Genomic DNA, 114,102 nt, shown 5'->3' on the forward strand with positions numbered 1-114,102 from the left:
GCGCGACGGTGCCGGATGAAAGCGCCTCAAAGCTGATCGATCGGTCGCTGTACGGGGCAGGACTCGCCTCGTCGCCACCGCCCAATTGCCCGGACTCGCTTATGTGGCGGCAAAAAGTGCAAGATTTGTGATTCTGGAACGCCTGCGCGGCGATGCCGGTCCTCAAGGACCGCACCGCGAGGCTCGGGGGTCAGGCGCGGAGGATGCGCGAAAGGACGGCGGCGGCGTGGTCGACCGCGGCGTCGGTGACGTCGAGGTGGGTGACCAGGCGGGCGGTGCGGGGGCCGAGCACCGAGATGAGCACTCCTTCGGCGCGGGCGGCAGCCGCGAGCGAAGGCGCGTCCATCGGCGCCTTGGTCAGGTCCAGCGGGACCAGGTTGGTGCGGACCGGCGTGGCCAGCACCCCGTACGGTGCGATCGCCTCGGCCAGCCGGGCCGCCTTCGCGTGGTCCTCGGCGAGCCGGTCGACGTGGTGGGCCAGGGCGTACCGTCCCGCGGCGGCCAGGATGCCGGCCTGACGCATCCCGCCGCCCATCCGCTTGCGGATCAGCCGGGCCCGCTCGATCCGGTCGGCGGCGCCGACGACCAGTGAACCGACCGGCGCGCCGAGCCCCTTGGAGAGGCAGACCGAGAGCGTGTCGAACAGTTCGCCGTAGGTGGCCAGCGGCACCCCGTCAGCGACGTGGGCGTGCCAGATGCGTGCGCCGTCGCAGTGCAGCGCCAGCTGCGCGGCGTCCGCGACCCGGCGCAGTTCGCGCAGCGTGTCGAGGGGAATCACCCCGCCACCGCCGCGGTTGTGGGTCTGCTCCACCGCGATCGCCCGGGTGGGCACCGCCCAGTAGCCGTCGGGCCGGATCATGCCGGCCACCCCGTCGGGGTCGATGTCCGCGCCGACCGCCGGCCAGGTCCGCGAGGTGATTCCGCCGTACGCGGCAGCCGCACCCATTTCGTACGTCACCACGTGCGCGTCGGCGTCGCAGAGCAGCTCGCTACCGGGCGGCACCAGCACCTGCAGGGCGATCTGGTTGGCCATCGACCCGGTCGGGCAGAACAGCGCCGCCTCGTGCCCGAACAGCGCCGCGACCTCGCGCTCCAGGGCGTTGACCGTCGGGTCCTCGCCGTAGACGTCGTCGCCGACCTCGGCGGTGGCCATCGCCTCCCGCATCCCTGCGGTGGGCCGGGTGACGGTGTCCGAGCGGAGGTCGATCGGCACGCCTCGCTTGGTCGGGTCAGCCACGCAGCATCTCCGCCACCAGGAATGCCAGTTCCAGCGACTGCTGGGTGTTCAGTCGCGGGTCGCAGGCGGTCTCGTACCGGTCCGGCAGGTCGAGGTCGGCGATGCCCTGCGCTCCGCCCAGGCACTCGGTGACGTCCTCGCCGGTCAGCTCCACGTGCAGGCCACCCGGGTGGGTCTCCAGGCCGCGGTGCACCTCGAAGTAGCCCAGCACCTCGTCGACGATCCGGTCGAAGTGGCGGGTCTTGTAGCCGTTGGACGACTCGTGGGTGTTGCCGTGCATCGGGTCGCACTGCCACACCACCTTCGCCCCGGCGGCCGTGACCTTGGCCACGATCGGTGGCAGCACGTCGCGTACCTTGTGGTTGCCCATCCGGCTGATCAACGTGAGCCGGCCGGGGATGTTGTCCGGGTTCAGCTTCTCGCACAGCTCGATCGCCTGGTCCGGGGTGGTGGTCGGGCCGAGCTTGACCCCGATCGGGTTGGCGATGCGGGAGATGAAGTCGATGTGCGCGCCGTCGAGCTGCCGGGTGCGCTCGCCGATCCACAGGAAGTGCCCGGACAGCCCGTACGCCCGGCCGCCGGAGACCCGGGTCAGCGCCCGGTCGTACTCCAGTGCCAGGGCCTCGTGGGAGCAGTAGAGGGTGACCGTACGCAGGGCCTCGTCCTCGGTCATTCCGCAGGCCCGGATGAACGCGATCGCCCGGTCGATCTCCCGGGCGATCGCTTCGTACCGCTCGCCGGCCGGCGAGTTGCGCACGAAGCCCTTGTTCCAGTCGTGCACCGCGTGCAGGTCGGCCAGGCCGCCGGCGAGATAGGCACGGAGCATGTTCATCGCGGCGGCCGAGTTGGCGTACGCCCGGATCATGCGCTGCGGGTCGGCGACCCGAGCCTCCGGCGTGGCCTCCAGCGAGTTGATCATGTCGCCGCGGTAGGCCGGCAGGCCCCGGGCGTCGGTCGGCAGCGACCGGGGCTTGGTGTACTGCCCGGCGACCCGGGCCACCTTGACCACCGGCAGCGACGCGCCGTAGGTGAGCACGATCGCCATCTGCAGCAGCGTGCGGGCGTTGGCCAGCAGGTGACTCTCGGTGTTGTCGGCGAAGGTCTCCGCACAGTCACCGCCCTGCAACAGGAACGCCTTGCCCTCGCAAACCAGCGCGAGGCGCTGGCGCAACTGGTCGACCTCGTACGGGGCCACCACCGACGGGACCCTGTCGAGCACCTTGCAGACCTCGGCGACCTGGGCCTGGTCCGGCCAGGGTGGGGTCTGGGCGCGAGGCAGCTCTCGCCAGCGGTCCAGGCCGAGGGCCTCGTCCTCGGCGGAGTCGGCGGTCGGACGGCTGGTCTGCAGCACCGGGCTGCCCACCGCCGGATGACTCAACTGATGCCACTCATGGCGCATGACAGAAAGCGTACGGCGACCGGCGGGGTGGCCGACCAGCGAGGGGCCAGGTTCCGGCAGATGGACGCCGATCTTGTCGCTAGGGCTGGTGGCGGGAGTCGTGCGGGTGAGCTGCGACGCGGGTCAGGGCGTTGGCGCGGGGGCGGGGCTGTGCCCGCCGGGACGTTCGTCCGAGATGCACCAGTCGAGCCCGTCCCGCGTGACCGTGAACAGCAGCGGCCGGGTGGCCTTGCGCTTACCGACAGCAACCGTCACCGCGGCGCTGACCTCCTGCCCCGACGAGCCGGGCCGGATGTCGACGATTTCGGTCTCCGACACCTCGAAATGGTCGGCGAAGTCGCCGTTCGGCCCGGTCGCGGCCCCGTCGAACGCCTCGTGCAGCACCGCGCACAGCTGGCTGCGCCCGGCTTCGACATCCTTGGCCGCTATCGCGTCGAGGTACGCCTGCACCCGTTCCCGGGACTTCGTCAGGGCCTCCTCGGCCGGTGCCCGTCCGGGCTCCTCCGCCTCGCTCTCCCCCGCGATGAGACCGCAGCCGCCCAGCGCGAGCGGCATGGTCGTGAGCAGGACGGCGCCGACGGCCCATCGCCCGTACCTCACCCGCATCGCTACCTCCCAGGCGTCCGAGCCGCCGAGTCTGTCACACCACCGTCGGATGCAAGGAAGGGCACCTTCTTATCGCCTTTTGCATAGGAAGGGCCCCCTGTTAACACTCATATCAGAACCCCCGCCGGACCCGGCAGCCGCCACGGCCGACGACGCGCGACGGGTGGTGCTGTTCTGTTAACAAGGGGCCCTTCCTCTACCGCAGGCGTTAATAAGGGGCCCTTCCTTTCACCTCAGCCGAGGCCGCCCTTGATGGCGCTGATCAGCTCGCCGTTGCTGGTGTCACCGGAGAGCTCCCAGAAGAAGGCGCCACCGAGGCCCTGGTTCTTCGCGTACGTCATCTTGCCGTTGATGGTCGACGGGGTGTCGTAGCTCCACCAGTTGCTGCCGCACTTGGCGTACGCCGTGCCGCCGACGGTGCCGGTGGCCGGGCAGGTGTTCTTGAGCACCTTGTAGTCCTCGATCCCCTGCTCGTAGGTGCCCGGAGCGGGCCCGGTCGCGGCGCCACCCGGTGCGGTCTGGGTCACCCCGGTCCAGCCACGGCCGTAGAAGCCGACGCCGAGCAGCAGCTTGTTGGCGGGGATGCCCTTGCTCTTGAGCTTCTGGATGGCCGCGTCCGACCAGAAGCCCTGCTGGGGGATTCCGGCGTACGAGTAGAGGGGCGAGTGCGGGGCCGTCGGGCCCTGCGCGTTGAAGGCGCCGAAGTAGTCGTACGTCATCGGCATGATCCAGTTGAGGTTCGCCGCCGCACCGGCGTAGTCGGTCGCGTCGATCTTGCCGCCGTTGCTGCCGTCCGCGGTGATCGCAGCGGTGACCAGCGCCGACGAACCGAACCGGCTCCGCAGCGCGCTGACCACGTTCTTGAACGCGTTCGGGCCGCTGGCGTCGCAGGTCAGGCCGCAGGCGTTCGGGTACTCCCAGTCGATGTCGATGCCGTCGAAGACGTCCGCCCAGCGCGGGTCCTCGACCAGGTTGTAGCAACTCTGGGCGAAGGCGGTCGGGTTCTGCGCGGCCTGGGTGAAGCCACCGGACCAGGTCCAGCCGCCGAAGGACCAGATCACCTTGATGTGCGGGTACATCCGCTTGAGCTTGCGCAGCTGGTTGAAGCTGCCGCGCAGCGGCTGATCCCAGGTGTCGGCGACGCCGTCGACGCTCTCCGCCGCGGTGTACGCCTTCTCGTAGTCGGCGTAGCTGTCACCGATGGTGCACCGGCCGCCCGTGGTGTTGCCGAAGGCGTACAGGATGTGGGTCAGCTTGGCCGCCGAGCCGCTGGTGTGGATGTTCTTGACGTGATAGTTGCGGGCGTAGACGCCCCACTGGGCGAAGTAGCCGACGACCTTGCGGTCCCCGCTGGGCGGCGTGGTGGGCGGCGGCGCGGTGGTGGGGGGCGCTGTGGTCGGCGGGGTGGTCGTGGGCGAGATGGTGGTCGGCGGGGTGGTGGTCGGCGGCGGCGTGCCACCGCCGCAGGAAGCGCCGTTGATGGTGCAGTTCAGCGGCGCCCGGTACGCGCCGGTGCCGTTGTAGCCCCAACTGAAGGAGGCACCCGGGGCCAACGCACCGGCCCAGCTCTTCTTGACCGCCACGTACCGGTTGCCGTCGCGGGTGATGTCGGCGTCCCAGAAGCTGCTGATGCTGGTGCCCGAGGGCAGCTCGAACTCGATGCGCCAGGTGCTGAGGCTGGCGTCCGAACCGTTGGTGATGGTGACCCTCGTCTCGTGACCGGTCCCCCAGTCCTGCACACGGGTGAAGGAGGTGGTCACGCTTCCGGCGCCGAACGCCGAGGCCACCGGGACCGTGGCGACGGTCACGGCGACCACGGCGCCGACCCAGAGGGCCCGGCGGAGCGATCTCTTCATGTGGCGTCTCCAAACAGTTAGGAAACTTTCCAAAAGGATGAGGAGACGCTACTCACGCGTCACCACTTCGTCAAGATGCACATACATCGATTGGCGCGAGAGGCCAACCAGCCGACTCCTCGAGGCCGGCCAGGACCTGAGGTCCACCAGAGCCGTCCGCCGGGTCGCTCCCGGCGCCTTCCGGACTCGCCTTCGCGGTGAAGAGCCCGCTCTGGCCGCATCGACCCGGCCTGACGGCACGGCACGACGTAGCCTCGGGCCATGACAGTCTTCGACATTCCGATCGGCGCGCTCGGCGGCGGCCCGGCCGACCTGGCGCGCTACCGCGGACGCGCCCTGCTGGTGGTCAACGTCGCGTCCCGGTGTGGGCTCACCCCGCAGTACGTCGGCCTTCAGGCCCTGCAGGACGAGTACGCCCAGCGCGGACTGGTGGTGCTCGGGGTGCCGTGCAACCAGTTCGCCGGCCAGGAGCCGGGCACCGCCGCGGAGATCAGCGAGTTCTGCCAGGTCAACTACGGGGTGACGTTTCCGCTCACGGAGAAGGTCGAGGTGAACGGCCCCGGCCGGCACCCGCTCTACTCCGCCCTGGTGGGCGCTGCCGACGCCGAGGGCCACACCGGCGACGTACGGTGGAACTTCGAGAAGTTCCTGGTCGCCCCCGACGGCACGGTCGCCGCCCGATTCGCCCCCACCACCACCCCCGACGACGCCGCCCTGCGCAGCACCATCGAGAAGTACCTACCCGCCGCTTGACCCCACCTGGGCCGGCCCCAAACCGGTCACCCATCCGTCATCACCGATATAAATACTGTCGGTCATCGACCAGCGCCAGATCTGCGAGGAATCAGGGTCATGGATCTATCGGTCTGCGCCCCCCGGTGCCGGCCGCCGGAATTCGGGCACCGCCGGAACCGCATAGACACCATGTAGATCCTGTCTCATTTTCATGTAGGAACCATGTAGATTCCATGAAATATCCGCGGCGGTCGAATTTCCGAGCCGGCCCCGCAGAGGCGGTTTGGCCAACGTCCACGGACTCTCCCGATAAACGACGCACCAGCCCCCGCCGGCAGAAAACCCGGCACCACCGGGCCAGATAGGCGCGTGCCGGCCACCTCCGCAGAAGGACACGGCGTGATGGCGCCGCGACCTGCCGTAAAAGCGATCGCCCCCTATCGGCTGGATTGCCCTGGAAGTCCCCCCATCGGAGGTCCTGCTGGCTTTGTGATTCTCGATACCTGAATTGCGCTTCCGTCGGCCAATGCCATCCACAAATAACGCGGCCTCACGACGCGATCCAATGACTGTGGCCCATGCTACGGAGCAGCAACGAGGGTTGTCGTGCGGGGAAAGCCGTCGGGTAGGGTCGGAGGCCACCCACCTGGGGCTGCCCTGAATCCGGCAGCCCGACGACACAGAGATTGTCGTAGATACGCGACTGCGTACGTCGCCTGAAATGGGTCGTCGTACCGTATGCCCCTTGGAATGGAGACCGTGTCCGCACTCAGAGTCAAGTCGCTGTACAAGGTCTACGGGAACCGCGCCGACAAGGCGATGGAACTCCTCAAGAACGGCGCACACCAGGACGAGAAGCTGGCAGGGCTACCGGTCACGGCCGCGGTCGTCGACGCGAACTTCGAGGTCAGACGTGGCGAGATCTTCGTGGTCATGGGCCTGTCCGGCTCGGGTAAGTCCACCCTGATCCGCATGCTCAACGGCCTGCTCGCACCCACGCACGGCACCGTGGAAGTCGACGGGATCGACATCACCAAGCTCAAGCCGGCCGCGCTGCGCAAGCTGCGCCGCGAGAAGATCAGCATGGTCTTCCAGCACTTCGCGCTCCAGCCGCACCGCTCGGTCCTCGACAACGCCAGCTACGCGCTGGAAGTGGCGGGCCTGCCCCGCGACGAGCGCCGGGAGAAGGCACTGGAGGCGCTCCGGATGGTCGGCCTGGACGGCTGGGCCGACAAGCTGCCCCAGGAACTCTCCGGCGGCATGCGACAGCGGGTCGGCCTGGCCCGCGCGCTCGCCGCCGGCACCGACATCATGCTCATGGACGAGGCGTTCTCCGCGCTCGACCCGCTCATCCGCCGCGAGGTGCAGGACCAACTTCTCGAACTGCAGGCCGAGCTCGGCAAGACGATCGTGTTCATCACGCACGACCTGAACGAGGCGATGCGCCTCGGTGACCGCATCGCGGTCATGCGTGCCGGCCGGATCGTCCAGATCGGCACCGCCGAGGAGATCCTCACCGACCCGTCCAACGACTACGTCGCTCAGTTCGTCGCCGACGTCGACCGGACCAGGATCCTCACCGCGTCGGCGGTCATGGAGCGGCCGCTCGGCGTCGTGGACGTGAACTCCGGCCCGCGGGTGGCCGCCCGCGTGCTGCGCGAGACCCAGACGTCCGCCGTCTACATCACCGGCCGCGACAAGCGGTACCTGGGCACCGTGACCGCCGACGCCGCCGCCCAGGCGGTCCGGGAGGGACGCAAGAACCTCCAGGAGATCGTGTCGACCGAGTACGCCCGCACGGTCGACGACACGACACCGGTGGCCGACATCTTCGCGCCCTGTGCGGAGAGCCCGGCCCCGGTCGCCGTGGTCGACGCCGCCGGGCGGCTCGCCGGCGTGATTCCGCGGGTCACGCTGCTGAGCGCCCTGGGCAGCATCAGCACCGACGTCAGCGAGAACACCGCCACGCCCGAACCCACCGACGTGGCCGGCACGACACCGGCCGCAAGCGGCACGGCCGCACCGGAGGTCCCGGTCCAGGTGGGTGCCCAGGCTCCGGCCCGCCTGACGGAAGGGCCCGCATGAACATCATCGAGCGCATCAACGACATGCTGCCGTACGTCCGGATCGGCGACGCCTTCACGACCGGCGTCGACTGGTCGAGGGAGCACCTGTCCGCCGTCTTCGACGGCATCGCCGCCACCGTCGACTCGCTGGTCGAGCCGCTGGCGAGCCTGCTGACCACGCCCCCGGCGATCGTCATGGTGCTGATCTTCGCCGGCCTCGGCTGGTGGCTGCGGGGCTGGAAGTTCGGCCTGGGCACCGCGCTCGGGCTCGGCATGGTAGCCGGGATGCCGATCTGGGACCAGACCATGAGCACGCTGGCGCTGGTCCTGGTCTCCAGTGCGCTCGCCCTGCTGCTCGCCGTACCGCTGGGCATTTTCATCGCGGAGAATCCCCGTGCCTCGGCAATCGTCCGACCGGTGCTGGACCTGATGCAGACGATGCCCGCGTTCGTCTACCTGATCCCGGCAATCTTCTTCTTCGGTGTCGGCGTCGTGCCCGGCGCGTTGGCCACCGTGGTGTTCAGCATGCCGCCCGGGGTGCGCCTGACCGAGTTGGGCCTGCGTCAGGTCGACCGCGAGGTCGTCGAGGCCGGCGAGGCGTTCGGTGCCTCGCCGTGGAAGATCCTGCTGCGCACCAAACTGCCCCTGGCCCTGCCCACCATCATGACCGGCGTCAACCAGGTCATCATGCTGGCGTTGTCGATGGTCGTCATCGCTGGGATGGTCGGTGCCGGCGGTCTGGGTGAGGTGATCACGACGGCACTCTTCCGCGCTCAGGTCGGCGCGGGCTTCGAGGGCGGCGTTGCCGTGGTGATCCTGGCGGTGGTGCTCGACCGCCTCACCGACTCGATCGGCGCGCGTACCGCGGCGGCGAAGGCGCAACGCGCCATGCAACAAGCCTGATCCACTGCCCTGACCCATGCAGGGGAGTCACCGATGCCGGCGCCCTGCCTCGCTACCGCGAGTTCCGCCGGTGCACAGTAACGAGGGAAGGACACTCCACATGTGGAGCAGTAAATTTGTGCGCCGGGTCGCGGTGGCGGCCGCCGCTGCCCTGGCGCTGACCGGCGTCGCCGCCTGCGGCGACGATGGCAAGTCCGGCGGCTCCGCCGGTGACAGCAAGAAGATCAGCATCGGCTACATGGCCTGGGACGAGGCCATCGCCACCTCCTACCTCTGGAAGAACCTGCTGGAGGAGAAGGGCTACCAGGTCGAGTTGAAGAACGTCGAGGCTGGGGTCGTCTACCAGGGCCTGTCGACGGGCGACATCGACCTCTTCCTCGACAGCTGGCTGCCGCAGACCCACGCCGACTACATGGAGCGGTACGGCGACAAGATCGAGAAGATCGGCGTCTGGTACGACAACGCCAGCCTGAGCATCGCCGTCCCCGATTACGTGACCGGCATCGACTCGCTGGAAGACCTGGCCGCGAACGCGGGCACCTTCAACGGCGAGATCATCGGCATCGAGGCCGGCGCCGGCCTGACCGCCGCCACCCAGGACAAGGTCATCCCGGAGTACGGCCTGACCGGCAAGCTGAAGCTGACGACCTCGTCGACCCCGGCCATGCTGGCCGCGCTGGACGGCGCGATCAAGGACAAGAAGCCGATCGTGGTGACCCTGTGGCACCCGCACTGGGCCTACGCGAACTACCAGCTGAAGGACCTGGCGGACCCGAAGGGCACGCTCGGCGGGGCCGAGGAGATCAACAGCCTGGGCCGTAAGGGCTTCGGCGCGGACTTCCCCGAGGTCACCGAGATGCTGAAGAAGTTCAAGATGGACGACCAGCAGCTCGGCTCGCTCGAGGACCTGATGTTCAACGTGCACAAGGACAACGAGGAGAAGGCCGTCGAGGAGTGGCTCAAGGCCAACCCGGACTTCGCCGGCACGCTGGCCACCTCCTGACCGACCCCTTGAGCGGTCAGCCGCGCCGGTGGCGGAGTCAATGCGGCTCCGCCACCGGCGCCGCTTCATCCGGTACTCGCCGTAGGTCCTCCCTCGCGCTACCCGAAGACGGTGAAGGTGTCGAGGACGTGGTCGACATGGCGATCCTTCGGATCGTTGGCCATCTCGGCGACCAGCTGCTCATATCCCGAGACCATCGCCTTCGGAAAGTGTTCCCGCATGACCTCGATCCGGCGGTCGGCCTTGCCAGCGCGAGCCGACGGCGGAAGGTTCCGCCGCACCTCGTCAAGAATGGCGCGCGACCAGACCGGCCGATACAGGTCCTGCTCAGCGCAGCGCAGCAGGGTGTCGGCAAGCACACTGGGCACGAGGACGCAGGCGTCCAGCACCGCTACGATCATCAGAGTCCGTCACGCACCGAGCTGATCGTCTGACGGCTGGCGGCCACGCCTGATCGCTTCGTCATAGACGCCCATGTCGATCGCGTCTGCGGTCAACTCGTCCAGCGCCTCGCGGCGCGCCCTCGACCGCCGCTCCTTGTACGCGAGCACGTCATGCAGTGCGACTCGACGGCTGGAGTTTGGCCGGGTGTAGGGCAACACCCCGTCGTTCATCAGCTTGACCACTGTCGGCCTGGTCACGCCGAGAATCGCGGCAGCTTCTCCGGTTGATAGCTCGACGTTCTCCGCCATGACCCGGACCGGCCGCCCTCGGCCGAGGATCGACACGACTTCGGCGAGAGCCTCGCCTACCACCGGCGGCACGTCGACCGGCTCCGCCCCATCGACGATGAGTTGCAGTCGCCGCCCCCGGAGTGGTCGCCGGGCGAAACGCCTCAGCTCCTCACCGTTCGGCTCCAGCCCGCCCGCAGGCACCACCGTCACAAGATCCTCCAGCCAGGTTGTTTCCTGCTCTCACGATACCCGTCGAAACGAAAAAAACGATAACTTCCGCGAACTCAGCGAATTCACTGGCCGCAGGTAGGCCGACCGCTCGGACACATGCGGCCTTACCGCCGCGAGCGACGCCTATGCCGGTACACAAAGCCACCGAACAGCCGCCAGAGTTCGTCTACATAGGTCACTGCTCGACCACTGTCGACGATGCCCGGATCATGGCGAAACACCCAGGATCTTCATGCGCGGAATCTCCGCGCCTCACCTTCCCGCACGCGTGCCGCGAATCCGCACGCCCGAACCCAAGCAGGAGCCTCCTCCCTATGATCAATAAGTACCCCGGAATCTGTGGTAGTTGCGGACAACGGGTGAAGGCCGAACTCGGACAGGCGCTGAAGATCGGCAGCCGATGGATCACCTATCACCATGAATGCGCACCGATCAAGAACGCTCCGCCCGCCGGGACTCACCGCGGCTGGCACGACCTGCCGGTCGTGGGCTTCGACATCGAGGGCACCGAAAAGGAGCCCATGGACAGCCGCATCGTCTCCGCAGCCCTGGTCTATGCCGACGGCACTACGTCAAGCTGGCTCATCAACCCCGGCGTACCCATTCCGTCCGATGCCAGCAAGATCCACGGGATCACCAACGAGACGGTGCGTAGCACCGGAAGGCCACCCCGGGAAGCCCTGGCCGAGCTGGCAACGGCGATCTCGAAGGTGATCGCGGACGGCATGCCGCTCGTCGCCTTCTGCGCCCCCTACGACGTCACGACGCTGCACAGCGAGCTGGCACGTCACGGTCTCCCGGCCGTCGACTGGGACCGCGCCGACATCATCGACCCCTCGATCCTGCACGGGGAAGTCGAGCCCCGCTGGTACGACAGCCGGCAGCTGGGCGACCTGTGCAGGTACTACGAAGTCGAGCTGACAAACGCTCATGACGCGGCAAGCGACGCACGCGCGGCGGTCGACCTGGCGGTGTCGATCGCGGCCCGTCACGAACGGATCGCTCGGCTGCACCCTGACGCCCTGCATCAGGCGCAGATCGGCTGGTACGCCAAGCAGAAGCGTGAACTCCAGGCATTCTTCGACCGGCGGGGCAGCGGTGAGACAGTGAGCTTGGAATGGCCTCTCGAGACCAAGCGACGCGGATAAACCGACAGGAAAACCGACACTACCGGTCGGCTGTGGTAGACGCCCATCAGCGGCCGAACTCCCAGGCCAGGTGGAGCCGGTCGGCGGGCACGCCCGCCGCGGGCAGCCGGCGGCGGGCCGCAGCGAGCATGGCTGGCGGGCCGCACACGTAGACCTCCTGCACAGCCCGGTAGTGGTAGAGGGCGAGCGTGAGGGCGTCCCCCTGCTCGGCCGGCGGGACCGAAGCATCGTGGGAGAACGCGGGCACCACGGTCAGCCAGTCGTGGGCACACTGGAGCTTGTCGAGGCTGATCGCGTCGTAGAGGTCGCCGAAGGTGCGCGTACCGACGATCAGCGTCACCCGCCGCCCGGCCTGTGCCGCGGCGACCTGCTCGACCAGGGCGCGCAGCGGCGCGAGCCCGGTGCCGCCGGCGACCAGCAGCAAATCTGCCCCGCGGGTCGGGTCGAGGCTCAGACCGGCGTCGTGGGGCGGGCCGAGCCAGAGCAGGCCGCCGGGGCGTACCGCGTGGACCAGGGCACGGGAGACGGCCGCGACGGCACGGACGTGGAACTCCAGGGTGCCGTCGGGGCGAGGGACGTTGGCCGGCGAGTACCACCGCCACCGGCCGGGCCAGCGTTCGGTGCTGACCGGCACCGCCTGGCCGGGCTGGAACGGCAGCCGACGCCACGGGCGTACGGTCAGGGTGGCGACGCCCTCGCCCGCCCGATGATGCTCGATGACCTCGGCTGGCCACCACGCCGGGCCGTCGCCGACCCCCTCGGCTGCGTCGGCCACCGCCGCCGACGCCTGCCACGCGGCGCGGTCCCACATCGCCGCCAGCTCCGGCGTCCACAGTAGGTGCCGGGCGACGGTGCCGGTCAGCGCCGCCTCGATGGTGCGCTGATGCGGCAGCAACCGGTGGCGGCGGTACGCGCGGCCGAGCACCGCCAGCAGCGCCGACCGCCCCGCCGGATCGTCACCGCCACTGGCCAGCCGCCCCAGCGCGGCGAGGAACAGGCCCGCCGTCCGTTCCGGCAGCAGCCCCGGGCAGCGCTCCTCGACCGCGCACCAGAACTGCCCGGCGGCCTGGCGGGCGTACCGCATGGTGAGCGTCCACGACGCGGCCAACGTGGCGGTCACGAGCCGGCCTCGTCGGCGAACGCCCGCCCGGCCGCCGTCACCGTGCCGGCCGGCACGCCCAACTCCCGCAGCACCCCGGCCAGGTAGTCGACCACCCGCCGGTGCTGCGCCTCGGTCAGGCCCAGGCCGCGCCACGCCCCGGCCGCCGGCCGGACCAGGTCGCCGGCCGGTCCGCCGAGCGCCACCGTGAGGGTCAGCGCCAGGTGCCCGGCGAGCCGGGCCCGATCAACCCCGATGAGGTACGGCGCCAGCTCCGCGTCCGCCACCACCAGCCCCAGCCACCGCGTCACCGCCTCCCGCACCAGCTCCGGCCCGGCCACACCCCTCATCGGGTACGCCCCGAGCCCGGTCACGACCACCGGAACGTCGTCCCGCATCGCCGCCATGGAAAGCCTTTCCGCAGAGATCGTGAGTTGGAGCGGCACCGGAGCGGGCGGGGACGGCGGAGACGCGTTCGGGGGTAGCGCCCCACCGGAGCCCAGCACCCGCCCCGGGCCATGCGTCCACCCTGGTCAGGCAGGCATTCAAGCGGTACGACTACGCTCTGCACCCGCGCTGTACCTCCTCTGAAGTAGAGCCGTTAAGCTGCTGAATGGCCGATCTCGATGCGATCGGAGGCGAGCCGATGACGACCGTGCAGACGTGGACCGGCCGGCAGACCCGGGCGCTGCGGCACGCCCTCCGCATGAGCATCCGGGACTTCGCCGAACACCTCGGCGTCAGCGAACGCACGGTGTCCAAGTGGGAGGCAGGCCGCGATGCTGTACGGCCACGGCCCGAGATGCAAGCCGCTCTCGACACCACGTTACTGAGGGCCAGCGGCGAGGCCGTGAGCCGGTTCAGTGCTGCGACGGGCAACGAGGATGTCTGCCCCGCTGGGACGACAGGCGGCTACCGCATCCAGTCCCACAAGTTCATTCCGGCCTACATCGGCACGGCGGTGGCCAACGAACTGGTTGACTTGCCGCAGATGGAACCTCGCCCGCACGAGTGGCTGGACGTGTCGGTCATGAGGGTGCCGCATCCGGACGGCCTATGCATGGCTCACGTCTTCGCTTGTGGGGTAGTGGTTCTGCACCTACGGCAGGACCTCGCCCCAGCGAGCCTGGCGGAGTTCGCAGCATGGCGATATGCCAGCTACGAGGGTGATCTGCCCTGGGCAGCCCAGCAGATCGAACGGCTTCTGCCGAAGCAGCCCGACAGCCAGACAGCAATGCCGGAGTACGTGATGTCGATGTACCTCCTGCGTGAGCCGGGGTGCCGCCGCGAAGACCTGGAGAATGCGGTTCGCTTGTTGAGCCTCCCGTCCGTGCTGGTCAACCGCCACGCGTCGCCCCGGCCACAGCCAGTTAGCGATCACATCGAGGGGAGGTTGTTATCCGAGGGCTTTGATCATCCTAGTGTCGAGTCATTCGGGATACCTGGCGTATCCGTCGGCTTCGCGACCTGGTCAGGGCTGGCCTATCACCCGCTCTCGCCGGAGCGAGCCCTCGGCGTTGACGAACTGGTCTCACTTGAGGCCGACGTACAGATGCTCTGGGCCTACTGCCGGCGCATCCAACGAGCAGTGGAGGACGGCCGCGATCCGGTGGTATCGCCGGAGTTCGGCTGGCGCTTCTTGAGGGCTGCGCACTCGCGGCTCACCACCGCACGTGCTCAGGAGACGGCGCAGCACTGCTTGATGCGTCAGGCGGCCGTCACGACGAGTGGCCTACCGGAGCGGCTAACGCAGGCGCAGGCCGCGCTTCGCGAGGCCGAGACGGCCAGTGGCAGAGTCACGGTATGAGCACGCGTGCTGCCCTGATCGTCATCGACATGCAAAACGGCTTCATCAACAACCGGAGCCGACACGTCATCCCCAGGGTCGTCGATCTGGTCGAACGCTGGGAGGCGACAGGCCGACCGGTCGTCTTCACCCGCTACCACAACTATCCGGGTAGCCCTTTCGAGACGTTGATCCACTGGTCGGCAGTGCAGCATCCGCCGGAGACGGAGATCGTGCCCGAGCTGAGCCAACACGCTGCTCGGGCGCAAGCCATGGTCGACAAGCGCATCTACTCGTACTTCACTAGCGAAGGTGCTGATATCGCTGCCCGCGAGGGCTGGACGGACCTCGTCTTCTGCGGTGTGGCCACCGAGAGTTGCGTGCTGAAGTCAGCCGTAGACGCATTCGAGCGGGATTTCACCCCGTGGCTGGTCACAGATGCCTCGGCGAGCCACGGCGGCCCAGCCGCTCATGACGCCGGATTGTTGGTCGCCCGTCGTTTCATCGGCGCTGGCCAACTGCTCGACACCGAGGAGGTCAGCACACGATTTCATAATCGATGAGGATGTCGTCCTGCGGAGGCCGCGTGGACATCGACAAGGCAAAGCAAGCCGTACGTGAAGCCGTCTGGTCGCGATTGGAGCAGGCGAACCAGGCACCGCCCCGGGCGTTCACGGGCGCATCCCCAACTTCGTCGGTGCCGAACTGGCCGCCGAACGGCTCGCGGATCATCCGGCATGGCGCAACGCCAGCGTCATAAAGTCCAATCCGGACAAGGCGCAGTTGCCGGTAAGGCTACGAGCACTCAGCGAGGGCAATCTGCTCTACATGGCGGTGCCGAAAATCGCCGACATCCGCCCCTTCTACCTGCTCGGCCCCGCAGCCCTCGACATCGAGCTGGCCCTCCTCACCGAGGCTGGCTTGGTCGGCGCATCCACTGTCCTCGTGACACCTTGGTCCGCAGAGAATCGGCACCAGTCCAGCTCTTGCTGCCTACCGCCACTCGGGCCGACCGAGGATGCTTCCAATCGGCCAGAATGAGATTCTTTACCTGCTACGACCGAAGGGCGGTCTGGGGGGGCGGAACCATTTTCTCAAGCTGCCGTTCGAGGCTGAGCGGATCGTCAAAGAACTCAACATCGCTAACCGTTCTTAGTTCAGCGACAATCGCCTTCGACCACTTCTGCTCTGAGCCGTCCAGCGCCGCAACGCGCTTCTCTCTGGGAATTGTCGACAGACCAAACACGTGATAGCAGTGCTCGGCCGCCTGATCCGGGTCGCGCAGACTTACCGCTTGGACATATGCAGCCGTGCCGTCGTTGGCGACCCGCAACGTGACTGGGCGGCTGCGCCCTGACTGCAGCGGGATCTGGGCATCGCGCTGAAGCTTGCGGGTGCGGCCTGCCCAGGCAGCAACTCTGTCGGTGACTCGATCGACGAACCTCACCCCGGCCTGGCGAGGAGCAAGCCAGCGGAGCTGATCGGCGCGCAATGACGCCTGGGCAACGTCGAGGATGAGCCTCCCAAGATCGTCGGGCGCCCCGAAAGTCGCTACCTCGCCCGGTATCGCGTTGACACCGTTCAGGCCGGCATTGCGCAATATCTCGCCGAACGCTTCGGCAGCCCGGCCAGCTGTCAGGTTCACACCGGCCATCGCCAGCAGGGTTGCGGCGGTGGCGCGGTCGGTGACCCGATAGCCCGAACCCATCGGCTCGACAAGGACCCGTACGCCGTCACCGTCGCCGTAGGTCAGCGGAAGATCGACCAACAGGCCGTCCCCATACGGATGCACAACCGTGTGGTCGTTGACCGCCCGGAGAACGGCACCGATGACAGTCGCGGCGTCCATGATCGCTCCCCTCCTCACGGCTCGACCCAGGCGAAGTCGTCTCCGATCATGATGAAGCACTCCGCAGCGAACGCTTCCAGGATCGCACGATAAGTGCCAGGAGCGACCCTCGGTTGCAGCGGCACAGCGGGGATATCGTCTGGCTCGTACGCCCCTTCATCGCCACCACCTGGCTCGACCCGATGCTTGTGGGTGCCCGGAAAAGGCGAGTGTGGGGTGTTGACGCAGAGCCGGCGGGCAGAGAAGCCCGAACGGCCGTCCCCCACGAGGTACTGAAGCGCCGGCTCGCTCGGTTTCAACGGATTGACCGTCATCCTCAGCCGGCAAGGGGCAAGCACTGGGATGACCGTGTTGACCCGCACGGTGCCCTCTCTGACCACGCGGTTCTTCGTCGTCCACGCGATGCCGCCGAGCGTCACCGCCTGCGCCAGAGGAGACAACAGGGCACCAAGATTGGCAGCGGTCATCAGATGCGACACCTGCCGACTCACAAACCACCCCCGTAGGCGCCACGTAACCAGAACTGCGCCGAGAGTACACCTCGCATAGGACACTGTGGAGCCCAGTGTGAGGGTGAGAATCCGTGGTCAGAGGCGGTAGCCCGGTGACGAGGATCAGACCCGGCGTCGGCCGGCGAAGCCGCAGTCGGCGCGGTGGTACCACCGCACGTCGGTGTCCCCCTCCAGCCAGCACCACAGCACCGGCCGGCCGTCGCGCTCGCCGGGGAAATCGAGCAGCACCGGCGCCACGCCCTTCACCTCGATGCCGTGCTGCTGCAGCTCGTCGAGGATCGCGTACAGCCGGGCCTCCAGCCCCTTGACCTCGGGCCGGCCGCCGAGTGCGCTGACCCCGTGGGCGGCCAGGTCGGCCTGCAACTCGGCCAGGTCGGCCCGGACCCGGATCAGCTCGTCGACGCGGGGGCGCAGGGTGGCCACCAGGTGCCGGGCCTGGGCGAGTGTGAACACGGCGTCAGTATGGCACCGGGCCGGACTCACTCCGCCTGGGCGGCCAGCTCCCGGGCCCGGTCGCGGGCCGCCTCGAGGGCGGCCAGCAACGCCGCGCGTACGCCGTGATTCTCCAGCTCGCGGATGGCGGAGATGGTGGTACCGGCGGGCGAGGTGACCGCCTCGCGCAGCTTCACCGGATGTTCGCCGGAGTCGCGCAGCATCACCGCCGAGCCGATCGCGGTCTGCACGATCAGGTCGTGCGCCACCTGGCGGGGCAGGCCGAGCAGGATGCCCGCGTCGGTCATCGCCTCGACCAGGAGATAAAAGTACGCCGGGCCGGAGCCGGAGAGCGCGGTCACCGCGTCCTGCTGGCTCTCCGGCACCCGGATCGTCGCGCCCAGCGGCTTGAACAGCTCCTCGGCCAACGTCAGGTGCTCGCCGGTGGCGTGCGCCCCGGCGGAGATGGCGGTCATCGCCTGGTCCACCAGGGCGGGGGTGTTGGTCATGACGCGGACCACCGGGGTGCCCTCGGGCAGCCGGCGGCTGAAGAAGTTGCCGGGCAGACCGGCGCAGAGTGAGATCACCAGCTTGTCGGCGGGCACCTTCGGGCCGATCTCGTCGAGGAGCGCCGCCGCGTCCTGCGGCTTGACCGCGACGGCCAGCACCTCGGCCTCGACGACGGCGGTCAGATTGTCCACCACCCGTACGCCGTACCGCGCGGTCAACTCCTCGGCCCGCGCCGGCCGGCGGGCGGTGGCCAGCAGCCGGTCCACCGGCCAGCCCGAGCGCAACAGCCCGGAAAGCATCAGCTCGCCGATCTTGCCGGCGCCGATCACCGCGACCGTGTGCGCACCGCTCACCATGCCGCCAACTCCTCTCACTGCTCCACATCCCACCACGGCCCCACCACCACTCCCGCCCACGCCGGATCCAGGGATCGTCATCGCCGTCGGACATCCACTAGCGACGATATTCCCTGGATCGGCGGAGCGGGGCGGGTGATGCGGACGGCAGCGGGAGCGGTGGCTCAGCTGCCGAAGAAGACCTCGGCCTCGGCGTAGCGCTCCAGCGGAACGGTCTTCAGCTCGCGGGTGGCCTCGGCCAGCGGTACGCGGACGATGTCGGTGCTCTGCAACGCGACCATCTTGCCCCAGTCGCCCTCGTGCGCGGCGTCGATCGCCTGCAGGCCGAGCCGGGTCGCGAGCACCCGGTCGAACGCGCTCGGGGTGCCGCCACGCTGGATGTGCCCGAGCACGACCGTACGGGCCTCCTTGCCGGTCTTGGCCTCCAACTGCTCGGCCAGCCACTGGCCGATGCCGCCGAGGCGGACGTGACCGAACGAGTCGACTTCCTGGTTCTGCAGGACCATCTGCCCGTCGAGCGGGTGGGCGCCCTCGGCGACCACGACGATCGGGGCGTACTGGTGCTGGAAGCGCTTCTCGACGTAGCCGGCGACCTGGTCGATGTCGAACTTCCGCTCGGGGAGCAGGATCACGTTGGCGCCACCGGCCAGGCCGGCGTGCAGAGCGATCCAGCCGGCGTGCCGGCCCATCACCTCGACCACCAGGGTGCGGTGGTGGCTCTCGGCGGTGGTGTGCAGCCGGTCGATCGCCTCCATGGCGATGTTGACCGCGGTGTCGAAGCCGAAGGTGTAATCGGTGGCGCCCAGGTCGTTGTCGATGGTCTTCGGCACGCCGACGACCTTGACGTCCAGCTCGTGCAGCTTGGTGGCGACGCCGAGGGTGTCCTCACCGCCGATCGCGATGAGCGCGTCGACGCCCTGCGCGGCCAGGTTCTCCTTGATCCGCTCGACGCCATTCTCGATCTTGAAGGGATTGGTCCGGGAGGAGCCGAGAATCGTGCCGCCGCGCGGCAGGATTCCCCGGACCTCCGCGATGCCCAGCGGGCGGGAGATCCCCTCCAGCGGCCCCCTCCAGCCCTCCCGGAACCCCACGAACTCATGGCCGTAGCTGGCGACGCCCTTGCGGACCACCGCCCGGATGACCGCGTTGAGACCCGGGCAGTCGCCGCCGCCGGTGAGCACGCCGATACGCATGATTCGCTCAATCCTCCTGGGAAGCATCTGGTCAAGCCCGATCAAGCCCCAGGATACGTGTCAGGTCAGACCATCGGCGCCATTGCCGGCCCGGGGCGGGCCGTCACTGCGACTGTAGTCGGCGCCGTCGCATGCCCGACACCGTGCCCCCACCTACCCACCAGTAGCGCAGCTTCCCGTTCCCGGCGCACCATCGCTGGCCCCGGCGGCACCCGATCCGCGCTCGCCGCAGGCCCTCACCCCCGGCCGTCGCTCGCCACCCGCCCTCGCGCCAACCTCCGCTCGCCATTCGCCCCGGCCCGCGCTCACCGCCCGCGCTCGCCCCGACCTCCGCTCGCCCCCGCCCGCGCTCGCCGCGCCGATCTTGTTAAAAGGGGGCCCTTCCTCTACCGCAGGCGTTAAAAGGGGGCCCTTCCTTGCACGCTCTCCTTGCATGCTCTCCTTGCACGCTCTCCTTGCACGCTCTCCTTGCACGCCCTTTCTTTCATCTCATCCATCGATCAGGTGGCGGTCATGGCGCGATAGCGGGCCAGGTTGTGTCGGGCGTCGACCAGGGCGTCGTGCCGGGCCGCGGCGGCGCTGGGCAGCCGTGGGCGGCCCCGGTCGTCCCACAGCTGACGCAGCTCCTTGGTGAACCGGGGAATCTCCCGGGGCAGCGCCGGCATCGCGCCCCACAACTGCGCCAACGCCACGTGGTCGTACGCCGCGTACCAGGCCCACAGCTCCAGCTCCTCGCCGGGCCGGTCCTGGATCGGCTCGACCAGGAAGTCGTACAGCTCGTCGCGGATGCGCTCCCGGGACCGCCAGGCGCGGTCGGCCGGCGAGGGCAGCTTGTCCAGCACGTTCCGGCGTACCCAGGGCACCGCCCGGGCCGCGTCGAACTCGGTGGAGACCGCGTAGAACTCGCGGCCGTGCTCGTCGACGACGCCGATCGACACCAGCTCGACGGTCCGGCCGTCCTCGATGAACTCGCAGTCGTAGAAGTAGCGGTAGGCCATCCCCGCCATCCTCGCCCACGCCGGTGGCGGCGGGGCCGGCGGGTCGCGGAGCCCGGGAGCGCTTCCAGCGCTCCGGGCCGGTGGCAATTCGCAGTTGAAGAGGTCACGGAAGCGATTTGAGGGGTGTACAGCACGCGACCGGAGCGTCATGATCTGATGTGTACGCTGCCGGACGCCGCACGGGTGTCAGATCACCTCGTCAGGGGCCAGTCAGGCTCACCCGGTGAGCGATTTGGGGTCCTTGACCGGGGAGGGGTGGGGCCGTGGAAATGCGCCTGCCGGAGCCGGGCGACGCGCTCACGGGTGTCGAGATGTTCGCCGGGTTGGAGCCTGAGGTCCGCCAGCGGGTGATCGCCGCTGCGGTGCCTCGGACGTACCGCAAGGGCCAGTTGTTGTTCGTGGAGAACGACCCGGGCGAATCGCTGATCGTGCTGCGGCGCGGCGCGGTGGCGGTGTTCCGCACCGCGCCGACCGGCGAGCGGGCGGTGCTGTCGGTGATCCGCCCGCCGGACGTGCTCGGTGAGGTCTCTCTGCTGGACGCCTCCACCCGCTCCGCCTCCGCCGAGGCGATCGAGGACTGCACCGCCCTCGCCCTGTCCCGGGGGGCCTTCATGGAGCTGGTGCACTCGAACCCGCGCATCCTCGACGCGGTGATGCGCTCGCTCGGCGCGCTCATCCGCCGGCTGACCGAGCAGAACGCCGACCACGTCTTCCTCGACCTACCCGGCCGGGTGGCCAAGACGCTGGTCCGGCTCGCCGGCGAGAGCCAGGCCCCGATGATCACCATCGAGTTGAACCAGAGCCAGCTCGCGGAGATGGCCGGTGGTTCCCGGCAGAGCGTCAACCAGGCGATCGGATCGTTCGCCAATCGGGGTTGGCTGCGTACCGAGGGCCGCCGGATCGTGGTCACCGACGTGCCGGCGCTGCGCCGCCGCGCCGGGATGAACGAGCGCTGAACGTAGCGCACGGGGGCCGCGGCGCTCACGCGCCTCGGCCCCCGTGTCGTATGCCGCGGTCAGGGCTTGGTGCTGCCCGGTCCGACCCATTCGGTGCCGCCCGGCCCGACCCACTCGCTGCCGTCCTTGCCACCGCCACCACCGGAGCCGGCCTGCTCGCTGACGATGCCCTGCGCCTGGAGCGCGGCCAGCGTCGCGGCGTCGACGTCCACGGAGTCACCGGCCAGGTGGGTGACGCCGTTGCCGTCGGTCCACTCCTTCTGCAGCATGACGTAGACCATGAAACTGTCCCCCTGATCAGTAATCGACGATCGGCTGCCTGAATCTAGCCGTTCCTGCGCGTTCGGTGGAGGCTGGTGCAGTGTCCACAAGCCAACAGCCCGGTACCCGACACTGCGCTGGTCAGGGATACTCACCTCGGCATCTGTGGACGTGGGGCCCGGACAGTGGAGGGTGTCATCGCCGCGCGATGTGACCGCTGTGGACGCACCGCCGCCGACGGCGACCGCTTTTGCGGTGGCTGCGGGGCGGAGCTCGGCTCGGTCTGCCCGCACTGTCTGCGGCCGCTCGCCGCGGACGTGGCCTTCTGCACCGCCTGCGGCACTGCCCGGCCGGGCAGTGGCCGACCGGTGGCCATTCCCCAGGAGGACCGCCGCCGGGTCAGCGTGCTCTTCGTCGACCTGATCGACTTCACCCCGTACGTCGAACGGGCCGACCCGGAGCTGGTCCGGGGCATGCAGACCGGTTTCTTCTCGGCGGCCCGGCGGGTGGTCGGGCAGTACGGCGGGGTGGTCGAGAAGTACATCGGCGACGCGGTGATGGCGCTGTTCGGCGCGCCGGTGGCCACCGAGACCGACGCGCTGCGCTGCGTACGGGCCGGGCTGGAGCTGCAACGGGTGCTGACCCGGTTCACCCCCACCGGCACCGACGGGCTGCGTTTCCGGGTCGGCGTGGCCACCGGTGAGGCGTTGGTGGACGTGGCCGCCGCGCGGGACGGCGGGCAGGCGATCGTCGCCGGCGACGTGGTGAACACCGCCTCCCGGTTGCAGTCCGTGGCGCCGCCCGGCGGGGTGCTGGTCGACGGCGCTACGCACGCGCTGACCCGGGACACCATCCGGTACGACGAGCAACCCCCGGTCACCCTGCGGGGCCGATCGGCGCCGACCGAGGTGTGGCTGGCCCTGTCCGCGGTGCGCCAGCAGCACACCGACCGGGAGCCGGACACCACCCCGCTGATCGACCGCGAGCATGAGCTGGGCATGCTGGTCAACGCCCTGCACCGCAGCCTGCGCGACCGCCGGCCGCAGGTGGTGACCGTCTTCGGCCGGGCCGGCATCGGTAAGAGCCGGCTGGTCCGCGAGCTGCACCGGCACACCGGCCGGCTGGTCGACGAGCCGCTGACCTGGCGCACCGGGCGGTGCCCGCCGTTCGGCGAGAACGTCACGTTCGCCGCGCTGGCCGACGTCGTGAAGGCCGAGGCGGGCATCCTGGACACCGATCCGGCCACCAGTGCCGCGCAGCGGCTCACCACGGCCGTCGGCGAGTTGGTCGGCCCCGGCGAACGGGACCGGGTGGCCGATGCGCTGCGTCCGCTGGTCGGCCTACCCGGCGCATCGCTGCCCGCTGAGGAGGCGGAGTCGGCGTGGCGGCGGTTCCTGCTGGCCCTGGCGGCCCGCCGCCCCACCGTGCTGGTCTTCGAGGACCTGCACTGGGCCGACGACGCGATGCTGCGGTTCGTGGAGCTGCTCGGCGCGGCCGCCCGGGACGTACCGCTGCTGCTGCTGTGCACCGCGCGTCCGGAGCTGGTCGATCGGGTTCCGAGCTGGGCCGGCACCATCACCGGCTCGGTGACCATAACGCTGCCCCCGCTGCGGGACACCGGCATCGCCGCCCTCTACGCGCACATGTTCGGTCAGGCCGCCTTCTCCGCCGACCTGCTGACCCCGCTGATCGAGGTGGCCGGCGGCAACCCGCTCTACGCCCACGAGTACGTCCGGATGCTGATCGAGCAGGGTGCGCTGCGCCAGTCCAGGCGGGGCTGGTCGCTGGAGAAGCAGCTGGACCTGCCGATGCCGGAGAGCGTGCACGCGGTCATCGCCAACCGGGTCGACCTGCTCGATGTCAAGGAGCGGGCGGTGCTGCTGGCCGCGGCGGTGGTCGGGGTGCAGTTCTGGCCCGGCGCGGTGGCCGCCGCGATCGGGCAGCCGGTCGAGTCCGTGGAGCGCGCGCTGCGCCGGTTGGAGCAACGGGACTTCGTCCACGAGCAGGCCGCGTCCAGCATGGCCGGGCAGCCGGAGTACCGGTTTCGGCACGTGCTGGTGCGTGACGTGTGCTATCAGCGACTGCCGCGTACCGAGCGGGTGGCCCAGCACGAGCGCACGGCCGACTGGCTGGACACGCTGTCGCAGAGCCGCGACACCGACCTGGCCGAGGTGCTGGCCCACCACCGCTGGGCGGCGCACGAGATCGCCCGGTCGCTGGGCATGGCGACCGGCCGCTACGCCGGGCCGGCGCGGGCCGCGCTGCACCGGGCGGCACGGCGGGCGTACGCGCTGCACGGGCTGGACGCGGCGGCCGGTCACGCCGGTCGGGCGCTCGGCCTGGCCGACGAGACCGACCCGGTGGGCCGGCTCCAGTTGGAGCTGCTCAGCACGGAGATTTCGTTCTACCGCGACGGCAACGCGTTCCTCTCCGGTGGCGGGCCGGAGCAGCTGCGGACGCTGGCCGGCCGGTTGCTGGCCTACGGCGACGAGGCGTGCGCGGCCCGGGCCTGGACGCTGCTCGGCCAGGCGGCCTGGCTGCGGGCTGACCGGCAGGCCGCGCTGGCCTGCCTGGATCGGGCCGTGCAGCTGTTCGAGCCGTTGCCGGACAGCGCGCAGAAGGCGGACGCCTACGCCGAGCTGGGCCGGTTGCACATGCTCAACTACGAGCGGGATCCGGCGGTGGCCGCGGCGGACACCGCCGTCGAGATCGCCGAGCGGCTGGGGTTGACCGAGACCGGGACCAACGCCCGGATCACCGCGGCCACCGCCCGCTACCAGGCCGGCGACCGGGCCGGCCTGGACGAGCTGTACCGCATCGTGGAGTTCGCCCGGGAGCGCCAGCTGCTGGCGCTGCCCCGGGCCACCCAGAACCTGTCGTACGCGATCTGCGAGGAGGGTGACGCGCTGCGCGCCGACGCGCTGCTGTCGGCCGCCCCGGCCCGGACCGCGAGTGGGCAGACGTTGACCACCAGCTACTCGGCCGAGGCGCTGCGGTCCTGGTTCGCGGGGGACTTCGGCCGCTTCCTGGCCGCCGCCGACGCGTTCGTGGACACTCCGACCGGCAGCTGGGACATGCAGGTACGCGGCCTGCGTGCGGTTCTGCTGGTGCTGCGCGGCCAGCCGGTGCCGTCGGCCGCTGCCGGGCGCGACGACGTGGCCGACGCGTTGGACACCGCCCGGCGCAGCGGCTTCCACCGGGTGCACTGGACGATGCTGGCGATGGGCGCGCTCTGCCGCGCCCTGCAGGGGCGTACCGACGAGGCCGCCGCCCTGCTCGACGAACTGGCCGAGGCGTGGAGCGCGGTGCCGGCACTGGCCAGCGGCGAGTGGATCGCCGCCGCCAGCTGGGCGGCGACCCTCGCCGGACGTAAACCGGCCGCCCGGGTCCGCGCCATGCTCGACCAGGTCGGCCACCGTACGCCCTGGTCGGAGGCGGCGCTGCGGACCGTGACCGGCGCGCTGGCCGGGGCCGACGGCGATCACCGACACGCCGCCGATCTGTTCCTGGCCGCCGCCGAGACCTATGCCGGGATTCCCTCCCTGACCGACCGGGTGCTGGCGCTGACCCTCGCGGCCCGGGAACAGGACTGCGCTGGCGATCCGTCCCGGGCCGACGCGCTGTTGACCGAGGTCCGCGCTTTCGCGCACCGCAACGCCGCGCCCGGCCTGCTCGCCGTGGCCCACCCACCCACCGGCGTCCAGCCGCTCGCCGGCTGACGGAACCGCCCCGGCACCGGCTCTGGTGCCCGAGCGAACTCGCCACCAAAAGCACCTTCGGACACACCGGCTTCACCGGCACCTTCCTGCTCGTCGACCCCGCCCGCAAACTGGTCCTGGTCCTGCTCACCAACCGCGCCCACCCCAACTGGAGCTGGGCCAACCCCGGCCCCGTCCGCGTCGCCGTGGCCAACCTGCTCACCTGATCAGCGGCCGGCGCGAAGGGCGGCGACCGGGTGCCTTGCGTACGCCGCGCCACAAGGCACTCCCCGAACCCGCCTCGGACGTGTCACGATTCAGAGCACGGCGCGCGGGGCGCGCCGACGGGGCTGGACGCGGGGCGCGCGCGCCGGCGGCGCGATGAGGAGGGTGGTCCGGTGTCAGCGGGTGGGGCCCGCCGGGGACGGCGGGACAACGGGCTCGACGCGAGCGAGTACGCCGTCGCCGGTGATGTCGACCCGCGGGTCGGCGAGCACCTGCTCGACGTGCTGGCCGCCGGCGGCATCGCCGCCTATCTGCAACCCTCGGCGGATCTGAACCCGGTCACCCGCACCACCACGGTCCCGGCCCGTCCGGTCGACCGGCTCTACGTGGATCGATCGCACCTGAGCACCGCCCGCGACTACCTCAGCCAACTGGCCGAGGAGACTGGTTCCGGGCGAACCGGCGAGGAACCGGACATCGACGCCGAGTGGGCCCGCATCGTCGCTGGTTTCCACGCCTCGCCCGGCCCGGGCGAACATCCCTGGCCTGCGGCGGAGGACGTGGACGACCCGGCCGATCGGGGCGGCGGCACGGCCACCGCGCCCCGGCCCGGTGCCGATGCCTCCCGCCCGGGCGGGGACGAGCCGGCCGGGCCGACCGCGACCGACGTGCGCCGCCTGCCGTACGCGGCCGACATCTCCGGTGTCTCGGTGGGGCGCGGCCCCCGCGACGGTGACGGGCCGTCGCTGCTGGACGGCCTGGACACTTTCGGCACCGACCTGCCCGACGACCCCGACGCCCAGGAGCGCTACGTCCCACCGCCGCCCCCGCCACTGCCCCGGCTGTCGAAGTACGCGGTGGCCGGTGTGCTCGCCGTGCTGGTCGGGTTCGTGCTGTTCCTCTTCCCCGGGCTGCTTCCCGCGGACCGGGGCGTGGTGACGCTGCTCGGCTTCACCGGCATCCTCGCCGGCTTCGTCACGCTGGTGTGGCGGCTACGCCCCGGCGACGAGGAACGCGACCCCGACGACGGGGCGGTCGTCTGAGCCGCCGCACAGCGTAGCCGTCCGGATACCGGGACGGGACCTGCCCGTACGAGCGAACGTAACAGTGGTGTAACTTACTGTCAGTAGGAATAGCGCAGCACGTCACATCCCCCGTCGACTGCCCGGTTGTTCCTTCCTCGCGGCGGTCACACCCCTGCTGATCGGAATGCCCGAGATGCGAGAGAGTTCCCTCGTGGTGGTGGCGAACCGCCTACCCATCGACGACAGCGTGGCGCCGGACGGCGCCTGCGAATGGCGCCGCACCCCTGGTGGGCTGGTGAGCGCCCTGCATCCCCTGCTGAGACACACCCCGGCGACCTGGGTCGGCTGGGCCGGCGGGACCGGTCCGGCTCCCGACCTGCCCGACGTCGACGGCGTCCGGATGCGCAGCGTGCCACTGACCGGCGACGACCTGCGCGACCACTACGAGGGTTTCGCCAACGCGACGCTCTGGCCGATCTACCACGACGCCGTGGAGCAACCGGAGCACCACCGGCGCTGGTGGGACGCGTACCAGCGGGTCAACCAGCGGTTCGCCGAGGCGACCGCGCAGGTGGCCGAGGCCGGCGCGGTCGTCTGGGTGCAGGACTACCACCTGCAGCTGGTGCCGGGGCTGCTCCGCGACCTGCGCCCCGACCTGCGCATCGGGTTTTTCCTGCACGTGCCGTTCCCACCGCCGGAGCTGTTCATGCAGCTGCCCCGCCGGGCCGAGCTGCTGCGCGGGATGCTCGGCGCGGACCTGGTCGGTTTCCAGCGGGCCCAGGCCGCGCACAACTTCGCCCAGCTGGTGACGAAGGTGCTGGGGCTGCCGGCCACCGACCGGCGGATCGCGGTTGACGACGACCGGATCGTGCGCATCGGGGCGTTCCCGGTCTCCATCGACAGCGCCGAGATGTCCGCGTTGGCCGCCCGGGCGGACGTGGTCGAGCGGGCCCGCCGGCTGCGCCACGATCTCGGCGGCCCCGACCAGGTGATCCTCAGCGTCGACCGGATGGATTACACCAAGGGCATCGAGCAGCGCCTCAAGGCCTACAGCGAACTGCTCGAAGGCGGGCACGTCAAGGTCCGCGACACGGTGTTGGTGCAGGTGGCGGTGCCCAGCCGGGAGCGGGTCGGCCAGTACCAAATCCTGCGGGACCGGGTCGAGCGGGAGGTCGGGCGGATCAACGGGGAGTTCGGCCGGGTCGGCGAGCCGGCGATCCACTACCTCACCCAGCCCTTCGACCGCGCCGAGTTGGCCGCCCTCTACCGGGTCGCCGACGTGATGGCGGTGACGCCGCTGCGCGACGGGATGAACCTGGTCGCCAAGGAGTACGTCGCCGCCCGGGTGGACGACGACGGCGCCCTGCTGCTCAGCGAATTCGCTGGCGCTGCCGCCGAGCTGCCGCAGGCGTACCTGGTCAACCCGCACGACCTGGAAGGGCTCAAGCAGGGGCTGCTCGCCGCGTTGCGGGCCGAACCGGCCGACGTGCGGGCGCGAATGCGGGCCATGCGCGAGCAGCTACGCGAGCACGACATCCACGCCTGGGCCCGTTCCTACCTGTCCGCGCTGGATCAGGGCGGCTCCCTGCTCACCCGGCTCGGCGGCTGACCGCCACCGGCCGGGTCAGGGCGCCTCGGGCCGGGTCACGGCGCTTCGCCGCGGGTCGGGTCCTTGACCAGCCAGTCGAGGATGGCGTCGATCGGCTCCCGCCATCGGGCGTCGAGCATCAGGTCGTGCCCCATGCCGGGGAAGAGCAGCGGCGCCGAGCCGTAGCGCCGGGCCGCGCGGGTCAGTGCCGACGCGGGCACCACCCGGTCGTCCGGGCTGCCCAGCACCAGCACCGGCGGCCGGCCCACCGCCGGCTCCGGGTCGGCGCCGGTGAGCAGCTGCCACTGGGCCCGCCGGGCGGCCCGGCCGAGCCGGGCCGCGTGCCGCCGGGCGTCGGCGTCGGCCGTCTCGCGGCTGAACAGTTGCCGGCGGCTCAGGCGCAGCCCGCCGCCGAACACCGCCGGCAGGGTGCCGAGCGGGTTGCGGCGCAGCGCGGCACCGAACGTCGCCCAGCCGCCGAGCACCGGCGCGACCAGCACCGCTGCCCGGGCCGGGTAACGGGCCAGGGCGTGCGCGACCACCAGAGCCCCGGCACCGTGCCCCACCAGCACCGCCTGGCGCGGCAGGCCCGCGGCCACCTGGACCACGTCGTGCGCGTACGCCCGCAGCGTCGCCTCCGGCGCCGGCTCGCTGCCGCCGTGCCCGCGCAGGCTCACCGCGTACGCCGGGAAGCCCCGGGCGGCCGTGTGCCCGAGCCAGTGCTCGGCGTACGCCCAGGCGCCGTGCCCGAAGCCGGGTACGAACAGCAGCGGCGGCTGTCCCTCCTCCAGCTCGGGCAGGACGCTGAGCACCTCGCGCCGGACCGGGCGCACCGGCCGGGCCCACTCCCAGCCCCGTACCACCCGCACCCGCTCACCGTTCACTTGGTGCCCTCCAGGTCGTGCAGCGCACGCTGCAGCGCGCGCAGGTAGTCGACGTGGCCGACCTCGAACCAGTGCCGGGTCGAGTCCTTGACCGGCCCCGAGTAACGCTCGCCGGCGCCGGAGCGGACCCGGGCGGCGAAGGCGGCGGCCCGCTCCGGCCGGGTGGCGCGCAACCGCAGCAGCCGGGCGAAGAGCACGGCCTGCCAGTGCGCCAGGGGGAACAGGCCCGAGTCCGGCTGGAGCAGACCGGCCACCGCGAGCGTGGGATGGTCCGGCACGAAGGCGTTGAGCCACAGCCGGGGCCGGCCCACACCCTCGTCGTCGCCGAGGATCTTCGCGTCGAGGAACTCGAAGCGCGGCAGGTAGCCGGTGGCGAAGACGACCAGTTCCGGATCGATCCGCCGGCCGTCGGTCAGCTCCACCGAGTGGGGCTGGAACCCCGCGACGTCCGGCACCGGGGTGATCGCCCCGTGCCCGAGGTAGTAGACGAGTTGGCTGTTGGCGATCGGGTGTGTCTCGTACACCCGGTGGTCGGGCTCGGGCAGGCCGAACCGGGTCAGGTCGCCGACGGCCAGCCGCAGCATCCGGTGGTAGAGCCACTGCCGCACCCGCAGCGGCACCCGCAACGCCAGCAGCGTGTCGTTGACCTGGTCGGCCGGGCGGCCGAGCATGTACTTCGGGGCGTACCAGTAGCCTCGGCGGGTGGAGTGCCAGCAGCGGGAGGCCTGCTGCGCGGCCTCCACCGCGATGTCGCAGCCGGTGTTGCCGGCGCCCACCACCAACACCCGCTTGCCGCGCAACTGCGCTGGGTCCTTGTAGGACGAGGCGTGCATGACCTCGCCCCGGAACTGCTCCAGCCCCTCGTAGCGGGGCAGCTTCGGCGACCAGTTGTGCCCGTTGGCGATCAGCACGGCGGCGTACCGGGAGGTGCGTTCGGGGCCGTAGCCGCCGGTGCTGCGGGTGGTCACGTCCCACCGGTCGTCTCCGACCGGCTCGACGCGCACCACCTCGGTGCCGAACCAGATGTGCCGGCGCAGGTCGAAGTGGTCGGCGTACCGCTCGAAATAGGACAGCAGCCGGCTGTGGTGCGGGTAGTCCGGCCAGTCGTCGGGCATCGGGAAGTCGGGGAACTGGGTGAACGGCCGCGACGAGATCAGGTGGGTGCTGGCGTACACCGGGCTGCGGTCGTGCCGCCAGTTCCAGGCGCCACCGACGCCGGTCTCCCGCTCGTAGCAGTCGACGCCGAAGCCGTGCTCGGTGAGGTTCTTGATCGCGGTCAGGCCACTGGCTCCGGCGCCGATGACGCAGACGGTGTCGCCCCGGTCGGAGACCGGGCGGCCGTCGCGGCTGTGGGCGAGCGTGGTCGTCTCGGGGTCGGACCGTCCGTGCTCGGTGGGGGTGGGCACCGGGGATCTCCTTCGTCTCGGCACGAGTGCCGGGTCGGGCGAAATCCTTCCGACAACGGCGCGGGATGTCCAGCCCGGTGACCGGCGGGTCGTCAGCCGTCGGTGGGCAGCAGCAGGTCGACCAGGACCGGGAAGTGGTCGCTGGCCCGGCGGGTCAGCGGCGTGTCCAGCACGTCGTAGTCGACGACCGTGATCCGGGGGTCGACGAAGAACGCGTCGATGCGCCGCCGGGGATCGGCGCAGGAGTAGGTGAACCGGTCGGCCCGGTCGGCCGCCACCGCCGCGTCGGTCAGCCCTCGGGCGACGACAGCCCAGACCGGTGTGCCCGGCTCCTCGTTGAGGTCGGCCGCGGCGATCACCGGGTGGGCCGCCGCTTCCAGGTCGCGTTTGAACAGTTCGGCCTGGCAGGGCCGCTCGGCCGGGTCGGTGGACAGGTGCGAGCCGGCCACCGTGAACCGCGCCGCGCCGCCCACCACACAGTCGGCGTACGCGGCACCGCGCAGGTGCCGGCCCGGTGTGAGCGGGAAGCGCCGGCACCGGGTGCCGGTCACCCGCACCCGCAGGCTGGTCAGCAGCAGGTTGCCCAGCGACGGCAGTCCACCGGCGGCGACCACCAGGCCGAAGGAGGCGGCCAACGCGGCCGACTTCGTCCGCCACCGGAACCGGCGCGGTCCCTCCTGGACGATCATCACGTCCGGCGAGGCCCCGCGGACCACCTCGGCCAGCGCGGCGGTGTCGTCGCGCTGGCCGTGCACGTTGTAGGACAGCACCCGCAACGACACGCCGGGGTGGGTCACCTCTACAACCGCCGGGCCAGGTCGGCCGCGCCGATCACTCCGGCGGAGTTGCCCAACTCGGCCGGGCGGATCTCGGCCACCGGCAGCCGGCAGCGCTGGGCGAGCGCCTCGGTGAACGACCGGCGAGTCGGGCCCATCAGCAACTCGCCGGCGTCGATCACGCCACCGCCGACGACCAGGACCTGCGGGTCGAGGATCTGCGCCATGTCCGCCAGGCTGGTGCCGAGCCAGCGCCCGACCTGGGCGAACGCCTCGGCGGAGACCGGGTCGCCACCCTTGGCCGCGGCCGTCACCATGGGCCCGGTGATCGCCTCGGCCTCGCCGTCGGCCAGCGCCAGCAGCGCGGTGGCCCGGTGCGGTTCCTGCCGGGCGGCGGCGCGGGCGAAGCGGACCAGGGCGCTGCCGCTGGCGTACTGCTCGATGCAGCCGAGCCGGCCGCAGCCGCACTGGTGCCCGTCCGGGACGGTGAGCATGTGACCCAGTTCGGCCGCGATGCCGTTGGCCCCCCGGACCAGTTCGCCGCCGAGCACGATGCCACCGCCGACGCCGGTGCCGATGGTGAACATGACCATCGAGTCGTCGGCGTGCCGGGCGGCGCCGTAGCGGAACTCCGCCCAGGCGGCCACGTTGCCGTCGTTCTCGACGATGACCGGCAGCCCGACGGCGGCGCTGACGTACTCCCGCAACGGCTCGTCCCGCCAGGCGAGGTTCGGCGCGAAAAGCACCGTTGAGCGACTGGCGTCGATCCAGCCGGCCGCGCCGATACCGACCGCCCGGATCTCGTGCCCGGTGGCCAGATCGGTGACCAGCTCGATGATGACGTCGCGGGTCTTGCCCACGTCATCGGCGGGGGTGTCCCGGCGGGTCTGCACGAGAACGTTGCCGGTGTCGTCGACGACACCGCCAGCCACCTTCGTGCCACCCACGTCGACTCCGATGGTCAGCGTCACCGCTGCCACTCCCCTCTGCTGTGCCACCCGCGGCGCACCGGCTCCGGCCGGTGCCGCGGGTCGTCCGTGGTCAGGCTCCGTCGCCTGGTGGGCCCTGCTGCCCGGTGCCGGGCAGCACCGGCCCGTCCGGCGCGGGTTCGCTCTCCGGTACGGGCTCGCCGTCGGGCACCCGCGCGGCGGGCACCACCTGGCGCCCGGCCGGCGTGACCGGCCCGGCGGCGTCGACGGGCGCGGCGGGGTTCTCCGGCGACCGGGTCGCGGCCGACCAGACGTCCCGCTCCGGTGCCGGCTGAGAATCATGCCCGGTACGGGTCGCCTCGCGCCAGACGTGGTCGCTGTCCGGTCCCGTGGCGGGGTCGTCTGAGGGCTCGCCGGGACCGGTCGAGGGGCCCTCGGCGGCGTTCTGTGCGGCGGGCTCGGCGGGGGCGAAGGCGCGCAGGAAGCTCGCGAGCCCGGCGGCCAGATCGCCGGCACCGGTGGCCAGTCGCTCGGCGAATTCCGGGCTCGGGTCGCGCAGGGCGGCGATCCCCCGGCACACCGGGCAGACACAGCATTCCGCCGTACCGGTGGCGAAACCGGCCCCGGACGAGCCGGTCGACGCCCCGGGAGCACCGCTGTGACCGAGGACACCGGTCACCATCGAGCCGAGCGGTCCCCACCCTCCGGCGTCGCGGCCGGCGGCGGCCAGTCGCACGGTGGCCAGCAGAGTGGCGACCAGCCGCTCCGCCTCTTCTCGGGCGGAGCCCGGATCCGTTGCACCCATGCTGGGCTCCTCTACCCCGGCGACCGGGTCGCCAGACCCGTCACTGCGCCGCACCGGGTGTTTCTACCCGACGCTTGAGCTGCTTCAACGCGGCATCCATGATCATTTTCTCGGCCTTGCGGCGGAACATCCCGAGCATCCCGACCGCGAGCTCCACCTCAAGGGTGTAGGTCACGGTGGTGCCACCATCGGCGTTGGCCGCCAGATCGTACGAGCCACGCTGGGACTTCTGCATCTTCGAGGGAGCCACCAGGTGCCACTCGACGCGGGTCAGATCCTCGGCATAGGAGTACGCGAGCACGTACTCGTCCGCCAGCACACCGGCGTCGAGGACGAATCGCACCTGGCTGGCATAGCCGTCCTCGTACTCCTCGACGACCGTGGCCTCGCGGACCGCGTCGGCCCACTGCGGGTAGCTCGGGAAGTCACAGATGACCGCCGCGACCCGGTCCGGTGCCGCGTCGATGATGATCGACTGGGTGGAGGAGTCCGCCATGTGGGGGAGGCTACCCGTCTGGCGGGTGCCCGCGCTTCACGCCGCCCACCTGCAATGCCGTTCGGCCGATGAGGCGGGTAGGTTTTCGGCAGAAGCCGCCGGTGAGGCGGCCGCGACCCGGCCAGAGTGAGCACGAGGGAGTGCAGGTGCGCGAGTTCTCCGTCCCACCGATCGTCACCGTCGGCGATTCGGCCAACCTCACCGACCCGGTCTGGGAGAACGCCGAGGCCGCGCCGGACGCGGTGCAGTTCACCCGCCGTGACGCGGCGGGCAGCTGGGTGAACGTGACCTGCCGGCAGTTCCGCGACGAGGTGGTGGCGGTCGCCCGCGGTCTGGTGGCCGCCGGCGTGCGGCCCGGTGACCGGGTCGCGCTGATGAGCCGGACCCGCTACGAGTGGACCCTGGTCGACTACGCCATCTGGGCGGCCGGCGCGATCACCGTGCCCATCTACGAAACCTCCAGCGCCGAGCAGGCAGCCTGGATCCTGGCCGACTCCGGCGCGGTGGCCGCCGTGGTGGAGAGCACCGGGCACGCCACCCTGGTGGCCGGCGTCCGCGACCGACTGCCCGACCTGGCCCACGTGTGGCAGATCGACCTGGGCGGCGTCGACGAGGTGATGGCCGCCGGCGCGGCGGTGGAGCCCGCCGAGATCCAGCGGCGACGCGCGGCCCTGCGCTCGTCGGACATCGCCACCATCATCTACACCAGCGGCACCACCGGCCGACCCAAAGGCTGCGTGCTGACCCACCGCAACATGTACGCCGACATCGCCAACGCGGTGCCGGTGCTGCCCAACCTGTTCGGGCCGAACGCGTCGACCCTGCTGTTCCTGCCGCTGGCGCACGCCTTCGCCCGGCTCATCCAGATCGGCGTGGTGCAGGCTCGGGCCACCATGACGCACTGCGCCGACCCCAAGCAGTTGCTCGCCGAGTTGCAGGAGATCAAGCCCACCTTCGTGCTCTCGGTGCCCCGGGTCTTCGAAAAGGTCTACAACGGCGCCAAACAGAAGGCCGAGGCCACCGGCAAGGGCAAGATCTTCGCCCGCGCCGAGGCGGTCGCGATCGCGTACAGCGAGGCGTTGGAGACCTCCGCCGGGCCGGGCCTGGCCCTGCGCGCCCAGCGCGCGCTCTTCGACCGGCTGGTCTACGGCAAGCTGCGGGCCGCGCTCGGCGGCCGGTGCCGCGACGCGATCTCCGGCGGCGCGCCGCTCGGCGCCCGGCTCGGGCACTTCTTCCGCGGTATCGGGGTGACCGTCTACGAGGGGTACGGGCTCACCGAGACCTCCCCGGCCGCCTCGGCGAACCTGCCGGAATTCATCCGGATCGGCACGGTCGGCCGACCGCTGCCCGGCGTGACCATCCGGATCGCCGACGACGGCGAGATCCTCATCTCCGGTGACCTCATCTTCCAGGGGTACTGGCGCAACGAGGAGGCCACCGCCGAGGCGATCACCGCCGACGGCTGGTTCCGCACCGGTGACCTCGGCTCGCTCGACGGGGACGGCTACCTGACCATCACCGGCCGGAAGAAGGAGATCATCGTGACGGCCGCCGGCAAGAACGTCGCCCCGGCGGTGCTGGAGGACCAGGTCCGGGCGCACCGGCTGGTCAGCCAGTGCGTCGTGGTCGGCGACCGGCAGCCGTTCGTCGCCGCGCTGGTCACCCTGGACGAGGAGGCCCTGCCGGCCTGGCTGGCGTCGGTCGGCCTGCCGGCCGACACCGGGATCGAGACGCTGCGCGGGCACGAGGGGCTGCGGGCGGAGATCCAGACCGCCGTCGACCGGGCCAACGCATCGGTCTCCCACGCCGAGGCGATCAAAGTGTTCCGGATCCTGCCCCGGGACTTCACCGAGGCCACCGGCGAGTTGACTCCGTCGCTGAAGGTGAAACGGCATGTCGTGCAGAAGACGTACGCGGCAGAAATCGCCGATATCTACTCCGGCTGACTACCATCCGTCACGTGTCCGCCTCGACCTCGGCCCTGGCCCGCTCCCACCCGCTCGCCGCGGCGGCGCGGGTGGTCGTGCTGGCGCTGATCGCCGTACTGACCCTGCTCGCCACCCACGACCTGGCCCTGCTGTGGTGGATCGCCCTGCTGGCGGTCGCCGGGCTGCCCGCGGCGCTGGCACCGCAGCACCGGCTGATCGGCCCGCTCAGCCGGATGGCCGAGGTGGTCGTGCTCGGCCTGGCGGCGAGCCAGGTCGCCGCCGTCGCCACCATCGGCGGTCACATCGGCGGGCTCGGCGCCCTCGCGGTGCTGCCGTACCTCGCGATCCCGGTGACCGCCACGGCGCTGCGGCGCCGCTTCCGCGAGGGCGCGGTGTTGATCGCGGTCGTCGCCGGCACGCTGCTGGTCGCCGGGGCGCTCACCGAGGTCGGCGGGGTCCCGCAGCTGAGCCAGCCGGGCTACCTCGCGGTCTGCGCCCAGTGGCTGATCCTGGCCGCGCTCGGACTCTCCGCGGCGCGCACCCTGCACCGGGTGATGCTCGTCCGGCACGAGGCCAAACCGCAGCCGTACGCGGAAGCGACCCGGCTGCTGACCCAGCTGCGCACGGTGGCCCGGCAACTGCCCGGTGCGACCCTCGACCCCGGCGGGATCTCCGAGCACCTGCTGGAGGAGTTGCGCACGGTGGCCCGCACCGACCGTGGGGCGGTGCTCTCCGCCAGCGGCGGCGGACGGCTGGTGGTGCTCGCCCAGCTCGGCGCGGACCGGGTGGACTGGGAGACCACGCTCGACGCCGACTCGGCCATCGCCGACGCCTGGGCCAGCCAGCAGCCGCAGACCGCCGCCCGCTCGCAGTCCCGCTCGCACTCCGGCGGGGAGGTGTCGGCGCTGATCGTGCCGCTGGTCGCCGGGGTGCGCACCGTCGGTCTGGTGGTGCTGGAGGCGGACGCCACGCAGGCGTACCCACCATCGGTGGTGGCCCAGGTGACCGGGCTGACCGGCCCGGCGGCGCTGCGCCTGGAGGCCGCCCTGCTCTTCGACGAGGTGCGGTCGCTGGCCACCAACGAGGAGCGGCAGCGGCTGGCCCGCGAGATCCACGACGGGGTGGCGCAGGAACTGGTGATGGTCGGCTACGGGATCGACAACGCCCTGGCCACCGTCTACGACGACGCCGAGGAGACCGCCGAGGCGCTGCGTACGCTGCGCCAGGAGGTCACCCGGGTCATCACCGAGCTGCGGCTGAGCCTGTTCGAGCTGCGCAGCGAGGTCGACCGCCACGGTGGTCTGGCCGCCGCGATCGCCGAGTACGCCCGCACCGTCGGCGCCTCCGGTGGGCTGCGGGTGCACCTGTCGCTGGACGAGTCCACGGCCCGGCTGCCCGCCGCCACCGAAGCCGAGTTGCTGCGCATCGCCCAGGAGGCGGTGACCAACGCCCGCAAGCACGCTGGAGCAGCCAATCTCTGGGTCACCTGCGAGGTGGATCCGCCGTACGCGCAGATCGAAGTGTCGGATGACGGTCACGGCATAGGTGACCAGCGCTCGGATGGGCACTATGGTCTTGCGATCATGGCCGAGAGAGCGGAACGTATCCGGGGCCGGTTGGAGATCAGACCGCGGCAACCCAGCGGCACGACCGTTGCGGTGGTGGTCGGTTCCTCACCCGGGCGGGATAACGTTCGTGGTAGTGCCGCCGCTGCTGTAGAAGGGGAGTAACCCGAGGATGACCACAAGTCCGACACCGGCCACCCGTACCAAGGTCCTCCTGGTCGACGATCACGACTTGATCCGCAAGGGCCTGCGGCACGCCTTCGAGCGCGACCGGCAGTTCGAGGTCGTCGGCGAGGCGGCCACCGCGGCGGAGGGCGTACGGCAGGCCGGCGCGTTGCAGCCGGATGTGGTGATCATGGACTTGCGACTGCCCGACGGCAGTGGCCTGGAGGCCACCCGTGCCCTGCGCAAGTCGAGCGCGTCGATGGGCATCGTGGTGCTCACCATGTACGCCGGCGACGACCAGCTCTTCGGCGCGCTGGAGGCCGGGGCGAGCGCGTTCGTGCCGAAGACCGCCCCCGCCGACGAGGTCGTCGCCGCCGCCCGGCACGCGGCCTCCTCCCCCAGCGCCTTCACCGCCGCCGACCTGGCCGAGGCGATGAAGCGCCGGCTGGCCCCGTCCGGACCCCAGCTCTCCCCCCGCGAGGGTCAGGTGCTGCGGCTGCTCGCCGACGGGATGAGCGTCGCCGGCATCGCCAAGCAGCTGTTCGTCAGCGAGTCGACCGCCAAGACCCACATCTCCAAGCTCTACGAGAAGCTCGGTGCCGCCAACCGGGCCCAGGCTCTGATGACCGCGCTGCGGCTCGGCCTGCTCGAGGCCCCCGACGCACCGAAGTTCTGACGCCACCTGACGTAGTCGCCGACAGAAGATCCGTGCCGGGAACCCACGCGGGCACGGATCTTCTGTCGAAGATCCCCGATCGCGCCCTGGGCGCTATGGCCTCCCGGGCGCAAGCGGGGCAGAATACCCGCCGGGGCACGGACGCCCCGGAAGTATGCGAAGGGGTGGGAGAGCGTTGCAGCGGCCGGACTGGGCACCCGAGACCATCGACGTCGAGCGGCCCAGCGTCGCTCGCATGTACGACTACTACCTCGGCGGTTCGCACAACTTCGCGGTGGACCGCGCGGCAGCCCAGGCGATGGTGGCCGCAGTGCCGGAGGCGCCACTGATGGCCCAGGCCAACCGCGCTTTCCTGCGCCGGGCCGTGCAGTACCTGACCGCCGCCGGCATCCGGCAGTTCCTGGACATCGGCTCGGGCATTCCCACGGTCGGCAACGTCCACGAGATCGCCCAGCGGCACGCCCCCGACTCCCGGGTGGTCTACGTCGACGTGGACCCGGTCGCCGTGGCGCACAGCCGGGAGATCCTGGCCGGCAACGACAGCGCCACCGTCGTGCAGGAGGACCTGCGTCACCCCGAGCGGATCCTCGCCCACCCGGACGTACGCGCAATGATCGACTTCGACCAGCCGGTCGCCGTCCTGGTGGTGGCGGTGCTGCACTTCGTCCCCGACGACGACCGGCCGGCCGAGGTGCTGCGCGCCCTGCGCGCGGCGCTGGCCCCGGGCAGCTACCTGGTGCTCTCCCAGGCCAGCGACGACGGCCGCGACGAGGCCGAGCGGGCCGAGGCCGAGCAGGTCTACCGGCGCACCGACAGTCCGCTCTGGGTCCGCAGCCGGGCCGAGCTGACCGGCTTCTTCGACGGCTTCGAGCTGATCGAACCCGGGGTGGTGTGGGTGCCGCAGTGGCGCCCGGAGACCCCGGAGAGTGCCGAGGACGCCGAGCGGGCGGTGTTCCTGGGCGGCGTCGGGCGGCTCGGTGGGTGAGTCCCCGGAGGCCGCGTCCGGCGGGGCGTTCGCCCGGGCCTGGGCCAAGGCGCTCTGGGGCACCAGCTACCTGCCGATGACCCAGGCCCAGTTGGAAGGGCTGCTGCAGCGGCTCACCGACCTGCTGGCGCAGACGCTGCGGACCGAGCCGCTCGACCTGCGGGTGGGGCACCGGGTCGCCACCGAGCTCGTCGCCGCGCACATCGCCTCCGCCGAGGCGCTCGGCCGCACCCTGGAGGTGATCCAGCTCCGGCTGATCCGCGACCTCGACCTGGCCGGCGACGACGTCTCCGACCGGATGGCCCGGCTGCTGGCGGCCGTCGCCACCGGATACGCCCGGGCGCTGCGCGACCGCACGCTCGACGAGCAGGAGTCGATCCGGCGGGCCGCGATGACCGCCAGGGCCGAGGCGGAACTGGCACTGCGCGCCAGCGAGGCACGCTTCCGGCACCAGGCCACCCACGACCCGCTCACCGACCTACCCAACCGCACGCTCTTCGCCGAACGGCTCGCTGCGGCCGTTGACGCGGCGGCCGGCGGTGGCCGCCGGGTCGGGCTGTGCTTCCTCGACCTGGACCGGTTCAAGCGGATCAACGACTCGTACGGCCACCAGATCGGTGATCGGGCGCTGGTCGCGGCGGCGCGACGGCTGAGCCGCGCCGTGGAGCCGCACCTGGTGGCCCGGCTGGGTGGGGACGCCTTCGTGATCCTGGTCGAGCGGTCCACCGGCACCGGGGACGTGGTCGCCGTCGCCGAGGCGGCGCTGGCCGCCCTCGCCGAGCCGGTGCTGGTCGACGGGCACGACGTCACGATCACCGGGAGCGTCGGCATCGTGGAACGCCGGGCCGCCGACAGCTCACCGGACGACCTGATGCGGGCCGCGGGCAGCACACTGAACTGGGCCAAGACCGCCGGCGGCGCCCGGTGGGCCCTGTACGACGCCGAGCGCGACGACCAGGAACAGGCCCGTCAGGCGTTGAGCGCGGCGATCCCCACCGGCCTGGAACGCGGCGAGTTCTTCCTCGACTACCAGCCGCTGGCGTCGCTGCACGACGGTTCGCTGCTCGGGGTCGAGGCGCTGGTGCGTTGGCGTCACCCACAGCTGGGTGTGCTGCGTCCCGACACCTTCATCGGGCTGGCCGAGGAGACCGGGCTGATCGTGCCGCTGGGCGGCTGGGTACTCGCCGAAGCGTGCCGGGAGGCGGTCGGCTGGACGGCCGCCACGACGCGCCCGCCGTACGTCAGCGTCAACCTCGCGGTCCGCCAGGTCCGCCGGCCCGGCCTGGTGCAGGAGGTACGCGCGCTGCTGCGGCGCACCGGCCTGCCACCGGACCGGCTCCAGCTGGAGATCACCGAGAGCACCATGATGAGCGGCGCCGAGGAGCCGGTGCGTGCCCTGCGGACCCTGGCCGACCTGGGCGTCCGCATCGCCATCGATGACTTCGGCACCGGCTACAGCAACCTGGCGTACCTGCGGGACCTGCCGGTGACCGAGCTGAAGGTGGCCGGCGAGTTCGTCCGCGGCCTGCGTGCCCCGGAAGCCGCCGACGAGCGGATCCTCGCCTCGCTGGTCTCCCTGGCCCACGCCCTGAACCTGACCGTCACCGCCGAGGGGGTGGAGACCGGCGGGCAGGCCGACCGGCTGCGTGCGATCGGCTGCGACGCCGGCCAGGGCTGGCACTTCGGCCGCCCCGCCCCCGCCGAAAACATCCTCGCCCGGGTGAAAGAAGGGGCCCCCTGTTAACGCCTGGTGTATAGGAGGGGCCCCCTTCTAACACCTGAGCCGGCGAGCCGCCGACGGGCAGTGGCTCAGCCGGTCAGGAGGGCGGCCAGTCGCTGCGCCTGGGTCTCCCAGCGCCACTCCCGCTCCACCCAGGCACGGCCAGCCGCACCGAACTGCCGAGCCAGGTCCCGGTCGGCGAGCAGGGTGGCCACCCGGTCGGCGAGCTGCCCGAGGTCACGGCCATCCACCACGTACCCGGTCTCCCCCTCCCGCACCGCGTCGGGCGCGCCGCCGGAGTCGCCGGCCACCACCGGTAGGCCGGTCGACGACGCCTCCAGGTAGACGATGCCGAGCCCTTCGACGTCCAGGCCCCGGTTGCGGGTCCGGCACGGCATCGCGTACACGTCGCCGGCCGCGTAGTGGGCGGGCAACTCGGCCGACGGTACCGATCCGGTGAACACCACGTCCCGCTCGACCCCGACCTGACGGGCCAGCCGGGCCAGGGTGGCCCGGTACGGACCGCCGCCGACCACCAGCAGCGCGGCGTCGGGCACCCGGCGGCGGATCAGCGGCATCGCCCGGATCAGCATGTCCTGGCCCTTGCGCGGCACCAGGCGGGAGACGCAGACCACCACCGGACGATCGGCCAGCCCCAACCGGCGCCGCACGGCGGCACCGTCGACGCCCGGGTGGTAGAGGTCGGTGTCCACGCCGGGGGCGAGGCGATGTAGCTCGGTCACCCCGTCCAGCGCCCGCGCCAGCCGGGTGCGGGTGTACTCCCCCAGGTAAGTGACGACGTCCGTGCCCCGACCGATGCGTTGCAGCGCGGCCCGGGCCACCGGCAGCGCCGCCCACCCCACCTCGTGCCCGTGGGTGAGGGCGACCACCCGCCGGATCCCGGCCCGGCGGCGCAACCCGGTGGCGAGCAGGCCGAGCGGGGCCGCCGCGCCGAACCAGACCGCGTCGCAGTCGTACGCGCGGGCCAGCCGGGCGGCGCGGCGGGCCACCAGCGGCGTGGGCAGCAGCATCCGGGTACGCTCGCGGACCACTTCGAAGGGCTGGTCGGCGTCGAACTTGTCGGCGCCGTGCCAGCTCGACGCGTAGACCACTACCGAGCCGGCCGGCTGGCGTACCGCGAGGTTGTGCACGAACGACTGGATGCCGCCGGGGCGGGGTGGAAAGTCGTTCGTCACCAGCAAGGTGCGGCTCATGCCGGCGCTCCGCTGCCGCCACGAGGCACCACCGCGCCGAGCTGAGGATTCGCTCGCTGACGCTCACTCATGGGACGGCCTTTCTGGCGTACGCGCGGGCGGCAGCGATCCGCTCGACGGTGGACGGGTGCGAGGCGGAGTAGAGGTACTCCCAGCGGGGCGGGTCCGGGTCGGCGAGGTTGACCGCAGCGAGCCGACGCTGCATCGACTCGAAGGCGGCAGGGTCGCCGGTCAGGGCCAGCGCGTGTGCGTCGGCGCGCGCCTCGACCCGCCGCGACATCAGCGCCTGCACCGGTGTGAGAACCAGCCCCGCCACCGTGACCAGGGCCAGCAGCAGCGGGAACGCCTTCGGTTGGGCCACCGAGTCGAGACCGGCCAGCCGCAGCAGCGGCGGCCAGGAGCCGACCAGGTAGAGCGCGACCACCGCGGCGGCGGCACCCAGTGCGCCGATGAGGGTGCCGACCGGTACGTCCCGATCGCTGGCGTGGCCGAGTTCGTGTGCCACGACCGCCGTCACCTCGGCCGGTGTCGCCTCGCGCAGCAGGTTGTCGTAGACCACGACGCGGCGGGTCGGACCGAGCCCGGAGACGTACGCGTTGACCGCCCGGGTGCGCCGCGAGGCGTCGGCGACCAGCACGTCGCGTACCGGCACGCCGTCGCGGGCGGCCAACTCCATCAGCTGGGTCCGCAACGGTCCCGGCTCCATCGGGCTGAACCGGTTGAACACCGGCTCCACCAGCACCGGCAGCACGAAGGAGAGCAGCACCACCAGCGTCGCCGCGCCGGCCGCGCCGAACGCCCACCACCAGCGGGGCGCCAGCCGGACGACGGTGTAGAAGCCGAGCAGCGCCACCGCCCCGATGACCGCGCTGACCGCGTACGACTTGAGCAGGTCCAGCGCCCAGCCGCTCCAGCCGTTGGTGGCCAGCCCGTAGCGGGTGAGCACGGCATGGCGCCAGGCGGCCAACGGCAGCGTCACCAGGTCGGCGACCAGCACCACGGCCAGCCCGCCGAGGACCGCCTGCGCGATCCAGTGGTCGCCGAAGGGGCGCCCGGCCAGCTCGATCAGGCGGCCGCCCAGCGGGGTCAACCCCAGTGCCAGCGCCACCAGCAGCCCGACGCCGAGCGCCGCCCAGCCGCCGGGACGCAGCGCGGAGCGGAACTGCCGGGCCCGTTCCACCTGGTCGGCGGGCAACTCGCGCAGCGCGGCGAGTTGGTCGGCCCGCGGCGCCGGCGGACGGCTCCACGGGATCAGCACCAGCACCGCCACCAGCACGGCGACGCCGAGACCGGCCAGGGTGAGCAGCGCCCAGCCGCGCGGGCTCACCCCGCCACCTCGCCGCGCCGTTGCCCCGTCATGCCGCTGCTCCTCCCGCCCGCGCGCGCCCATCCTAGTTGTCCGCCCCGGGCCACTCCGGGCCACTCCGGGCCACTCCGCGCCGCTCCGCGCCACCCCGCGCCGCTCCGCGCCACCCCGCGCCGCTCCGGGCCGCCCCCACACCTCACACAGCCCCGCGCATGTCTCACACCGCCCCGCGCGCGCCTCACACAGCCCCGCACATGTCTCACACCGGCCCCGCGCCACTCCGCACCGCCTTACGCCATCCCGCACCACCCCGCGCCACCTGGGTTCCTCGGCTCTTCCGGCACCTCGGGCCGGCGGCCCGTGGATTCAACCCGTGATCGTTGGCAGTTCAGCTGTTGTCTTCCTCGGCGTGTCGTGTCGCTCAGCTGCCAACGATCGAGCGGGGGCGCGGTGACCGGGGAGCGCGGTGAACGGGGGGACCGATCAGGAGCGGGACAGCCGGCGCAGCAGCGAGTCGGCGCCCAGCGGGTAGGCGCCGTGCCGGCGTACCCCGTCGGCGACCTCGCGGTCGGAGGAGACCACCACCACCGGGCGGCCCGGCGGCTCGGCGCGGACCAGGCGGCGGATCAGCTCGTCGGCGGTCTCCCCCTTGCGGGAAAACAGCACCCTGACCCCGCGCGGGGTGGGCGGCAGCCCGTGGATGCGTTCGGCGCCGTCGAAGACCACGGTGATTTCGTCCCCGGTCTGCGCGGCGATCCCGCCGAGGCCGGTGATCAACCGCTTGCGCTGCTGTTCCAGCGACATCTCGCCGAAACCCCGCTTGGTGACGTTGTAGCCGTCGACCATCAGGTGGGCCCGGGGCAGGGCGAGCAGTTGGTCGAGCCGGGCCGGGTCGTCGGTGTCCCGGGCCCGGGTCGCGGCACCGGCCGCGGTGGCCGTCGTGGAGTCGGCGAAGGCATCCGCGACATAGTCGGCGGGCAGGCGGTCCACCGGGTCCAGCGCCAGTTCGCGGCGGAGCCCGACGGCGGCCTGGCCGATGGTCTCCAGGAGCAGCCACAGCCGCGCGTCGTCGACCGAGCGGGCCTCCTTCGCGCTGGCCCGGGCAACGGCCGCAGCCGCCTCTGCCTCGGCCAGCCGTGCGCGGATCCGGCGCAGTTCGGCGTCCGCGTCCGCGGCGGCCCGGGTTGCCCGCCCCCGCTCGGTGGCCAGCAGCTCGCTCGTCTTGCGCTCGCGGGCCTGCGTCTCCCGCAGGGTACGGGTCAGCTGCCGGTTCTCCTCCCGCAGCTGGCCCAGCTCCTCGCGGACCCGGGCGAGTTCGTCGCGCAGCTTGTCGGCCTCGACCCGGGCCACTGCTCGGTCGTGCTCGGCCCGGGTGGCCCGCTGCTCGGCCTGGCGGACCAGCTCGGCCACCACCGCACTGTCCGCCTCGGCGCGCACCGCCGCGCCGCTGGCGTCGATCAGATCCCGCCATCCGCGCGGCCGGGCCAGGTAGGCCAGAGCCGCCACCTCGACCGGGTCGGCGACGGCCGGGGCCGTTCCCTCGATCACGGCGGCGCCCAGGTCGCCAGCGTCGGCCAGCACCCGGGCGGTGACCCGCTGCCGGAACAGTGGGTCACCGGCGAGCTGGGCGGCGATCGCCGGTGCACCGAGCCGGGCCCGCCGGTTGGGGGCGAACTTGGCGACCCGGCGCAGCGGCACGGGCAACTCGTCGGCGGGCAGGCCGGGCAGCACAGCGGCGGTGAGCGAGACGATCCGCTGCCGGACCGGCTCGGGCAGGCTCGGCTCCGGCTCCCGCTCGGCGTCCGCCGCACCGCCAGAACCGGCCGCCGCGCCCCCAGAACTCGACGGGTCGCCGGAGCCCGCCGCCGCATCGCCAGAACCGGCCGCCGCATCGCCAGAACCGGCCGCCGGGTCGCCGGAACCCGCCGCCGCGCCGACAGAACCGGCCGCCGGGTCGCGGGGACCGGTCGGTGGGTCGTCGGAACCCGCCGCCACGTCACCAGAACCCGCCGCCGCGCCGACAGAACCGGCCGCCGGGTCGCGGGGATCGGTCGGTGGGTCGGATCGGCCGTCGCTCGCGGATGAGCCCTCATCGGCAGCCGGCACGGCGACGACCTGCTCCTCCTGAGGGAGGTTGTCGTCGGGCGGCTCGGTGAGGGGCATGTGGCAAGTCTCCCACCGCGACCGGGCTCACCGCCTCATGAGTGAGCCGATCTCTCATCCTAGACCCGTGGTGACGGGTGAGGCCGCCGGGACGCAAGTGTCGCACCGGACGGTTAGCGTGCCGCCGATGGCAGGACAGGAATACCTCCAACCAGCGCTGGCCGGGCTCGACCCGGCCGTCGACGGGGTCGACCCGGCGTTGCCGCTGCACGCGACGACCTTCGTCGTGGTCGATCTGGAGACCACCGGGGGCGCCCCGGACGGCGGCGGCATCACCGAGATCGGCGCGGTCAAGGTGCGCGGGGGCGAGGAGTTGGGGGTGCTGGCCACCCTGGTCAACCCCGGGGTGCCGATCCCGCCGTTCATCACCGTGCTGACCGGCATCACCCAGGCGATGCTGCTGCCGGCGCCGCCGATCGAACAGGTGCTGCCGAGTTTCCTGGAATTCCTCACGGACGCCGTGCTGGTGGCCCACAACGCCCCGTACGATGTCGGTTTCCTCAAGGCGGCCTGCGCCCGGCACGGCTACCGCTGGCCGAACCCGAGGGTGCTGGACACCGCGGCGCTGGCCCGGCGGGTGCTGCTGCGCGACGAGGTGCCCAACCGCAAGCTGGCCACCCTCGCCGCCCACTTCCGCGCCGCCACGCAGCCGACCCACCGGGCGCTGGACGACGCCCGGGCCACCGTCGACGTGCTGCACGGGCTGATCGGGCGGCTCGGCGGCCACCGGGTGGACACCGTCGGCGAGGCCATCGAGTTCGCCCGCGCGGTCACCCCGACCCAGCGCCGCAAGCGCCACCTGGCCGACGGCCTGCCCAGATCCCCCGGGGTCTACATCTTCCGGGCCGCCGACGGCCGGCCGCTCTACGTCGGCACCTCCCGGGACATCGCCACCCGGGTACGCAGCTACTTCACGGCGGCGGAGAAGCGCGCCCGGATCTCGGAGATGCTGGCCGCCGCCGAGCGGGTCGAGGCGGTCGAGTGCGCGCACTCACTCGAGGCGGAGGTCCGCGAGCTGCGGCTGATCGGGGCGCACGCGCCGCCGTACAACCGGCGGTCGAAGTTCCCGGAGCGGGTGGTCTGGCTGAAGCTGACCGACGGGCCGTACCCCCGGTTGTCGGTGGTCCGGGAGATCTCCCCCAGCGACCGCGCCTACCTCGGCCCCTTCTCGTCCCGGCGGGCCGCGGAGCTGGCGGCCGCCGGGTTCCACGACGCGGTGCCGCTGCGCCAGTGCACCCACCGGCTGTCGCTGCGCACGGTCACGCCGGCCTGCGCGCTGGCCGAGCTGGGTCGCTGCCCGGCACCGTGCGAGCACCGGATCACCCCCGAGGAGTACGACGCCCGCGCGGTGACCCCGTTCGCCACCGCCGTCACGGGCGACCCCCGACCGGTGGTGGACGCCCTGCTCGCCCGGATCGGGGCGCTGGCCGCCGACCAGCGGTACGAGGAGGCCGCCGTGCTCCGGTCCCGGCTGGCCGCGGTGCTGCGGGCGACCGTACGCATGCAGCGGCTGGCCGCGCTGACCGGGATCGCCGAGCTGGCCGCCGCCCGACCGGCTGCCGGCGGCGGCTGGGAGTTGGCGCTGGTGCGGTACGGCCGGCTGGCCGGGGCGGGGGTTTCTCCGCCCGGGGTCCACCCTCGACCCACGCTGGCCGTCATCCGGGCCACCGCCGAGACGGTGCCGCCCGGCCACGGCCCGATCCCGGCGGCCAGTCCCGAGGAGTCGGAACGAATCCTGTCCTGGTTGGAACGACCGGAGACCAGGTTGGTCGAGATGTCCGCCGGCTGGGCCTCCCCGGTGGCCGGCGCGGCCCGCTTCCGCGACCTGTTGACCAAGGCCGAGAGCGCCGGGTCCCACCAACTCTGGTACGAACGCTCATGAGCAACTGCCCGATCGGACTACCTCCGCTCACTTAGTCTGTTAAGGAAGTGCAGTCCTGCCCGTTTCGAGGGTCTGCTCCCGGTTGCCGGGTTCCGGTGGTCGTGGGGCGGGGTGAGGGGGTGTCCCAGGTGGACGTCGACGCCGGACGCGGCGGCGCCCTGGGGGGCGCCCTCCCGACACAGCCGGGCGAGCTGCCGTTGACCCGCCGGCTCCGGTCGCTGCTGACCTGGCCCGCAGCCGACAACGAACCGGTCGGTCAACTGGTCCGTGCGCACCGCGCCATCCACTCGGGGGCCGATCCCGCGGTGCTGCGCCGGGCGTACACCATCGCGGAGAACATGCACCGGGGCCAGTTCCGCAAGAGCGGGGAGCCGTACATCACCCACCCGCTGGCGGTCGCCCAGATCTGCGCCGACCTGGGCATGGACACCACGACCCTGGTCGCGGCGCTGCTGCACGACACGGTGGAGGACACCCGCTACACGCTGCAGGCCCTGGCCGAGGATTTCGGCCACGAGGTGGCCCACCTGGTCGACGGGGTGACCAAGTTCGACAAGACGTTCTACGGCCAGGCCGCCGAGGCGGAGACCATCCGTAAGATGATCATTGCGGCCGGCAAGGACGTCCGGGTGCTCATCATCAAACTGGCCGACCGGCTGCACAACATGCGCACCCTCGGCGTACGCTCGGCTGCCTCCCGGGAGCGGATCGCCCGCAAGACCCAGGAGGTGCTGGTACCCCTCTGCGACCGGCTGGGCATCCAGAACCTCAAGCGGGAACTGGACGACGTGGTGCTGCTGCACCTGCAGCCGGAGGAGCACGCCCGCATCGCCCGCCACGTGCACGACCGCCCCGGTTGGGACGCCTACCTCGCCGACGTGGTGGCGCAGACCAAGGTGGCGTTGCGCCGCAGCCGGGTCGACGCCGAGGTGGCCCCCCGCCCCCGGCACCTCTACTCGATCTGGAAGGACACCGTGGCCGGCGGTCACACCGTCCCGTTCGACCTGCCCCGGATCACGGTGGTGGTGGACGGACCTGCCACCGACTGCTACGCGGCGCTCGGCGCGGTGCACGGCCTGTGGCGGCCGGTTCCCGGCCGGTTCAAGGACTTCATCGCCTCGCCGAAGAACAACCTCTACCGCTCCCTGCACACCAGCGTCTGCGGCCCGAAGAACCGGACGGTGGAGGTGCTGATCCGCACCGTGGAGATGCACCGCTCGGCCGAGTACGGTGTGGCCGCCGACTTCCGCTTCCCCCGCTCGGGTGGGGCCGCCGCGGACCGCGCAGAGCAGCTCGACTGGCTGCGGCGGGTGCTGGACTGGGAACAGGACGCCGCCGATCCGGCGCAGTTCCTCCAGTCGCTGCGCTGCGATCTGGCCGAGGCGCAGATCCAGGTGGTCGCCGAGGGACGGCAGATCGTCCTGCCGGCCGGGGCCACGCCGGTCGACCTGGCGTACGAGCTGGGCACCGACCGGGGCGAGCGATGTCTCGCCGCCCGGATCAACGGCCGGCTGGCCCCGCTCTCCTCCGAACTGGACGAGGGCGACGTGGTGGAGATCTTCACCGAGACCGAGGAGGAGACCAGCCTCGACGCCGAGGTCGCCCCACGCGGCCCACGCCGGGAGTGGCTGGGCTTCGTCAAGTCGCCGCACGCACAGATGCAGATCAACCGGTGGTTCGCCGAACACAGTGAACCGGGCATCTCGATCAGCGACAAGGTCCGGCTCGGCCGGGCCACCATCGGGCTGGCGCTGCGTCAGCACAATCGCGGCCTGGCCAGCGATCTGCCGCTGCTGCGGCTGTCGGAGGAACTCGGCTACCCCGACCTGGAGACCCTGCTGGTCGCGGTCTTCGACCGGGTGATCGAGCCGGACGCCGTGGTACGCCAACTCATCGACCTGGTCGACCACCGCCAGTGATCCACTGAACTTTTTTCGGCCTGGACCGCGCGGCGCGCCCTACCCAACGGTCCGTCGCACCGTCAGGGGAGGTCGAGAAGGGTTCACTGTGGTCCCCGGCCGCGACCGATGCTCACGACCACTAGCCTTGACCCATGATCCTCCGCTCGCGCCGCACCGGCCGCGCCGTCGCGTACCAGGTCTTCTACCGGTTGCCGTTGCCGGTACGGCGTCGGCTGGTGCGACTGGCCGTGCCGAAGTACATCGTCGGCGCCGTCACCCTGCTCCGCGACAGCGAGGCCGATGGAGCCGGCCGACTGCTGCTGCTGCGCCAGCCGCCCGGCCGAGGCTGGACGCTCCCCGCCGGCCTGCTGCAACGCGGCGAGAACCCGGCAGTGGGCGCCGCCCGGGAGTTGCACGAGGAGACCGGGGTACGGCTGCCTCCGTCCGGGCTGCGTCCGGCGGTGCCCAATGCGGTCGTGCACGCCAAGGGCTGGGTGGACGTGGTCTTCACCGCCGAGGTCCCGGCGTCGAGCATCGAGTTCACGGTCGACGGGGCGGAGGTCTTCGAGGCGGCCTGGCACCCGCTGGACGACCTGCCGAAGCTGACCTGGCCCACCGCGCGCCTGCTCGCCTACTACGACATCGGTCCGCTTGCCGGGCAGTTTCCGCCCCCGCTGCCGGACACCCTGCCGTGACCGGGCCTTTCGACGTCGCTGGCCGGTGGCCGGCGGCCCCGATCGACGGGATCTGCGCGGTGGTGCTCGCCGCCGGAGAGGGCACCCGGCTGCGCCCGCTGACCGAGCGGCTGCCCAAGGCGCTCTGCCCGGTGGGCAACGTGCCGCTGCTGGACCGGGCGCTGGCCCGGCTCGCCGGTCTCGGGCTGAGCGGGCCGGAGGCGGTCGCCGTCAACGCCTGTTACCTCGGCGACCAGATCGTCGAGTGGGTCGGGACGCGCGCCCACCTCTCAGTGGAACCGGGCGACCCGCTCGGCACCGCCGGTGGCGTGGGCAAGTTGCGGGACTGGATCGCCGGCCGGGGAGTGCTGGTCGGCAACGCCGACGCGTACCTCGCCGACCCGGCGGTGCCGCCCGGCCCCGACATCGCCGCGTTGCTGGCCGGCTGGGACGGCGAGAGCGTACGCCTGCTCGGTCAGCCCGCGCCCGACCCGGCCGCGCCCGGCACGTTCGACGGGCATCTCTTCACCGGCTTCTCGCTGTTGCCCTGGCGGCTGGTCCGGGACCTGCCCGCGACCTTCGGTGACCTGGTACGCGCGGTGTGGCGGCCGGCGGAGGCCGCCGGCCGGCTGACCGTGGTGCCCTACCGGGGCGCCTTCTACGACACCGGGACCCCGGCCGACTACCTCGCCGCGAACCTGCACGCGGCCGGCGCGGGTGGCCTGGTCGCGGCGGACGCCACGGTCACCGGTCACTGCCAGCGGTCGGTGGTCGGTGCCGGTGCCACGGTACGCGGCACGGTGACCCGCTGCGTGGTCTGGCCCGGTGCCACGGTCGGCCCCGACGAACGCCTGCACGACGTGATCCGGGTCGGCGCCGACCTCACCGTCCCGGCGGGCGAGCCGGCTCAACCTGAGCGGCCGGGGTAGGCAGGCCTTAGCATGAGCGACGACGCCGACGAACGGAGAGCCTTCCCGTGATCACCGCGATCGTTCTGATCGACTGCGCCACCGATTCGATTCCGGAGGTGGCCACGGCCCTCGCCGACCTGCCCGGGGTCAGCGAGGTCTACTCGGTTGCCGGGCACGTCGACCTGATCGCCATGGTCCGGGTCCGCGAGTTCGACGAGATCGCCCAGGTGATCGCGGGCAGCATCTCGAAGGTCCCGGGGGTGCTCAACACCGAGTCGCACATCGCCTTCCGCGCGTACTCCCGGCACGACCTGGAAGAGGCCTTCGCGATCGGCCTCGGCAACGCCGACTGAGCGAAAGCAGCGAGCCGGTCCACCCCGGGCGGGGTGGACCGGCTCGACTCGTACCGTCGGGTCAGCTCTGCTGCGGCGCCGGAGTTTCGGTGGCGGTGCCGCCCGGAGCCGGGGCCTGCTCGGTGGCGGTGCCGCCCGGGGCCGGCTGCTCGGTGCCCGGTGCGGTGCCACCCGGGCTGGGCGAGCCGCTCGCGCTGGCCTCCGGGACCGGGATGCCGAGCTGCTCGGCGAGCTGCACCAGAGCGTCGTAGTGTGCCTGCAGGACCGGCAGCGCGGTCTGCGCCAGCTGGATCACCTGCGTCTCGGAGCCCTGCGAGATCTCCGTCTGGGTGGCCTGGATCGCCTGCAGGTGGCCGGCCAGACCCTGGGTCACCCAGAGCCGGTCGAACTCCTCACCGCTGGCCTTGTTCAGCTGGTCGAGAGCCGTCCGTTGATCGGCGTTGGGCTCGTTCGGCAGTTGGACGTTCAGCTTCCCGGCCAGATCCTTCACCGACTTGTCCAGCTCCTGATGGTCGGTGACGATCATCTGCGCCAGCTCCTTGACCTCCTCGTTCTGGGCCTTCTTCTGGGCCAGTTCGCCAGCCCGGATCTCGTACAGGTTGACCTGGTGGATCGCCTTGAGGTACTGGGTGTCCTGCTCCGACGGCTGCGCCGCCGCCTGCGCTGCCGCGGCGGGTGCGAGGCCCACCAGCACCAGCGCGGCCAGCAGGCCGAGTCGTTTGATACCCAACATGCTTCCTCCCCGTTGAGACGTTGGACCGCACGGATACCCGGCTGGCCGGGGTTATTCCTGCGATCCGGTGACGGGCGGGAAGCTCCGACGATGACCCGGACGGCGGAAACGGGCGTGGCGCCCACCGGACGACTCCGGCGGGCGCCACGTCACGCTGTGCGCTACCTCAGCTGCGGGTCTCCCCGCTGCCGACCTCCTCCCGCTCCGGTCGCGGCTCGACCGGCGGGTGCCCGGGCGAGACCGGCGCCTCGGCCGGCTTCTCGATCGGGTAGAAGAAGCCCCGGATGGCCGGGCCGAGCGCCCCGAGCCGGTTCATCTTCTTCGGCACCACCCAGCCGGCGTACGGCAGCTCGGTGTGCCCGTGCTCGTCAGGCGTGGTGAGCGGCTGGTGCACCTCGACGAACCGGCCGTCCGGCATGCGGCGGATGATGCCGGTCTCCACGCCGTGGGCCAGCACCTCCCGGTCGTGCTGTTGCAGACCGAGGCAGATCCGGTAGGTGACGTAGTACGCCAGCGGCGGCAGGAGCAGCAGACCGATCCGGCCGGCCCAGGTCATCGCGTTCAGGCTGATGTGGAACTTGTCGGCGATGACGTCGTTCGCGCCGGTGAGGGTCAGGATCACGAAGAACGTGATGGCCATGGCGCCCAGGCCGGTGCGGAACGGCACGTCGCGGGGACGCTGGAGCAGGTTGTGGCTGCGGTAGTCCTTCAGGTAGCGGGCTTCCAGGAACGGATAGAGCGTGGAGAGCCCGACCAGGATGCCCGGTAGCACCACCGTCGGCCAGAACAGCGGCGGGATCACATATCCTTCGCCGATCGGCAGGTAGATCTCCCAGTCCGGCATCAACCGGGTCGAACCGTCCAGGAACATCACGTACCAGTCGGGCTGGCTGGCGGCCGAGACCACCCACGCCTCGTACGGGCCGAACAGCCAGAGCGGGTTGATCTGGAACAGACCGCCCAGCAGTGCGATCACGCCGAAGACGACCATGAAGAAGCCGCCCTGCTTGATCGCGTAGCGCGGGAACATCCGCTCGCCGACCACATTGCCGTTGGTCCGCCCCGGTCCCGGCCACTGGGTGTGCTTCTGCTTGAAGACCAGCCCCAGGTGGGCGGAGATCAGCGCGACCAGCAGAGCCGGGACGAGCAGCACGTGGGCGATGTAGAACCGGCTGATGATGATCGTGCCGGGGAACTCGCCGTCGAAGACCGCCGCGCTCACCCAGGTGCCGATCACCGGGATCGAGAGGATGATCGCCGAGGCGATCCGCAGGCCGGTGCCGGAGAGGCCGTCGTCGGGCAGCGAGTAGCCGGTGAAGCCGGCCAGGAAACCGACCCAGAACAGCAGCGAACCGATGATCCAGTTGGTCTCCCGCGGCTTGCGGAACGCGCCGGTGAAGAAGACCCGCAGCATGTGCACCACGATCGCGGCCATGAACAGCAGCGCGGCCCAGTGGTGCATCTGCCGCATGATCAGACCGCCCCGGACGTCGAACGAGATGTCCAGGGTCGAGGCGTACGCGGCCGACATCGGCGTACCCCGCAGCGGGGCGTAGCTGCCGTTGTAGATGACCTCGGTCATCGTCGGCTCGAAGAAGAAGGTCAGGAAGACACCGGTCAGCAGCAGGACGACGAACGAGAAGAGCGCGATCTCGCCGAGCAGGAACGACCAGTGGTCGGGGAAGACCTTGTTCAGCAGCCGGCGCAGCGGGGTGGCCACCTGGAAACGGTCGTCGACCGCCCGGGCGGTATTGCCCGGCACCGCTGCCATGTCAAACTTTCGCCGCTTCACGGCCGCTCCCAGAAGTCGGGCCCGACTGCTTCGGTGTAGTCGGACTTCGCCACGAAGTAGCCCTCGGCATCCACCTCGATCGGCAGCTGCGGCAACCGCCGGCTGGCCGGGCCGAAGATGGGCTTGGCGTTGTCGGTGATCAGGAACTGTGACTGGTGGCACGGGCAGAGCAGCCGGTTGGTCTGCTGCTCGTACAGGCTCGCCGGGCAGCCGGCGTGGGTGCAGATCTTCGAGTAGGCGGCGAAGTTGCCCCACATGTAGCCGCCGTGCCCCTGGCGCTCGTTGTTGCGGCGCGACACCTCGGCGTCGGCGTCCCGCAGGTGAATCAGCAGGGTCGGCGAGTCAGCGTGCCGGTTGCTCACGCCGTGCTCGATGCCGGGGAAGACGGTGATCTGGCCGCCCGCGCTGATGTCCGCCGGGCGGATCGGCCGCCCGTCCTCGCGCACCAGCCGGATCTTCCGGCCGTCCTGCGGGGCGAACCCGGTGGTCATCATCTGGTTGTTCTTGTGCGGGTCGGAGATGAGTCCACCCACCAGCGGCGCCGCGGCCACCGCGCCGACCGGCACCAGACCGGCCAGCAGCGACATGCCGAGCAGCGGCCGGCGCCGCACGCCCAACTCGTCGGCCATGTAGAGCATGGTCTGCCCGGTGATGGTCCGATCCTCGGCGGGCACCGCTCCCTCGTGCCGGTCCTGGATCGACACCTCCTTGGGCAGCAGCTTCTTGCCCCAGGTCAGGATGCCGAAGCCGATGCCCAGCAGCGCGATGCCGAGGGTCGCCCCGAGCAACGGGGTGAACAGCTTGTCACCGCCGCGGCCCGGCTGGTACTCCCACGGCCACCAGATGTAGATCGCCAGGAACGCGGTCGCCGCCAGGCCGGTGACCAGGAAGAACCCCGCCACCGTACGGACCAGCCGACGCTCGGCCCGGCTGCCCGGAGCGACCTGATCCTCGTAGTGCACGATCTCGATGTCGTCCCGGCGGGCGCCCTCCCGGACGATGTCGAAGCGGCTCAGCCGCGGGTCGTTCACGTCGATCGGTTCCTGACCCGGTCGGGCCGGCTGCTCAGTGTGCGTGCTCATGCTCCCCCCGGTCACGACTTGCCCGCAATCCACAGGCTGGCGAAGACGAGCGCGACGATGCCGACCAGGAAGATCGCGATCCCCTCGGTCGAGGGTCCGTACCGGCCCAGGTTGAACCCGCCCGGGTCGCCCTGTTCCTTCAGGGTCTGCTGGATGTAGGCGATGATGTCCGCCTTCTGCTCCGGCGTGATCTGGTTGTCGCCGAAGACCGGCATGTTCTGCGGGCCGCTCAGCATCGCCGCGTAGATCTGCCGGTCGGTGGCCGGCGCCAGGCTCGGCGCGTACTTGCCGGAGGAGAGGGCACCGCCGCCGCCGCTGAATGCGTGGCACTGCGAGCAGTTGATCCGGTACAGCTCGCCGCCGATCGCGATGTTGCCGTCGGCGTGCAGGTTGTCGCCCGCTGGCACGACCGGACCGCCGCCCAGCTCCTGGATGTACGCGGCCAGTTGGTCGACCTGGTCCCGGTTGAACACCTCGGGCTTGCGCGCCGCCTGGGCCTCCTGCCGGGCCATCGGCATCCGGCCCGTGCTGACCTGGAACTCGACCGAGGCCGCGCCGACACCGATGAGGCTCGGCCCGCGCCCCTCGACCCCCTGCGCGTTGCGGCCGTGGCAGCTCACGCAGCTCACGTCGAACAGCGCCTTGCCGTCGGCGGCGGCACTGCTCAGCGGCGGATTCTCCTGGGCCGACGCGCCGGGGGCGAGGATGGTGTAGGCACCGCCGGCCAGCATCAGCGCGGCGACCAGCCGGACCGCGGCACCCAGCCGGCGGCGGCCCCTGCTGCGCGCCACGGGCCGCCCGCGCAGTCGCGCGAGCAGACCGCGTCGGCGGTCGTTGTCAGAAGTCATGACCTGTGTCCTTAACCGGTTGGACCTTGTCTCAGGGGGTGGTGCAGCGGCGCGGCACGAGACGCGCCAAGATCACTGAAGCCAGTAGATCATGGCGTAGAGCCCGATCCACACGACGTCCACGAAGTGCCAGTAGTAGGACACGACGATCGCCGAGGTGGCCTGCGCCGGTGTGAACCGGCCCATGGTGGTGCGGATCATGAAGATGATGAAGGCGACCAGACCGCCGGCCACGTGCAGACCGTGAAAGCCGGTGGTCAGGTAGAACATCGACCCGTAGCCGTCTGAACTGATCGTGATGCCCTCGTGCACGACCAGCTCGCGGTACTCGTTGAGCTGACCGAGCAGGAAGATCAGACCCATCACGAAGGTGATCGTGAACCAGCGCCGCAGCGCGTGCACGTCACCCCGCTCCGCGGCGAACACACCGATCTGGCAGGTCACCGAGGAGAGCACCAGGATCGTCGTGAACGTCGTCGCGTACGGGACGTTCAGGATCGCGGTGCGCTCCGCCCACAGGTCGGGTGCCGCCGCGCGGATCGAGAAGTACATCGCGAACAGCGCCGCGAAGAACATGAGTTCACTGGAGAGCCACACGATCGTCCCGACGCTGACCATGTTGGGGCGCGTCAGGGAGTGGATCCTGCTCTTGTCAATGGCTGGGGCCGCAGTCACGCGGTCATTATTGCCCCTGACCACGGCCGGCGATCAGCCGGGGGCCAAACCGGGGGTACGGATGGCCCGATCGGTACCGTCCGGTTCGCCTGACCTAGGCTGATTGGCGTGCTGCACGTCGATCCGATGACCCTGGCCACCACGGCCGCGCTACCGCGCATTGCGGGCGTGACCAGCACAATCCTCCCGCCCGCCGACGGGCCACCGCTCGCGGCCGAAGCCGCCCTGCCGCCCTTCTCGATCACCGCCGTGGCCACCGAGGCCCGGCTGGACAGCTGGCTCGCCGTCGGCCTGGTGCTCGCCGCCGGTCTCTACCTCTACGGGGTGCACCGGCTGCGGGTACGCGGTGACCGCTGGCCGGTCATCCGGACGATCTTCTTCCTCGGGCCCGGCCTCGGCGGCATCGCCGCGGTCACGGTCACCGGGGTCGGCACCTACGACACCACCCTGCTGTCGGTGCACATGGTGCAGCACATGGTGCTGTCCATGATCTCGCCGATCTTCCTGGCGCTGGGCGCACCGGTGACGCTGGCCCTGCGTACCCTGCCGGTCGGCCCGCGCAAGCGCCTGCTCGCGGTGGTGCACAGCCGGGTCGCGCGGGTCTACACCTTCCCGCTGGTGGCGTTCGCCATCTTCGTGGTCAACCCGTTCGCGCTCTACTTCACCGACCTGTACCGCTACACCCTGGAGCACGTCTGGGCGCACGAGCTGGTGCACGCCCACTTCATCCTGACCGGCTGTCTGTTCTTCTGGCCGCTGCTGGGCCTGGACCCGCTGCCCGGCCGCTGGCCCTACCCGGGCCGGGCGCTGCTGATGCTGCTGTCGGTGCCGTTCCACACCGTGCTCGGGCTCACCATCATGCAGAGCAGCACCCTCTTCGGTGGCGACTGGTACCCGTCGCTCGGGCTGAGCTGGGCCGACCCCCGGCAGGACCAGGTGCTCGCCGGCGGCATCCTGTGGGCCGGCGGCGAGTTCGTCAGTGTCACGATGCTCGCCGTGCTCGTGGTGCAGTGGATGCGCCAGGCCGAGCGGGAGGCCCGCCGGATCGACCGCGAACTGGACCGCCAGGAGGCCCGCGAACGGGCTGCGGGGTCGTCCGCCTGATCGCTACGGAGTCGTCCGCCCGAGCGCTGCGGGGTCGTCCGCCCGAGCCCGGCACGGGGCGGCGTGTCACCCGAGCCACGCCGACCGGTACCATCGGCGGCGCAGCTACGAGGTGATAGCCGTATCGCCAGCCAGCCGCGGACCGGGTCACCCGGTTCACCGCGATGGCCGGCCCGGACGGCAGGGAAGCGAAGCGGAGTTGTCGGCATGAGCGATCGTCTGTGCACCGTCCTGCTCTACAGCGACGACCCGCAGGTACGGGACCGGATGCGGCTGGCCGTCGGTACCCGGCCGGCACCCGACCTGCGCCTGGAGTTCGTCGAGGCGTCCAGCTACGACGAGTGCGTCCGATTGGTCGACGACTACGAGATCGACCTGCTGCTGCTCGACGGTGAGGCCAGCCCCGGCGGCGGCATCGGCATCGCCCGGCAGATCAAGGACGACTTCGACCAGCCACCCCTGACCTGCCTGGTGATCGCCCGCGCCGCAGACCGATGGCTCGCCGCCTACGCCGAGGTCGACGCCACCCTGGTGCATCCGCTCGACCCGGTGACCACCGCCGCCACGGTGACCGAACTGCTGCGGACGCACGCACCCGCCTGACGTCCCGCCTGCGGCACCGCCACGGCGCCGGGCGAGCCGGCGCCGGTCCCGTCCCACCCGCACTCTTCCGCTCGGGAGGCCCGCCATGGGCGAACGGACCTGGCCGCACCTGCTCACCGCGCTGCTGCGCGGGGAGGAACTCTCCGCCGCCGACACCGGCTGGGCGATGGGCGAGATCATGGCCGGCGCGGCGACCCCGGCCCGCATCGCCGGCTTCGCGACGGCCCTGCGCGCCAAGGGCGAGACCCCGGCCGAGTTGACCGGGCTGGTCGAGGCGATGCTCAGCCAGGCCGTCCCGGTCGAGCTGCCCGAGGAGGTACGCGCCAGCGCCCTGGACGTGGTCGGCACCGGCGGAGATCTCGCCCACACGGTCAACATCTCCACGATGGCCGCGCTGGTCGTCGCCGGCGCCGGGGTCCGCGTGGTCAAGCACGGCAACCGGGCGGCCTCCTCCTCCTGCGGCACCGCCGACCTGCTGGAGTTCCTCGGCGTACCACTCGACCTCGAACCCGATCAGGTGGCCCGGTGCGTGACCGAGGCCGGCATCGGCTTCTGCTTCGCCGGCCGGTTCCACCCCGGAATGCGGCACGCCGGCCCGGTCCGCCGGGAGTTGGGCGTGCCGACGGCGTTCAACTTCCTCGGCCCGCTGACCAACCCGGCCCGTCCTCCGGCCGGCGCGGTGGGCTGCTTCGACGCGACGATGGCGCCGGTGATGGCCGCCGTCTTCGCCGCTCGGGGTGACTCGGTGCTGGTGATGCGCGGCGAGGACGGGCTGGACGAGTTCACCACCGCGGCGCCGACCCGGTTCTGGATCGCCGCGGGCGGCACCGTCCGGGAGACCGTGGTGGACGCCATCGACCTCGGGGTGCCCCGGTCCACCCTCGGCGACCTGCGCGGCGGTGACGCCGCGTACAACGCCGACGTGGCCCGGCGCCTGCTCGCCGGCGAGACCGGCCCGGTCCGCGACGCCGTGCTGGTCAACGCCGCCGCCGCCCTGGCCACCCAGGGCCCGCTGGACGGCGACCTCACCACCGCCCTACGCGCCGGCCTGGACCGCGCCGCCGAGGCGATCGACTCCGGCGCCGCCGCCCGCACCCTCGACCGCTGGCTCGACGTCGCCCGCCAGACCTGATCAAGAAGTTTGCGTCAGAATCGCCCGCGATCGGTGACGCAAACTTCTTGATCAACGATGAATGCAGGAAGCCCGCCTCCCTGGGAGGCGGGCTTCCTGCATAGCTGGGGTCAGTGTTCGGCGGTGCGGCGGGTGCCGGAGTAGTACTCGAACAACAGGCCGCAGGCGGCCATGATCACCGCCACCGCGCCCAGGCCGAACAGCCAGAGCTGCCAGTACGCCAGACCCAGGCCGGCGACCGTGGCGGACAGCGCCAAGCCGGCCGGCCAGTAGCTGCCGGGGCTGAAGAAGCCGACCTCACCGGCGCCGTCGGCGATCTCACCGTCCGGCCGGTCCTCCGGGCGCAGGTCGATCCGGCGGGCCACGAACCAGAAGAAGCCGCCGCACATCGAGCAGAGCGTGGCCGACAGCAGCAGGGCCGTCGTGCCGATCCACTCGAGGCGACCACCCGACTCGTTCCAGGTCCAGAGGCCGTAGAGGATGGCCGCGAAGAACAGGAACGCGGCGATGCTCAGGAAAACGCGCCACTCGGTCTTCATGCCCGCCGCCTCAGCTTCCCGCGCCGGCAGCAGCGCTGCCCTGGTTGAAGTTGTGCTCGGTACGCCGCGTCTCGAATGGCCGCGTGGTCACCGCGTACGGCTCCTCGCCGATGGCGGTCAGCGCGTCCTGGGTCGAGGCGCCGTCCTGCTTGGCCGCGAGGAACCGGTCGAACTTCTCCGGCGTGACCACCCGCAGCTCGAAGTTCATGAAGGCGTGGTAGCTGCCGCAGAGCTCGGCGCAACGGCCCACGTACGCTCCCTCGCCCTCCAGCCGGGAGACCTCGAAGACGTTGCGGATGTTGCCCGGCATGACGTCCCGCTTGAACAGCATTTCCGGCACCCAGAACGAGTGGACGACGTCCCTGCTGGTCTCCTCGAACCGGATGGACCGGTCGGTCGGCAGCACCAGGATCGGGATGACCTCGCTGGTGCCCAGCACCGACGCGGTGGTGTTGGCGTCCTCGCCCTGGCCGTCGCGGTAGTTGAACTGCCAGTTCCACTTGAAGGCGACCACCTCGACGGTCACGTCGGGGTTGCGGGTGGTCTTCACCACGTCGGTCTGAATGACCGCGGTGTAGTAGAAGAGCACGGCGACGACCAGCACCGGCGCGATGGTGTACAGGAACTCCATCGGCAGGTTGTAACGGGTCTGCACCGGCAGCTCGTTGCCGCGCTTGCGGTAACGCACGATGCACCAGAAGATCAGGCCCCAGACCAGCAGACCGACCACGAGCGCCGCGATGCACGAGGCGATCCACAGGTCGTACATCCGCCGGGCCTCCGGGGTGATGCCCCCCTGCGGCCAGCCGAAGCCGCCGAACGCCGCGCCGACGTCACAGCCCGTGAGCAGGACCAGCAGCGACGCCCCACCGAAGCCGAGCCCGGCGAGACGTCCGGCGCGACGCCCCCGCCGCGCACCGGCTCCTGGGGATGCGCTGCGCTGTACGGCCGTCGGCCGTACCTCCGAACTCCTTGCGACCACCTGGTCCTGCCTCCCTAGCGCGCCGCGGTGTCTTCCTCGATCTGGTCGGCTCCGCCGAGCGGAGCCACCGCACCAGCGGCAAAGGCGTCACCGACGGTCGCAGATTACTCGACCATGACGGGCTGGACCCGGTTGGGGTCAGTCTCGGCACCCGACGGGGTATCCGACATCGGCCGAGGCGATAGCGTGCTGAGACGTGATCCCTTCCCCCGTCCACCTGGACGCCGCCACCGCCGCGCCGCTGCATCCGGTCGCGCGGCAGGCGTTACTCGCCGCGCTCGACGACGGTTGGGCCGACCCCGACCGGCTCTACGCGTCGGCCCGGCGGGCCCGCCAGTTGCTCGACGCCGCCCGCGGGGCCGCGGCGGAGACCCTCGGCGTACGCCCCGACGAGCTCTCCTTCACCGCCAGCGGCACCACCGCGGCGCATTCCGCCGTGCTCGGCGGCCTGGCCGGGCGACGGCGGGCCGGAGCGGTGCTGGTGCACTCGGCGATCGAGCACTCGGCTGTGCTGCACGCCACCCAGCGGCACGTGTCCGGCGGCGGCGCGGCGAGCGAGGTGCCGGTCGACCGCCTCGGCCGGTTGGATCTCGACGCCTGGTCACGGGCGGTGACCGAGCCCGGGGTGGCACTGGCCGCGTTGATCGCGGCCAGCCACGAGGTGGGCACCGTACAGCCGGTCGAGGCCGCGGCGGCGGCCTGCGCCGCCGTGGGGGTGCCGCTGTACGTCGACGCCGCCCAGGTGGTGGCTCGGACACCGGTGCCGGCGGGCTGGTCGGTGCTGAGCGCCAGCGCCCGCAAGTGGGGCGGGCCGCCCGGCGTCGGCCTGCTGGTGGTCCGCAAGGGCACCCGGTGGGAGTCGCCCTGGCCCGCCGACGAGCACGAGTCGGGCCGGGCGCCGGGCACGGTGAACCTGCCGGCGGTGGTGGCGGCGGCGGCGAGTCTGCGCGCGGCGGCGGCCGACGCGGCGGCGGAGGCCACCCGGCTGGCGCCCCTGGTGGACCGCATCCGGGCCCGGGTGGCGGCCGAGGTTCCGGACGTGGAGGTGGTCGGCGATCCCGAGCGGCGGCTGCCGCATCTGGTCACCTTCTCCTGCCTCTACGTCGACGGCGAGGCGCTGCTGCACGCGCTGGACCGGCGCGGCTTCGCGGTCTCGTCCGGCTCGTCCTGCACCTCGTCCACGCTGCGCCCCTCCCACGTGCTGGAGGCGATGGGGGTGCTCTCGCACGGCAACGTACGCGTCTCGCTGCACCGCGACACGACCGAGGCCGACGTGGAGCGTTTCCTCGCCGAGTTGCCCGGCATCGTGGCCGACCTACGGGCGCAGGCCGGGGTGGTGGGGCTGTGACCGCCCCCGAGAGCCCGGCCGGCGGCGAGCCCGACGAGATCATCGACTGCCTCGGTCAGCGCTGCCCGCTGCCGGTGATCGCGCTGGCCCGCCGGCTTCCCGAGCTGCCGGTGGGCGCGGTGCTGCGGGTGCTCGCCGACGACCCGGCCGCCGCGGTCGACATCCCCGCCTGGTGCCGCATGCGCGCCCAGGAGTTCCTCGGCACCAACGGCCCCGCCCACGACATCCGCCGGACGCAGTGAAAGGAAGGGCCCCCTTTTAACGCCTCGTGCATAGGCGGGGCCCCCTATTAACAACGCGACGCCGCATCGACCCAGAGCAGTCGCAGCCGGCGACCGGAGCGAGAGAATAGGCGTACGGCGGTGTCCGGGCTCGGGAAGCGCCCGGTGAAGCATGGCCATCGCCACAGGCCAGAACGCCGTCGGTGAAGGCCAGCCCCCAAGCGAAGATGCCGCCGTCAGCACGGTCGCCGTACTCCTCGCAGATCGCGAACCGTCGTGGCGCGAACTCGTCAACCAGGTCGGCCAACATCTGGTGAAACTCCTCGGGCGAGCCAAGCGGTGGGGGTGAGTCGTCCATCGGAGCCCTCCTTTGACAGGTATTGCTATACGTATAGCGCGCCGCCTTGTTCAATGGAAGGCCACTACGCCATGATGTTCGTGTCGTCGCGAGGAAGGCGGGCCCATGGCAGCACGTAACGATCCGTCCGCGCTGCGCTGGCTGATCGGTGCCGAGCTGGGCCGCTACCGACGCGAGGCACCGATGACGCTCACCGAGTTGGCCGCGCGCACCGGCATCGGCAAGCCGAAGCTCGGCCACATGGAGACCGGGCGCTACCAGCAGTTTCCCGACGACATCGCGGCTGTGCTGGGGGCCTGCGGAGCGGATCAGCGGGCGATCGACCGACTCACCGCGCTCGCCACCCGGTCGGACGCGAAGACCTGGTGGGCACCGTGGGCGAACGTGATGCCGGACTGGTTCAAGACGTACGTCGGCCTGGAAGGTCTCGCCGACGGCGCGTTCGTCTTCGAGTCGATGGTGATCCCGGGCCTGCTCCAGACCGAGAGCTACGCCCAGGCCCTGACCCTCGGTACCGGCTTCGTCCGGCCGGACCACGCCGAGCGCTTCGTGTCGTTCCGGCAGGCCCGGGCGCAGCGGTTGACCAACGACGAGCCGCTGACCCTGCACGCGGTCATCGGCGAGGCGGCGCTGCGGCTGCGGGTCAACGGTGACCAGACCCGACGCGCCCAACTCGCCCACCTGGCGGCGATGTCGGAGCTGCCGAACGTGACCGTGCAGGTGCTCCGCCCCGAGGACGGTCCGCACGCCGCGACCCCGCTGGGCAAGTTCGTCCTGCTGGACTTTGCCCACGTCCAGCCGATCGCCTACACCGAGGTCCTCGACGGGGCGATGTACGTGCAGGATCCGGACAGCGTGCGGACCTATAGAATGGTGGCCGACAACCTGCGCCAGGTCGCTCTCTCGCCCGCCGAGTCGCGCGCGTTGATCAGGGAGCTGGCCGGCGCGGCCTAGCCCCGGAGGCCAGTGTGTCCACCCCCGACCTCTCCGCCGCCCCCTGGTTCACCAGCAGCCGCAGCGCCAACAACGGCGACTGCGTCGAGTGCGCGGTCCTGCCCGACGTGGTGGCGGTGCGGGACAGCAAGGACCGCACCGGCCCCGTTCTCACCTTCTCGCGCCGCCAATGGTCGGCCTTCATCACCACGGTCACCCCAATCCCCGCTGACCCCCTATTCCCCCCGCGATCTGACCGGTAGATCGACCACCTCGCCCCGATATATCCCGAAAGTCACCCCTACCTAACTAGATCTTGGACGCGCGAGGCCCCTCTGGGGGCAGAAAGTGTCCAAGATCGCCGGCTGGAAGTGATCTGGCCAGGGGGACCGGTGGACAGAGAGCAGTTGCCGGATCTTCACGCCTGCGAGGCGTCCCGAAGAGACTGGGTGATTTGCGCCTTTTGTCGCCGCAAAAGGGGCGTTGCACCCCGAAACGGCGACCGAAAGTGCAAGATCGACGAGGTGGTGCGGGTGGGGTGAGGTGGTGCGGGTGGGGGGGGTGGGGTGGGGGGTCAGGGCAGGAGGTGGGGGCGGATTTCGTTGGCGGCCTGGTCGCCGTAGGACTCGGCCAGGCGCTTGACGAACAGGTCGCGGCGCACGTCGTACTCCTGGGTGCCGACGGTCTCCAGCACCAGCGTGGCGAGCAGCGAGCCGACCTGCGCGGCGCGCTCCAGCCCCACGCCCCAGGAGAGCGCGGTGAAGAAGCCGGCGCGGAAGCCGTCGCCGACACCGGTCGGGTCGACGGCCTGCGTCTGGCGGGCGATGGGTACGTGAATCGGGTCGATGTCCCGCCCGGCGATCTCCACCCCGTGCTTGCCGAGCGTGGTGACCCGGATCCGGACCAGGTCCAGCAGTTGGTCGTCGCTGAGCCCGGCCTTCTGCTGAAGCAGCGACTTCTCGTAGTCGTTGGTCATCAGGTAGTCCGCGCCCTCGATCAGCGCCATCACCTCCTCGCCCGGCATGCGGGCGAGCTGCTGGGACGGATCGGCGGCGAACGGGTAGCCGCGCTCACGGCACTCGGCGGAATGCCGCAGCATCGCCTCCGGGTCGTTGGCGCCGACCAGCACCAGGTCCAGCCCGTCGAGACGCTGGGCGACCGGGTGCAGTTCGATGTTGCGTGCTTCGCTCATCGCGCCCGCGTAGAAGGAGGCGATCTGGCACATGTCGGTGTCCGTGGTGCAGACGAAGCGTGCGGTGTGCGCCACCTCGCTGACGTGCACCGAGTCGCAGTCCACTCCGTGCCGTTCCAGCCAGGAGCGGTAGTCGGCGAAGTCGGCGCCGACGGCACCGACCAGCACCGGACGCAGACCGAGTTGCCCCATGCCGAACGCGATGTTCGCTGCCACCCCGCCCCGGCGCAGCACCAGGTCGTCCACCAGGAAGGAGAGCGACACCTTGTGTAGCTGGTCGGCGATGAGCTGGTCGGCGAACCGGCCCGGGAAGCTCATCAGGTGGTCGGTGGCGATCGAGCCGGTCACGGCGATCTTCATGGCAACCCTCGGGGTCGGAAGCAGAGCGCGGTCAGCCTACCGGTCCCGTGAACACGACGGCGGGGCAGCCGCGGGCCGCCCCGCCGGTCGTGAAGACCGACTCAGCTGAAGGAGTCGCCGCAGGCGCAGGAGTTGCCCGCGTTGGGGTTGTCGATGGTGAAGCCCTGGGCGTCGATCCGGTCGGCGAAGTCGATGGTGGCGCCGGTCAGGTACGGAGCGCTCATCCGGTCGACGACGACCTCGACGCCGTCGTAATCGGTGACGACGTCACCGTCGAGCGAACGCTCGTCGAAGAAGAGCTGGTACCGCAGGCCGGAGCAGCCGCCCGGCTGCACGGCGATTCGGAGCCGCAGGTCGTCGCGGCCCTCCTGCTCGATCAGGGCCTTGACCTTCTGCGCCGCGACGTCGGTGAGGACGACGGACGTGGGGGCCTTGGCCTCGGTCGACTCGGTCTGCGCTGGCGTGGTCACGTGGAATTCTCCCTGCGCGCGTTACGGGTGTGGTCTCCCCTGGCCAACGTCATCCGCCGGTCAGCGATTCCCACAGTGGTCCAAGCTCCGATTGTAGGCCGCCCAGCGCCCGGTCACCCGGGCAGCGGCGCCAGCCGTCGTCACGATCAGCGGCTCCACTGCCGGGCCAGCCGGGCGCCGAGCGCCCGCAGGCCCTCTGCCGGGCGCTCCAGGGCCGCGGCCAGACCGCCGCGTTCCTCACCGCCGAAATGCTCCACCAGGCTGTACGCGTCGGTCACCCCGACCGCCGCCGCCTCGCGCCGGCCCGTGCTCACCTGCCCGGCGAGCACGACGCAGGGTACGCCCCGGTCGCGGGCGGCGCCGGCCACTCCGGCGACCACCTTGCCGCGGAGCGACTGGTGGTCGAACCTGCCCTCCCCGGTGATCACCAGATCGACCTCGTCGAGCGCGGCGTCCAGCCGGACGGCACGCCCGACGAGCCCGATTCCCGACTCGCAGCGGCCACCGAGGGCCAGCAGTGCCGCGCCGACGCCGCCGGCGGCCCCTCCGCCGGGCAGCGCGCCCAGCCCGGTGGGGCAGCCTGGCAGGCTCCGTTCCAGCACCTCGGCCCAGCGTTGCAGCGCGGCGTCGAGCAGCAGCACGTCGGCGCGGTCGGCGCCCTTCTGCGGTCCGAAGACGTTGCTCGCCCCGTGCAGCCCGAGCAGCGGGTTGTCCACGTCGGTGGCGGCGATCAGCCGCGCGGAGCGCAGCCGGGGCGCGCCGTCGAGCGTGGCCACGGCGGCCAGCGCGGCGCCGCCGTACGGCAGCGCCAGGCCGGTGTCGTCCAGCGGCACGGCGCCCAGCGCGGTGAGCATCCCGGCGCCACCGTCGTTGGTCGCCGAACCACCCAACCCGACAATCACCGTACGGGCGCCGGCCTCGACCGCGGCGGCGATCAGCAGCCCCAGCCCGTACGACGTGGTGGCCAACGGATCGCGCTCGGCGTCGTCGAGCAGGTGCAGCCCGCACGCCTGCGCGCTTTCCAGCCAGGCGGTCGTCCCGTCGTCGGTGAGCAGGATCTCACCGGCGGCCGGGCGGCCCAGTGGATCGACCGTCGAGACCGGCACCCGCCGACCGGGCAGCGCCTCGGCGAGCACGTCGAGGAAACCGGGTCCGCCGTCGGCCAGGGGCTTGACCAGCAGGTCGTCGGCGGGGGCGACCTCCCGCCAACCGTCGGCCACGGCGGCGGCCACCTGGGGGGCCGGCAGCGTGCCGGCGAACTTGTCCGGGCAGAGCAGTACGCGCATGTCTGGCAGTGTGGCAGCCCACACCGGTGGGGGCTGCGCAGCGGTTTCGCTGTGGGACCATGGACCGCGTGACGTCGTCGACCTGGGTTGAACCCTCCAACACCGCCACCGCGCTGCTGCTTCTCGGCCGTGGCAGCGATCCCGCCACCGAACGTGGCGTGGAGTGTCCGGGCGATCTGCCGGCGCCGAGCGATCCCGACCTGGTGGCCCGGGCGGCGGCGGCCAAGGCCGCGCTCGGCGACAAGGTCTTCGTGCTCGGCCACCACTACCAGCGCGACGAGGTGATCCAGTTCGCCGACGTGACCGGCGACTCGTTCAAGCTGGCCCGCGAGGCCGCCGCCCGGCCGGACGCGGAGTACATCGTCTTCTGCGGCGTGCACTTCATGGCCGAGAGCGCGGACATTCTCACCTCGGACGCGCAGCGCGTCGTTCTGCCCGACCTGGCGGCCGGCTGCTCGATGGCGGACATGGCCGCGCTGCCACAGGTCGAGAACGCCTGGGACGTCCTCACCGACGTGGGTGTGGCCGAGCGGACGATCCCGGTCACCTACATGAACTCCTCGGCGGACATCAAGGGCTTCGTCGGCCGGCACGGCGGTGTGGTCTGCACCTCCTCCAACGCCAAGCGTGCCTTGGAATGGGCGTACGAGCAGGGTGAGAAGGTGCTCTTCCTGCCCGACCAGCACCTGGGTCGCAACACGGCGGTGTTGGAGATGGGCTTCTCCCTGGACGACTGTGTGCTCTACGACCCGCACAAGCCGGGCGGCGGGCTCACCCCGGAGCAACTGCGCGACGCGCGCATGATCCTCTGGCGCGGGCACTGCTCGGTGCACGGCCGGTTCACCCTCGAGAGCGTGAACGACGTCCGTGAGCGGGTGCCCGGGGTCAACGTGCTGGTGCACCCGGAGTGCCGGCACGAGGTGGTCAAGGCCGCCGACCTGGTGGGCTCGACCGAGTTCATCATCCGCACCATCTCCGCGGCCCCGGCCGGCTCCGCCTGGGCGGTCGGCACCGAGTTGAACCTGGTCCGCCGGCTCGCGCTGGCCCACCCCGACAAGCAGATCATGTTCCTCGACCGAGCGGTCTGCTACTGCTCGACGATGAACCGCATCGACCTGCCGCACCTGGTGTGGGCGCTGGAGGAACTGGTCGCCGGCCGGGTGGTCAACCAGATCACCGTCGACGCCGACACCGCCCACCACGCCCGGGTCGCGCTGGACCAGATGCTGGCGCTGCCTGGTTCCTGAACGGACAGACGCTCACCCTCCGTAATGCGGAAGGTGCGAAAAAGTGCCGGATCACCGATTGATGTCCTCCCGACGGTGTGACCGCATCCAAACTCGTCACGGAGGGCTATGCTGCCCGGGCGACAACACCCGGGCCGACGTTTGCCCGCGACCGGTTCGCGGGTAGCGACCCGTGGTGTCCACACATCGAAACGGCAGCACGCACGCGCTGGAGGTTGCGTTGACCGACGACGTCCTGGTCGTACACGGAGGCACCCCGCTGCAAGGGCGGATCCGCGTGCGCGGCGCGAAGAACCTGGTCTCCAAGGCGATGGTCGCCGCGCTGCTCGGCGACAGCCCGAGCCGGTTGTTCGACGTACCGAAGATCCGTGACGTGGAGGTGGTCCGGGGCCTGCTCGGGCTGCACGGCGTCAAGGTCACCGACGGCGACGACGACGGCGAACTGATCTTCGACCCGGCGAACGTGGAGAGCGCCAGCACCGACCAGATCAACGTGCACGCCGGCTCCAGCCGGATCCCGATCCTGTTCTGCGGTCCGCTGCTGCACCGTCTCGGGCACGCCTTCATACCCGACCTGGGCGGCTGTCACATCGGTCCGCGGCCGATCGATTTCCACCTGCAGGCACTGCGAGAGTTCGGCGCCACGGTCGACAAGACGCCCGAAGGGCTGCACCTGTCCGCGCCGAACGGCCTGCGCGGCACCAAGTTCGCGCTGCCCTACCCCAGCGTGGGCGCGACCGAGCAGGTGCTGCTCACCGCGGTGATGGCCGAGGGCGTCACCGAGCTGCGCAACGCCGCTGTGGAGCCGGAGATCATCGACCTGATCTGCGTCCTGCAGAAGATGGGCGCGATCATCAAGGTGCACACCGACCGGGTGATCGAGATCCAGGGCGTGCCGAAGCTGCACGGCTACACCCACCGGCCGATCCCGGACCGGATCGAGGCGGCGAGCTGGGCGGCGGCGGCGCTGGCCACCCGTGGTCACGTTGAGGTGCTGGGTGCCGAGCAGGCCGACATGATGACTTTCCTCAACGTCTTCCGCTCGGTCGGCGGCGAGTACGAGGTGACCGACGCCCGGCCGCCGAAGCTGGGTCACCCCGGCCAGGAGGGCGGGATCCGGTTCTGGCACCCGGGCGGCGAGCTGAACGCGGTGGCCCTGGAAACGGACGTGCACCCGGGCTTCATGACCGACTGGCAGCAGCCGCTGGTCGTCGCGCTGACCCAGGCCCGCGGCCTGTCGATCGTCCACGAGACCGTCTACGAGCAGCGGCTGGGCTACACCGAGGCACTCAACTCGATGGGCGCCAACATCCAGGTCTACCGGGACTGCCTGGGTGGCACCCCGTGCCGCTTCGGCCGGCGCAACTTCAAGCACTCGGCGGTGATAGCCGGACCGAGCAAACTGCACGCCGCCGACCTGGTCATTCCGGACCTGCGGGCCGGATTCAGCCACCTGATCGCCGCGCTGGCCGCCGAGGGCACCTCCCGCGTGTACGGCGTCGACCTGATCAACCGGGGCTACGAGGACTTCGAGGCCAAGCTCGCCGACCTCGGTGCGCACGTCGAGCGGCCCTGATCCGGGGCGTACCACCGACTCACCTGCCCGTGTCCGGTGCACCGCGATGTGCACCGGACACGCGGCGTTGGCTACCCTTGCCGCGTGCTGTCGCTGTTTCGCCGTAAGTCCGCTGACCTCGCCGACCCCGCCACCGAGGCGGTGGCCCCGGTCGAGGACGAGGCCGTCTCCACCCGTCCGCGTGGCTACACCCCGGGCAAGGGGCGCGAGACGCCGAAGCGGCCCGCGGCCGGCCGCCGGCCGCCGGGTGCGACGAAGCCGCTGACCAAGGAAGAGACAAAGGAGCTCCGGCGGCAACGGCGTGCTGAGGCGGCGGCCGAGTTCCGGCGCGAGGGCGGCCCCCGCGACCGGGGTCCGGAGCGGTTGCTGGCCCGCAACGTGGTCGACTCCCGGCGTACTGTCGGCACCTGGTTCTTCGGTGGTGCCCTGGTCGTGCTGATCGGCTCGAACCAGGCGATGCCCCCGGTGATCCGGCTCGCCTCCAACCTGCTGTGGGGCGCGCTGGCCCTGGGCGTGGTGATCGACTCGGTGCTCATCTCACGGAAGATCAAGAAGCTGGTCCTGGCCCGCTTCCCGCAGACCACCCAGCGGATGGGGTCGCTTTACCTCTACGCCATCATGCGGGCAATCACCTTCCGCAAGCTGCGTACCCCGGAGCCCCGCGTCGCCATCGGCGACCAGGTCTGACCAGCGCCATCGGCGACCCGGGTCTGACCGGCGCCATCGGCGCCCTCGCCTGAGCACTCAGGGCACGCCAAGCAGTCGCAGCAGTGCCGCGGTGCCGGCGGCGGCGACGACCACCAGCACGAACGGTGCCCGCCGCCACGCCAGCAGCACTCCCACCAGGACGCCGGCCGGCCGGGCCCAGCCGGCGAACCGGCCGACCTCGGTCAGCGCCGCAGTCGCCGCCAGCGCCGCCAGCAGCGCCGCCGCACCGACCGGCAGCAACTGCCGCGCCCAGGTCGGCAGGTCGAGTCGGTCCCGCAGCAACACCCCGGCGACCCGGAAGGCGTACGTCCCGACGGCCAGCGCCACGATCACCGCGATCAGCACGACTCCTCCTCGTGTCCGGTCGGCGCTGCCCCGGCCGGCACCGCTTCAGCGTGCGCTGCCCCGGCCGGCACCGTCCCAGCGTGCGCTGCCCCGGCCGGCACCGCCCCGGCTTCCTCCGCCGACGCGGCGGCCACCGGCACGTCGGCGTCATCGGCCGGTGCCGGGTGCCGCCGTCTGAGCCGACTTACGGCCAGGAGCCCCGGGCCGGCCAGGGCGAGCAGCACCGGGAGGCCGGCCGGCAGCAGTGGCGTGGTCAGCACGGCCACCGCCGCGCCGCCCAGCGCGGCCCGCCGGGTGTCCCGGTCCCGCAGCGAGGGCAGCAGCAGGGCGATCAACCCGGCCGGGAACGCGGCGTCCAGCCCGAACGCGGCCGGGTCGCCGGCCACCCCACCGACCAGTACGCCGAGCAGGGTGCCGCCGTTCCAGGCCAGGAAGAGCAGGGCGCCGGCGAGCCAGAAGGCCCGCCGCCGGGCGGCACCGGCCGGCCGGGCCAGCGTGAAGGCGGTCGCCTCGTCGGTCATCAGGTGACTGCCGAGCAGCCGGTGCCGCAGCCGGTGCCCGATCGTGTCGCCGAGGGCCAGGCCGAACGGCAGGTGCCGGGCGTTGATCAGCAACCCGGCGAGGACAGCAGCCACGGGATTGCCAGCGGACATCAGCCCGATCGCCATGAACTGCGCGCCCCCGGCGTACACCAGCACGGACATGGCGACGGTCGCCCAGCCGGGCAGCCCGGCGGCGACCGCCATGGCGCCGAACGAGGCACCGACCGCCGCCATCGCCGCGCCGATGGCGGCGACGTCCCGCAGTACCCCCGGCGTTCGTTCTGGTGTACGCACGGTTCAGCATAATGAACACGCCCCCTACCGTTCGTCAAATCGAACAAACTGAACGCCGGAGCGAACAAATGCCCACACCGCCCTCTCCCCCGCTGGCCACCATCGCCGCAGCCCTGCGCCACGAGCGGCAACGAGTCGGTCTGTCACTGACCGAACTCGCCCGACGCGCCGGTATCGCCAAATCCACCCTGTCCCAGCTCGAGTCGGGAGTAGGCAACCCGAGCGTGGAGACGCTGTGGGCGCTGGGCGTGGCGCTCGACGTGCCGTTCAGCCGGCTCGTCGAACCACCGGCGACCGGGGTGCGCGTGATCCGGGCCGGCAACGGGCCGCGAATCCGGTCCGAGCACGCCGACTTCACCGGCACGCTGCTGAGCGCCGGCACCGCGCATGCACGCCGCGACGTCTATTTGATCGAACTGGAGCCGGACGGGGTCCGCACCGCCGAGCCGCACACCCCGCGCAGCGTCGAGCACATCGTGGTGGGCTCCGGCCGGCTGCGATGCGGACCCGAGCATGAGCAGGTGGAACTCGGCCCGGGCGACTACGCGACCTTCCCCGGTGACGCGCCGCACCGCTACCAGGCCCTCGAACCGGGCACCTTCGCCGTACTAATCATGGAACACCCGTGACACCCGGCCAGCGGGCGGCCGGAGTCGCGGCACTGCCGAGGTGCGGGGCGGATCCGGCGACCGCAGCCCGACGAAAGGGTGGAGTGCTGTCAGAAGTTCGATTCCGGCAATGACCTAGATATCCGGATCAGTGGGATAACGTTTGACTGCGGCGCCGCGCCACAGTGGCGGTGAACGAGCCCGCGCCGCTACCCTCCTTCCGCAGCCATTCGGAGCCGGGACGAGCGACTTCACCGGTTCCCGGGGGCGCCCAGCGCGACCATTTCCGACGAGGTGACATCGCCGTGAGCGAGCGGACGCGAGCCGACCACCGGGGCGCGGCCGTGAGCGGGCGGACGCCGCTTCACCGGCTCGCCACGGCCGGGCCCGGGTGGCCCGACGTCGTCGGCTCTCTCCGGTCGGTCCGAGAAGGGCGTACCGCCACCTGCCGCGCCGATCACCGGTCCTGCGACCATACCGACAGGTCGGCAGGATGAGCCGCGGCTACGCCGACCGGTGGCACGATCCCGGCGAGCCGTCCTGGGTGGTCGAGCCGACAAGCGAATGGCAGCCACAGTTCCCGGGCCAGCGTTACCCGGGCGACATCGGCGTCGACCACCATCAGCCGCCGTCGGCGCGGGGCCGGGCCAACGCCGTCGGACGGGCCGAGGTGCCACCGCTCGCGCCGACCAGACCCGACGGCACGTACGTGGGCCGGTCCTGGGCGGACGAGCCGGACGGCTGGCCGGGCCGGCACGATGCACCCGAACCGCGACGCCACGGCGGGTCGAACGGTAACCGGCACGACGGGCCGTATCCCGTCTCGCGGCCGGAGCGCCCCGACGGCCGGCGCTTCCCGCAGACCGAGCCGCCCCGCGGGCGCGACGGAGTCACCTGGTCCGACGTCGGCCCCCCAGGTGCGACGACCGGCGCACCGCCCCGCCGCGACCAGCGCGAACCCGGCCGCTACCCGCAACGCGACACCGACCGGCGCGAACCCGAGCGCCACGCCCAGTGGCCGGGCCATCGTGACGCCGACGGCTACCCCCGCCGCGACGCCGACCGACGGGACCAGCGCGAGCCCGACCGCCACGCCCAGTGGCCACGCCGATCCGAGCCAACCGACCGCGACCAGTACCGGTACACCGCGCCGGTTTCTCCCGGCCAGCCGGAGCCCGACTGGATGCCGGAGCCGAGCGAGCAACGGCGTCGGCCCGCCGCCCCACCGCGATCGGCCGAGACCGCGAGCCGTGGGAACACCGGCGACGGTACCCAGCAGCGCCCTCGCTACCAGTGGAGCAGCCACCCCGGCGAGCCCGCGTACGACGAGGGCCTCCGGGTGGACGGGTACCGGGAGGAGTTCAGCGTCGGGGACCCGGACAGTGCCCCGTACCCGGACGGTTACGTCGACGACGAGCCGGTTCGCGAACCGCGCGACGAGTGGCGAGACCCCGACTGGTCGCCGGGACGCGTCCGCCCCGCGCCGACAGCACGAGACCCACAGGCGTTCGCCGGCTCTCCGGTCAGCGGCCTGCCCTGGCCAGAGCCGGCACCGCTGCGGCCGAGCACCGGCCGGAACCACCGCGAGTACCAGCGGCCGGGCACGCCTCCGCCCGACCGTCCCCGGCACGACGATCTCCGGCCCGGCGTGCGCGACCCCGAACGGTTCGCGCCCGACCAACCGGCCGCGCAGCGGCCCGACCTCGACCGACCCGTCTCCCCCGCGCCCGACCGCGAGCCACCTCGACCCGACCGTCCACACCTGTCGGTGGTGCCCGATCTGCCGGTCTCTCCCGCACCGGAGTACGCCCCGCCGGTCTCCCCCGCCGGGCGGGTCCGGCCGGTGTCCCCGGCACCGGAGCGCGACCGTCCGGACGCGATCCGCCGGGATCGGCCCGGTTCCCCGACCGTCGACAGAGAATGGCGCCACGGCCCCGGGCCGGACCGGGACCGACGACCCGCCGCACATGCCGATCACGATCGGCCCGATCCGATTGGCCCGCGCCGACCGGCGACTTCCGCCGGAGACCCCACACCGGCCGGAGACATGGTACGGCCGGCACCCCTGCACCAGCACGAGGTACGCCCGGCCCCGCTGCACGGGCACCAGGTCCGTCCCGCGCCCCTGCTCGACCAGCCGGTCGTGGCCACCCCGCCGCCGGTGGCACCGTCGGTTGCCGCCGCGCCACCCGCCGCCGGTTCCCCCACGGCACGACCCGTCTCCGCGCCACTCACCCGCCCACCGGTTTCCGCGCCACCCGCGCACCGACCCATTTCCGCACCGCCCACGCACCCACCCATTTCCGCACCGCCCACGCACCCACCCATTTCCGCACCGCCCACGCACCGACCCATTTCCGCGCCAGCGACTCCCGGCCCGACAACTCCCCGCCCGACGAGTCCCCATTCGACGACTCCCGGCCCGACATCTGCCAGCCCCGCGACTCCCGGGCCTGGGCTCCCGGCCCGACCGCTGGGCTATCCCGCCGACCAGCCGCCGCCCCCGCCCCCGTCGCCGTCTCAGGCCGGCGGCGGGACTGATGCAGCCGCTGCTCCGGCCGCCCGGAAGCCGACCCGGTACATCCCGCCACCACCCAGGTCGGACGAGCCCACGCCGATCCAGCCGCCCGCCGACGGCCCGCAGGCATGGTTCGGGTCGCCCGGTCCCGACCCGGCCCAGCCCGTGTCCGGACCGGCGGACGCACGATCGCTCCGATCCGACGACGCTCCCACGTCGAGGCCGGCGGCCCCGGCCACGCCGGTCTCTCCCGCCGCGGCCGGTTCGCTCTTCGCGTCAACCGCCCACCCGGCTTCCGCTCCACCCGCCACCGGGCAGACCGGCGCGCCACCCGCTTGGGCGCGTTCCGCTCCGCCCGCCACCGACGCGCCACCAGCGTGGGCGCCAGTGTCTCCGCCTGCGCCGCCGGTCTCCGTGCCGCCCGCCCCACCGGCGCCATCAGCCGCAGAACCACCCGCGCCGCCGGTGGCCGCACCGTTCTCCGCACCCCCGGCACCGCCACCCCCCACTGCGCCGGCCTCCGCACCACCAATCTCCGCACCACCGGCCTCCGCACCCCCGGCACGCCCGACCTCCGCACCACCGATCTCCGCACCACCGATCTCCGCACCACCGGCACGCCCGGCCTCCGCACCCCCGGCACCGCCACCCCCCGCTGCGCCGGCCTCCGCACCCCCGATCTCCGCACCACCGGCACGCCCGGCCTCCGCACCACCGACCTCCGCGCCACCGGCACACCCGACCTCCGCACCACCGGCCGCCGCACCACCGGCACGCCCGACCTCCGGGCCACCGGCCTCCAACGCGCTGCCGGCACCGACGGACCCGAACGCGCTGGCCTCCGCGCCACCGATCTCCACGTTCCCGGCCTCGGACGCGCCCCCGGCCGACCTCGCGCCCCCGGTCTCCGCACCACCGGCCTCCGCACCCCCGGCCTCCGCACCACCGGTCTCCGCACCACCGACCGCCGCACCGCTGGCACGCCCGCTCTCCGCGTCACCGGCGCCCTCCGCGGACGGCCAAACACCACCGCCATCCTCCACGCACAGCGAGGCAGCGCCGGTATCCTCCACGCACGGCGAGCCAGCGCCGGCATCCTCTGCGGACGGCCAAACACCACCGCCATCCTCTGCGGACGGCGAGGCGGTGGAGGAGGTGGCCGTGGTACCCGAGCCGCCGCCCGACCCCGAGCAGGTGTTGGCGAGCTACCGCTGGCGGCTCGACCCGACGACGCTGCGCGAGGTCGCGGACGACCCGGAGGAACTGCGTACGATCCGGGAACGGCTGACCGACAAGCTCGCCTCGGCCCTCGACAACCGGTCCCGGGCGCGGCTGTTGAGCCTGCGGGCGGTGGTCTCACGAGTCCTCGGCGACTTCGACGACGCGCTGGACGACGGCCGGATGGCGTTGACCTACGCCGAGGCGACCGGTGAACTGCGCCGTGTCGCCCTCGCTCAGGCGCGGTTGGCGCAGGTGCTGCGCTGGCGCGGGGAGTTCGCCGAGGCCGACCGGCTGTTCGCGGAGGCGAACTCGGCCGAGCTGCCCGATCGGCTGCGCGCCGCCCTGCACGAACACGCCGCCCGCTGCTGCTACGACCAAAGACGGTTGATCGAGGCGTGCCACCACTTCGAGCGGGCTCTCGACCTGCGTGGCGAGGGCGACCCCGAACTGTTGGCCCGGGTCCGGATCGGACTGGACGCGATCGCCGCCCGCGCCGCCGAGGGTGGCTTCGGGCCGTACCCACGTAGTTGGGACGAGGTGTTGGAGCGTGACCGCGACCCGGTCCCGGCGCGCGACGGCGGCCAGGGGCTCTGGGGTTACGCGGACAGCGAGGGCGACATGGTCGTGCCGGCGCGGTACGCCGAGGCACAGCCGTTCTCCGACGGCCTGGCCTGGGTGCGTGGCCCGCAGACGGACCGCTGGTCGTTGATCGGTCTGACCGGCGAGACCGTCATCGAGCCGACCTACCTCGCGGCCCGCCCCTTCTCCGACGGCCTGGCCTGGGTGGTACGGGACGAGAGCGGCTGGCTGGCCGTCGACACCGGCGGAGAGGTCGTCGTGCCACCCGGCTTCGCCGACGTGCGGCCGTTCCGCAGAGGTGTGGCGGCGGTACGCCGCGAGGGCTGGGGTGCCGTCGACCGCACCGGTCAGATCGTGGTGCCCACCCGCTACCACGGTTTCCACACCGCGCTCGCCGACGGCCGGTACGTCGACGGTTTCACCGACGAGGGACTGGCCGTGGTCGACCTGGCCGGCCGCAAGGGCGTGGTGGACCGCAAGGGCCAGGTCATCGTCTCACCGGCGCACCCGGCGCTGCTCATCCACCCGGTGGCCTTCCTGGCGACCAACGGCGGTGGCCGCTGGGGCGCGCTCGACCGGCGGGGAGGGCCGCTGATCGACCCGGTGTTCCACCATCCGGACGAGGTCGTCGCGGAGATCGAGGCACTGCTCACGGACGCCAGCCCGGTGCTCTGAGCCGGGAATCCGGCAGCGGGATCCGCCCGGCTGCGGGCCGGTCTGACCGGCAGCTCAGGCCGGGGGCGGGCTAGGGTCAGCGTATGGAATTCCGACACCTTGGCCGTTCCGGCCTGATCGTCAGCGAGATCTCGTACGGCAACTGGATCACCCACGGTTCACAGGTCGAGGAGGAGGCGGCGCTCGCCTGCGTCCGAGCCGCCCTGGACGCCGGTATCACCACCTTCGACACTGCGGACGCCTACGCCGGCACCCGCGCCGAGGAGGTGCTCGGCCGGGCGCTGGAGCAGGAACGGCGCGAGGGCCTGGAGATCTTCACCAAGGTGTACTGGCCGACCGGGCCGGGCCGCAACGACCGGGGTCTGTCCCGTAAGCACATCATGGAGTCGATCAACGGCTCGCTGCGCCGGCTGCGGACCGACTACGTGGACCTCTACCAGGCCCACCGGTACGACTACAGCACGCCGCTGGAGGAGACGATGGAGGCGTTCGCCGACATCGTACGCTCCGGCAAGGCGCTCTACATCGGCGTGTCGGAGTGGAAGGCGTCGCAGATCCGCGAGGCCCACGCCCTCGCCCGGGAGCTGCGCATCCCGCTGGTGTCCAGCCAGCCGCAGTACTCGATGCTCTGGCGGGTCATCGAGAGCGAGGTCATCCCCACCAGCGAGGAGCTGGGCATCGGCCAGATCGTCTGGTCGCCGATGGCGCAGGGCGTGCTCTCCGGCAAGTACCTGCCCGGCCAGCCGCCACCGGCCGGCTCCCGCGCCACCGACGAGAAGTCCGGCGCGGGTTTCATCGCCAAGTGGCTGACCGACGACGTGCTGACCCGGGTCCAGCAGCTCAAGCCGCTGGCCGATCAGGCCGGGCTGAGCATGGCCCAGCTCGCCATCGCCTGGGTGCTGCAGAACCCGAACGTCTCCTCGGCCATCGTCGGGGCGACCCGCCCGCAGCAGGTGCAGGACAACGTCAAGGCGGCCGGCGTCAAGCTCGACGCCGGCCTGCTGAAGGCGATCGACGAGATCGTCGACCCGGTGACCGAGCGGGATCCGGCGCGTACCGAGTCCCCTGCCGAGCGTCCCTGAACCGGCCGGTCCGGCCGACGTCTCCGCACGCCGGCCGGGCCACGGTGGCGGCGCCGGGTCAGCCCTGCCAGAAACGGATCAGCTCCAGGCCGGTGAAGTAGAGCCACGGCGGCAGGCCGAGAAAGCCGCCGATCGCGAAGACCGCGTCGAAGAACCAGCCACCGATGCGCGGGTTCCACAGCAACGCGAAGAGCAGGATGAAGCCGTACGGCGCGAACAGGTCGTACATTCGGCGCCACTGCGGGTTCAGCCACGGCTGGATCATGTTGCCGCCGTCGAGGCCGGGCACCGGCAGCAGGTTGAGCACGCTGGCGGTGACCTGGAGGAATGCGAGCAGTGCCACGGCGGCCCAGAACTCCACCGGCCCGCCGCCGGGCGCACCGAGCCGCAGCACCGCCACCAGCACCAGGGCGAACAGCACGTTGGTGGCCGGGCCGGCGAGGCTGACCAGGGTGTGCCGCAGCCGCCCGGGAATCGCGTGCCGGTCCACCCAGACCGCGCCGCCGGGCAGGCCGATGCCGCCGAGCAGCACCACCGCCACCGGCAGCGCGATGGACAGCAGCGGGTGGCTGTACTTCAGCGGGTTGAGGGTCAGGTAGCCGCGATGGGCCACGCTCCGGTCGCCGGCCCGGTAGGCCACCACTGCGTGGGCGTACTCGTGCAGGCAGAGCGAGACCAGCCAGCCGGAGACGACGAACCCGAAGACCGCGAGCCGGACGTTGCCGATCCCGTGCCAGATCAGCACGGCGCTGGTGACCAGCAGCGCGACCAGGGCGAGAAAGACCGGGCTGGGCCGCAACGCCGCCCGGGGCACCCCGAGCACCAGCGGCTCCCGGGAGCTCATCACTCCGCCGCGGGCAGCAGGCTCATCCGGTACTCCACCCGATCGTCCTCGACGAGCGCTACCGAGGTGACGCCGGATGCCGCGAGCTCCCGCCAGGTCTGGCCGATCCAGGATTCGGCGTCCGCCTGGCTGCCGAACGACTCGGTCGGCCCGTCGACCGGCTCGCCGTTCGCGCCCTCGTACCGCCAGCTCCACGACATGTGCGCGTCTCCCCTCGCCGCTGATGTCCCATCGGACGGACCTCCGTCAGCGTAGTCGGCCGCACGGCCGGCGAGAGAACGCCGGCCGACGGCCGGTACCGTGACCTGGTGCTGACTCAAGGGGTCGTGCTCAGCGAGCGGTACCGGCTGAGCGAACGGGTGGCGACCGGCGGCATGGGCGCGGTCTGGCGGGGCACGGATCTCCTGCTGGGCCGGGAGGTCGCGGTCAAGGTGCTGTTGTCGGCGCTGAGCGCCGATCCGGAGTTCACCACGCGGTTCCGGGCCGAGGCGCGGATGCTGGCGGCGCTGCGGCACCCCGGGGTGGTCGCGGTGCACGACGTCGGCCAGGCCACGCTCGCCGACGGCAGCCAGGTCGACTACCTGGTGATGGAGTACGTGGAGGGCGAGCCGCTCAGCGCCCGGGTGCGACGGTTGGGCCGGCTCGATCCGGTCACCACCATGTCCGTGGTGGCGCAGACCGCCGAGGCGTTGCATGCCGCGCACCTCGCCGGCATCGTGCACCGCGACGTGAAGCCGGGCAACCTGCTGGTCAAGCCGGACGGCCGGGCGGTGCTGGTCGACTTCGGCATCGCCCGATCCGGCGCGACGGCGGGGATCACCGCCGCCCACACGGTGCTCGGCACGGCCTCGTTCATGTCTCCCGAGCAGGCCACCGGCCAGCCGATCTCCGGGGCGAGCGACATCTACTCACTCGGCGCCGTGGCGTACCTCTGCCTCGCCGGGCGTCCCCCGTTCGTCGGTGACAACCCGTTCGACGTGGCGCTGCGGCACCAGCGGGACCAACCGCCACCGCTGCCGCCGGACGTCCCGGCACCGGTCGCCGCGGTGGTCCTCCGGGCCATCGCGAAGCAGCCGGGCGACCGGCACCGCAGCGCGGCGGAACTCGCCGAGGCCGCCGCCGGAGCCGCCGCCTCCGCCCAAGCGGGAAGCCAGGTCGCCGTCGCGGCACCGGGCGCCGCCGGGGGCGGAGCGACCCGGCCGGGCGGCGTACCGCCGGCCGGCCGGAAGCGACCCCGACGGCTGCGGCGGTCGACCCTGGTGACCGTCGCGGCGGGCGTCGTGACGGTCGTCGCGGCGGGCGTGGCGCTGGCCGTGGTGTCGCTGCCGCCGCCCGACGACGCCGCGGCGCCGGCCACCACGCCCGTGTTGGCCGACGACCCGCTGGTGGTCGCCTCCCGGCGTGCCGGCACGGGTGGCAACGGCGGCCAGCAGAGCCCGACGTCGTCGCCCAGCACGGCGCGGCCGTCGGCGACCTCGGCCTCGCCGGAGCGCAGCAGTGTCGCGGCGACCACTCCGGCGTCGAGTTCCCCCTCCCCATCCCGACCCCGGCCGAGCGCCACACCAACCGCCGGCGGTGGCGAGCAACCGAACCCCTACACCGCCGCGCAGGCGTGCGGCAGCGGATACCGGGTGATCAACACAGCGACGCTGACCGCAGGTGGCCGCCGACAGGGCAAGGTTCACCTGCTCTACCACGCCGGGACCGGGTCGAACTGTGTGGTGACGCTCAAGGAGACCGCCGTCGGCACGGCCACCCCGGTGATGGCCTTCCTGGAGGTGCAGGGCCGGGCCCGGTCCACCGACAGCGACTCGTACCGGTACTACGCCGGGCCGGTCCGGGCCAGCGCCGCGGCGACCTGCGTCAAGTGGGGCGGTTCCGCCGGTGGAGCCAGCTACAGCAGCCCGTTCGAGCACTGCGACTGACCGTCGCGCCTCGGGGTATGTCTCGGTGGAGACCGACGGCGATTCGGCACCGGAGGCGAGGATGACGACACCGATCCCGAAAATGGACACCACGGAGCTGCGCGACATCGCGGTACGCGGCGGCATCGAGGGCGCCCGGGAGATGGACCGGGAGGAACTGATCGACGCGCTGCAGGCCCGCCCCGGTGAGGGAATCTGGCAGGAGGATCCGAAGCCGGCGGACGTCAACCCCAACGACTACATGTACGAGGCCCCCGAAGACCGGTGAGCGGTGCCGGGACTGCTGCGGCGCCAGCGGCGTACCTGCGCTGCCCCCGGCGCCGGACTGGCCGTAAGGTACGGGCATGTCCCTAGACGGGTGGAACCGGGTCCTGGTGCTGGGCGGCATCCGCTCCGGCAAGTCGGAGTTCGCCGAGTCCCTGATCGCCGACGCGACCTCGGTCCGGTACGTGGCCACCGCAGCCGAGGCGGGCGACGACGACGCGGAGTGGTCGGCGCGGCTCGCGGCGCACCGCGCCCGCCGGCCCGCGTCCTGGCACACGGAGGAGACCGCGGGCGACCCGCGCCGGCTGGCCGACGTGATCGCCACCGCCGGGCCGGAGGAGACGCTGCTCGTCGACGACCTCGGCAACTGGGTGACCGTGCTGCTCGACCCGGCGCACCAGCCGGCCGACGACACCGCCACGATCGCTGAACTGGCCGCCGCCGTCCGGGCCTGTCCGGCGCGGCTGGTGCTGGTCAGTCCCGAGGTCGGGCTCTCCCTGGTGCCGACCACGCCGCTGGGCCGGGCGTTCACCGACGCGCTCGGCGCGGTCAACCGGGCCGTGGCGGACGCCTGCGACGCGGTGATCCTGGTGGTCGCCGGCCAGCCGTGCCGGCTGAAGCCGGCCGAGCCCGCGCCGGCCGTCGCGCTCCCGGCCGCCCCCGGCCAGCCCAGGGCCACGGTGCCCGCGCAGAGCGGCCCCGCCGCCCACGTCGGAAGCACCGGTCAGACAGCGCCCGCGGCCCTGTCGGTGGCCGCCACCGGGCCGGTCATCGAGCCCGGCATGGAGCTGCCCATGCCGGACGAGTACGCCGGGCCGCAGGCCGTGGACCGGCTGGCCACGCTCGACGTGCCGGGCGCCGGGCTCGGTGTCCTGGAGCAGGTGGTCTCGTTCGCCGCCGCCACCCAGGGCACCCCGACTCCCGCGGCCTGGCAGTCGGTACGCGTACTCCTGCTGCACGGCGACCACGCCGGTGGCGCCGCCGCCGGCAGCCTGCCCGGCGAGTCGGCCCGCCGGGCTCGCCAGGCCCGCGTCGGTGAGGGTGTGCTGGCCCGGCTGGCTGCCGAAAATGGTGCCGACCTGCAGGTGGTCGACGCCCCGGCCGCCGCACCCGTCGAGGACGCTCCCGCGCTCACCGCCGAGCAGGTCGAGTCGGCGCTGCGCTACGGCTGGCGGCTGGCCGAGGAGGCCGCGGACGCTGGCGTACAGCTGCTGGTCCTGGCGGCGTGCGGCGCCGGCACCGAGGCCGCGGCGGCTGCCGTGCTCGCGGCGACCGCCGGGGCCGAGCCGCCCGCGGTGCTCGCCCGGGTGGTCGCCGCGAGCGGCGAGATCGACGACGCGGCCTGGATGGCGCGCTGCGCCGCGGTCCGGGACGGGCTGCACCGCGCCCGCCACTCGTCGCGCGACGCCAAGGAGGTCCTGGCCCAGTTCGGTGGTGGAGACATCGCCGTCGCCACCGGCATCCTGCTCGGCGCGACCGCCCGCCGGACGCCGGTTCTGCTGGACGGGCCGGTCGGCGTGGCCGCCGCGCTGGTCAGCCGAGACTTGGCCGGCCAGGCCCGGCACTGGTGCCTGCTGGCCGACCACGGCGGGCATCCCGCGGTCCGGCTGGCCGCCGACGTGCTGGGCCTGACCCCCCTGACCGAGCTGCGGCTCGACCTCGGCGAGGGGGCGAACGCCCTGGCCGTGCTGCCGCTGCTGCGCTCGGTGCTGGCGTTGGCCGCCGCGCTGCCGACCCGCCCCGAGCGGCCCGCCGACGACACCGGGCCGGACGACAACACCCCCGGACGAGACGACAACACCCCCGGACGAGACGACGACGCCCCCGGACGGGACGACGACGCCGGGCCGGTCGAGGAGGACGCGGGGCCGGACGAGCCCGTCGAGGACGCCGACGAGCCCGACTTCCGCGAGCCCGAGCCCGAGGGGCCGGGACCGACCAGCACCGAAGCGCCCCGGTCGGCGGATCCCACCGGCTCGCGTGCCGGCTGAGCGACGGCTCGGTGCCGGGGCGCGACTCGCGCTGACCACCCTCACCGTGGCGCCGCTCCGCGTCGGTCGGATCGACCGGGCCACGGCCGGTGTCGCGATGGCGCTCGCCCCGGTGGTGGGCGCGCTGCTCGGGCTGCCGCTGGCCGGTGTGCTGCTGCTGGTCGACACGCTCAGCACGCCGCTCGTCGCCGCCGGGCTCACCGTTGCCGTGGGTGCCCTGCTCACCCGCGGGCTGCACCTCGACGGGCTGGCCGACACCGTGGACGCGCTCGGCTCGTACCGGCGGGGCCCGGCCGCGTTGGAGATCATGAAGAGGCCGGACGTCGGGCCGTTCGGTGTGGTCGCGCTGGTGCTCGTCCTGCTGGTGCAGGCCGCGGCGCTGGCCGAACTGGCCGACCGGTCCCGGCCGGCGGCGCTCGCGGCGGTCGTCACGGCCGTCGCGGCCGGTCGGCTCGGGGTGACGCTGGCCTGCTGGCGGGGCGTCCCGCCGGCTCGACCGGAGGGGCTCGGTGCGCTGGTGGCCGGCACCGTCGGGCCGGTCGCGCTGGCCACCGGGACGATCGCCGTGGCGGTGCTGGCGGTCGCGGCGGTGCCGGGCCGTCCCTGGCAGGGGCCGCTGGCCGTGCTGGTCGCGCTCGCCGTCGCGGCCGGGCTGCTGCAACATGTGGTACGCCGATTCGGCGGGATCACCGGTGACGTGCTCGGTGCCGTCGTCGAGGTGGTCACCACGCTCGTCTACCTGGGACTGGTGCTGTCCGGCTGAGCCAGGGGGTCTGCGGCGGGTAGCGTTCTCCCACGACAGCACCGCCCGCGGCACCCAGGGGACGACATGCTCATCACCGACGACTTCCTGCCCGTTCCGGTCCCGGAGTCGCTCAGCGCGACCTACCTGGTGCCGGCGGCGGGGCTGCCGGCGGTCAGCGCCCGGTCGGCGGTACGCGGGCTGGCCGGCCGGCTGGCCGAGCCGGTGCACGGGCTGGCCCGGCAGATGCTGGACAGCCCGCTGATGAGCGTCGACGTCCGCCCGATCGGCGAGTTTCCGGAGCTGCCGCCCGATCTGCTCACCGCGTTCGGCGCCAGCGAGCCGCAGCTGGATCGGCTGGCCGCGGCCAGCCACCTGGTGGTGGTGCAGGCCGAGTACCGGCCGGGCTGGCCCCCGGCACACGAGTGGGCGGCCCGGGCGGTGGCCGCGGCGGTCGCCGAGGCGGTGGACGGCGACGTGGTCGACGTCTTCGGGTTGCAGTTCCTGGACCCGCGCGCGGCGCTGCGTTCCCTGCCCGACGTGCAGGGCCGGGTCCGACTCGTCGACTGGGTCCTGGTGCCCTACTCCTCGGGCGCCGACGGCCTCTGGTTCACCACGAAGGGATTGCGCCGCTTCGGCCTGCTGGAGCTGCAGGCCCAGGGCGTGCCGGACCACCTCACCCGGGCCTGGGGCGCGGTGATGACCGGTGCCGCCCGGCGGCTGCTGCGAGACTGGACCGACGGGCTGGCCGGCGACGAGGTGCCGGCCTTCGTGCAGCTGCCGGTACTGGCCACGGTGACCGGGCACGACATCGCGGTGGCGTACGGCAATCCGGAGCAGCACGGCGCGACCCCGCCGGTGCTGCTGCGGCTGGAGCTGGACCCGGCCACCGACCCGGAGGCCGACTCGTTCCTGAGCCTGCGCCCGCCCACCGGGCACCCCGGCCCGGCCGGGCGCTACTTCGCCGCCGCCTGCGCCACTCTTTTCTCCGGAATCCAGCCCGACGTGCGCTACGCGCGCCCAGGTGACGCGATGAGTCGGGCGATCGCCACCGCCCGGGCCAGCCTGGGCGACATCCGGGCCCGCTTCCGGGCCGGGGCGCTGCCGCCGGAGACCCAGCTGGTGGTGAAGTACGGGCTGCCCGGCGACGACGGCCCCGAGTACATCTGGGCCGGCGTGACTTCCTGGGACGCCCCGGAACGCGTGGTCGGGGCCAGCGCCAGCGACGCGAACACCGACCCCACCGTACGCATCGGTTCCCCGGTCGTGATCGAAGCCGCCGACATAATCGACTGGGCCCTGCTGAACCCCACCGGCGTCATCGAAGGCGGCTGGACCCAGGCAATCCTGGACGCCGGCACCCCACCCACCCCCTGACCCCCACCCCGCTTCCCAGCAGGCTTCCCACCCCGCTTCCCAGCAGGCTCCTACCCCGCTTCCCAGCAGGCTTCCCACCCCGCTTCCCGGCGGGGTGATCATGAAGTTGTTGTCGCGACACGCGGCTTGGCGCGACAACAACTTCATGATCAACGGGGACGGCCGCCGGGGTGGGGGTGGGGGTGGGGGGTGGGTTATTTGACGGAGGGGTGGATGAAGGGGGGACGGGTCAGGCGGGCGGGGGTGGGGCGGGTGCGGATGTCGACGTGCAGGGTGGCGCCGTCGGGGAGGGCGGGGGCGGTGTCGATCAGCGCCAGGGCGATGCCCTGCTTCTTCGTGGGGCTGAAAGTGCCGCTCGTGATGGTCCCGACCGGGGTGTCGCCGTGGCACACCGCCATGCCGGGACGCGGGATGCCCCGGCCGACGATCTCCAGGCCGCGCAGCGTACGCCTCGGACCGGCGGCCTTCTCCGCGAGCAGCGCGTCCCGGCCCCAGAACGCCGGCTTGTCCCAGCCCACCGCCCAGCCGACGCGGGCCTGCACCGGAGTGATCTCAAGCGACAGGTCCTGCCCGTGCAGCGGGTAGCCCATCTCGGTGCGCAGCGTGTCCCGGGCGGCCAGCCCGCAGGCCCGTGGCGCCGGCTCGACGGCGAACAGCGCATCCCAGACCGCGACCGCGTCGGCGGTCGGCACGACCAGTTCGTAGCCGAGTTCGCCGGTGTAGCCGGTGCGGCACACGGTCAACTCGACCCCGTACAGGGTGGCCGGCGAGAAGCTCATGTACGCCTGTTCGGTGGGCAGGCCCAGCGCGCCCAGCAGCTCCGCCGACCGTGGTCCCTGCACCGCGAGGACGGCGTACGCGTCGTGTTCGTCAGAGACCGTGACCTGCGGCGGCGCGGCGGCGCGCAGCCGGCGCACCACCTCGGCGGTGTTCGCGGCGTTCGGAATGAGGAAGACGTGGTCGTCGGCGTACCGGTAGGCGATGAGGTCATCCACCACGCCGCCGGTGGCGTCGTCGCAGCAGAGGGTGTACTGCGCCCGACCCGCCCCGATCCGGTCCAGGTCGTTGCTGAGGCAGGCGTTGACGAACCGCGCCGCACCGGGGCCGGTCACCCGCGCCTTGCCCAGATGCGACACGTCGAACACGCCGACGTCGGTCCGGACCGCGGCATGTTCCCGCAGCACCCCGCCGCCGGCGTACTCCAGCGGCATCTCCCATCCGCCGAACGGGGCGAGCTTGGCGCCGAGCGCGGTGTGTCGCTCGCTCAGTGGAGAACGACGCGGCCGGGTCACGGCGGCATCGGTGGTCACGTCAGCCATGGGTGGAACTTACCGGGGCGGACGGCGCTGGTTAGCATCGGCGGAGCCCCACCGGACCTGCCGGCGGGCCAGCACCAACGCCCGGTGGACAAATCATTCACCGGGAAAAATCATCGCCGGTACGCGACGACGCGACCGGCCCGGCCCGCCCGGGAGCAACTTCCGTGACATCGCCCAGCACCACCCTTAGCCTGGTCGACACCGACCCCGCCGAACTCGCCGTCGACGCGATCGTGATCGGCGTACACAGCACGACCGTCGAGGAGGCCGCCACCAACGGCCTCGCCGGCACCCTGCTGCTCGCCACCGGCGCGGAGAGCATCGCCGCCGCCTTCGACGGCAAGCTGACCGAGACGCTGGCGCTGCTCGGCGCCACCGGTGGTCCCGGCGAGGTGATCAAGTTGGCGACCCTGGGCACCGTCACCGCCCCGGTGATCGCCGCGGTCGGCCTGGGCGCGGAGCCCAGCGGTGCCGCGCCCGCGCCGGAGACGCTGCGGCGGGCCGCGGGGGCCGCCGTACGGGCTCTGGCCGGTGCGCCCCGGGTGGCGCTCGCGCTGCCGCTGCCCGATGACGCCGACGCCGCCGACGCCCTGCGGGCGGTCGCCGAGGGGGCGCTGCTGGGCGGTTACCGCTTCGCCGGATACAAGACCCGGCCCCAGCCGAGCCGACGCGAGCCGGTGGCCGAGGTGCTGGTCGCCGTGCCGGATGCCACCGACACCGGGGCGCAGGCCGAGATCTTGCGGGCGCAGACCGTCGCCGCCGCGGTGCGACGTACCCGGGACTGGGTCAACATCGCCCCGAACGAGCTGCGCCCGCCGGCCTTCGCCGACGCGGTCGCCGAGGCGGCCCGGGCCTCGGGGCTCGGCGTCGAGGTGCTCGACGAGGTCGCGCTGCGCGAGGGAGGCTACGGCGGCATCATCGCGGTCGGGCAGGGCTCGGAGGCCCCGCCCCGGCTGGTGAAGCTGACCTGGACGCCCGAGGGTGGCGGCACCGGTAAGCGGGTGGCGCTGGTCGGCAAGGGCATCACCTTCGACACCGGCGGCGTCTCGATCAAGCCGGCGCAGGGCATGTGGGAGATGAAGTCGGACATGGCCGGCGCGGCGGCGGTGGCCGCCACCATGCTGGCGGTGGCCGAGCTGAAGCCGGCGGTGGCGGTGACCGCGTACGTGCCGATGGCGGAGAACATGCCGTCGGGCGGTTCGTACCGGCCGGGTGACGTGATCACCATGTACAACGGCAAGAGGGTCGAGGTGCTCAACACCGACGCCGAGGGCCGGATGATCCTCGCCGACGCGATGGCCCGGGCCTGCGAGGACGGGTGCGACTACCTGATCGAGACCTCCACCCTCACCGGGGGGCAGGTGGTGGCCCTCGGCAAGCGGGTCTCCGGGGTGATGGGCTCCGCCGAGCTGTGCGAGCGGGTCCACGAGGCCGGCGAGGCGGTCGGCGAGCCGGCCTGGCCGATGCCGCTGCCGGACGACGTACGCAAGGGCATGGACTCCGAGGTCGCGGACATCTCCCAGGTCAACGCCGGCATGGACCGGGCCGGTCACATGCTGCAGGGCGGGGTCTTCCTGCGCGAGTTCGTCACCGACGAGGTCGCCTGGGCGCACATCGACATCGCCGGCCCCTCGTACCACTCGGGCGAGGCGACCGGCTACTGGACCAAGGGCGGCACCGGTGTACCGGTCCGTACCCTGCTGCACCTGATCGACGACATCGCCACCAACGGCTGAGATGTAAGGAAGGGCCCCTTTTTAACGCCTGGCGTTGTAAAAGGGGCCCCTTCTAACACTCGGTCCGGAGCGCGCCGTCGGTCAGTACAGCTCGGGGCGGCGCTTGCGGCGCTCGTTGTAGTCGCGCATGCGCTGCGGATAGCCCATCAGCGCCACGTCGTAGACCGGAATGCTCAGCCGGTACGCGAAGCGCCGCGCACCTTCCGGCCCGTCGATGCGGCGCCGGGTCCATTCACCGTCGTCGGCGATCAGGATGACGGTGGTCTCGGTGACTGTGGTCCGGGGCTCGATGTACGCCTCGACCCCTTTGCGGGTGCGGACAAAATTCTCAAGGTGCTCCACGTCGGCGCGATTGGCCGTACGGTCGGCGTCAGCCACGCGTGCCCGCTTGCGTCGCCGGAACAGTCCCACTGAGCCGTCTCCCCACCCGTTAGTCATCGAAGGCAACGAACCCTTCACAACCTTCCCGCACGGCCGCCAGAACGCAAGGACGGACGCGGCGCGCGGTTCAGGTCGAAAAGGATTCGGTGCCAAGGGTACGTGGCGGCAACGTGTCATTGGGCACCTCGGTACGCGGGTTCGGCACGGTGGTGACAAGATGGCCGAGGTGGGGTGTTTCCAGTTACCCCGACTGACGCCCGATGCAGCGAAGCGACCTGGGAGTTGGACGTGAGCGAGCCGAACGACGCAACCTTCGACATCGTCATCCTCGGAGGTGGTAGCGGCGGTTACGCCACCGCCCTGCGCGCCGTGCAGTTGGGCCTGACCGTCGCGCTGATCGAGAAGGGCAAGCTCGGCGGCACCTGCCTGCACAACGGTTGCATCCCGACCAAGGCGCTGCTGCACGCCGCCGAGGTCGCCGACCAGACCCGCGACGCGGAGCAGTTCGGTGTCAAGGCCGAGTTGGTCGGCATCGACATCACGGCGGTCAACTCGTACAAGGACGGCGTGGTCGCCCGGCTCTACAAGGGCCTCCAGGGCATGCTCAAGAGCAACAAGTCGATCACCATCGTCGAGGGGCACGGCCGGCTGGTCGCGCCGAACGCGGTCGAGGTGGACGGCAAGCGGTACACCGGCCGCAACGTGGTGCTGGCCTCCGGGTCGTACGCCAAGAGCCTGCCCGGCCTGGAGATCGACGGCGAGCGGGTCATCACCAGCGACCACGCCCTGGTCCTGGACCGCGTCCCCAGCTCGGCGATCGTGCTCGGCGGCGGCGTGATCGGCGTCGAGTTCGCCAGCGTGTGGAAGTCCTTCGGCGTGGACGTGACGATCATCGAGGCGCTGCCGCGGCTGGTCGCCGCCGAGGACGAGGAGTCCTCGAAGGCGCTGGAGCGCGCGTTCCGCAGGCGGAAGATCAACTTCAAGGTCGGCAAGCCGTTCGAGAAGGTCGAGAAGACCGACAACGGGGTCAAGGTGACCATCGCCGGCGGCGAGACCGTCGAGGCCGAGCTGCTGCTGGTCGCGGTCGGCCGGGGCCCGAACACCGCCGACCTGGGGTACGAGCAGCAGGGCGTCAAGATGGACCGCGGCTACGTGCTGACCGACGAGCGGCTGCGCACCAGCGTGCCGAACGTCTACGCGGTCGGCGACATCGTGCCCGGCCTCCAACTCGCCCACCGCGGCTTCCAGCAGGGCATCTTCGTCGCCGAGGAGATCGCCGGCCAGAACCCGGCGGTGATCGACGAGGCGGGCATCCCGCGCGTCACCTACTGCGACCCGGAGCTGGCCTCGGTCGGCCTCACCGAGGCCAAGGCCAAGGAGCAGTACGGCGCCGACAAGGTGAAGACCTACAACTACAACCTCGGCGGCAACGGCAAGAGCCAGATCCTCAAGACGGCCGGCTTTGTGAAGCTCGTGCGGGTGGACGACGGACCGGTGGTCGGCGTGCACATGGTCGGCGCCCGGGTCGGCGAACTGGTCGGCGAGGCGCAGCTGATCTACAACTGGGAGGCGTACCCGGGCGAGGTGGCACAGCTCGTGCACGCTCACCCGACGCAGAACGAGGCCCTGGGCGAGGCGCACCTGGCCCTCGCCGGCAAGCCGCTGCACGCGCACGGCTGACCACGACGTATCCGCGGCGTCCGGCGACGGGCGATAATCCTCCCACCAGGGAAATGAAGGAGTCTGGAGAACATGCCGGTATCGGTCACCATGCCCCGGCTCGGCGAGAGCGTCACCGAGGGCACCGTCACGCGCTGGCTGAAGCAGGAGGGTGACACCGTCGAGGTCGACGAGCCGCTGCTCGAGGTGTCCACGGACAAGGTCGACACGGAGATCCCGTCCCCCGCGGCCGGCGTGCTGACCCGCATCGTGGTGGGCGAGGACGAGACGGCCGAGGTCGGCAGCGAGCTGGCGGTGATCTCCGGCGAGGGTGAGTCGGCCGGTGGCGGAGCCGCCGCGCAGCAGCAGGAGGCCCCTGCCGAGCAGGCCGCCGAGGCGGCCGAGGAGCCGCAGGCCGAGGCGGAGCAGCCGGCCGTGCAGGAGCCGGCCGAGCAGCCGGCCCAAGCCGCGCCGGCACCGTCGGGCGAGGGCACCCCGGTGCAGCTTCCGGCGCTCGGCGAGAGCGTCACCGAGGGTACGGTCACCCGCTGGCTCAAGCAGGTCGGCGAGACCGTCGAGGTGGACGAGCCGCTGCTGGAGGTCTCCACCGACAAGGTCGACACCGAGATTCCCTCGCCGGTCGCCGGCACGCTCCTGGAGATCAAGGTCGCCGAGGACGAAACCACCGACGTCGGCGCCACCCTGGCGGTGATCGGTGTCGCCGGGGCCGCCCCGGCCGAGGCGCAGCCGGCACCGCAGGCCAAGCCCGAGGCGCAGCCGGCACCGCAGGCCAAGCCCGAGCCGCAGCCGCAGGCCAAGCCCGAGCCGCAGGTGTCCGAGCCGACGCCGGGCCTGTCGTACAACGAGCCGGTCGCGGAGGCCGAGACCGCGCCGGAGCCGGCCAAGGCCGAGCAGGCCGCCACGCCGCCGGCCCCGACGCCGCAGCGCACCGCCGCCCCGAGCCGCAACGGCGAGGCGGTCGGATACGTGACCCCGCTGGTCCGCAAGCTGGCCAGTGAGCACGGCGTGGATCTGGCCTCGCTCAACGGCACCGGCGTCGGCGGGCGGATCCGCAAGCAGGACGTGCTGGACGCGGCGGAGAAGGCCCGTGCCGCCAAGGCCGCTCCCGCCCCGGCGCCGGCCCAGCCGGCCGCGGCCGCACCGGCCCAGCCGGCCGCCAAGCCGCAGCCGAGCGCCAAGCGCGGCACCACCGAGAAGCTGCCCCGGATCCGCGCCGCCATCGCCAAGCGGATGCACCAGTCGCTGCAGGAGACGGCACAGCTCACCACGGTGGTCGAGGTGGACGTCACCAAGGTCGCCAGGCTGCGGGCGCAGGCCAAGGACTCGTTCCAGCAGCGGCACGGCGTCAAGCTGTCGTTCCTGCCGTTCTTCGCCGTCGCGGCCATCGAGGCCCTTCAGACGTACCCGATCGTCCAGGCCCGGATGGACCTCGACGCCGGCACGATCACCTACCCGGACGCCGAGAACCTCGGCATCGCGGTCGACACCGAGCGCGGGCTGCTGGTGCCGGTCATCCACAACGCCGGTGACCTGAACCTGGCCGGCATCGCCAAGCGGGTCGCCGACCTCGCGGAACGCACCCGGACCAACAAGATCAGCCCGGACGAGATCGCTGGCGCGACCTTCACGCTGACCAACACCGGCAGCCGGGGTGCCCTCTTCGACACCCCGATCGTGCCGTCGCCGCAGTCGGCCATGCTCGGCACGGGCGCGGTGGTCAAGCGCCCGGTCGTGGTCAACGACCCGGACCTGGGCGAGGTGATCGCCGTACGCCAGATGGTCTACCTGGCCATGTCGTACGACCACCGGCTGATCGACGGCGCCGACGCGGCCCGCTTCCTGGCCGCGGTCAAGGAGCGGCTGGAGGCCGGCAACTTCGAGGCCGACCTGGGCCTCTAACCCACTCCACCCCACCTGACGCGACGGGCGCCACGTAACCGGGGCGCCCGTCGCGCTGTCCCCCCCTCCCCCGCCCTCGCCCCTCGCCCCTCGCCCCTTGCCCCTCGCCCCTCGCCCCTCGCCCCTCGCCCCTTGCCCCTTGCCCCTTGCCCCTCGCCCCTCGCCCCTTGCCCCTTGCCCCTTGCCCCTCGCGATCTTGCCCCGCGATCTTGCACTTTTGGTCGTTGAATTGCCCCGGTATGCGGCTTTCGCCCCGACGGAAAGTGCAAGATCGCGGGCGCTTCGGGACGCGGGCGCAGGCGCAGTGGCCCGCGGCCGCCCGTCCCACTGACTCCCGGCAGGCAATCTTGGACACTTTCTGCCCCCAGAGGGGCCTCCCGCGTCCAAGATCCATGTGAGCGGCGACGATCCTGGTGGGGGGCGGCACGGTGGAGGGTGGGCTGCGGGCTGGCGCTTGGGCGGTGCGGCGAAAAGGGGCCCGATGCCGATCTGCCTTGGGAAACTCAGGCGGTGGGCGACAGGGGCTGGCGAGGGCGGCTGGGGCCGGCCGTCGGGGTGGCGCCGGGCGCCCGAGTCGAGAAGTTCGAAATCTTCTTCGATCTGGTCTTCGTCTTCTCGTTCTTCAACATCGCCCGCGCCACCGCGACCGACCTCAGCGGCCGGGGGCTGCTGCACGCCCTGCTCGTGCTCGCCGTGCTCTGGTGGTGCTGGGTGGTGCACACGGTCATCGCCACCCGGGTCCGGATCGGCGAGGGCTTCGTACCGGTGCTGATGGTCGTCGGGATGGCCGCGCTGTTCTGCTTCGCGCTCGCCCTGCCGCGCGCCTTCGGGGACCCGCAGGGCGGCGTCGCGGGGCCGGTCGTGGTGGCGGTGAGCTACCTGGTCATCCGGGCGGTGCACCTGATCCTGTTCCTGCACGCCGTCCGCGACGACCCGGTGGAACGGCGGCAACTGCTCCGGTACGCCCCGGAGCTGACGCTGAGCACCGTCCTGCTGCTCGCCGCCGCGCTGCTGCCCGCGTACCTGCCCGGCACCAGCACGGACATGCTGATCCGGGACGCGCTCTGGGTGACCGTGGTGATCTTCCAGTACTCCACCGGGCTGCTCGCCAAGACCTGGGGCTGGCAGGTGACCTCGGCGGAGCACTGGACCGAACGGTACGACCTGATCCTGATCATCGCGCTGGGCGAGTCGGTGATCTCGGTCGGTCTCGGCAGCAACCTCATCAAACAGCCGCCGACCTTGCCGGGAATGGCTGCGGCCGTGTTCGGGATCGTCTTCACCGCCGCACTGTGGTGGGCGCACTACGACGTGATCGGCCCGGCCGCCCGGATCGCCCTGCATGCCAGCCTGGGCCGCCCCCGGGTGCTGATGGCCCGGGACGCGTACGCCTACCTCTACCTGCCGATGATCGCCGGGATCATGCTGTTCGCCCTGGGCGCCGAGGGCATCGTGCACGGCATCGCCGAGCCGGGCGTACCGATCGCGCGACCGGCGCACGGGCCGGACGTGCCGCTGCTGTTCGGCGGGGTGATCTGCTTCCTGGCCGGGAACATGCTGTTCCAACTGCGTACCCTGCACACGCTGTCCTGGCTGCGGCTCGGCACGCTGGGCGTGCTCGCGGTCGCCATTCCGCCGGCCATGCTGCTGCCCGGGCTGGCCGCCCTCGGCCTGCTGACCGCGATCTGTGTCGGGATGGTCAGCGCCGAGGTGGTGCTGATGTCCGAGGCCCGGCACGCGCTGCGCGCGGCGGTCTTCGAGGAGCGGACCGCCCATGAGGCCAACGAGGTCGCCTACCGCGCCCGCTGGCACGACAACCCACCCGGCACCACCTGACCTGCTCTAGCGCCCCCATCTCGACCGGGCGACCATCACGCTGCCCGGGCTATCCCTTACCGAACGTGAGCGAGCAGCAGCCAAGCTTCGTCGCCTGTTCAACGACTGCGGCTGCGCCTGGGGGCTCGCGGCGCTCACCGCCGCCGTGGTCGCTTCCGTCCTGATCTGGCCGGGCAGCGGCCGGTCCCTCGCCGGTGCCGTACTCGGCTGTCTCGGGGCGGCTGTCGCCGGCAAGCTCCTCGGCCTGGCGTCGAGTCGTCGGCGCCTGCTCGCGCTGCTGCGCGCCCTTCGCTCCGCCGCTTGACTCCCGGAAGGGGGATGTCATGGCACTCGTCTGTACCGAAATCACCGAATGGATCGAGGAGAAGGTCTCCAAGCCCGTCGAGGAGTGGGAGGAACGGCAGGAGCAGCGCTGCAAGAAGCGGCCCTGGTACGACCCACGGCGCTGGCTCTGCTGGCTGGTCACCATCCTGGTCAAGGTCGTCCGCTGGGTGGTCGTCACCGTCGGCAAGTGGGTGGTGCGTACGGTCTGCAAGATCGTCACCGTCGTCGTCGAGGCGGTCGTCGAGATCGTGGCCGGGCTCTGGGACGTGGTCGTGGGCATCGTCACGCTCGACTGGCGGCGGATCCTCGACGGCCTGCTCCGGATCGGACTCGGCCTGGTCCTCGGGGCGAAGGCGACCTGGGACTACGTGGTGGCGCACCTCTCCCCGCAGTGCCTGGGCGCCCGCCCGATCATCATCCTCGGCGCACCGGCACCCCGCACCGGAACCGAAGGCACCGGACCGGTCGGTGCCAACCTCTCACCCGACGGAGGTCGTAGCACCTTGTAGCACGTGCGGCTAGGATTGCCCCATGGCGGAGCACGCTCATCGGGAGATCACGCAGCGCGAGCTGCGCAACGACTCAGGAGCCATCATGCGCGGCGTGGAGCGCGGCGAATCCTTCGTCATCACGCGAAACGGCACGCCGATCGGGAAGCTGATCCCCCTTCGGCGGCGCACTTTCGTACCGCGCGCCGAGGTGATGGCGGCCTTTGCCACCGCTCCCATGCTCGACGCCGAAAGATTCCGTCGTGACATCGACTCGACGGTCGACCAGGACGCGTTCGGCCGTGAGTGGTGACTCCCCTACCCGAGGTCTGATCGATACCAACATCGTCATCCATCTCGGCGGGCTGGACCCCGACGAGCTGCCCGAGGAGATGGTGATCAGCGCCGTGACGCTCGCGGAGCTGTCCGCCGCTCCACACCACGCCGACGACCGTGCAGAACGAGCCCGACGGACCAGCGTCCTCCAACACACCGAGGCCACCTTCGATCCGCTACCCTTCGACGCCGAAGCGGCACGCGCCTTCGGCTTGATCACCAGCGCGGTGCTCGCCACCGGCCGCACCACCCGGCGCAGGCTCGCCGACCTGATGATCGCCTCGGTGGCCCACGCCAACCGCCTGCCGCTTTACACGACCAACCCAGGCGACTTCACAGGGCTGGAGGATCTCATCAGCCTCCGGCCTGTTCGGCGTCCCTGACCTCACGCACGCTTTCATGTCGGGTGCTCAAAACCACCGTGGGTCGATCGCACTCGTGCACGGCACGTCGCCGTGGCGCGTCGGACCGGTTGACCGGCCCGACGCGCCTGGCATCGACGAACTGGTTACTTGCCGGGCTTGTAGCGCCGCTCGATGTGGCCCTTGAGGTCATCCGGGTAGAAGTAGACCGGCCGGAGATTGCCGCTCGCGTACCGTTCGGCCTGGTCCTTGAAGTGCGGCGAGTCGGGGTTGCCGCTGTTGCCGCCCTCCCGCACCGCCCACGCGCGCAGCCTCGGCCCGAACTCCACGACCGCCACAAAGGTGTTGCCGCTGGTGGCGTAGAAGCGCTTCGTTCCCGGCCGGCGCGATCCCGGGTACGTGGCGAGGGAACCCCACGTTCCGGAGGTGAACGGCACCGGGATGCTCGGCTTCGCATCGTCGAACGTCTGGGTGATCTCGCCGTCGTTGCGCTGGAAGCGGTTGATCTCGCCCCACGGCACTCGCCAGCTGCCGAAATCCTCAGTCAGCCGGTTCACCGCGTCGTCCAGCGACGCGAGTCGCTGGGCATCCGTGGAACGCGACCCCGCGGCCCAGAAGATGGCGAGCGAGGTCGCGGTCGAATCCGCGGCCCAGCGATAGTCCCAGCCGCGCAACAGGGTGATCGGGCCGGCGAGCCTGGCCTTCTGCTGGTCGCCCGCAGGGAGTTTCTCCCAGGCGGCGACGAGCTGCGGGATGAGCTCGGCGAAGGCACCGAGGTAAGGGCTGAAGGCCACGTCGCGCAGCGCCTGCGGGGTGAAGTCGTCCCGCCCGGTCATCAGCTTGATGACGTGCCGCCCGCGCTCGTTCTCGCTGCCGGTGTTCCAGTAGGCGGGATAGTCAGCGGGGTTCGGGCTGTCCGCGCCCGCGGCGGTCCACGGCCAGTTGTTCGTGTTGTACGCCCAACCGTTCTGCGGATTCACCGCCTGCGGAATGCTCTCGAGGCTGTGCAGCCCTTGCCAGTCGGTCGCCGGATCGCTGCCGTCGACGGCCTGCCGGTAGTTGAAACGGTTGTCCCGCACCGGCATGAACTGGGGCAGCAGGAAGGCGATGTTGCCCTTCGAGTCCGCGAACAGCGTGCTGTTCGAGCTGTTGGCCTTGAGGCTCGCCACCTCCATGTACTCCGCATAGTCCCGCGCCTTGGTGCGCAGGAAACTCTGCTGCAGCGCCTCGACGGGCTTGTTCATCAACGCGCAGGCGATCCACTGGTCGGACGCCTGACGCACGATCGGGCCGTGATGCGTGGCGTACGTGGTGAACGTGCGCTGGGCCTGCTCCCCGTCGTCCGTACGGTAGGACAGCGTGATGGTCTTCGTCGTCACCGGCCGCAACTCGTTGCCGTACCGGTAGTGGAGGCTGCCGTCCGCCCCGGTCACGATGGTCTCGGCGAACTCGTCGATATTGTCGACGGGAGCCGAGGTGTGCATCCAGCCGACGTTCTCGTTGAATCCCTGATAGATGAAGAACTGCCCCCAGGTGCTCGCACCATAGGCGTTGAGCCCTTCATCACTGGTCATGTGCAGTTCGGAACGGAAATAGAAGCTGGTGTGCGGGTTGATCAGCAGCAGCGCCCGGCCGTCTCGCGTGTGACTCGGCGCGATCGCGATGCCGTTCGAGCCTGACGGCTCGCGCAGCGGTGCTTCCGGCTCCTCGCTGGTCATCGCCAGCGCACTGTCGTCGTAGAAGGCCCGAAGCTGGGCGAGCGACACCCGCTCGATGTCGCCGCCGATGCTGCCTTCGCTGAAGCTCAGCGCCATCCACGGCTCGAATCGGGTGATCACCCGCGGGCGCACCTCGGGGTGCGTCGCGAGGAAGTAGTTCAACCCGTCCGCCCAGGCGTCCATCAGCTTGCGCAACCAGCCCGGGCTCCGGGCGTAGAGAACCTTCAGCACCTCGGGGTCGATGAACAGCCGCTGGCGCAGGTCCTGCCAGATCGCGGTCTCGCCCTCGGCCTCGGCGAGGCGACCCAGGCTGACCAGATAGTTCCGCTCGATGCGGTTGAAGTCGTCCTCGGCCTGGGCGTAGATCATCCCGAACACCGCGTGGGCATCGGTCTTCCCCACCACGTGCGCGATCCCCCAGTCATCGCGGGTGATGCTCACGTGCGCCGCCTGCTGGTTCCAGCGGGCGTGCTCCGGCGGAGCGGCGGACGCGGCGCCGGCTGGCAGCCCCGCTGCGGATACGACCGCCCCGGCGGCCACTCCGGCCGCTCCGCCCAGGATGCGCCGGCGGCTCAGCCCGTTGTTCTGCGTGTGGTCCATGCGTTGTTGCGCCTTTCCGGAACAAGAGATCGCGCCCGCTGCACGCGAGATCGGTGGCGCCACATTCCGATCCCTTGCCACCGTTACGGGTCACCGATCCCGGCCCCCGCGTCGGTCTACATTGGACGAATGCGCCTCGGCGTCACCGCTCGGACCTCTCGAACCATCTAGTGATCAGCTCCTCCGAGATGGGTACCACCCGCCTCGACGCCCGGGCAATGAAGATCAGCAAATACCCAGCCGTGTAACCCTCTCGTAATAATCGGCACCTGTCGCAGCCGCCGTCGCGGCTCGGATGCTGATGGCCCCACACGCGCCTGCTGCGCCGCGCCTGGCCGTGCCGGTCCGGGCGGCTGAGGCTGCTGCCGGAGAAGACGGCGGACGACTCGGGCCGACGCGCTGTGCCCAACATCCCGCCTCCGGCCGACCTGAGGGCGATGCTCGGATGAACACTTTCCCCCTAGTTGGAAAGTCGTTTCACTCGATTCGATCGCAGAGGTGAGGCTCGGAGACAAAGGACCCCCAAAAATCACACAGGGGATCAGATGCGGCCGTACGTCCGGGCAGCGAATGTCGGCTGGGACGGCCTGCTGCTCGATGATATGAAGTCGATGAACTTCACTTTCGCAGCTCGACTCGGCGAGCTGAAGGCATGTCAAGGAAACACACCGCAAGAATCTAGCCGAACTCGACGCACTGTGCGCGTCGTTGCAGGATCGAGCTTTTCAGGGTGCCCTTTGGTTGGGCGCAGTTAGAAGCGCTCGCCCCATAGGGGCGAGCGCGGTGTCTGCGGTCCGTCAGCCGTTCTCGGCGATCCCAACGACGAACGCCCGCCAGGAATCACGGGAGAACGCCAGGACCGGCCCGGTGCCGTGGTCTTTCGTGTCGCGTACGTAGACCGCCGCCTCAAGGTTGTCGGCGACCTCCACACAGGCTCCCTGGTTCGTGCCGCTGCGAGTGCTCTTGTGCCAGCGTGCGCCCGTCAGATCCATGACTTTGCCACTTCCAACATCAACTCGGTGGACTGGTGCAAGGTCAGCGCCTCGGCGAGTGTGGCTTCCCACTGCTCTCGCAGCGCCGCAAGATCGACGGCCCGCTCTACCACCTGCCCTTGAAGCCTGTTGTCGAGGTAGCCCACGTCGACCTGGCCCGGCAGGGTCGCGATGATGAACGGCCCGTCAAGGCCAGCGTACGCGCCGACTCCCTGCGGCACGACGTGGATTCTCACCCGCCGACTGTCCTGATTGAGCTTCACCAGACGAAAGAGCTGTTCCCGCATCACGGCTGCGCCGCCGATCGGCCGACGAAGAACCGCATCATCCACGACCGCGACGAGCTGTGGTGGATCGTCGCCGGCAAGAATCTGTTGCCGGGTAAGCCGCGCCGCTACTCGCGTCTCCACCTCCTCGGCAGTGAGCCGCCCATCAGTGTCGAAGACAGCGCGGGCGTACTCCTCGGTCTGGAGTAAACCCGGCACCCACGCCATCTCATACCAACGCATTGCCCGCGCCTGCTGCTCCAAGGTGATCCACTCCCGCAGCCAGAGTGGCGCGGCGTCGAGTTCTGAGAGCCGTTCAAGCAGGCGGGTAAACAGGCCGCCGGTCTTCAGGGCGCGATCGATCGCCGCGACGTAGTCGCCCGTTGGCGGGCGCGTGCCGGTCTCCACGGCGCTGACGTGCGTACCCGAATAACTGATGAGCTTGCCAAAGTCATCTTGACTCAGCCCGTGCGAGGTGCGTGCCTGACGAATCTCGTCCAGCAGGATTTCGGCCCCCGTCATGCCCATCTCCCCAAACCTCCCCCAACTCGGACCCGCGTATCCCCATAGCTCCCCACCAGGGAAAACAGAGAACGTCAGGGTTTCTCCAACGTGGCCGAACACCTTCCGACACTAGGCGGTTACTGCGCAGAGTGGAACCAGACGGCGTGAGCCGGTGGAGACCCCCAACCCGCCGACCGTGCTGTCGGGGCCGCCCTCTGGGCGAGCAACCGGGGCGGCCCCTTCCAGACTTCGAAGGAGGTCCCACCCATGCGTCTTCGGTTCTGGCGTTGCAAGCCCGCTCCGGCCCCGCTGCCCCGGCGCATCCGGGGTGGGAACCTGCCGGCCGCCCTGTTCGCGCCGGCCCGGCCGATCCCCACAGTCCAACTCGGCCGCGCCCGGACACTGGCCCCAGGGCAGCGGTTCCGAGCGAACGGGGGCCGCTGGTGAGCGTCGACCCGTTGCCCGCCGTGGATGTCGAGACGGTGATGATGTTGCTCGGTGCCGTGATGCTCGGGTTCCTGGCCGGGCTTTTCGCGTTCAAGGTCAAGTCGCGGTGGTGTCCGCGGTGCGGGGCGTCCACCGATGCCGTGCCCCCGGAGGTGCGGCGATGAGTGCGCTCGACCGGCTGGAGCGCCGTGAGTTGCCGATCGGTCGGCGGGTTGCGCAACTGCGGGTTCGCCGGGGCATGAGCCAGCAGGTCTTCGCCGACCGGATCGGCAAGTCGAAAAGCTGGGTAGACAAGGTCGAACGCGGCGTCCGCAACCTCGACCGGCTCTCCGTGATCAACACGATCGCCGGGGTCCTCGGGGTTGCCCCCGATCTCCTGGTCGGTCGCCGGACCCGGCAGGCGACCGTCACTGAGATCGCCGCCGCCGTGGAACGGGTACGCGAAGCCCTGGTCCGCTACGACACCCCCGCTACCTGCGGCGCGGACCTTGGCCGGCAGGTCGCCTACGCGTACACCGCCTATCAGCACGCCCAGCATCCTCAAGTGCTGCGGATGCTGCCCGACCTGCTCGCTGCCGCCCGCCACACCGAAGCGGCCGACGGACCAACATCCCCCGCAGACCTACTGGTACGGGTGTACCGGCTCGCCGCTCAGATCATGGTCAAGCTCGGCGAACCCGACCTGGCGTGGCTTGCCGCCGACCGCGCCATGACCATTGCTGGCGGCGACCCGCAACGCACCGCCATCGCAGTGGTCCCTCTCGCGCAGGCCCTACGCGCCCAGCGCCGGGGCCGCCTGGCGTTGACCGTCACCACGACCGCGCTGCGTCACCTCGACCCGGCACCTTCCCCCGACGCCCCACCGGTGCACGTTGCCCTCGCCGGAACGTTGATGGTCGAAGCCGCCCTCGCCGCCGCCAGCTACGGCGGTGCCAACACCAACGGCAATCTCGCCGACCAGGCCGCCCGCCTCGCCAAGCAGTGCCACGACAGCGACGGGTTCGGGCCGACCACGGTGGACCTCGCTCGTGCCCTGGCCGCGACCACCCTCGGCGACCACGCTCTCGCCGTCGCCATCCACCTGACTGCCACCCGCAGCGACGATTGGCACCGACTCCCCGCCGAACACCGCGCCGCCCACCTCATCGACATGAGCCGCGCGTACCTGGCGATTGGCGACCACCACGCCGCCGCACGCGCCCTCGTCACCGCCGACCACATCGCCCCCGCCGAAACCCGGATCCGCCCCGCCGCCCGCGCCGCGTTGACCGCCGTCCTGCGCGCCGGCCCCACTCCCGCCGATCTCACCCGCCTCGCCACCCACATCGACCTCACCCGACAACCCTGACTCGTAAAACCTCGCAGTACGTACAGGCAGGCGGTACCCGGATCGAGCATCGCGTTGACAATCGATATCGCTCGCACCCACCCCGATGGTCTAGTCAACGGGTAGCTGCTGTGCTGCGCAGGCGGTCGGGCGTAGCACAGCGCAGGCTTCCAACGGTCAGCCCAGCCCTGCCTCCCCGGGTGGGGGTCCGGGGTCGTCATGTCGGATGTGGGCCCTGTCGAGCTGAATGCGTCTACGGATCGCAGTGACGGGCCGTCTGCGATGCCTCGCGCCACTGACCGGCCTGCCGGTCGGTCGACCGGCCCCGATAGCGTGTGCGGCTCAGCTCGACAGCGGCCGAATCCGACACCACTGACATCCCACGCACCCCCTGCGGTCGCCACAGCGGGCGTCCAGCGACGCATACGACAGGTGCGACGCATACGACAGGTGCTCGGAGTAGGGTCGACGCATGCCCACCGGCAGCCTCTTTCTCTGACGCGGCGCAAATGCCTGCCGGACGCGCGACATCGGTCGTGCGTCCTCAACGCCGTGTGTCCCTCCACAGAGAAATGAGCGCACCATCATGGCATTGCGTGATCGAATTGCTGTCCTGCGTACCCTGGATCCGGCCGAGCCGGGCCTGACCGACCTCGCACCCCTGCGTGCCGTCCTCGCCGAGGCGCGGGTCGTTGGCGTCGGCGAAGGCTCCCACTTCGTCCGCGAGTTCACCCTCGCCCGTGCCCGCCTCCTGCGTTACCTCGTCGAAGAGTGCGGTTTCACCATCCTGGCGTTCGAGTTGGGCGCGAGCGAGGCCGCTGCCCTGAACCCGTGGCTTGCTGGCGACGGCGACGACGCCGACCTGCCCCGGCTCGCCGGGCCGTTGACCGCCGGACTCTTCGGGGAGCTACTGGGTTGGCTGCGTCGCTACAACCGCAGCCAGCCACATCCCCTGGGGATCGTCGGCATCGACCTACCGAACACCTTGACCCTGCGCCCCGACCTACAGCCGGTAGCGGATTACCTCCGGGTCGTCGACCCGGAGGCCGCCGAGCTGCTGGACCGCATGTTCCCGGTGGCTGACGAGATCACCGGCGGCTCGGCCGCGGTGTCGGCGCCGCAGTGGAGCGCCCTGGACCCGGCCCGGCAGGACGCCCTCACGGCCGGACTCGCCCGGCTGTCGCTGCGGATGCAGGCCCTCCACCCGGTTTACCTCTCCCGAAGCGATCCGGACCGCTACGCCAACGCGCGCCGCCGTCTCGATGCCGCCTGCCACACCGCATACATGCTGCGCGCCATGAGCGACCTGTTCAGCGGCGAGGACCTACCCGGCGACACCTCGATCCGTGACCATTTCATGGCGGCCACCGTGCAGTGGCATCTCTCGGCAGCGGGTCCGCACGCCCGGATGGCCGTGGTCGCCCACAACAACCACATTCAAAAGACCCCGGTACGCTTCGACGGCAAACTCACCGCCCTTCCGATGGGCCACTATCTGGCCCACAATCTCGGCCGCGAATATCGCGCCGTCGCGCTGACACACACTGGCGATCGAGTGCCCGAGATGGCCTTTCCCGCCGACGGATCACCGGTCGGCTTCACCGTCGAGGAGGTCGACGTGCCCGCTCCGGTACCCGGCAGTGTGGAACAGGCAATACTCGACGCGGGCTTCACCGGAGAGATCACGCTCACCGACGTACGGGCGGCAGAGTCGCCACTGACCAGCATCCGGACGCAGAGCGCGGCAGTGGAGACTGACGTACGACAAGCCTTCGACACCGTCCTGACCAGCCCAGCGGCAACCCGGGACGACACCGTCACCTTCTGACACCGCCCCCGGACCCCCAAGACGAGATCTTGGACAGTTTCCGTCAGCTCGGCGGAACGGAAACTGTCCAAGATCTGGAGCGAGAATGCCGAAATCCGAATCGGCCACCTGACGCAGAACGGGGCGATGGAGATCGGCCGGCTCTACGAATCCCCGCTCACCGAGATCGCCCCGCACGGCCCGGAAGCGCTCTTCGCCGCCGACGACGTGGACCGTATCGACGAGATCCTCAAGCCCGTACGCGCCACCGCCGCGCCGACCCACGAGGCCGCCTGACGGCTGGGCTTGACTTCGAGTGTGCTCTAAGCGGAACGCTGGGCGGCATGACGATCACACGGGTTCTGGGACGCAGCGGAATCGAGGTCAGCGCGATCGGCCTGGGGTGCTGGGCCATCGGTGGGCCGCTGTGGGGCGAGGACGGGCAGCCGTACGGTTGGGGCGAGGTCGACGACGACGAGTCGGTGCGTGCCATCCACGCGGCGCTCGACGGTGGAGTGGCTTTCTTCGACACGGCCAGCAACTACGGGGCCGGACACAGCGAGCGGGTGCTCGGCCGGGCCCTCGCGGGCCGCCGCGACCGGGTGGTCATCGCCACCAAGTTCGGCCACACCTTTCAGGAAGCGACCCGCCTGGCCACCGGCACCGACCACCGCCCGGCGTACGCGGTGGCCAGCCTCCAGGAGTCGCTGCGCCGGCTCGGCACCGATCACGTCGACCTCTTCCAACTGCACCTGAACGATCTGCCACCCGCCGCCGCGCTCGACCTGGTCGACACGCTGGAGGCCGAGGTCACCAAGGGCACGATCCGGGCGTACGGGTGGAGCACCGACGATCCCGCCTCGGCGGCGGCCTTCGCGGCGGCCGCCCCGCACTGCACCGCGATCCAGCACGACCAGTCCGTGCTGCGGGACAACGCCGAGATGCTGGCGGTGTGCGCGGCGCACGACCTGGCCAGCATCAACCGGGGGCCGCTGGCGATGGGACTGCTGACCGGCGCGACCCGGTCGCTGGGCACCGACGACGTGCGGGGGCGGGCGCCGGAGTGGCTGCACTGGTTCGTCGACGGCCGGCCGGCGCCGGAGTGGGCCGAACGGGTCGGCCGGGTCCGCGCAGCGCTCACCGCCGACGGCCGTACCCTCGCCCAGGGTGCCCTCGGCTGGCTGCTGGCCCGCAGCCCGCGTACCGTGCCGATTCCCGGCTTCCGGACGGTGGCCCAGGTCGAGGAGAACCTCGCCACCCTCGCCCTCGGTCCGCTGCCGGATGACGCGTACGCCGAAGTGGAGCGCCTCCTGGCGGATCTGCGTTCGGCCGACGCGGGCGCGAAGGTGTAACCGGGTCCACGCCGCCGGGCTGCCACGCGTACCCGAAGATGTGAGCATGCGGATCCTCATGGCCGGCGCGTCCGGCTTCCTCGGCACCCGACTGGTCGGCCAGCTCGTCGCCGACGGGCATCAGGTGACCCGGCTGGTGCGCCGGCCGCCGCGCACGCCGGACGAGCGGCAGTGGCAGCCGTCGGCGGCGCAGCTCGACCCGGCGGTGGTGGCCGAGGCGGACGCGGTGGTCAACCTGGCCGGCGCCGGGGTGGGCGACCGGCGCTGGAACGACCGGTACAAGCAGCTGATCCGGTCCAGCCGGGTGGACACCACCACCACGCTGGCCATCACCATCGCCGGGTTGCCGGCGGCCGACCGGCCCGAGGTGCTGTTGAACGCCTCGGCGATCGGTTGGTACGGCAACACCGGCGACCGGGTGGTGGAGGAGGACGCGCCGGCCGGCGAGGGCTTCCTCGCCGACGTGGCGCGCGTGTGGGAGGCGGCGACCCGGCCGGCCGAGGACGCCGGGGTACGGGTGGTGCGGCTGCGCACCGGGTTGCCCCTGCACCGCGACGGTGGGCTGCTCAAGCCGATGCTGCTGCCGTTCAAGCTGGGCATCGCGGGGCGGCTGGGCAGCGGGCGGCAGTGGATCCCGTGGATCTCGATGGCCGACTGGCTGAACGCGACCGCGTATCTGCTCGCTCGCGCCGACCTGGCCGGGCCGGTGAACGTGGTCGGCCCGGCACCGGTCACCAATGCCGAGTTCACCCGGGAACTGGCCCGGCAGCTGCACCGCCCCGCCGTCATCCCGATCCCCGCCCTGGCCCTCAAGGTGGCCCTCGGCGGCTTCGCCCAGGAGGCGCTGACCAGCACCCGCGTCCTGCCCGGAGTGCTGGCCCGCGCCGCCTTCACCTTCCGCCACCCCGACCTGCCCACCGCCTTGCAGGCCGCCCTCAGCAGCCGATGACCCAGTGGTTGGGGGCGGTCTGGCGCAGAGCGGTGGTGTGGAAGGTGTTGTAGAGGCCCATCCGCTGGTGGGAGCCGTTGGCGTAGGCGTAGCCGCCGGAGTGGTAGGCGCGGCCGGCGACCACGTGGGCGTAGTTGCTGGCGGTGACGCAGGAGGGGGCACCGGTCGGGCTGGGGTTCGCGGTGGGGCCGGCGGTCGCGGTGGGGCTCGGCGTCGGGCCGCCGCCGTTCAGGCCGAAGAAGAGCGCGTCACGGTACGCCGAGCAGATGGTGTCCAGGAAGTACGCGGCGGCGGTGCCGCACTGATCCGCACCGGTGCCCGGATCCACCGGAGTGCCGTGCCCCATGCCGGAGACCCGGTAGACGCGGACCGCGTCGTTGCCGTACACCTCCAGGTTGGTGCCGCCCGGCAGCTGCGCGGTGCTGGTCGGGGTCTGTGCCACGCCGAGCACATTGGTCCACTGGTCGCGGGACTCGGTGGCGTTCGCCGTCGCCACGGTGTAGTCGGCGGTGCCGTGCCAGATGGCCACCTTCGGCCGCGGTCCGGAGTAGCCGGGGTGGGCGTTGCGCACCAGATCGCCCCACTGCGCCGGGGTCCTGTCCACGCCCGGGCTCATGCAGGTGAACGCGTTGACCATCCCGGTGGCGCACCGGTAGGGAACGCCGGCGATGATCGAGCCCGCCGCGAAGACGTCCGGATAGGTGGCGAGCATGGCCGCGCCCATCGCTCCGCCGGCCGACAGCCCGCTGACGTACACCCGGTCGGCGGCCGTGCCGTAGCTGGACCGGGCGTGGTCGACCATCTGCTTGATGGAGAGCGCCTCGCCCTGCCCCCGGCTGGTGTCGCCGGTCTCGAACCAGTTGAAGCAGGAGCTGGAGTTGTTGGCCGACCGCTGCTCGGGCACGATCAGCGCGAACTTCCACTGGTCGGCGTACTTCTGCCAGCCGGAGTTGGCGAGGTAGCCGGTCGCGTTCTGGGCGCAGCCGTGCAGCAGCACGACCGCGGGAGCGCCGGACGGGAGGTTGTCCGGCCGGTAGGCGTACATGGCTAGGTTGCCGGGGTTGGAGCCGAAGCCGGTGACCTGGATCAGGGACGCGGCCTGGGCCGGGGCGGCGACCGCCACCAGCGCGGCGGCGGCCAGGACCAGGCCGGCCAGCATGCCGGCGAGTCGGCCGGTCAGGGTACGAGGACGTCGGCGCACGGGACCTCCTGGAAGTGTGAACTGGGTCACCGATAATTGCCGTGACGTTACGCAGGAACGTCACGCCTGTGACATGTCGATGGTTCACACATTCATCGATGCCCAGATGTGCGCCACCGTCCCGGGTTGTCGTGCCCGTCCCGGCTGTCGTGCCCGTCGCGGTTCTGGTGTTAGGAGGGGACCCTTTACCTACACCAGGCGTTAATAGGGGGCCCTTCCTTACACCGGGTCTGACCGGGCTGTCCGGGTGCGGTTGGTAACGTCCGCTAGGTGCCCACCTCGCCGTCCGCGCCCACCTCGTCGCCGCGCCGCGACCGGCGCGCCGATCTGATCGTGACGTTGGTCGCCCTGGCGCTCGCCGTCTGGGTGACCAGCGGGTTGTGGCGGGACCCGAACGGCCGCGCGATCACGGTCAACTCCAGCGATCAGGCCCTGTTCGAGTGGCTGCTGGCCTTCGGCGGCCACACGGTGAGCCACGCGCAGAACCCGTTCTTCACGTACCTGATCAACGTCCCGGACGGGGTCAACCTCGCGGTCAACACCTCGATCACCGTGTACGCGGTGGCCTTCGCCCCGCTGACGTACCTGATCGGGCCGCCGGCCACCTTCCTGGTGGTCCTCACCCTGAACCTGGCCGCGACCGCCGTCGCCTGGTACTGGCTGCTCTCCCGGTACCTGGTCCGCAGCCGGCTCGCCGCAGCGCTCGGTGGCCTGTTCATCGGCTTCTCCCCCGGCATGGTCTCGCACGCCAACGCCCACCTGAACTGGACCGCGGGCTGGCTGGTGCCACTGCTGATCTGGCGGCTCTTCGCGCTGCGCCGGCCGGGTCACTGGCTACGCGACGGGGTGCTGCTCGGTCTGCTCGTCGCGGTCGCCTTCTCGATCGCCGCCGAGGGCCTGTTCTTCACCGCGCTGGCGCTCGGCGTCTTCGTCGCCGTCTGGGCGCTGCACCCGGCCAACCGCGCCGAGGCCCGAGCCGTGCTGCCGTCGTTCCTGCGCGGGCTCGCGGTGACCGCGGTGGTCGCCGGAGCGCTCCTGGCGTACCCGCTCTGGCTGCACTTCGCCGGTCCGCAGCGGTTTCACGGCACCGGATTCGACGCCGTGATCCACTCCGAGGACGTCGCGGCCTACGCCGCGTACCCTCGCCGCTCGCTGGCCGGCGAGGCGGGGTTCGGCACCTCGCTGGCCCCGAACCCCACTGAGGAGAATTCCTTCTTCGGGCTGCCGCTGCTGGTGCTCGCCGTGGGCTGTTTCGTCCTGCTGTGGCGGGGTGGCGACCCGCGCCGCCGGTCCACCCTGTGGGCGCTGGGCGTCCTCGGGGTGGCCTTCACCGCGCTCTCCTTCGGGCCGGTGGCCAAGGTCGACGGCCGGCGGACCGACCTGCCGATGCCGTTCGACCTGCTCGGGCACCTGCCGGTGGTGAACGCCGCGCTGCCCGCCCGGCTCGCGCTGGTGGTGACCCCGGTGATCGGCCTGCTGCTCGCGTACGCCGTGGACCAGCTTCGCCGGCGACCACCGCGCCGGGCGGCGGTGGTGGCCTGGGCGGTCGGCTTCGCCGTGGCGCTGGTGCCGCTGTTCCCGACGCCGCTGCTGACCATTCAACGCGAGCCGATCCCGCGCTTCATCACCTCCGGCGTGTGGCGGCAGTACGTCTCCCCGGGCGGCACGCTGACCCCGGCGCCGCTGGCCCTGGACGTCTACCCCGACGGGCAGCGCTGGCAGGCGTACGCGCTGGCGAACCGGCAGGGTGAGTTCGCCATCCCGTCCGGCTTCTTCCTCGGCCCCGGCGGCCCGGAGGGGCGGGGACGGATCGGACCGGTACCGCGTCCCTTCGGCGCGCTGCTGGACCAGGCCGCCCGCACCGGCCTGCCGCCGATCGTCACCGAAGGCACCCACGAGGAGGTCCAGGCCGACCTGGCGCACTGGCGGATCGAGACGGTGGTGCTCGCCGACGAGATGCACGGCGCCAAATGGCCGGTCGACGAGGAGGCCGTCCGGCGGACGTTGACCATGCTGCTCGGCGAACCGCAGCGGGTCGAGGACGTCTGGCTCTGGCGGGTCCGACAGGACTGAGTCGACGGGCCGGGAAACGTGCGTCCGTGAGCCGACTCACCGCCGGTGACCGGCGGGTACGGGTCTAGGCTGGATCGCGTGACCGCGACGACTTCCGGCCTGACGGCCGTGCACGCCGGTGTCCTCGACTACAGCGCTGCCTGGGACGAGCAGCGCCGCCTGCATGAGGCGGTGGTTTCCGGCGAGCGCGGCGACACCGTGCTGTTGCTGGAGCACCCGAGTGTCTACACCGCCGGCAAGCGCACCGAGCCGTGGGACCGACCGGTCGACGGCACCCCGGTGATCGACGTCGACCGCGGCGGCAAGATCACCTGGCATGGTCCGGGGCAGTTGGTCGGGTACCCGATCCTGCGTCTGCCCGACCCGGTCGACGTGGTCGCATATGTGCGGCGGGTCGAGCAGCTGCTGATCGACGTGTGCGCCGAGTTCGGCCTGGCAGCGGGCCGGATCGAGGGACGCAGCGGGGTCTGGGTCCCGGCCGACGACCGGGGGCCGGCCCGCAAGGTGGCCGCCATCGGCATCCGGGTCGCCCGCGAGGTCACTCTGCACGGTTTCTCCATCAACTGCGACTGCGACCTGACGTACTTCGACCGGATCGTGCCCTGCGGCATCCGCGACGCCGGAGTCACCTCGCTCACCGCCGAGCTGGGCCGCCCGATCACCGTCGCCGACGTTCTCCCGGTCGTCGATCGCCACCTCTCCACCCTTCTCGCGCCCTGACCGGGCGACCAACCGCGACCCGCCGCCGCACGCGGGGTCTTGAGCGATCGCTTAAACGTGGGTACGGTTGAGCAGTCGCTCAAACAACGGGGGTTGACGTGCGGCCGATCTATGTCGAGACACTCATCGACGCACCGATCGAGCAGGTCTGGTGGGCGACCCAGCAGCCCGGGGAGCACCGCCGGTGGGATGTGCGCTTCAGCCGGATCGACCCGGTGCCGGGCAGCGCGCCCGCCCGGTTCCGGTACGCCACCAGGGTGTTTCCCGGGCTCACGGTGGCCGGCTGGGGCGTACACGCCGGGGAACGCCACCGCCCCGACGGCACCCGCACCTCGGCGCTGCGGTTCGGCTCGGACGATCGGCGTTCGCTGATCGCCGTCGGCTCGGGGTACTGGCGCTACCGGCCGGGGCCGCACGGCGTCCGATTCCTGACCGGATACTCGTACACCCTTCGCTGGGGTCGACTGGGCCGGCTCGCGGACCTCGGCTTCCGACCCCTCTTCGGTTGGGCCACCGCGTGGTCGTTCGACCGGCTGCGGATCTGGCTGACCCGAGGCGTGTCGCCGGAGCGCGCCCGGGCCAACGCCGTCCGGGAGGTTCTCCTCCGGCTGACCGCGGTGGCCACCGCCACCCTGGCGGCCGCCGCCGTGAACCGGGCAGCGGCCACGGTCGCGCTGGTCGTCGTCGCGCTGGCCGCCTGGCTACTGCCCCCACACCCGCACACCCCGGCCGCCCGGCGGTGCCGACGCCGCCCGCCGGACCGGCTCGCCGCCCGGCCACCCACCCTTCTGGAGCGCCTGTGACCTCCGTCTTCCAGCACGCCCTCGGCGCCGACTTCGACCGCCTGCACCCGCAACTGCGCCGTCGCTTCGCGGTCGACGGCGAGTCCGACCTCGGCTGCGTCGGCACCGGGGTGATGGACCGGGTCTGGCGGGGCGCCGCCTTCACCGGCCCGTTCCTGCGCCTCGGCGTCCTGCGGCACATCCTGTTTCCGGAGACCGGCCGGCAGATCCCCTTCACCATCGAGAACTACGCCTACACCGACTCGTACGGCCGCCCGACGCTGACCTTCGTACGCACCTTCCAGGTCGCCCCGCACCGACGACGGCGCTTCGATGCCACGATGGTGTGGAGCGCCCGCCGGGGCGTCCTGGTCGACTATCTCGGCACCCACCAACACCTGGCGGTCGACCTGCACGTGGCCGTCGACTCCGCCGGTGCGCTGACCATCCGCAGCGGCCTCCAGCGCTTCCCGAACGGGCTGCCCTGTCCCGGTCTGCTCACCGGCGAGGCGCGGCTACGAGAGTGGTACGACCAGCGGGCCGACCGGTTCCGCATCGAGGTCCGGGTGGTCAACCGCCGGTTCGGCCCGCTGTTCGGCTACACGGGCAGCTTCATGACCCGCTACGTCGAGCCGGACCGGGCACCGGTGCCGGCCGCCGTCCGGCCGCTGCGGGAGAATCCCCGGGAGTAGACGAGGGGATTCCATGGCCACCCGGGAGAAGCTGATCGACGGCGCCCTCGCCGCGATCCGTGAGCACGGCATCGCCGGCGTGTCGGCGCGTACCATCGCCGCCGCGGCGGGAGTCAACCAGGCCCTGGTCTTCTACCACTTCGGCAGCGTGGACGACCTGCTGGCCGAGGCCTGCCGGAGCGCGACGGTCGCCCGGGTGGCGGTGTACCGCGCGCGCTTCGCCGAGGTCCGGTCCCTGCGGGAACTGCTCGACCTCGGGCGTGCCCTGCACCAGCAGGAACGGGCCGAGGGCAATCTCGCGGTGCTGGCCCAGTTGCTGGCCGGCGCACAGAGCGATCCCAAGCTCGCCGAGTCCACCGCGGCGGCGCTGCGGCTCTGGACGGTGGAGATCGAGGCCGTGCTGCACCGGCTGCTCGACGGCTCACCGGTCGCCCCGGTCGCCGACCCGGCCGGGCTGGCCCGGGCCGTCTCCGCCGCCTTCGTCGGCTTGGAACTCTACGACGGCGTCGACCCGGCCGGCGCGCGGTCCGCCTTCGACGCGCTGGAACGCCTCGCCATCCTGGTCGAGGTGCTCGACGACCTCGGCCCCCTCGCCCGCCGCGCCGTACAGGCGAAACTCCGCAAGGTCTAGGGGGTCAGGCGGTGCAGGTCGCGGGGGAAGGCGGTGACCTCGCGGATGTTGGCGGCGCCGACCAGTCGGGCCACGAAACGTTCCAGGCCGATGGCGAAGCCGCCGTGCGGGGGCAGGCCGTGCCGGAAGGCGTCGACATAACCGGCGTACGGCTCGACCGGCTCGCCGCGAGCGGCGAGGGCAGCCAGGTAGTCGCTGTGCCGGTGCAGCCGCTGCCCGCCGGTCACCAGTTCCAGTCCCCGGAACAGCAGGTCGAATCCGTTCGAGTGGCCCGGCCGGGCCGGGTCGGGGTGGGTGTAGAAGGGTCGCTTCGCCATCGGGTACCCGGTGACGAAGACGAACTCCGACCCGTGTTCGCGCCGGGCCCACTCCCCCAGCGCGCGTTCGTGCGCCGGGGCCAGGTCCACTTCCTCGGCAGGAGCGCCGGCGATCCGCAGCGCCTCGGTGAAGTGCACGGCCGGGATCTGCGCGGGCATCGCCGGCAGCTCCACGCCGAGGGTGGCCAGCGCGGCGGCGGCCCGCTCGCCGACGGTGTCGAGCATCCCGGCGATGGTGTCCCGCAGCACCGCCATCACGTCCCGGTGGTCGGTGACGAAGCCCAGTTCGGCATCGAGCGAGGTGTACTGCGCCAGGTGCCGTACGGTGTCGTGCGGCTCGGCCCGGAACACCGGCCCGACCTCGTAGACCCGCTCGAAGACGCCGACCATGAGCTGCTTGTAGAACTGCGGCGACTGAGCCAGGTACGCCGGCCGGCCGAACCAGTCCAGCGCGAACACGTTCGCCCCGCTCTCCGTGGACGAGGCGACCACCTTCGGCGTGTGGATCTCGACGAACCGCCGGGCGTCGAGCGCGGCCCGGAAGCCGGCCACCGCCGCCGCCGAGATCCGCAACGCGGCCGACCGGGTCGGGTGTCGCAGCGCGACGGGCGCGTTGTCGAGCTGAGTGGGCAGGGTGGCGGTCAGTGCCGGCCGGTACAGGTCGAACGGGGGCGGTACGGCGGGCGGGCCGAGCGGACGTACCGCCGGGTCGGTCAGCTCGACCCCGGCGGGCGCGGTGGCGTTGGCAACCACCGTGCCGACGACCTCGACGACGGTCTCTTCGGACAGCGCCTCGACGGTGGCGCGTACCGCCGGGTCGGTGACCACGACCTGGGCAAGGCCGGCGGCGTCCCGGACGATCAGGAAGGCCACCGACTTGAGCAGTCGGCGGCGGTGCACCCAGCCCGCGATGCGGACGGGGTCACCGATGTGCGGGGTGAGCTGGTCGGACAGGATGCGTTGCACAGCAGGCTGCTCCTCGGTCGATCGCAACGCCTTCGCCACCCTCGGGTGGTGAAGCGTCGCCTCAGCCCCGGGGAGGTGTGGGCGAGCGGGAACCTCGCGGTGCCACCACACCTTCGCCCCCGCCTGGGCGGGAGCCTCGTTCGTCGCCTTTTCACCGGGGCCAGCCGGGCGGGCTCTACTGGGCGCGCAGTGTTAAGAAGGGGCCCCTGCTCTACTGCAGGCGTTAAAAGGGGGCCCTTCCTTTCACCGAAACGCTGTTCTTCCCGCCGCTCACCGCCGCTGCGTTACGCATTTTCGCCGCCCCTGGTGTCCGGTGTCACAGGGTTTTTCGGGTGACGGCGGTCGCCCGCAGTTCATCGACCGTGGCCGTGCGACGTAGGCTCGTTTTGTGACGATCGAGCACTCCGCGCTGACGACCGGCCCGGCCGCGCGTACCGCGACGCCCGCCCCCGAGGGGCGGCGGCTGCTGCGGATCGAGGCGCGCAACGCCGAGACGCCGATCGAGCGCAAGCCGCCGTGGATCAAGGTCAAGGCCAAGATGGGCCCGGAGTACACCCAGCTGCGCGGGCTGGTCGCCCGCGAAGGGTTGCACACCGTGTGCCAGGAGGCCGGCTGCCCCAACATCTACGAGTGCTGGGAGGACCGCGAGGCCACCTTCCTCATCGGCGGAGACCAGTGCACCCGTCGCTGCGACTTCTGCCAGATCGACACCGGCAAGCCGGCCGAGTTCGACGCCGACGAGCCGCGCCGCGTCGCCGAGTCGGTGGTGTCGATGGGCCTGCGGTACGCCACCATCACCGGGGTCGCCCGCGATGATCTGCCCGACGGCGGCGCCTGGCTCTACGCCGAGACCGTCCGGCAGATCCACACCCTGCACCCCGGCTGCGGTGTCGAGCTGCTGATTCCCGACTTCAACGCCGTGCCCGAGCAGCTCGCCGAGGTCTTCGGCGCCCGCCCGGAGGTGCTGGCGCACAACGTCGAGACGGTGCCGCGGATCTTCAAGCGGATCCGGCCGGCGTTCCGCTACGAGCGTTCGCTGGACGTCATCCGGCAGGCCCGCGACGCCGGCCTGGTCACCAAGAGCAACCTGATCCTGGGCTTGGGCGAGGAGCGCGC

The 114,102-nt window shown here is 71.6% G+C and carries 105 protein-coding genes and 3 pseudogenes (1 of these 108 only partly in view); 62 read left to right on the top strand and 46 right to left on the bottom strand.

All coding sequences use genetic code 11. The features are described from left to right. Nucleotides 1-190: 190 nt before the first annotated feature. The 4 genes from Vqi01_RS02610 to Vqi01_RS02625 form a co-directional block, all read right to left on the bottom strand. A complete protein-coding gene (locus Vqi01_RS02610; protein ID WP_204032843.1) occupies nt 191-1,213 on the bottom strand; it encodes a threonine aldolase family protein in 1,023 nt (340 codons plus the stop codon). Nucleotides 1,214-1,229: 16 nt separating this feature from the next. Then, complete coding sequence (locus Vqi01_RS02615; RefSeq protein WP_204032625.1) at nt 1,230-2,636, bottom strand: class II 3-deoxy-7-phosphoheptulonate synthase; 1,407 nt, start codon at nt 2,634-2,636, stop codon at nt 1,230-1,232. A gap of 123 nt (nt 2,637-2,759) precedes the next feature. Continuing rightward, nucleotides 2,760-3,242: a hypothetical protein gene (locus tag Vqi01_RS02620; RefSeq protein ID WP_204032626.1), complete on the bottom strand. Its 483-nt coding sequence runs from the start codon at nt 3,240-3,242 to the stop codon at nt 2,760-2,762. 233 nt (nt 3,243-3,475) lie between these two features. After that, nucleotides 3,476-5,098, bottom strand: a complete 1,623-nt coding sequence (locus tag Vqi01_RS02625) for a glycosyl hydrolase family 18 protein (protein WP_204032628.1) — start codon at nt 5,096-5,098, stop codon at nt 3,476-3,478. Nucleotides 5,099-5,359: 261 nt separating this feature from the next. On the opposite strand from Vqi01_RS02625, the gene Vqi01_RS02630 reads away from it, so the two are divergent. The 4 genes from Vqi01_RS02630 (at nt 5,360) to Vqi01_RS02645 (ending at nt 9,805) form a co-directional block, all read left to right on the top strand. Beyond that, nucleotides 5,360-5,851 carry a glutathione peroxidase gene (locus tag Vqi01_RS02630; protein WP_204032629.1) on the top strand — a complete coding sequence of 164 codons (492 nt, stop codon included), beginning with the start codon at nt 5,360-5,362 and terminating at the stop codon, nt 5,849-5,851. A gap of 732 nt (nt 5,852-6,583) precedes the next feature. Then, nucleotides 6,584-7,918, top strand: a complete 1,335-nt coding sequence (locus tag Vqi01_RS02635; protein WP_204032631.1) for a quaternary amine ABC transporter ATP-binding protein — start codon at nt 6,584-6,586, stop codon at nt 7,916-7,918. After that, nucleotides 7,915-8,802, top strand: a complete 888-nt coding sequence (locus Vqi01_RS02640; protein ID WP_239098130.1) for an ABC transporter permease — start codon at nt 7,915-7,917, stop codon at nt 8,800-8,802. Before Vqi01_RS02635 ends, Vqi01_RS02640 begins: the two co-directional genes overlap by 4 nt. A gap of 100 nt (nt 8,803-8,902) precedes the next feature. Next, on the top strand, nt 8,903-9,805 hold the full coding sequence (locus Vqi01_RS02645; RefSeq protein ID WP_204032633.1) for a glycine betaine ABC transporter substrate-binding protein: 903 nt from the start codon (nt 8,903-8,905) through the stop codon (nt 9,803-9,805). Nucleotides 9,806-9,903: 98 nt separating this feature from the next. On the opposite strand, the gene Vqi01_RS02650 is transcribed toward Vqi01_RS02645, so the two are convergent. Then, complete coding sequence (locus Vqi01_RS02650) at nt 9,904-10,206, bottom strand: PIN domain-containing protein (RefSeq protein WP_204032635.1); 303 nt, start codon at nt 10,204-10,206, stop codon at nt 9,904-9,906. Between the two features lie 9 nt (nt 10,207-10,215). Beyond that, nucleotides 10,216-10,689 carry a helix-turn-helix domain-containing protein gene (locus Vqi01_RS02655; protein WP_204032636.1) on the bottom strand — a complete coding sequence of 158 codons (474 nt, stop codon included), beginning with the start codon at nt 10,687-10,689 and terminating at the stop codon, nt 10,216-10,218. A gap of 380 nt (nt 10,690-11,069) precedes the next feature. On the opposite strand from Vqi01_RS02655, the gene Vqi01_RS02660 reads away from it, so the two are divergent. Continuing rightward, nucleotides 11,070-11,858 carry an exonuclease domain-containing protein gene (locus Vqi01_RS02660; RefSeq protein WP_204032638.1) on the top strand — a complete coding sequence of 263 codons (789 nt, stop codon included), beginning with the start codon at nt 11,070-11,072 and terminating at the stop codon, nt 11,856-11,858. A 46-nt stretch (nt 11,859-11,904) separates the two neighbouring features. Here the strand turns inward: Vqi01_RS02660 and Vqi01_RS02665 are convergent, their stop codons facing one another. Both Vqi01_RS02665 and Vqi01_RS02670 read right to left on the bottom strand, forming a co-directional pair. Next, the gene (locus Vqi01_RS02665; RefSeq protein WP_239098131.1) at nt 11,905-12,978 is read right to left on the bottom strand and encodes an oxidoreductase; all 1,074 of its coding nucleotides are present in this window, start codon (nt 12,976-12,978) and stop codon (nt 11,905-11,907) included. Further along, entirely contained in the window at nt 12,975-13,355 is a 381-nt protein-coding gene (locus tag Vqi01_RS02670) for a globin family protein (protein ID WP_275408683.1), read from the bottom strand. The genes Vqi01_RS02665 and Vqi01_RS02670 overlap by 4 nt, the downstream gene beginning before the upstream one ends. Nucleotides 13,356-13,570: 215 nt before the next feature. Here Vqi01_RS02670 and Vqi01_RS02675 point away from each other — a divergent pair, with 215 nt between their 5' ends. The 3 genes and pseudogenes from Vqi01_RS02675 to Vqi01_RS31430 form a co-directional block, all read left to right on the top strand. After that, complete coding sequence (locus tag Vqi01_RS02675) at nt 13,571-14,764, top strand: helix-turn-helix domain-containing protein (RefSeq protein WP_239098132.1); 1,194 nt, start codon at nt 13,571-13,573, stop codon at nt 14,762-14,764. After that, a complete protein-coding gene (locus Vqi01_RS02680) occupies nt 14,761-15,306 on the top strand; it encodes a cysteine hydrolase family protein (RefSeq protein WP_204032640.1) in 546 nt (181 codons plus the stop codon). The genes Vqi01_RS02675 and Vqi01_RS02680 overlap by 4 nt, the downstream gene beginning before the upstream one ends. A gap of 23 nt (nt 15,307-15,329) precedes the next feature. Further along, a pseudogene (locus tag Vqi01_RS31430) lies at nt 15,330-15,637 on the top strand (5-formyltetrahydrofolate cyclo-ligase family protein); the annotation flags it as partial. 160 nt (nt 15,638-15,797) lie between these two features. Here the strand turns inward: Vqi01_RS31430 and Vqi01_RS02690 are convergent. The 6 genes from Vqi01_RS02690 to Vqi01_RS02715 form a co-directional block, all read right to left on the bottom strand. Beyond that, on the bottom strand, nt 15,798-16,592 hold the full coding sequence (locus tag Vqi01_RS02690; protein WP_204032644.1) for a hypothetical protein: 795 nt from the start codon (nt 16,590-16,592) through the stop codon (nt 15,798-15,800). A 14-nt stretch (nt 16,593-16,606) separates the two neighbouring features. Beyond that, nucleotides 16,607-17,059 (bottom strand): hypothetical protein, encoded by a 453-nt coding sequence (locus Vqi01_RS02695; RefSeq protein ID WP_204032646.1) that lies wholly within the window; start codon nt 17,057-17,059, stop codon nt 16,607-16,609. Nucleotides 17,060-17,206: 147 nt separating this feature from the next. Beyond that, nucleotides 17,207-17,557: a DUF2203 domain-containing protein gene (locus Vqi01_RS02700; RefSeq protein WP_204032647.1), complete on the bottom strand. Its 351-nt coding sequence runs from the start codon at nt 17,555-17,557 to the stop codon at nt 17,207-17,209. Nucleotides 17,558-17,583: 26 nt separating this feature from the next. After that, nucleotides 17,584-18,402, bottom strand: a complete 819-nt coding sequence (gene proC, locus Vqi01_RS02705) for a pyrroline-5-carboxylate reductase (protein ID WP_204032649.1) — start codon at nt 18,400-18,402, stop codon at nt 17,584-17,586. A 164-nt stretch (nt 18,403-18,566) separates the two neighbouring features. Continuing rightward, complete coding sequence (locus tag Vqi01_RS02710; RefSeq protein WP_204032651.1) at nt 18,567-19,595, bottom strand: 6-phosphofructokinase; 1,029 nt, start codon at nt 19,593-19,595, stop codon at nt 18,567-18,569. 500 nt (nt 19,596-20,095) lie between these two features. Then, nucleotides 20,096-20,593: a polyadenylate-specific 3'-exoribonuclease AS gene (locus tag Vqi01_RS02715; RefSeq protein ID WP_204032657.1), complete on the bottom strand. Its 498-nt coding sequence runs from the start codon at nt 20,591-20,593 to the stop codon at nt 20,096-20,098. A 263-nt stretch (nt 20,594-20,856) separates the two neighbouring features. Between Vqi01_RS02715 and Vqi01_RS02720 the strand changes: the two genes are divergently transcribed. Continuing rightward, nucleotides 20,857-21,549, top strand: a complete 693-nt coding sequence (locus tag Vqi01_RS02720) for a Crp/Fnr family transcriptional regulator (protein ID WP_111219701.1) — start codon at nt 20,857-20,859, stop codon at nt 21,547-21,549. A 59-nt stretch (nt 21,550-21,608) separates the two neighbouring features. Here the strand turns inward: Vqi01_RS02720 and Vqi01_RS02725 are convergent, their stop codons facing one another. Continuing rightward, nucleotides 21,609-21,830: a hypothetical protein gene (locus Vqi01_RS02725; protein ID WP_204032659.1), complete on the bottom strand. Its 222-nt coding sequence runs from the start codon at nt 21,828-21,830 to the stop codon at nt 21,609-21,611. A 165-nt stretch (nt 21,831-21,995) separates the two neighbouring features. Between Vqi01_RS02725 and Vqi01_RS02730 the strand changes: the two genes are divergently transcribed. The 4 genes and pseudogenes from Vqi01_RS02730 to Vqi01_RS02745 all read left to right on the top strand — a co-directional run bounded on the left by Vqi01_RS02730 (nt 21,996) and on the right by Vqi01_RS02745 (nt 28,367). Next, nucleotides 21,996-25,529, top strand: coding sequence for an ATP-binding protein (locus Vqi01_RS02730; protein ID WP_204032660.1), 3,534 nt, complete (start codon nt 21,996-21,998; stop codon nt 25,527-25,529). Beyond that, nucleotides 25,508-25,735 (top strand): annotated as a pseudogene (locus Vqi01_RS02735) (serine hydrolase); the annotation flags it as partial. The gene Vqi01_RS02730 and the pseudogene Vqi01_RS02735, both read left to right, overlap by 22 nt. A 171-nt stretch (nt 25,736-25,906) precedes the next feature. Next, nucleotides 25,907-26,776 carry a DUF308 domain-containing protein gene (locus Vqi01_RS02740; RefSeq protein ID WP_204032662.1) on the top strand — a complete coding sequence of 290 codons (870 nt, stop codon included), beginning with the start codon at nt 25,907-25,909 and terminating at the stop codon, nt 26,774-26,776. A 175-nt stretch (nt 26,777-26,951) separates the two neighbouring features. Next, nucleotides 26,952-28,367, top strand: a complete 1,416-nt coding sequence (locus Vqi01_RS02745; RefSeq protein WP_204032663.1) for an alpha,alpha-trehalose-phosphate synthase (UDP-forming) — start codon at nt 26,952-26,954, stop codon at nt 28,365-28,367. 35 nt (nt 28,368-28,402) lie between these two features. On the opposite strand, the gene Vqi01_RS02750 is transcribed toward Vqi01_RS02745, so the two are convergent. From Vqi01_RS02750 to Vqi01_RS02775, 6 genes are all read right to left on the bottom strand, one after another. Further along, the gene (locus Vqi01_RS02750) at nt 28,403-29,230 is read right to left on the bottom strand and encodes an alpha/beta hydrolase (protein WP_204032665.1); all 828 of its coding nucleotides are present in this window, start codon (nt 29,228-29,230) and stop codon (nt 28,403-28,405) included. Next, a complete protein-coding gene (locus Vqi01_RS02755) occupies nt 29,227-30,636 on the bottom strand; it encodes a flavin-containing monooxygenase (RefSeq protein WP_204032667.1) in 1,410 nt (469 codons plus the stop codon). Before Vqi01_RS02755 ends, Vqi01_RS02750 begins: the two co-directional genes overlap by 4 nt. 92 nt (nt 30,637-30,728) lie before the next feature. After that, on the bottom strand, nt 30,729-31,433 hold the full coding sequence (locus tag Vqi01_RS02760) for an endonuclease/exonuclease/phosphatase family protein (protein WP_204032669.1): 705 nt from the start codon (nt 31,431-31,433) through the stop codon (nt 30,729-30,731). Nucleotides 31,434-31,435: 2 nt separating this feature from the next. Beyond that, a complete protein-coding gene (locus Vqi01_RS02765; RefSeq protein WP_204032675.1) occupies nt 31,436-32,383 on the bottom strand; it encodes an ROK family glucokinase in 948 nt (315 codons plus the stop codon). A 70-nt stretch (nt 32,384-32,453) separates the two neighbouring features. After that, nucleotides 32,454-33,146 carry a hypothetical protein gene (locus Vqi01_RS02770; protein WP_239098133.1) on the bottom strand — a complete coding sequence of 231 codons (693 nt, stop codon included), beginning with the start codon at nt 33,144-33,146 and terminating at the stop codon, nt 32,454-32,456. A gap of 40 nt (nt 33,147-33,186) precedes the next feature. Then, nucleotides 33,187-33,642 carry an SRPBCC family protein gene (locus Vqi01_RS02775; protein ID WP_204032677.1) on the bottom strand — a complete coding sequence of 152 codons (456 nt, stop codon included), beginning with the start codon at nt 33,640-33,642 and terminating at the stop codon, nt 33,187-33,189. A 146-nt stretch (nt 33,643-33,788) separates the two neighbouring features. Between Vqi01_RS02775 and Vqi01_RS02780 the strand changes: the two genes are divergently transcribed. The 5 genes from Vqi01_RS02780 (at nt 33,789) to Vqi01_RS02800 (ending at nt 40,705) form a co-directional block, all read left to right on the top strand. Then, a complete protein-coding gene (locus Vqi01_RS02780; RefSeq protein ID WP_204032678.1) occupies nt 33,789-35,588 on the top strand; it encodes an AMP-dependent synthetase/ligase in 1,800 nt (599 codons plus the stop codon). 14 nt (nt 35,589-35,602) lie between these two features. Continuing rightward, nucleotides 35,603-37,300, top strand: a complete 1,698-nt coding sequence (locus tag Vqi01_RS02785; protein WP_204032680.1) for a sensor histidine kinase — start codon at nt 35,603-35,605, stop codon at nt 37,298-37,300. Nucleotides 37,301-37,307: 7 nt separating this feature from the next. Further along, nucleotides 37,308-37,976: a response regulator transcription factor gene (locus tag Vqi01_RS02790; RefSeq protein ID WP_007072219.1), complete on the top strand. Its 669-nt coding sequence runs from the start codon at nt 37,308-37,310 to the stop codon at nt 37,974-37,976. 175 nt (nt 37,977-38,151) lie between these two features. Next, on the top strand, nt 38,152-38,961 hold the full coding sequence (locus Vqi01_RS02795) for an SAM-dependent methyltransferase (RefSeq protein ID WP_204032682.1): 810 nt from the start codon (nt 38,152-38,154) through the stop codon (nt 38,959-38,961). Between the two features lie 76 nt (nt 38,962-39,037). Continuing rightward, nucleotides 39,038-40,705 carry a putative bifunctional diguanylate cyclase/phosphodiesterase gene (locus tag Vqi01_RS02800; protein ID WP_239098141.1) on the top strand — a complete coding sequence of 556 codons (1,668 nt, stop codon included), beginning with the start codon at nt 39,038-39,040 and terminating at the stop codon, nt 40,703-40,705. A gap of 65 nt (nt 40,706-40,770) precedes the next feature. On the opposite strand, the gene Vqi01_RS02805 is transcribed toward Vqi01_RS02800, so the two are convergent. The 3 genes from Vqi01_RS02805 to Vqi01_RS02815 all read right to left on the bottom strand — a co-directional run bounded on the left by Vqi01_RS02805 (nt 40,771) and on the right by Vqi01_RS02815 (nt 45,364). Beyond that, nucleotides 40,771-41,895: a glycosyltransferase family 4 protein gene (locus Vqi01_RS02805; RefSeq protein ID WP_204032685.1), complete on the bottom strand. Its 1,125-nt coding sequence runs from the start codon at nt 41,893-41,895 to the stop codon at nt 40,771-40,773. A gap of 67 nt (nt 41,896-41,962) precedes the next feature. After that, the gene (locus tag Vqi01_RS02810; protein ID WP_204032687.1) at nt 41,963-43,222 is read right to left on the bottom strand and encodes a M48 family metallopeptidase; all 1,260 of its coding nucleotides are present in this window, start codon (nt 43,220-43,222) and stop codon (nt 41,963-41,965) included. A gap of 462 nt (nt 43,223-43,684) precedes the next feature. Further along, nucleotides 43,685-45,364: an NYN domain-containing protein gene (locus Vqi01_RS02815; RefSeq protein WP_204032689.1), complete on the bottom strand. Its 1,680-nt coding sequence runs from the start codon at nt 45,362-45,364 to the stop codon at nt 43,685-43,687. Nucleotides 45,365-45,491: 127 nt separating this feature from the next. Here Vqi01_RS02815 and Vqi01_RS02820 point away from each other — a divergent pair, with 127 nt between their 5' ends. From Vqi01_RS02820 to Vqi01_RS02840, 5 genes are all read left to right on the top strand, one after another. Continuing rightward, nucleotides 45,492-47,246 (top strand): DEDD exonuclease domain-containing protein, encoded by a 1,755-nt coding sequence (locus Vqi01_RS02820; protein ID WP_204032690.1) that lies wholly within the window; start codon nt 45,492-45,494, stop codon nt 47,244-47,246. A 128-nt stretch (nt 47,247-47,374) separates the two neighbouring features. After that, a complete protein-coding gene (locus Vqi01_RS02825) occupies nt 47,375-49,165 on the top strand; it encodes a RelA/SpoT family protein (protein WP_204032852.1) in 1,791 nt (596 codons plus the stop codon). Nucleotides 49,166-49,299: 134 nt separating this feature from the next. Beyond that, nucleotides 49,300-49,842, top strand: a complete 543-nt coding sequence (locus Vqi01_RS02830) for an NUDIX hydrolase (protein ID WP_204032692.1) — start codon at nt 49,300-49,302, stop codon at nt 49,840-49,842. A 41-nt stretch (nt 49,843-49,883) separates the two neighbouring features. Continuing rightward, complete coding sequence (locus tag Vqi01_RS02835; RefSeq protein ID WP_204032854.1) at nt 49,884-50,750, top strand: nucleotidyltransferase family protein; 867 nt, start codon at nt 49,884-49,886, stop codon at nt 50,748-50,750. A 47-nt stretch (nt 50,751-50,797) separates the two neighbouring features. Further along, nucleotides 50,798-51,085: an Lrp/AsnC family transcriptional regulator gene (locus Vqi01_RS02840; protein ID WP_204032694.1), complete on the top strand. Its 288-nt coding sequence runs from the start codon at nt 50,798-50,800 to the stop codon at nt 51,083-51,085. Between the two features lie 61 nt (nt 51,086-51,146). Here Vqi01_RS02840 and Vqi01_RS02845 read toward each other — a convergent pair whose 3' ends face one another. The 5 genes from Vqi01_RS02845 to ctaE all read right to left on the bottom strand — a co-directional run bounded on the left by Vqi01_RS02845 (nt 51,147) and on the right by ctaE (nt 56,215). Continuing rightward, a complete protein-coding gene (locus Vqi01_RS02845) occupies nt 51,147-51,818 on the bottom strand; it encodes a DUF4142 domain-containing protein (RefSeq protein WP_204032695.1) in 672 nt (223 codons plus the stop codon). 166 nt (nt 51,819-51,984) lie between these two features. After that, entirely contained in the window at nt 51,985-53,610 is a 1,626-nt protein-coding gene (gene qcrB, locus Vqi01_RS02850; RefSeq protein WP_204032696.1) for a cytochrome bc1 complex cytochrome b subunit, read from the bottom strand. After that, nucleotides 53,607-54,692 (bottom strand): cytochrome bc1 complex Rieske iron-sulfur subunit, encoded by a 1,086-nt coding sequence (qcrA, locus tag Vqi01_RS02855; protein ID WP_204032700.1) that lies wholly within the window; start codon nt 54,690-54,692, stop codon nt 53,607-53,609. The genes qcrB and qcrA overlap by 4 nt, the downstream gene beginning before the upstream one ends. 11 nt (nt 54,693-54,703) lie before the next feature. After that, nucleotides 54,704-55,540, bottom strand: a complete 837-nt coding sequence (qcrC, locus tag Vqi01_RS02860; RefSeq protein ID WP_204032702.1) for a cytochrome bc1 complex diheme cytochrome c subunit — start codon at nt 55,538-55,540, stop codon at nt 54,704-54,706. 72 nt (nt 55,541-55,612) lie between these two features. Next, the gene (gene ctaE / locus Vqi01_RS02865; RefSeq protein WP_204032704.1) at nt 55,613-56,215 is read right to left on the bottom strand and encodes an aa3-type cytochrome oxidase subunit III; all 603 of its coding nucleotides are present in this window, start codon (nt 56,213-56,215) and stop codon (nt 55,613-55,615) included. Between the two features lie 108 nt (nt 56,216-56,323). Here ctaE and Vqi01_RS02870 point away from each other — a divergent pair, with 108 nt between their 5' ends. The 3 genes from Vqi01_RS02870 to trpD all read left to right on the top strand — a co-directional run bounded on the left by Vqi01_RS02870 (nt 56,324) and on the right by trpD (nt 59,054). After that, a complete protein-coding gene (locus Vqi01_RS02870; protein ID WP_239098134.1) occupies nt 56,324-57,319 on the top strand; it encodes a cytochrome c oxidase assembly protein in 996 nt (331 codons plus the stop codon). Nucleotides 57,320-57,526: 207 nt separating this feature from the next. Next, nucleotides 57,527-57,922 carry a response regulator gene (locus tag Vqi01_RS02875; RefSeq protein WP_204032706.1) on the top strand — a complete coding sequence of 132 codons (396 nt, stop codon included), beginning with the start codon at nt 57,527-57,529 and terminating at the stop codon, nt 57,920-57,922. Nucleotides 57,923-58,007: 85 nt separating this feature from the next. Then, nucleotides 58,008-59,054 (top strand): anthranilate phosphoribosyltransferase, encoded by a 1,047-nt coding sequence (trpD, locus tag Vqi01_RS02880; RefSeq protein ID WP_204032708.1) that lies wholly within the window; start codon nt 58,008-58,010, stop codon nt 59,052-59,054. A gap of 110 nt (nt 59,055-59,164) precedes the next feature. Here trpD and Vqi01_RS02885 read toward each other — a convergent pair whose 3' ends face one another. Together Vqi01_RS02885 and ctaC are read right to left on the bottom strand one after the other, a co-directional pair. Then, nucleotides 59,165-59,593, bottom strand: a complete 429-nt coding sequence (locus Vqi01_RS02885; protein ID WP_204032710.1) for a cytochrome c oxidase subunit 4 — start codon at nt 59,591-59,593, stop codon at nt 59,165-59,167. 10 nt (nt 59,594-59,603) lie between these two features. Then, nucleotides 59,604-60,575 carry an aa3-type cytochrome oxidase subunit II gene (gene ctaC, locus Vqi01_RS02890; RefSeq protein ID WP_204032712.1) on the bottom strand — a complete coding sequence of 324 codons (972 nt, stop codon included), beginning with the start codon at nt 60,573-60,575 and terminating at the stop codon, nt 59,604-59,606. A 196-nt stretch (nt 60,576-60,771) separates the two neighbouring features. On the opposite strand from ctaC, the gene Vqi01_RS02895 reads away from it, so the two are divergent. The 5 genes from Vqi01_RS02895 to Vqi01_RS02915 all read left to right on the top strand — a co-directional run bounded on the left by Vqi01_RS02895 (nt 60,772) and on the right by Vqi01_RS02915 (nt 63,698). Then, on the top strand, nt 60,772-61,923 hold the full coding sequence (locus tag Vqi01_RS02895) for a cysteine desulfurase family protein (protein WP_204032714.1): 1,152 nt from the start codon (nt 60,772-60,774) through the stop codon (nt 61,921-61,923). After that, nucleotides 61,920-62,165, top strand: a complete 246-nt coding sequence (locus Vqi01_RS02900) for a sulfurtransferase TusA family protein (RefSeq protein WP_204032716.1) — start codon at nt 61,920-61,922, stop codon at nt 62,163-62,165. Before Vqi01_RS02895 ends, Vqi01_RS02900 begins: the two co-directional genes overlap by 4 nt. A 151-nt stretch (nt 62,166-62,316) precedes the next feature. After that, nucleotides 62,317-62,493, top strand: coding sequence for a hypothetical protein (locus tag Vqi01_RS02905; protein ID WP_204032718.1), 177 nt, complete (start codon nt 62,317-62,319; stop codon nt 62,491-62,493). Between the two features lie 114 nt (nt 62,494-62,607). Continuing rightward, complete coding sequence (locus tag Vqi01_RS02910) at nt 62,608-63,456, top strand: helix-turn-helix domain-containing protein (RefSeq protein WP_204032720.1); 849 nt, start codon at nt 62,608-62,610, stop codon at nt 63,454-63,456. Nucleotides 63,457-63,470: 14 nt separating this feature from the next. After that, a complete protein-coding gene (locus Vqi01_RS02915; RefSeq protein ID WP_204032721.1) occupies nt 63,471-63,698 on the top strand; it encodes a DUF397 domain-containing protein in 228 nt (75 codons plus the stop codon). Nucleotides 63,699-64,009: 311 nt separating this feature from the next. On the opposite strand, the gene Vqi01_RS02920 is transcribed toward Vqi01_RS02915, so the two are convergent. From Vqi01_RS02920 to Vqi01_RS02930, 3 genes are all read right to left on the bottom strand, one after another. After that, nucleotides 64,010-64,987 (bottom strand): carbohydrate kinase family protein, encoded by a 978-nt coding sequence (locus Vqi01_RS02920; protein ID WP_204032723.1) that lies wholly within the window; start codon nt 64,985-64,987, stop codon nt 64,010-64,012. A gap of 101 nt (nt 64,988-65,088) precedes the next feature. Then, nucleotides 65,089-65,457, bottom strand: coding sequence for an iron-sulfur cluster insertion protein ErpA (gene erpA, locus Vqi01_RS02925; protein ID WP_204032725.1), 369 nt, complete (start codon nt 65,455-65,457; stop codon nt 65,089-65,091). A 146-nt stretch (nt 65,458-65,603) separates the two neighbouring features. Continuing rightward, complete coding sequence (locus Vqi01_RS02930; protein WP_204032726.1) at nt 65,604-66,743, bottom strand: glycerate kinase family protein; 1,140 nt, start codon at nt 66,741-66,743, stop codon at nt 65,604-65,606. A 59-nt stretch (nt 66,744-66,802) separates the two neighbouring features. On the opposite strand from Vqi01_RS02930, the gene nadA reads away from it, so the two are divergent. The 3 genes from nadA to Vqi01_RS02945 all read left to right on the top strand — a co-directional run bounded on the left by nadA (nt 66,803) and on the right by Vqi01_RS02945 (nt 70,253). Next, nucleotides 66,803-67,990 carry a quinolinate synthase NadA gene (nadA, locus tag Vqi01_RS02935; protein ID WP_204032728.1) on the top strand — a complete coding sequence of 396 codons (1,188 nt, stop codon included), beginning with the start codon at nt 66,803-66,805 and terminating at the stop codon, nt 67,988-67,990. A gap of 220 nt (nt 67,991-68,210) precedes the next feature. Continuing rightward, nucleotides 68,211-69,566, top strand: a complete 1,356-nt coding sequence (murA, locus tag Vqi01_RS02940) for a UDP-N-acetylglucosamine 1-carboxyvinyltransferase (protein WP_204032858.1) — start codon at nt 68,211-68,213, stop codon at nt 69,564-69,566. 87 nt (nt 69,567-69,653) lie between these two features. After that, the gene (locus Vqi01_RS02945; protein WP_204032860.1) at nt 69,654-70,253 is read left to right on the top strand and encodes a DUF3043 domain-containing protein; all 600 of its coding nucleotides are present in this window, start codon (nt 69,654-69,656) and stop codon (nt 70,251-70,253) included. Between the two features lie 57 nt (nt 70,254-70,310). Here the strand turns inward: Vqi01_RS02945 and Vqi01_RS02950 are convergent, their stop codons facing one another. After that, nucleotides 70,311-70,619, bottom strand: a complete 309-nt coding sequence (locus Vqi01_RS02950; protein ID WP_204032730.1) for an AzlD domain-containing protein — start codon at nt 70,617-70,619, stop codon at nt 70,311-70,313. Then, nucleotides 70,613-71,455, bottom strand: a complete 843-nt coding sequence (locus Vqi01_RS02955; RefSeq protein WP_239098136.1) for an AzlC family ABC transporter permease — start codon at nt 71,453-71,455, stop codon at nt 70,613-70,615. The genes Vqi01_RS02950 and Vqi01_RS02955 overlap by 7 nt, the downstream gene beginning before the upstream one ends. 68 nt (nt 71,456-71,523) lie before the next feature. Between Vqi01_RS02955 and Vqi01_RS02960 the strand changes: the two genes are divergently transcribed. Further along, nucleotides 71,524-72,084, top strand: coding sequence for a helix-turn-helix domain-containing protein (locus Vqi01_RS02960; protein WP_204032731.1), 561 nt, complete (start codon nt 71,524-71,526; stop codon nt 72,082-72,084). A gap of 436 nt (nt 72,085-72,520) precedes the next feature. Here Vqi01_RS02960 and Vqi01_RS02965 read toward each other — a convergent pair whose 3' ends face one another. Next, complete coding sequence (locus tag Vqi01_RS02965; protein WP_204032733.1) at nt 72,521-73,825, bottom strand: hypothetical protein; 1,305 nt, start codon at nt 73,823-73,825, stop codon at nt 72,521-72,523. Between the two features lie 1,482 nt (nt 73,826-75,307). Here Vqi01_RS02965 and Vqi01_RS02975 point away from each other — a divergent pair. Then, nucleotides 75,308-77,056: pseudogene (locus tag Vqi01_RS02975) on the top strand (WG repeat-containing protein); the annotation flags it as partial. An 83-nt stretch (nt 77,057-77,139) separates the two neighbouring features. Next, nucleotides 77,140-78,138 carry an aldo/keto reductase family protein gene (locus tag Vqi01_RS02980; RefSeq protein ID WP_204032738.1) on the top strand — a complete coding sequence of 333 codons (999 nt, stop codon included), beginning with the start codon at nt 77,140-77,142 and terminating at the stop codon, nt 78,136-78,138. A gap of 58 nt (nt 78,139-78,196) precedes the next feature. Here Vqi01_RS02980 and Vqi01_RS02985 read toward each other — a convergent pair whose 3' ends face one another. Next, the gene (locus tag Vqi01_RS02985) at nt 78,197-78,982 is read right to left on the bottom strand and encodes a site-2 protease family protein (RefSeq protein WP_204032740.1); all 786 of its coding nucleotides are present in this window, start codon (nt 78,980-78,982) and stop codon (nt 78,197-78,199) included. Then, complete coding sequence (locus Vqi01_RS02990) at nt 78,982-79,182, bottom strand: hypothetical protein (protein WP_204032741.1); 201 nt, start codon at nt 79,180-79,182, stop codon at nt 78,982-78,984. The genes Vqi01_RS02985 and Vqi01_RS02990 overlap by 1 nt, the downstream gene beginning before the upstream one ends. A 108-nt stretch (nt 79,183-79,290) precedes the next feature. Here Vqi01_RS02990 and Vqi01_RS02995 point away from each other — a divergent pair, with 108 nt between their 5' ends. From Vqi01_RS02995 to Vqi01_RS03015, 5 genes are all read left to right on the top strand, one after another. Then, nucleotides 79,291-80,907 (top strand): serine/threonine-protein kinase, encoded by a 1,617-nt coding sequence (locus Vqi01_RS02995; RefSeq protein ID WP_204032743.1) that lies wholly within the window; start codon nt 79,291-79,293, stop codon nt 80,905-80,907. A gap of 61 nt (nt 80,908-80,968) precedes the next feature. Then, nucleotides 80,969-81,175, top strand: a complete 207-nt coding sequence (locus tag Vqi01_RS03000) for a hypothetical protein (RefSeq protein WP_204032745.1) — start codon at nt 80,969-80,971, stop codon at nt 81,173-81,175. 76 nt (nt 81,176-81,251) lie between these two features. Beyond that, on the top strand, nt 81,252-83,162 hold the full coding sequence (gene cobU / locus Vqi01_RS03005) for a bifunctional adenosylcobinamide kinase/adenosylcobinamide-phosphate guanylyltransferase (protein WP_204032746.1): 1,911 nt from the start codon (nt 81,252-81,254) through the stop codon (nt 83,160-83,162). After that, a complete protein-coding gene (locus Vqi01_RS03010) occupies nt 83,152-83,925 on the top strand; it encodes an adenosylcobinamide-GDP ribazoletransferase (protein ID WP_204032747.1) in 774 nt (257 codons plus the stop codon). The genes cobU and Vqi01_RS03010 overlap by 11 nt, the downstream gene beginning before the upstream one ends. A gap of 66 nt (nt 83,926-83,991) precedes the next feature. Then, nucleotides 83,992-85,281, top strand: a complete 1,290-nt coding sequence (locus Vqi01_RS03015) for a DUF2314 domain-containing protein (protein WP_204032748.1) — start codon at nt 83,992-83,994, stop codon at nt 85,279-85,281. Nucleotides 85,282-85,475: 194 nt separating this feature from the next. Here the strand turns inward: Vqi01_RS03015 and gcvT are convergent, their stop codons facing one another. Next, nucleotides 85,476-86,600: a glycine cleavage system aminomethyltransferase GcvT gene (gcvT, locus tag Vqi01_RS03020; protein WP_204032749.1), complete on the bottom strand. Its 1,125-nt coding sequence runs from the start codon at nt 86,598-86,600 to the stop codon at nt 85,476-85,478. Between the two features lie 164 nt (nt 86,601-86,764). Between gcvT and Vqi01_RS03025 the strand changes: the two genes are divergently transcribed. Continuing rightward, the gene (locus Vqi01_RS03025; RefSeq protein ID WP_204032750.1) at nt 86,765-88,336 is read left to right on the top strand and encodes a leucyl aminopeptidase; all 1,572 of its coding nucleotides are present in this window, start codon (nt 86,765-86,767) and stop codon (nt 88,334-88,336) included. An 81-nt stretch (nt 88,337-88,417) separates the two neighbouring features. Here Vqi01_RS03025 and Vqi01_RS03030 read toward each other — a convergent pair whose 3' ends face one another. Then, on the bottom strand, nt 88,418-88,747 hold the full coding sequence (locus Vqi01_RS03030) for a hypothetical protein (RefSeq protein WP_204032751.1): 330 nt from the start codon (nt 88,745-88,747) through the stop codon (nt 88,418-88,420). Between the two features lie 258 nt (nt 88,748-89,005). Between Vqi01_RS03030 and lpdA the strand changes: the two genes are divergently transcribed. The 7 genes from lpdA to Vqi01_RS03065 all read left to right on the top strand — a co-directional run bounded on the left by lpdA (nt 89,006) and on the right by Vqi01_RS03065 (nt 95,663). Further along, a complete protein-coding gene (lpdA, locus tag Vqi01_RS03035) occupies nt 89,006-90,397 on the top strand; it encodes a dihydrolipoyl dehydrogenase (protein ID WP_204032752.1) in 1,392 nt (463 codons plus the stop codon). A 72-nt stretch (nt 90,398-90,469) separates the two neighbouring features. Beyond that, nucleotides 90,470-92,296, top strand: a complete 1,827-nt coding sequence (gene sucB / locus Vqi01_RS03040) for a 2-oxoglutarate dehydrogenase, E2 component, dihydrolipoamide succinyltransferase (protein WP_204032753.1) — start codon at nt 90,470-90,472, stop codon at nt 92,294-92,296. A gap of 510 nt (nt 92,297-92,806) precedes the next feature. After that, the gene (locus tag Vqi01_RS03045) at nt 92,807-94,132 is read left to right on the top strand and encodes a low temperature requirement protein A (protein ID WP_204032755.1); all 1,326 of its coding nucleotides are present in this window, start codon (nt 92,807-92,809) and stop codon (nt 94,130-94,132) included. 145 nt (nt 94,133-94,277) lie between these two features. Next, the gene (locus tag Vqi01_RS03050; RefSeq protein WP_204032757.1) at nt 94,278-94,436 is read left to right on the top strand and encodes a hypothetical protein; all 159 of its coding nucleotides are present in this window, start codon (nt 94,278-94,280) and stop codon (nt 94,434-94,436) included. A gap of 19 nt (nt 94,437-94,455) precedes the next feature. Beyond that, nucleotides 94,456-94,965 carry a hypothetical protein gene (locus tag Vqi01_RS03055; RefSeq protein WP_204032758.1) on the top strand — a complete coding sequence of 170 codons (510 nt, stop codon included), beginning with the start codon at nt 94,456-94,458 and terminating at the stop codon, nt 94,963-94,965. 22 nt (nt 94,966-94,987) lie between these two features. Next, nucleotides 94,988-95,257: a type II toxin-antitoxin system Phd/YefM family antitoxin gene (locus Vqi01_RS03060; RefSeq protein ID WP_204032760.1), complete on the top strand. Its 270-nt coding sequence runs from the start codon at nt 94,988-94,990 to the stop codon at nt 95,255-95,257. Continuing rightward, the gene (locus tag Vqi01_RS03065) at nt 95,247-95,663 is read left to right on the top strand and encodes a type II toxin-antitoxin system VapC family toxin (RefSeq protein WP_204032762.1); all 417 of its coding nucleotides are present in this window, start codon (nt 95,247-95,249) and stop codon (nt 95,661-95,663) included. The genes Vqi01_RS03060 and Vqi01_RS03065 overlap by 11 nt, the downstream gene beginning before the upstream one ends. 125 nt (nt 95,664-95,788) lie before the next feature. Here the strand turns inward: Vqi01_RS03065 and Vqi01_RS03070 are convergent, their stop codons facing one another. The 3 genes from Vqi01_RS03070 to Vqi01_RS03080 all read right to left on the bottom strand — a co-directional run bounded on the left by Vqi01_RS03070 (nt 95,789) and on the right by Vqi01_RS03080 (nt 99,746). Beyond that, entirely contained in the window at nt 95,789-97,960 is a 2,172-nt protein-coding gene (locus tag Vqi01_RS03070) for a penicillin acylase family protein (protein ID WP_204032763.1), read from the bottom strand. 797 nt (nt 97,961-98,757) lie between these two features. Next, nucleotides 98,758-98,952, bottom strand: a complete 195-nt coding sequence (locus Vqi01_RS03075; protein WP_204032765.1) for a DUF397 domain-containing protein — start codon at nt 98,950-98,952, stop codon at nt 98,758-98,760. Further along, entirely contained in the window at nt 98,943-99,746 is an 804-nt protein-coding gene (locus tag Vqi01_RS03080; protein ID WP_204032766.1) for a helix-turn-helix domain-containing protein, read from the bottom strand. The genes Vqi01_RS03075 and Vqi01_RS03080 overlap by 10 nt, the downstream gene beginning before the upstream one ends. A gap of 419 nt (nt 99,747-100,165) precedes the next feature. Here Vqi01_RS03080 and Vqi01_RS03085 point away from each other — a divergent pair, with 419 nt between their 5' ends. From Vqi01_RS03085 to Vqi01_RS03110, 6 genes are all read left to right on the top strand, one after another. Continuing rightward, the gene (locus Vqi01_RS03085; RefSeq protein WP_204032870.1) at nt 100,166-100,333 is read left to right on the top strand and encodes a hypothetical protein; all 168 of its coding nucleotides are present in this window, start codon (nt 100,166-100,168) and stop codon (nt 100,331-100,333) included. Next, nucleotides 100,330-101,517: a helix-turn-helix domain-containing protein gene (locus Vqi01_RS03090; RefSeq protein WP_239098139.1), complete on the top strand. Its 1,188-nt coding sequence runs from the start codon at nt 100,330-100,332 to the stop codon at nt 101,515-101,517. Before Vqi01_RS03085 ends, Vqi01_RS03090 begins: the two co-directional genes overlap by 4 nt. A 571-nt stretch (nt 101,518-102,088) precedes the next feature. After that, on the top strand, nt 102,089-103,324 hold the full coding sequence (locus Vqi01_RS03095; protein ID WP_204032768.1) for an erythromycin esterase family protein: 1,236 nt from the start codon (nt 102,089-102,091) through the stop codon (nt 103,322-103,324). Between the two features lie 126 nt (nt 103,325-103,450). Beyond that, complete coding sequence (locus tag Vqi01_RS03100) at nt 103,451-103,600, top strand: hypothetical protein (protein WP_204032769.1); 150 nt, start codon at nt 103,451-103,453, stop codon at nt 103,598-103,600. Between the two features lie 47 nt (nt 103,601-103,647). Further along, the gene (locus Vqi01_RS03105) at nt 103,648-104,655 is read left to right on the top strand and encodes an aldo/keto reductase (RefSeq protein WP_204032771.1); all 1,008 of its coding nucleotides are present in this window, start codon (nt 103,648-103,650) and stop codon (nt 104,653-104,655) included. A gap of 46 nt (nt 104,656-104,701) precedes the next feature. Beyond that, on the top strand, nt 104,702-105,604 hold the full coding sequence (locus tag Vqi01_RS03110) for a TIGR01777 family oxidoreductase (RefSeq protein WP_204032773.1): 903 nt from the start codon (nt 104,702-104,704) through the stop codon (nt 105,602-105,604). On the opposite strand, the gene Vqi01_RS03115 is transcribed toward Vqi01_RS03110, so the two are convergent. Further along, nucleotides 105,591-106,763 carry an extracellular catalytic domain type 1 short-chain-length polyhydroxyalkanoate depolymerase gene (locus Vqi01_RS03115; RefSeq protein WP_204032864.1) on the bottom strand — a complete coding sequence of 391 codons (1,173 nt, stop codon included), beginning with the start codon at nt 106,761-106,763 and terminating at the stop codon, nt 105,591-105,593. The genes Vqi01_RS03110 and Vqi01_RS03115 overlap by 14 nt on opposite strands. A gap of 312 nt (nt 106,764-107,075) precedes the next feature. Between Vqi01_RS03115 and Vqi01_RS03120 the strand changes: the two genes are divergently transcribed. The 5 genes from Vqi01_RS03120 to Vqi01_RS03140 all read left to right on the top strand — a co-directional run bounded on the left by Vqi01_RS03120 (nt 107,076) and on the right by Vqi01_RS03140 (nt 111,703). Beyond that, nucleotides 107,076-108,878 (top strand): DUF6311 domain-containing protein, encoded by a 1,803-nt coding sequence (locus tag Vqi01_RS03120; RefSeq protein ID WP_204032774.1) that lies wholly within the window; start codon nt 107,076-107,078, stop codon nt 108,876-108,878. Between the two features lie 78 nt (nt 108,879-108,956). After that, nucleotides 108,957-109,598, top strand: a complete 642-nt coding sequence (gene lipB, locus Vqi01_RS03125; protein ID WP_204032776.1) for a lipoyl(octanoyl) transferase LipB — start codon at nt 108,957-108,959, stop codon at nt 109,596-109,598. Between the two features lie 98 nt (nt 109,599-109,696). Further along, nucleotides 109,697-110,401 (top strand): SRPBCC family protein, encoded by a 705-nt coding sequence (locus tag Vqi01_RS03130; protein WP_204032778.1) that lies wholly within the window; start codon nt 109,697-109,699, stop codon nt 110,399-110,401. After that, nucleotides 110,398-111,072, top strand: a complete 675-nt coding sequence (locus tag Vqi01_RS03135) for a DUF4166 domain-containing protein (RefSeq protein ID WP_204032779.1) — start codon at nt 110,398-110,400, stop codon at nt 111,070-111,072. The genes Vqi01_RS03130 and Vqi01_RS03135 overlap by 4 nt, the downstream gene beginning before the upstream one ends. Nucleotides 111,073-111,085: 13 nt before the next feature. Next, entirely contained in the window at nt 111,086-111,703 is a 618-nt protein-coding gene (locus Vqi01_RS03140) for a TetR/AcrR family transcriptional regulator (protein WP_204032781.1), read from the top strand. On the opposite strand, the gene aspS is transcribed toward Vqi01_RS03140, so the two are convergent. Next, entirely contained in the window at nt 111,700-112,986 is a 1,287-nt protein-coding gene (aspS, locus tag Vqi01_RS03145) for an aspartate--tRNA(Asn) ligase (RefSeq protein ID WP_204032783.1), read from the bottom strand. The two genes, Vqi01_RS03140 and aspS, sit on opposite strands and share 4 nt — an antisense overlap. Nucleotides 112,987-113,374: 388 nt before the next feature. On the opposite strand from aspS, the gene lipA reads away from it, so the two are divergent. Further along, nucleotides 113,375-114,102: the 5' portion of a lipoyl synthase gene (lipA, locus tag Vqi01_RS03150; protein WP_204032785.1), read on the top strand. The gene runs 256 nt beyond the window's last position; the window shows 728 of its 984 coding nt (coding positions 1-728); the start codon lies at nt 113,375-113,377; its stop codon lies beyond the right edge, outside the window.

The sequence above is a fragment of the Micromonospora qiuiae genome, from assembly GCF_016863555.1.
Classification (GTDB): Bacteria; Actinomycetota; Actinomycetes; order Mycobacteriales; family Micromonosporaceae; genus Micromonospora; species Micromonospora qiuiae.

Bases quoted from the DNA above. Each gene is read 5' to 3' on its own strand.
- Vqi01_RS02615 (WP_204032625.1), bottom strand. From the start codon at position 2,636: ATGCGCCATGAGTGGCATCAGTTGAGTCATCCGGCGGTGGGCAGCCCG.
- Vqi01_RS02620 (WP_204032626.1), bottom strand. From the start codon at position 3,242: ATGCGGGTGAGGTACGGGCGATGGGCCGTCGGCGCCGTCCTGCTCACG.
- Vqi01_RS02625 (WP_204032628.1), bottom strand. From the start codon at position 5,098: ATGAAGAGATCGCTCCGCCGGGCCCTCTGGGTCGGCGCCGTGGTCGCC.
- Vqi01_RS02630 (WP_204032629.1), top strand. From the start codon at position 5,360: ATGACAGTCTTCGACATTCCGATCGGCGCGCTCGGCGGCGGCCCGGCC.
- Vqi01_RS02635 (WP_204032631.1), top strand. From the start codon at position 6,584: ATGGAGACCGTGTCCGCACTCAGAGTCAAGTCGCTGTACAAGGTCTAC.
- Vqi01_RS02640 (WP_239098130.1), top strand. From the start codon at position 7,915: ATGAACATCATCGAGCGCATCAACGACATGCTGCCGTACGTCCGGATC.
- Vqi01_RS02645 (WP_204032633.1), top strand. From the start codon at position 8,903: ATGTGGAGCAGTAAATTTGTGCGCCGGGTCGCGGTGGCGGCCGCCGCT.
- Vqi01_RS02650 (WP_204032635.1), bottom strand. From the start codon at position 10,206: ATGATCGTAGCGGTGCTGGACGCCTGCGTCCTCGTGCCCAGTGTGCTT.
- Vqi01_RS02670 (WP_275408683.1), bottom strand. From the start codon at position 13,355: ATGCGGGACGACGTTCCGGTGGTCGTGACCGGGCTCGGGGCGTACCCG.
- Vqi01_RS02675 (WP_239098132.1), top strand. From the start codon at position 13,571: ATGGCCGATCTCGATGCGATCGGAGGCGAGCCGATGACGACCGTGCAG.
- Vqi01_RS02680 (WP_204032640.1), top strand. From the start codon at position 14,761: ATGAGCACGCGTGCTGCCCTGATCGTCATCGACATGCAAAACGGCTTC.
- Vqi01_RS02690 (WP_204032644.1), bottom strand. From the start codon at position 16,592: ATGGACGCCGCGACTGTCATCGGTGCCGTTCTCCGGGCGGTCAACGAC.
- Vqi01_RS02695 (WP_204032646.1), bottom strand. From the start codon at position 17,059: ATGACCGCTGCCAATCTTGGTGCCCTGTTGTCTCCTCTGGCGCAGGCG.
- proC (WP_204032649.1), bottom strand. From the start codon at position 18,402: ATGGTGAGCGGTGCGCACACGGTCGCGGTGATCGGCGCCGGCAAGATC.
- Vqi01_RS02710 (WP_204032651.1), bottom strand. From the start codon at position 19,595: ATGCGTATCGGCGTGCTCACCGGCGGCGGCGACTGCCCGGGTCTCAAC.
- Vqi01_RS02715 (WP_204032657.1), bottom strand. From the start codon at position 20,593: ATGGCCTACCGCTACTTCTACGACTGCGAGTTCATCGAGGACGGCCGG.
- Vqi01_RS02725 (WP_204032659.1), bottom strand. From the start codon at position 21,830: ATGGTCTACGTCATGCTGCAGAAGGAGTGGACCGACGGCAACGGCGTC.
- Vqi01_RS02745 (WP_204032663.1), top strand. From the start codon at position 26,952: ATGCGAGAGAGTTCCCTCGTGGTGGTGGCGAACCGCCTACCCATCGAC.
- Vqi01_RS02770 (WP_239098133.1), bottom strand. From the start codon at position 33,146: ATGGGTGCAACGGATCCGGGCTCCGCCCGAGAAGAGGCGGAGCGGCTG.
- Vqi01_RS02775 (WP_204032677.1), bottom strand. From the start codon at position 33,642: ATGGCGGACTCCTCCACCCAGTCGATCATCATCGACGCGGCACCGGAC.
- Vqi01_RS02790 (WP_007072219.1), top strand. From the start codon at position 37,308: ATGACCACAAGTCCGACACCGGCCACCCGTACCAAGGTCCTCCTGGTC.
- Vqi01_RS02800 (WP_239098141.1), top strand. From the start codon at position 39,038: ATGACCCAGGCCCAGTTGGAAGGGCTGCTGCAGCGGCTCACCGACCTG.
- Vqi01_RS02805 (WP_204032685.1), bottom strand. From the start codon at position 41,895: ATGAGCCGCACCTTGCTGGTGACGAACGACTTTCCACCCCGCCCCGGC.
- Vqi01_RS02815 (WP_204032689.1), bottom strand. From the start codon at position 45,364: ATGCCCCTCACCGAGCCGCCCGACGACAACCTCCCTCAGGAGGAGCAG.
- Vqi01_RS02820 (WP_204032690.1), top strand. From the start codon at position 45,492: ATGGCAGGACAGGAATACCTCCAACCAGCGCTGGCCGGGCTCGACCCG.
- Vqi01_RS02830 (WP_204032692.1), top strand. From the start codon at position 49,300: ATGATCCTCCGCTCGCGCCGCACCGGCCGCGCCGTCGCGTACCAGGTC.
- Vqi01_RS02845 (WP_204032695.1), bottom strand. From the start codon at position 51,818: ATGTTGGGTATCAAACGACTCGGCCTGCTGGCCGCGCTGGTGCTGGTG.
- qcrA (WP_204032700.1), bottom strand. From the start codon at position 54,692: ATGAGCACGCACACTGAGCAGCCGGCCCGACCGGGTCAGGAACCGATC.
- qcrC (WP_204032702.1), bottom strand. From the start codon at position 55,540: ATGACTTCTGACAACGACCGCCGACGCGGTCTGCTCGCGCGACTGCGC.
- Vqi01_RS02875 (WP_204032706.1), top strand. From the start codon at position 57,527: ATGAGCGATCGTCTGTGCACCGTCCTGCTCTACAGCGACGACCCGCAG.
- trpD (WP_204032708.1), top strand. From the start codon at position 58,008: ATGGGCGAACGGACCTGGCCGCACCTGCTCACCGCGCTGCTGCGCGGG.
- Vqi01_RS02885 (WP_204032710.1), bottom strand. From the start codon at position 59,593: ATGAAGACCGAGTGGCGCGTTTTCCTGAGCATCGCCGCGTTCCTGTTC.
- Vqi01_RS02905 (WP_204032718.1), top strand. From the start codon at position 62,317: ATGGCCATCGCCACAGGCCAGAACGCCGTCGGTGAAGGCCAGCCCCCA.
- Vqi01_RS02910 (WP_204032720.1), top strand. From the start codon at position 62,608: ATGGCAGCACGTAACGATCCGTCCGCGCTGCGCTGGCTGATCGGTGCC.
- Vqi01_RS02920 (WP_204032723.1), bottom strand. From the start codon at position 64,987: ATGAAGATCGCCGTGACCGGCTCGATCGCCACCGACCACCTGATGAGC.
- Vqi01_RS02930 (WP_204032726.1), bottom strand. From the start codon at position 66,743: ATGCGCGTACTGCTCTGCCCGGACAAGTTCGCCGGCACGCTGCCGGCC.
- nadA (WP_204032728.1), top strand. From the start codon at position 66,803: ATGGACCGCGTGACGTCGTCGACCTGGGTTGAACCCTCCAACACCGCC.
- Vqi01_RS02960 (WP_204032731.1), top strand. From the start codon at position 71,524: ATGCCCACACCGCCCTCTCCCCCGCTGGCCACCATCGCCGCAGCCCTG.
- Vqi01_RS02980 (WP_204032738.1), top strand. From the start codon at position 77,140: ATGGAATTCCGACACCTTGGCCGTTCCGGCCTGATCGTCAGCGAGATC.
- Vqi01_RS02985 (WP_204032740.1), bottom strand. From the start codon at position 78,982: ATGAGCTCCCGGGAGCCGCTGGTGCTCGGGGTGCCCCGGGCGGCGTTG.
- Vqi01_RS02990 (WP_204032741.1), bottom strand. From the start codon at position 79,182: ATGTCGTGGAGCTGGCGGTACGAGGGCGCGAACGGCGAGCCGGTCGAC.
- Vqi01_RS03000 (WP_204032745.1), top strand. From the start codon at position 80,969: ATGACGACACCGATCCCGAAAATGGACACCACGGAGCTGCGCGACATC.
- cobU (WP_204032746.1), top strand. From the start codon at position 81,252: ATGTCCCTAGACGGGTGGAACCGGGTCCTGGTGCTGGGCGGCATCCGC.
- Vqi01_RS03015 (WP_204032748.1), top strand. From the start codon at position 83,992: ATGCTCATCACCGACGACTTCCTGCCCGTTCCGGTCCCGGAGTCGCTC.
- gcvT (WP_204032749.1), bottom strand. From the start codon at position 86,600: ATGGCTGACGTGACCACCGATGCCGCCGTGACCCGGCCGCGTCGTTCT.
- sucB (WP_204032753.1), top strand. From the start codon at position 90,470: ATGCCGGTATCGGTCACCATGCCCCGGCTCGGCGAGAGCGTCACCGAG.
- Vqi01_RS03055 (WP_204032758.1), top strand. From the start codon at position 94,456: ATGGCACTCGTCTGTACCGAAATCACCGAATGGATCGAGGAGAAGGTC.
- Vqi01_RS03060 (WP_204032760.1), top strand. From the start codon at position 94,988: ATGGCGGAGCACGCTCATCGGGAGATCACGCAGCGCGAGCTGCGCAAC.
- Vqi01_RS03070 (WP_204032763.1), bottom strand. From the start codon at position 97,960: ATGGACCACACGCAGAACAACGGGCTGAGCCGCCGGCGCATCCTGGGC.
- Vqi01_RS03075 (WP_204032765.1), bottom strand. From the start codon at position 98,952: ATGGATCTGACGGGCGCACGCTGGCACAAGAGCACTCGCAGCGGCACG.
- Vqi01_RS03080 (WP_204032766.1), bottom strand. From the start codon at position 99,746: ATGGGCATGACGGGGGCCGAAATCCTGCTGGACGAGATTCGTCAGGCA.
- Vqi01_RS03090 (WP_239098139.1), top strand. From the start codon at position 100,330: ATGAGTGCGCTCGACCGGCTGGAGCGCCGTGAGTTGCCGATCGGTCGG.
- Vqi01_RS03100 (WP_204032769.1), top strand. From the start codon at position 103,451: ATGGAGATCGGCCGGCTCTACGAATCCCCGCTCACCGAGATCGCCCCG.
- Vqi01_RS03105 (WP_204032771.1), top strand. From the start codon at position 103,648: ATGACGATCACACGGGTTCTGGGACGCAGCGGAATCGAGGTCAGCGCG.
- Vqi01_RS03110 (WP_204032773.1), top strand. From the start codon at position 104,702: ATGCGGATCCTCATGGCCGGCGCGTCCGGCTTCCTCGGCACCCGACTG.
- Vqi01_RS03115 (WP_204032864.1), bottom strand. From the start codon at position 106,763: ATGCTGGCCGGCCTGGTCCTGGCCGCCGCCGCGCTGGTGGCGGTCGCC.
- Vqi01_RS03140 (WP_204032781.1), top strand. From the start codon at position 111,086: ATGGCCACCCGGGAGAAGCTGATCGACGGCGCCCTCGCCGCGATCCGT.